Annotated in this window: 108 protein-coding genes and 2 tRNA genes (2 of these 110 only partly in view); 86 read left to right on the forward strand and 24 right to left on the reverse strand. The window is 60.8% G+C overall.

Annotated features, from left to right (window positions below; translation table 11 throughout):
- From HZB60_00860 to HZB60_01115, 52 genes are all read left to right on the forward strand, one after another.
- A protein-coding gene (locus HZB60_00860) for a hypothetical protein (GenBank protein MBI5058311.1) crosses the window boundary here: on the forward strand, positions 1–453 show its 3' portion. Its footprint begins 243 nt before the window's first position; the window shows 453 of its 696 coding nt (coding positions 244–696); its start codon lies beyond the left edge, outside the window; it ends in the stop codon at positions 451–453.
- A 2-nt stretch (positions 454–455) separates the two neighbouring features.
- Positions 456–851, forward strand: a complete 396-nt coding sequence (locus tag HZB60_00865) for a hypothetical protein (protein MBI5058312.1) — start codon at positions 456–458, stop codon at positions 849–851.
- 70 nt (positions 852–921) lie between these two features.
- The gene (locus HZB60_00870; GenBank protein ID MBI5058313.1) at positions 922–2586 is read left to right on the forward strand and encodes a flagellar hook protein FlgE; all 1665 of its coding nucleotides are present in this window, start codon (positions 922–924) and stop codon (positions 2584–2586) included.
- 233 nt (positions 2587–2819) lie between these two features.
- Positions 2820–3353: a flagellar basal body-associated FliL family protein gene (locus HZB60_00875; GenBank protein ID MBI5058314.1), complete on the forward strand. Its 534-nt coding sequence runs from the start codon at positions 2820–2822 to the stop codon at positions 3351–3353.
- A gap of 6 nt (positions 3354–3359) precedes the next feature.
- Positions 3360–4349, forward strand: a complete 990-nt coding sequence (gene fliM, locus HZB60_00880; protein MBI5058315.1) for a flagellar motor switch protein FliM — start codon at positions 3360–3362, stop codon at positions 4347–4349.
- Positions 4342–5217, forward strand: coding sequence for a flagellar motor switch protein FliN (gene fliN / locus HZB60_00885; GenBank protein MBI5058316.1), 876 nt, complete (start codon positions 4342–4344; stop codon positions 5215–5217). Before fliM ends, fliN begins: the two co-directional genes overlap by 8 nt.
- A gap of 1 nt (position 5218) precedes the next feature.
- On the forward strand, positions 5219–5563 hold the full coding sequence (gene fliO / locus HZB60_00890) for a flagellar biosynthetic protein FliO (protein MBI5058317.1): 345 nt from the start codon (positions 5219–5221) through the stop codon (positions 5561–5563).
- Positions 5564–5610: 47 nt separating this feature from the next.
- The gene (fliP, locus tag HZB60_00895; protein MBI5058318.1) at positions 5611–6309 is read left to right on the forward strand and encodes a flagellar type III secretion system pore protein FliP; all 699 of its coding nucleotides are present in this window, start codon (positions 5611–5613) and stop codon (positions 6307–6309) included.
- 13 nt (positions 6310–6322) lie between these two features.
- Entirely contained in the window at positions 6323–6592 is a 270-nt protein-coding gene (gene fliQ / locus HZB60_00900; GenBank protein ID MBI5058319.1) for a flagellar biosynthesis protein FliQ, read from the forward strand.
- Complete coding sequence (locus HZB60_00905; GenBank protein ID MBI5058320.1) at positions 6589–7461, forward strand: HDOD domain-containing protein; 873 nt, start codon at positions 6589–6591, stop codon at positions 7459–7461. The genes fliQ and HZB60_00905 overlap by 4 nt, the downstream gene beginning before the upstream one ends.
- Positions 7451–8227, forward strand: coding sequence for a flagellar biosynthetic protein FliR (fliR, locus tag HZB60_00910; protein MBI5058321.1), 777 nt, complete (start codon positions 7451–7453; stop codon positions 8225–8227). Before HZB60_00905 ends, fliR begins: the two co-directional genes overlap by 11 nt.
- Complete coding sequence (gene flhB / locus HZB60_00915; GenBank protein ID MBI5058322.1) at positions 8224–9300, forward strand: flagellar biosynthesis protein FlhB; 1077 nt, start codon at positions 8224–8226, stop codon at positions 9298–9300. Before fliR ends, flhB begins: the two co-directional genes overlap by 4 nt.
- A gap of 7 nt (positions 9301–9307) precedes the next feature.
- Positions 9308–11419: a flagellar biosynthesis protein FlhA gene (gene flhA, locus HZB60_00920; GenBank protein ID MBI5058323.1), complete on the forward strand. Its 2112-nt coding sequence runs from the start codon at positions 9308–9310 to the stop codon at positions 11417–11419.
- Positions 11416–12603 carry a 50S ribosome-binding GTPase gene (locus HZB60_00925; GenBank protein ID MBI5058324.1) on the forward strand — a complete coding sequence of 396 codons (1188 nt, stop codon included), beginning with the start codon at positions 11416–11418 and terminating at the stop codon, positions 12601–12603. The genes flhA and HZB60_00925 overlap by 4 nt, the downstream gene beginning before the upstream one ends.
- Positions 12604–12614: 11 nt before the next feature.
- Entirely contained in the window at positions 12615–12899 is a 285-nt protein-coding gene (locus HZB60_00930) for a hypothetical protein (protein MBI5058325.1), read from the forward strand.
- 3 nt (positions 12900–12902) lie between these two features.
- A complete protein-coding gene (locus HZB60_00935) occupies positions 12903–13670 on the forward strand; it encodes a FliA/WhiG family RNA polymerase sigma factor (protein MBI5058326.1) in 768 nt (255 codons plus the stop codon).
- A 31-nt stretch (positions 13671–13701) separates the two neighbouring features.
- Complete coding sequence (locus tag HZB60_00940) at positions 13702–13995, forward strand: hypothetical protein (GenBank protein ID MBI5058327.1); 294 nt, start codon at positions 13702–13704, stop codon at positions 13993–13995.
- Positions 13877–15124: a hypothetical protein gene (locus HZB60_00945; GenBank protein MBI5058328.1), complete on the forward strand. Its 1248-nt coding sequence runs from the start codon at positions 13877–13879 to the stop codon at positions 15122–15124. The genes HZB60_00940 and HZB60_00945 overlap by 119 nt, the downstream gene beginning before the upstream one ends.
- A gap of 24 nt (positions 15125–15148) precedes the next feature.
- A complete protein-coding gene (locus tag HZB60_00950; protein MBI5058329.1) occupies positions 15149–15394 on the forward strand; it encodes a hypothetical protein in 246 nt (81 codons plus the stop codon).
- 174 nt (positions 15395–15568) lie between these two features.
- The gene (flgF, locus tag HZB60_00955) at positions 15569–16288 is read left to right on the forward strand and encodes a flagellar basal-body rod protein FlgF (GenBank protein MBI5058330.1); all 720 of its coding nucleotides are present in this window, start codon (positions 15569–15571) and stop codon (positions 16286–16288) included.
- 14 nt (positions 16289–16302) lie between these two features.
- Positions 16303–17088 (forward strand): flagellar basal-body rod protein FlgG, encoded by a 786-nt coding sequence (flgG, locus tag HZB60_00960; protein ID MBI5058331.1) that lies wholly within the window; start codon positions 16303–16305, stop codon positions 17086–17088.
- The gene (gene flgA, locus HZB60_00965) at positions 17085–17759 is read left to right on the forward strand and encodes a flagellar basal body P-ring formation protein FlgA (protein MBI5058332.1); all 675 of its coding nucleotides are present in this window, start codon (positions 17085–17087) and stop codon (positions 17757–17759) included. The genes flgG and flgA overlap by 4 nt, the downstream gene beginning before the upstream one ends.
- On the forward strand, positions 17740–18321 hold the full coding sequence (locus HZB60_00970; GenBank protein ID MBI5058333.1) for a flagellar basal body L-ring protein FlgH: 582 nt from the start codon (positions 17740–17742) through the stop codon (positions 18319–18321). Before flgA ends, HZB60_00970 begins: the two co-directional genes overlap by 20 nt.
- A gap of 1 nt (position 18322) precedes the next feature.
- Positions 18323–19411 (forward strand): flagellar basal body P-ring protein FlgI, encoded by a 1089-nt coding sequence (locus tag HZB60_00975; GenBank protein MBI5058334.1) that lies wholly within the window; start codon positions 18323–18325, stop codon positions 19409–19411.
- Positions 19411–19746 (forward strand): hypothetical protein, encoded by a 336-nt coding sequence (locus HZB60_00980; protein ID MBI5058335.1) that lies wholly within the window; start codon positions 19411–19413, stop codon positions 19744–19746. Before HZB60_00975 ends, HZB60_00980 begins: the two co-directional genes overlap by 1 nt.
- Positions 19727–20086, forward strand: a complete 360-nt coding sequence (locus HZB60_00985; GenBank protein MBI5058336.1) for a hypothetical protein — start codon at positions 19727–19729, stop codon at positions 20084–20086. The genes HZB60_00980 and HZB60_00985 overlap by 20 nt, the downstream gene beginning before the upstream one ends.
- 2 nt (positions 20087–20088) lie before the next feature.
- Complete coding sequence (gene flgK / locus HZB60_00990) at positions 20089–21477, forward strand: flagellar hook-associated protein FlgK (GenBank protein ID MBI5058337.1); 1389 nt, start codon at positions 20089–20091, stop codon at positions 21475–21477.
- An 8-nt stretch (positions 21478–21485) separates the two neighbouring features.
- Positions 21486–22436 (forward strand): flagellar hook-associated protein FlgL, encoded by a 951-nt coding sequence (gene flgL / locus HZB60_00995; protein MBI5058338.1) that lies wholly within the window; start codon positions 21486–21488, stop codon positions 22434–22436.
- A gap of 10 nt (positions 22437–22446) precedes the next feature.
- Positions 22447–23517 (forward strand): GDP-mannose 4,6-dehydratase, encoded by a 1071-nt coding sequence (gene gmd, locus HZB60_01000; GenBank protein MBI5058339.1) that lies wholly within the window; start codon positions 22447–22449, stop codon positions 23515–23517.
- Between the two features lie 25 nt (positions 23518–23542).
- Positions 23543–26263: a glycosyltransferase gene (locus tag HZB60_01005; protein MBI5058340.1), complete on the forward strand. Its 2721-nt coding sequence runs from the start codon at positions 23543–23545 to the stop codon at positions 26261–26263.
- Complete coding sequence (locus HZB60_01010) at positions 26256–29222, forward strand: glycosyltransferase (GenBank protein MBI5058341.1); 2967 nt, start codon at positions 26256–26258, stop codon at positions 29220–29222. The genes HZB60_01005 and HZB60_01010 overlap by 8 nt, the downstream gene beginning before the upstream one ends.
- Entirely contained in the window at positions 29219–30448 is a 1230-nt protein-coding gene (locus HZB60_01015) for a DUF115 domain-containing protein (protein MBI5058342.1), read from the forward strand. Before HZB60_01010 ends, HZB60_01015 begins: the two co-directional genes overlap by 4 nt.
- Entirely contained in the window at positions 30441–32264 is a 1824-nt protein-coding gene (locus HZB60_01020; GenBank protein ID MBI5058343.1) for a glycosyltransferase, read from the forward strand. Before HZB60_01015 ends, HZB60_01020 begins: the two co-directional genes overlap by 8 nt.
- Positions 32264–33826, forward strand: coding sequence for a glycosyltransferase family 9 protein (locus HZB60_01025; protein ID MBI5058344.1), 1563 nt, complete (start codon positions 32264–32266; stop codon positions 33824–33826). Before HZB60_01020 ends, HZB60_01025 begins: the two co-directional genes overlap by 1 nt.
- Positions 33819–35450 carry a glycosyltransferase family 9 protein gene (locus HZB60_01030; GenBank protein ID MBI5058345.1) on the forward strand — a complete coding sequence of 544 codons (1632 nt, stop codon included), beginning with the start codon at positions 33819–33821 and terminating at the stop codon, positions 35448–35450. The genes HZB60_01025 and HZB60_01030 overlap by 8 nt, the downstream gene beginning before the upstream one ends.
- A complete protein-coding gene (locus HZB60_01035; protein ID MBI5058346.1) occupies positions 35447–36070 on the forward strand; it encodes a hypothetical protein in 624 nt (207 codons plus the stop codon). The genes HZB60_01030 and HZB60_01035 overlap by 4 nt, the downstream gene beginning before the upstream one ends.
- Positions 36071–36209: 139 nt before the next feature.
- The gene (locus HZB60_01040) at positions 36210–36560 is read left to right on the forward strand and encodes a MerR family transcriptional regulator (GenBank protein ID MBI5058347.1); all 351 of its coding nucleotides are present in this window, start codon (positions 36210–36212) and stop codon (positions 36558–36560) included.
- A gap of 37 nt (positions 36561–36597) precedes the next feature.
- The gene (locus HZB60_01045) at positions 36598–37497 is read left to right on the forward strand and encodes a flagellin (protein MBI5058348.1); all 900 of its coding nucleotides are present in this window, start codon (positions 36598–36600) and stop codon (positions 37495–37497) included.
- 30 nt (positions 37498–37527) lie between these two features.
- Positions 37528–37986 carry a flagellar export chaperone FlgN gene (gene flgN, locus HZB60_01050; protein ID MBI5058349.1) on the forward strand — a complete coding sequence of 153 codons (459 nt, stop codon included), beginning with the start codon at positions 37528–37530 and terminating at the stop codon, positions 37984–37986.
- Between the two features lie 5 nt (positions 37987–37991).
- Entirely contained in the window at positions 37992–39803 is a 1812-nt protein-coding gene (gene asnB, locus HZB60_01055) for an asparagine synthase (glutamine-hydrolyzing) (GenBank protein ID MBI5058350.1), read from the forward strand.
- 151 nt (positions 39804–39954) lie between these two features.
- Entirely contained in the window at positions 39955–40854 is a 900-nt protein-coding gene (locus HZB60_01060; protein MBI5058351.1) for a flagellin, read from the forward strand.
- Between the two features lie 96 nt (positions 40855–40950).
- A complete protein-coding gene (gene fliD, locus HZB60_01065) occupies positions 40951–42864 on the forward strand; it encodes a flagellar filament capping protein FliD (protein MBI5058352.1) in 1914 nt (637 codons plus the stop codon).
- 2 nt (positions 42865–42866) lie between these two features.
- Complete coding sequence (gene fliS, locus HZB60_01070) at positions 42867–43265, forward strand: flagellar export chaperone FliS (GenBank protein ID MBI5058353.1); 399 nt, start codon at positions 42867–42869, stop codon at positions 43263–43265.
- A 101-nt stretch (positions 43266–43366) separates the two neighbouring features.
- Entirely contained in the window at positions 43367–43678 is a 312-nt protein-coding gene (locus tag HZB60_01075) for a hypothetical protein (protein ID MBI5058354.1), read from the forward strand.
- A 189-nt stretch (positions 43679–43867) separates the two neighbouring features.
- Positions 43868–44713, forward strand: coding sequence for a response regulator (locus HZB60_01080; protein ID MBI5058355.1), 846 nt, complete (start codon positions 43868–43870; stop codon positions 44711–44713).
- Positions 44714–44757: 44 nt separating this feature from the next.
- Entirely contained in the window at positions 44758–45963 is a 1206-nt protein-coding gene (locus HZB60_01085) for a HAMP domain-containing histidine kinase (GenBank protein MBI5058356.1), read from the forward strand.
- Positions 45941–46312, forward strand: coding sequence for a response regulator (locus HZB60_01090; protein ID MBI5058357.1), 372 nt, complete (start codon positions 45941–45943; stop codon positions 46310–46312). Before HZB60_01085 ends, HZB60_01090 begins: the two co-directional genes overlap by 23 nt.
- The gene (locus HZB60_01095; GenBank protein ID MBI5058358.1) at positions 46309–46605 is read left to right on the forward strand and encodes an Hpt domain-containing protein; all 297 of its coding nucleotides are present in this window, start codon (positions 46309–46311) and stop codon (positions 46603–46605) included. Before HZB60_01090 ends, HZB60_01095 begins: the two co-directional genes overlap by 4 nt.
- Positions 46606–46619: 14 nt before the next feature.
- Positions 46620–48095 (forward strand): response regulator, encoded by a 1476-nt coding sequence (locus HZB60_01100; protein MBI5058359.1) that lies wholly within the window; start codon positions 46620–46622, stop codon positions 48093–48095.
- 46 nt (positions 48096–48141) lie between these two features.
- Positions 48142–48507: a response regulator gene (locus tag HZB60_01105; protein MBI5058360.1), complete on the forward strand. Its 366-nt coding sequence runs from the start codon at positions 48142–48144 to the stop codon at positions 48505–48507.
- An 87-nt stretch (positions 48508–48594) separates the two neighbouring features.
- Positions 48595–50556 (forward strand): response regulator, encoded by a 1962-nt coding sequence (locus tag HZB60_01110; protein ID MBI5058361.1) that lies wholly within the window; start codon positions 48595–48597, stop codon positions 50554–50556.
- A 17-nt stretch (positions 50557–50573) separates the two neighbouring features.
- Positions 50574–51167, forward strand: a complete 594-nt coding sequence (locus HZB60_01115) for a phosphatase PAP2 family protein (GenBank protein ID MBI5058362.1) — start codon at positions 50574–50576, stop codon at positions 51165–51167.
- An 81-nt stretch (positions 51168–51248) separates the two neighbouring features.
- On the opposite strand, the gene HZB60_01120 is transcribed toward HZB60_01115, so the two are convergent.
- Positions 51249–51644: a hypothetical protein gene (locus tag HZB60_01120; protein ID MBI5058363.1), complete on the reverse strand. Its 396-nt coding sequence runs from the start codon at positions 51642–51644 to the stop codon at positions 51249–51251.
- 87 nt (positions 51645–51731) lie between these two features.
- Between HZB60_01120 and HZB60_01125 the strand changes: the two genes are divergently transcribed.
- Together HZB60_01125 and HZB60_01130 are read left to right on the forward strand one after the other, a co-directional pair.
- Entirely contained in the window at positions 51732–53135 is a 1404-nt protein-coding gene (locus HZB60_01125; protein ID MBI5058364.1) for an MBL fold metallo-hydrolase, read from the forward strand.
- Between the two features lie 601 nt (positions 53136–53736).
- On the forward strand, positions 53737–54780 hold the full coding sequence (locus HZB60_01130) for a T9SS type A sorting domain-containing protein (GenBank protein ID MBI5058365.1): 1044 nt from the start codon (positions 53737–53739) through the stop codon (positions 54778–54780).
- Positions 54781–55513: 733 nt separating this feature from the next.
- Here HZB60_01130 and HZB60_01135 read toward each other — a convergent pair.
- From HZB60_01135 to HZB60_01145, 3 genes are all read right to left on the reverse strand, one after another.
- Positions 55514–55786: an RNA-binding protein gene (locus tag HZB60_01135; protein ID MBI5058366.1), complete on the reverse strand. Its 273-nt coding sequence runs from the start codon at positions 55784–55786 to the stop codon at positions 55514–55516.
- Between the two features lie 388 nt (positions 55787–56174).
- Positions 56175–58601: a T9SS type A sorting domain-containing protein gene (locus HZB60_01140; protein ID MBI5058367.1), complete on the reverse strand. Its 2427-nt coding sequence runs from the start codon at positions 58599–58601 to the stop codon at positions 56175–56177.
- A 170-nt stretch (positions 58602–58771) separates the two neighbouring features.
- A complete protein-coding gene (locus HZB60_01145) occupies positions 58772–59155 on the reverse strand; it encodes a hypothetical protein (protein MBI5058368.1) in 384 nt (127 codons plus the stop codon).
- Between the two features lie 632 nt (positions 59156–59787).
- Between HZB60_01145 and HZB60_01150 the strand changes: the two genes are divergently transcribed.
- The 4 genes from HZB60_01150 (at position 59788) to HZB60_01165 (ending at position 64194) form a co-directional block, all read left to right on the forward strand.
- Positions 59788–60462, forward strand: a complete 675-nt coding sequence (locus HZB60_01150) for a UDP-2,3-diacylglucosamine diphosphatase (GenBank protein MBI5058369.1) — start codon at positions 59788–59790, stop codon at positions 60460–60462.
- A complete protein-coding gene (locus tag HZB60_01155; protein MBI5058370.1) occupies positions 60459–62642 on the forward strand; it encodes a PBP1A family penicillin-binding protein in 2184 nt (727 codons plus the stop codon). The genes HZB60_01150 and HZB60_01155 overlap by 4 nt, the downstream gene beginning before the upstream one ends.
- Positions 62643–62659: 17 nt before the next feature.
- Positions 62660–63832, forward strand: coding sequence for a hypothetical protein (locus tag HZB60_01160; GenBank protein MBI5058371.1), 1173 nt, complete (start codon positions 62660–62662; stop codon positions 63830–63832).
- A gap of 176 nt (positions 63833–64008) precedes the next feature.
- Positions 64009–64194: a hypothetical protein gene (locus HZB60_01165; protein ID MBI5058372.1), complete on the forward strand. Its 186-nt coding sequence runs from the start codon at positions 64009–64011 to the stop codon at positions 64192–64194.
- Between the two features lie 120 nt (positions 64195–64314).
- Here the strand turns inward: HZB60_01165 and HZB60_01170 are convergent, their stop codons facing one another.
- The 6 genes from HZB60_01170 to HZB60_01195 all read right to left on the reverse strand — a co-directional run bounded on the left by HZB60_01170 (position 64315) and on the right by HZB60_01195 (position 70665).
- Positions 64315–66513, reverse strand: coding sequence for a hypothetical protein (locus tag HZB60_01170; GenBank protein ID MBI5058373.1), 2199 nt, complete (start codon positions 66511–66513; stop codon positions 64315–64317).
- Between the two features lie 125 nt (positions 66514–66638).
- A complete protein-coding gene (locus HZB60_01175; GenBank protein MBI5058374.1) occupies positions 66639–67325 on the reverse strand; it encodes a Crp/Fnr family transcriptional regulator in 687 nt (228 codons plus the stop codon).
- Between the two features lie 139 nt (positions 67326–67464).
- Positions 67465–68055, reverse strand: a complete 591-nt coding sequence (locus HZB60_01180) for an acetate uptake transporter (GenBank protein MBI5058375.1) — start codon at positions 68053–68055, stop codon at positions 67465–67467.
- Between the two features lie 100 nt (positions 68056–68155).
- Complete coding sequence (locus HZB60_01185) at positions 68156–69103, reverse strand: FAD synthetase family protein (protein MBI5058376.1); 948 nt, start codon at positions 69101–69103, stop codon at positions 68156–68158.
- Between the two features lie 28 nt (positions 69104–69131).
- Positions 69132–69434 (reverse strand): Dabb family protein, encoded by a 303-nt coding sequence (locus HZB60_01190; protein MBI5058377.1) that lies wholly within the window; start codon positions 69432–69434, stop codon positions 69132–69134.
- A 67-nt stretch (positions 69435–69501) separates the two neighbouring features.
- Positions 69502–70665, reverse strand: coding sequence for an LptF/LptG family permease (locus tag HZB60_01195; GenBank protein MBI5058378.1), 1164 nt, complete (start codon positions 70663–70665; stop codon positions 69502–69504).
- A 136-nt stretch (positions 70666–70801) separates the two neighbouring features.
- Between HZB60_01195 and HZB60_01200 the strand changes: the two genes are divergently transcribed.
- The 12 genes from HZB60_01200 (at position 70802) to HZB60_01255 (ending at position 77684) form a co-directional block, all read left to right on the forward strand.
- A tRNA-Ser gene (locus HZB60_01200) sits at positions 70802–70886 on the forward strand.
- 42 nt (positions 70887–70928) lie between these two features.
- Positions 70929–71120, forward strand: a complete 192-nt coding sequence (locus HZB60_01205; protein MBI5058379.1) for a hypothetical protein — start codon at positions 70929–70931, stop codon at positions 71118–71120.
- Positions 71120–71389 carry a zinc ribbon domain-containing protein gene (locus HZB60_01210; GenBank protein MBI5058380.1) on the forward strand — a complete coding sequence of 90 codons (270 nt, stop codon included), beginning with the start codon at positions 71120–71122 and terminating at the stop codon, positions 71387–71389. The genes HZB60_01205 and HZB60_01210 overlap by 1 nt, the downstream gene beginning before the upstream one ends.
- 37 nt (positions 71390–71426) lie before the next feature.
- Positions 71427–71516: transfer RNA gene (locus HZB60_01215), tRNA-Ser, on the forward strand.
- A 160-nt stretch (positions 71517–71676) separates the two neighbouring features.
- Positions 71677–72153 carry a VOC family protein gene (locus HZB60_01220; protein ID MBI5058381.1) on the forward strand — a complete coding sequence of 159 codons (477 nt, stop codon included), beginning with the start codon at positions 71677–71679 and terminating at the stop codon, positions 72151–72153.
- Positions 72154–72160: 7 nt separating this feature from the next.
- Positions 72161–72607 carry a DUF1801 domain-containing protein gene (locus HZB60_01225; GenBank protein MBI5058382.1) on the forward strand — a complete coding sequence of 149 codons (447 nt, stop codon included), beginning with the start codon at positions 72161–72163 and terminating at the stop codon, positions 72605–72607.
- A gap of 8 nt (positions 72608–72615) precedes the next feature.
- Complete coding sequence (locus HZB60_01230) at positions 72616–73116, forward strand: MGMT family protein (GenBank protein ID MBI5058383.1); 501 nt, start codon at positions 72616–72618, stop codon at positions 73114–73116.
- A gap of 155 nt (positions 73117–73271) precedes the next feature.
- Positions 73272–74165 carry a zinc ABC transporter substrate-binding protein gene (locus HZB60_01235; GenBank protein ID MBI5058384.1) on the forward strand — a complete coding sequence of 298 codons (894 nt, stop codon included), beginning with the start codon at positions 73272–73274 and terminating at the stop codon, positions 74163–74165.
- Between the two features lie 16 nt (positions 74166–74181).
- A complete protein-coding gene (locus HZB60_01240) occupies positions 74182–74826 on the forward strand; it encodes a PEGA domain-containing protein (GenBank protein ID MBI5058385.1) in 645 nt (214 codons plus the stop codon).
- The gene (locus HZB60_01245; GenBank protein MBI5058386.1) at positions 74823–75203 is read left to right on the forward strand and encodes a DUF3566 domain-containing protein; all 381 of its coding nucleotides are present in this window, start codon (positions 74823–74825) and stop codon (positions 75201–75203) included. The genes HZB60_01240 and HZB60_01245 overlap by 4 nt, the downstream gene beginning before the upstream one ends.
- Positions 75196–76611: a glutamate--tRNA ligase gene (locus HZB60_01250; GenBank protein ID MBI5058387.1), complete on the forward strand. Its 1416-nt coding sequence runs from the start codon at positions 75196–75198 to the stop codon at positions 76609–76611. Before HZB60_01245 ends, HZB60_01250 begins: the two co-directional genes overlap by 8 nt.
- Positions 76608–77684: an LptF/LptG family permease gene (locus tag HZB60_01255; protein ID MBI5058388.1), complete on the forward strand. Its 1077-nt coding sequence runs from the start codon at positions 76608–76610 to the stop codon at positions 77682–77684. The genes HZB60_01250 and HZB60_01255 overlap by 4 nt, the downstream gene beginning before the upstream one ends.
- A gap of 83 nt (positions 77685–77767) precedes the next feature.
- Here HZB60_01255 and HZB60_01260 read toward each other — a convergent pair whose 3' ends face one another.
- From HZB60_01260 to HZB60_01325, 14 genes are all read right to left on the reverse strand, one after another.
- Complete coding sequence (locus tag HZB60_01260; protein MBI5058389.1) at positions 77768–79015, reverse strand: hypothetical protein; 1248 nt, start codon at positions 79013–79015, stop codon at positions 77768–77770.
- Positions 79012–81039 (reverse strand): hypothetical protein, encoded by a 2028-nt coding sequence (locus tag HZB60_01265; GenBank protein ID MBI5058390.1) that lies wholly within the window; start codon positions 81037–81039, stop codon positions 79012–79014. The genes HZB60_01260 and HZB60_01265 overlap by 4 nt, the downstream gene beginning before the upstream one ends.
- A gap of 86 nt (positions 81040–81125) precedes the next feature.
- Complete coding sequence (locus HZB60_01270; protein ID MBI5058391.1) at positions 81126–82445, reverse strand: adenosylhomocysteinase; 1320 nt, start codon at positions 82443–82445, stop codon at positions 81126–81128.
- Positions 82442–83569: a methionine adenosyltransferase gene (locus HZB60_01275; GenBank protein ID MBI5058392.1), complete on the reverse strand. Its 1128-nt coding sequence runs from the start codon at positions 83567–83569 to the stop codon at positions 82442–82444. The genes HZB60_01270 and HZB60_01275 overlap by 4 nt, the downstream gene beginning before the upstream one ends.
- Positions 83570–83735: 166 nt before the next feature.
- On the reverse strand, positions 83736–84731 hold the full coding sequence (locus tag HZB60_01280; protein MBI5058393.1) for an NTP transferase domain-containing protein: 996 nt from the start codon (positions 84729–84731) through the stop codon (positions 83736–83738).
- 114 nt (positions 84732–84845) lie between these two features.
- The gene (locus tag HZB60_01285; GenBank protein ID MBI5058394.1) at positions 84846–85916 is read right to left on the reverse strand and encodes a hypothetical protein; all 1071 of its coding nucleotides are present in this window, start codon (positions 85914–85916) and stop codon (positions 84846–84848) included.
- Positions 85917–85944: 28 nt separating this feature from the next.
- Complete coding sequence (gene ptsP / locus HZB60_01290; GenBank protein MBI5058395.1) at positions 85945–87750, reverse strand: phosphoenolpyruvate--protein phosphotransferase; 1806 nt, start codon at positions 87748–87750, stop codon at positions 85945–85947.
- Positions 87740–88006, reverse strand: a complete 267-nt coding sequence (locus HZB60_01295; protein MBI5058396.1) for an HPr family phosphocarrier protein — start codon at positions 88004–88006, stop codon at positions 87740–87742. Before HZB60_01295 ends, ptsP begins: the two co-directional genes overlap by 11 nt.
- 13 nt (positions 88007–88019) lie before the next feature.
- The gene (locus tag HZB60_01300; protein ID MBI5058397.1) at positions 88020–88760 is read right to left on the reverse strand and encodes a PTS system mannose/fructose/sorbose family transporter subunit IID; all 741 of its coding nucleotides are present in this window, start codon (positions 88758–88760) and stop codon (positions 88020–88022) included.
- Positions 88745–89461 (reverse strand): PTS sugar transporter subunit IIC, encoded by a 717-nt coding sequence (locus tag HZB60_01305; GenBank protein MBI5058398.1) that lies wholly within the window; start codon positions 89459–89461, stop codon positions 88745–88747. The genes HZB60_01300 and HZB60_01305 overlap by 16 nt, the downstream gene beginning before the upstream one ends.
- 2 nt (positions 89462–89463) lie before the next feature.
- On the reverse strand, positions 89464–90570 hold the full coding sequence (locus HZB60_01310; GenBank protein MBI5058399.1) for a polyprenyl synthetase family protein: 1107 nt from the start codon (positions 90568–90570) through the stop codon (positions 89464–89466).
- Positions 90571–90743: 173 nt separating this feature from the next.
- Positions 90744–92015 (reverse strand): TolC family protein, encoded by a 1272-nt coding sequence (locus HZB60_01315; protein MBI5058400.1) that lies wholly within the window; start codon positions 92013–92015, stop codon positions 90744–90746.
- Between the two features lie 62 nt (positions 92016–92077).
- Positions 92078–93514: an HD domain-containing protein gene (locus HZB60_01320; GenBank protein ID MBI5058401.1), complete on the reverse strand. Its 1437-nt coding sequence runs from the start codon at positions 93512–93514 to the stop codon at positions 92078–92080.
- A 48-nt stretch (positions 93515–93562) separates the two neighbouring features.
- A complete protein-coding gene (locus tag HZB60_01325; GenBank protein ID MBI5058402.1) occupies positions 93563–94612 on the reverse strand; it encodes a hypothetical protein in 1050 nt (349 codons plus the stop codon).
- 366 nt (positions 94613–94978) lie between these two features.
- Between HZB60_01325 and HZB60_01330 the strand changes: the two genes are divergently transcribed.
- From HZB60_01330 to HZB60_01405, 16 genes are all read left to right on the forward strand, one after another.
- A complete protein-coding gene (locus HZB60_01330) occupies positions 94979–95134 on the forward strand; it encodes a hypothetical protein (protein MBI5058403.1) in 156 nt (51 codons plus the stop codon).
- A gap of 122 nt (positions 95135–95256) precedes the next feature.
- Entirely contained in the window at positions 95257–98640 is a 3384-nt protein-coding gene (locus HZB60_01335; GenBank protein MBI5058404.1) for a S8 family serine peptidase, read from the forward strand.
- A gap of 424 nt (positions 98641–99064) precedes the next feature.
- Complete coding sequence (locus HZB60_01340; GenBank protein ID MBI5058405.1) at positions 99065–101626, forward strand: S8 family serine peptidase; 2562 nt, start codon at positions 99065–99067, stop codon at positions 101624–101626.
- Between the two features lie 56 nt (positions 101627–101682).
- Entirely contained in the window at positions 101683–104895 is a 3213-nt protein-coding gene (locus tag HZB60_01345; protein MBI5058406.1) for an immune inhibitor A, read from the forward strand.
- A gap of 238 nt (positions 104896–105133) precedes the next feature.
- Positions 105134–106834, forward strand: coding sequence for a gamma-glutamyltransferase (ggt, locus tag HZB60_01350; protein ID MBI5058407.1), 1701 nt, complete (start codon positions 105134–105136; stop codon positions 106832–106834).
- Between the two features lie 177 nt (positions 106835–107011).
- Entirely contained in the window at positions 107012–107428 is a 417-nt protein-coding gene (locus HZB60_01355; GenBank protein MBI5058408.1) for a helix-turn-helix transcriptional regulator, read from the forward strand.
- A gap of 51 nt (positions 107429–107479) precedes the next feature.
- A complete protein-coding gene (locus HZB60_01360; GenBank protein ID MBI5058409.1) occupies positions 107480–107818 on the forward strand; it encodes an STAS domain-containing protein in 339 nt (112 codons plus the stop codon).
- Positions 107819–107827: 9 nt separating this feature from the next.
- On the forward strand, positions 107828–109303 hold the full coding sequence (locus tag HZB60_01365) for a SpoIIE family protein phosphatase (GenBank protein ID MBI5058410.1): 1476 nt from the start codon (positions 107828–107830) through the stop codon (positions 109301–109303).
- Positions 109296–109712 (forward strand): ATP-binding protein, encoded by a 417-nt coding sequence (locus HZB60_01370; GenBank protein MBI5058411.1) that lies wholly within the window; start codon positions 109296–109298, stop codon positions 109710–109712. The genes HZB60_01365 and HZB60_01370 overlap by 8 nt, the downstream gene beginning before the upstream one ends.
- Before the next feature lie 8 nt (positions 109713–109720).
- A complete protein-coding gene (coaD, locus tag HZB60_01375) occupies positions 109721–110212 on the forward strand; it encodes a pantetheine-phosphate adenylyltransferase (GenBank protein ID MBI5058412.1) in 492 nt (163 codons plus the stop codon).
- On the forward strand, positions 110209–110892 hold the full coding sequence (locus HZB60_01380) for a pyridoxine 5'-phosphate synthase (protein MBI5058413.1): 684 nt from the start codon (positions 110209–110211) through the stop codon (positions 110890–110892). Before coaD ends, HZB60_01380 begins: the two co-directional genes overlap by 4 nt.
- Positions 110893–110917: 25 nt before the next feature.
- Positions 110918–112447, forward strand: coding sequence for a glycosyltransferase family 39 protein (locus tag HZB60_01385; GenBank protein MBI5058414.1), 1530 nt, complete (start codon positions 110918–110920; stop codon positions 112445–112447).
- Between the two features lie 64 nt (positions 112448–112511).
- On the forward strand, positions 112512–113060 hold the full coding sequence (locus HZB60_01390; GenBank protein MBI5058415.1) for an HD domain-containing protein: 549 nt from the start codon (positions 112512–112514) through the stop codon (positions 113058–113060).
- Entirely contained in the window at positions 113057–114427 is a 1371-nt protein-coding gene (locus HZB60_01395) for a tryptophanase (protein ID MBI5058416.1), read from the forward strand. The genes HZB60_01390 and HZB60_01395 overlap by 4 nt, the downstream gene beginning before the upstream one ends.
- A gap of 1 nt (position 114428) precedes the next feature.
- Positions 114429–115292, forward strand: a complete 864-nt coding sequence (locus tag HZB60_01400; protein MBI5058417.1) for an SDR family oxidoreductase — start codon at positions 114429–114431, stop codon at positions 115290–115292.
- Positions 115285–115343, forward strand: partial view of an HAD family phosphatase gene (locus tag HZB60_01405; protein ID MBI5058418.1) — the 5' end (the start) only. The gene runs 574 nt beyond the window's last position; 59 of the gene's 633 nt are visible here — the first part of the coding sequence; the start codon lies at positions 115285–115287; the stop codon falls past the right edge of the window. Before HZB60_01400 ends, HZB60_01405 begins: the two co-directional genes overlap by 8 nt.

The following is a 115343-nucleotide window of genomic DNA, read 5'->3' on the forward strand; positions in this document are numbered from 1 at the left end:
CTCGCGCAATCGTTTAACAACACGATGGCGACCAGCTTGATCGGCAAGATCGTCAAGGCCGACTCCAACACCGTGCAGGTGGACGGAAACAGTGACACAGAGTTGAACTATAAGCTCGGTGCCGCGGCAACGGACATCAAAATCGAAGTCCGCAATGCCGACGGCGAGGTTGTCAGGACGATTGAGTTGAATGCGCAAGAAGCCGGAAACCACAGTTTCACGTGGGACGGACTGAACGGCGACGGCAAGCCGGTGGTCTCCGGCGACTACACGTTCTCCGTCACGGCGCAGGGTGCTGACGACGTCACGGTCGAAACCTCGACCTTCGTCCAAGGACTGATTACGAGTGTCAACTATGAAGACGGCACGGTGGTCCTGATGATGGGCGACCGCAAGATCCAACTCAGTCAAGTGCTCGAAGTCACCAACCCCGCGGGGAACGGAAACGGGTGACCATGAGCCTGAATGCGATTCACAAATTGCCCCCGCTGCCCGGGGCCGCCCGCATCGATCAAGCTCCGGCCGCCACGCCACCGCGCACCCGCGCGAGCGGCGGCGCGTTCGACACGATGCTCGAACGCGAAGTGCGCGGCTCGCAGCCAGTCAATTTCTCCGCGCATGCGCAGTCCCGGCTCGTCTCCCGGCAAATTCAACTAACGGATACCCAACTCGCCAGACTACAGAACGGAGTCGAGCAAGCCGCGCAAAAAGGCGCCAAGGACTCGCTGGTGATGCTGGACAATCTCGCGTTCATCGTCAACGTGCCGAACCGTAAGGTCGTCACCGCCCTCGACGGCGCGAATACGCAAGGAAATGTGTTTACCCAAATCGATAGTGCAGTAATCGTCTAACCAACGGGCCGGACCTCTTGAGGAGGCCCAATCGGGTGGATCGACTGAAGCCCGAAAGGAGTATTTGCCTATGATGACCTCGTTGTTCAGTGCCGTCACGGGAATGACTAACCATCAAACTCGGATGGACGTAATCGGCGACAACATCGCCAACGTCAATACGATCGGCTTCAAGGCCAGTCGTGTTTCCTTCGCGACCGGATTCTCGCAGCTCCTGCAGGCGGCCGACAAGCCGAATGATACCGCGGGCGGCAAGAACGGCATCGAAGTCGGACTGGGGATGCGAATCTCGTCCATCGACCGCATCTTCAACCAGGGAAACTTTGAAAACACGGGCAATCGTACCGACCTCGCCGTGCAGGGCGACGGCTTCTTCGTCGTCGGCGACGCCGCCGGTCAATACTACACCCGATCCGGCAACTTCCAGATCGATGCCGACGGCGCGCTGCTCGCGGGCGGCGGCCGTTATCACGTGTTAGGGCGACTGGCCGACAAGAACGGTGTCCTGCTGCGCTCCTCCGCCGTTGAACCGATGGAATTGCCCTTCGGTGAAAAGGACCCCGCCAAGGCCACGACAAACGTGAAGTACTTCTGCAACCTCGACGCGAATGCGTCGAAGACGCAGACCTATACGGCCTCGATTGCCTTCACGGCCAATGAGGTTCCCGCCACGGGAGCCGCTGAAATCAACGATCTTGATCAAGTAACCGCGGCGCTCGATGACGGCGATACGATCACCATTTCCGGAAAGAACCAGGCGGGAGCGGACGTGACCGTGGACTTCGTGTACGGAACCGACGGCACGACGCTGCAAGACCTGATGGACAAGATCAATTCGGCCGCCGGCTACAATTCCTCCGGAGCCGACGGCTCCAAGGTCGGACTCGATGCCGCCGGCAAGATGTCGCTCCGTGATAACCTGGCCGGCGACAGCCAATCCACGATCTCGATGAGCTTCAACGACGCGGCGGGCAGCGCCTCCGCGATGGTGCTCCCGACCTTCGTCTCCACCGAAAGCGGTTCGACGGGTACCCACTCCGCGTCGATCAACGTCTATGACAGCCGCGGCGATACGCACCGCGTCGAGATCACCTTTACGCAGGATGTGACGCAGACCAATGTCTGGGACTGGCACATCGTGGTCGATGACGGTGCAATCGACGAAGTGAATGCGCGGCTAAATGGTGACTCGGGAAGTGTGCGCTTCAACACGGACGGCTCGCTGCTCGCACTCGAAGGCGGGCCACTCACGTTCGATCCGCCGGGAGCCCAGGGCATCGTGATCAATCTCGACGGCGGCACGGTCGGTACGTTCGACGGCATCACCCAGTTTTCCTCGCCCAGCACGACCATCGCGCTCAATCAGGACGGTCACGGCATGGGTGTGCTGTCCGACTTCACGGTGGACGGCAGCGGAGTGATCAACGGGACGTACTCCAACGGGATCACCCGTACCCTCGGCCAGATCGCGCTGGCGCGGTTTGCGAATCCGAGCGGTCTGCAACTCGCGGGGGAAAATATCTACGAAAGCAGCGTCAACAGCGGCGATCCGCTGATCGGCGTTGACAACGGAAACGTCAATCAAGTCTATTCGGGCTATCTGGAACTGTCCACCGTTGACCTCGGCGAGCAGTTCACGGATATGATTATCGCCCAACGAGGATTTCAGGCCAGCTCGAGGGTCATCACGGTCGCGGACTCGCTTCTCAACGAAGTCACGCAGCTGAAGCGGTAGTTCTGAGCGGTGACCGCGGGGTTCCTCGGTGAACCCCGCGGTCCACGACCGCTGCGGCGTCCGTCGATCATCCCCTCGCGCAACCGCGCCACACCGCACCCCCTCGCGGCTGGCCGTCCTCCCCGGCAATCCACTTCGGCTCCGCCCGTCTAGTCCGCGCAACAGAGCACTCTGTCACGGCCGCTTGTGCGCGACCGTGAACGGCTAAACTATGGGCCAGCCCCTCTCCACCTATGGCAAGACCTCCTGAAGACAGCGAACCTGAAAACCAGGAACCAGCCGTCGAACCCGCGCCGAAGAAGAGTAAGCCGATGATGAAGTACATTATCATCGCCGCCGTGCTCGTCGTCCAGACCGTGCTCGCCTATTTCCTGCAAAAGACCTTCCTGTTCCCCGGCACCGCTACCGCTAACGTCGAAGCGGCCAAGCACGAAGAAACGGAGGAAGGCAAGGAAGGTGAGGAAGGTGAAAGCACCGTCGTCTTACTGGACGAAATTGTGGTGAATCCCGCCGAAACCGCCGGTCGCCGCTATCTCGCCGTGACCATCGGCCTGCAAATGAAAGGCGAAGCGCTCGAGGCTTCGGTCGAGAAAGCCGGCCCGCTGATTCGCGACGCGCTCATCACGCTGCTATCCGCAAAACACCTCGACGAGCTATCCCGCAGCTCCTACCGCGACACGCTCCGTACGGAGATCAAGACCGCGGTGAACGTGCACCTGAAAAATAAGGTTGACAACGTCATCTTCAGCGGATACGTCCTGCAGTAGCACACCATGAGTAAGATTCTCACCCAGGAAGAGATCGATGCGCTGCTGAAGAACGTCTCGGCCGCGCAGACCTACGAGCCGGCCGTCGATGTCCGCGAGCGACCCGTCCATCTCTACGACTTCAAGCACCCCGACCGGATTTCCAAGGATCAACTGCGCGCGCTGCGAACGATCCACGATTCCTTCGCCCGGTCCTTCGGCACGTATCTCTCCGGTATGCTCAGAACACTCGTCGATATCAATCTACTGTCGATCGATCAGGCGACCTATTCCGAGTATATGCTGTCGCTGTCCGTGCCCTCATGTATCCATATCGTGACGTCGAAAAATCTGAAAGGCTCGTCGATCCTGGAGATGTCCCCGCAATTCGCGCTCACGGTGGTCGATCGACTGCTCGGCGGAAGCGGCACGCGCGTCGGCAGCATCCGCGAACTGACCATCATCGAGCAGAATATCCTGCGCAAAATGATCGACTCCTGTCTCACGATTCTGGCCGATGCCTGGCGCCACGTCTATCCGCTCAACTTCTATGTCGAATCGTACGAGTCCAACCCGCAATTCGTGCAGATCGCGCCGGCGTCAGAAACCGCCGCCGTCGTCTCGTTCGAAATCATCATGCGCGATATGACCTATCCCATGAACGTCTGCTCGCCCTACTTCGTGCTCGATCCGCTGATCCAGCACCTCGCGACGAGCTGGTCCAATGTCAGTTCCAAGCGCCCGTCCAAAGTGGACATGGAAGCGATCCGGACGCGCGTCGGTCTCACGCAGCTGCCGGTGGCGGCGGTACTGGGCGACGCCAACATCAGCCTCGATCAACTCCTCCGGCTCAATCGCGGCGATGTGATCATGTGCCGACAGCGCAACGACGACTTCCTGCGCGTGCGCGTTGACGGCAAAGTGAAATTCTGGGCCGAACCGGGCGTGAGCGGTCTCAACAAAGCATTCAAGGTCGTTCGGCGAGTCAGCGATATGGAGGAAATCAACTTTGAGTGACACTCTGATTAGTGCCGGCGTGGACCGGAAAGTTCTGGCGATGGAGTCCAACTTCCGCAGATTGCTGGAGCGGTCGTTGTTGACCTTCCTCGATCGCGCTGTCCCCGTCACCCTGACAGGCCCCGAGCCGTTTGAGTTCAAAGATGTCAAGGCGCTGCTGCCCGGCGAAATCGTGCTGGCAACGCTGACCGCGACAGAGTCGGTGCAGGGGAAAGTGCTGTACGCCATGACGCGGGAGGACGCGGCGGTATTGGCCGACCTGCTCCTCAGCGGTGACGGCAAGGCCGCCTTTGCGAGTGAGGACCACCTCGAACCGCTGCGCGACCTGTTCCGCGAAATCACCGCGAGTCTGTCGTCCGATATCGGTAAGGAAATCGGCAAGCACGTCGCCTTTGACGACATGCGGATCGTGTTGATCGATCTCAGCCCCTCCGATTTCGCCGGATCGGCCTGGGTGGTCAACAAGCTGGAGTGCGAAATCGATCGGCCGCTCACGATCCTGCGCATCGTCGCGAAGGAATTCATCCGGGCGTGCTACCCGGAGGAGTCCAGCGCGCCCGAGGGGCGCGACAGCGTGGACCTCAGTGAGACCGACGAGTCGATCCGCAAGGAAATGGGCCTCGTGCTGGATATCGAACTTGATCTGTCGATCGAACTCGGCCGGACCTCGATGCTCATCCGCGACATCGTCAAGCTCGGTCCGGGGTCGATCGTCGAGCTGGATAAACTGTCCGGCGAGCCTGTGGATCTTTACGTGAATGGCCGCCGCTTCGCCAAAGGTGAAGTCGTGGTCGTTGACGAAAACTTCGCCGTGAGAATCACGGAGTTGGTCCCCGTCGAAGAGCGGATGAAGGCCAGCCGCAACTAACATGTGGTACGAGATGCTCAAAAGCGCCGCCGCGCTCGCCCTGATTCTGGGAATGATCTTCCTGCTCGCGTATCTCGCCAAGCGCTTCAATGCGCTGCGCGGGCGATCCGGGCAAGGGGTTCACGGCTGGCGAATTCTGGGCGTCAAATCTCTGGGACCGCGGAAGCAAGTATTCATTGTGGAAGCCGGAACGCGAATCCTGCTCATCGGTTCGACCGACAAGATGATGACTACACTCGCGGAAATTCACGGTGATGAAGAGCGCGCGGCGTTGCTGGGCGCCGTCGAGGCCGAGCGTCCCGCCGTGGCTTCGTTCAGCGATCTGCTGAAGAAAGTGTCTTCGTGAAAGCAACGCTCTCCGCCGCGACCCTGCTGACCATCTTCCTGTTACTGATGCCGCAACTGGCCGACGCGCAGGCGATCCCATCGCTCTCGCTTCAGGTCGGACCCGCGCAGGAACCCGGAAAGGTCGTCTCGACGCTCCAAATCGTCGGGTTGCTCACGCTGCTCGCGCTGGCTCCGGCCATGGTGTTGATGATGACGAGCTTCACGCGGATCATCATCGTTTTGCATTTTCTGCGGCAGGCCATGGGGGCGACGCAGGTTCCGCCGCCGCAACTGCTGGTGGGACTGGCCCTAATTCTCTCCTATTTCATCATGCAGCCGGCCATCAACCAGATCAATGAAACGGCTCTGCAACCCTACATGGCGGGACAAATCGATCAGAAGGTCGCCATGACCAATGCCGCCGCGCCGCTGAAAGATTTCATGCTCCGGCAAGTCCGCGAACAGGACTTAGCCTTGTTTGTAAATCTTTCCGGACAGCCACGTCCCGAAAACAAGGCCGATGTCTCGATGGGAACCCTGGTCCCGGCCTTTGTGATCAGTGAAATGCGGATTGCGTTTCAAATCGGATTTGTGCTCTATCTCCCGTTCCTCATTATCGACATGGTGGTCTCGTCGGTGTTGCTCGCCATGGGCATGATGATGCTGCCGCCGGTCATGATCAGTCTGCCGTTCAAGATCCTCCTGTTTGTGATGGTGGATGGCTGGTATCTGGTCGTCGAGTCCCTGGTGAAAAGTTTCCACTGACCCCACTCCCCGCATGACGCAAGAATTGGCCATGTATGTCACGAGCCAGGCGCTGACTACTGCTCTAATGGTCAGTGCGCCGCTGTTGATCGCGGGTCTCGTCGTCGGTGTCGTCATCTCGATGTTTCAGGCGGTGACGCAGATTAACGAAATGACCTTGTCTTTCGTGCCGAAAATTGCGGTCACCGGACTGGTGCTGCTCCTGGCCGTGCAGTGGATGGCCCAGCAGGTCATGGACTACTTTCGCTACATCATCTCCATTATCCCGCAAATCGCCCAATGAACGAACGCGAGAAAGTCGCCTGGATCCTGCGGGATATTCGGACGCTGCCGACGCTGCCGCATGTTGCCGTGGAATTGCTGCGTCAGAGCGAGCGCGCCGAGACTTCGCTTTCCGAGATCGCACTCCTGGTCGAGAAGGATCCCTCGATCGCCACCCGGCTTCTGAAACTCGTGAACTCGTCGTACTTCGGCCTCCGGCGGGAAGTGGCCAGTGTTCATCAGGCGTTGATGCTCGTCGGCCTGAATAATCTGCGCAGTTTGGTCCTCTCGACTTCCGTCATGGATTTGTTTGATCAAAAAGGGCAGGTGGGGCAGCTTGACCGCGGCGACCTGTGGAAACACTGTATAGCCACCGCGATCACCGCGCGCGCGATCGCCAAGGACACGCGGATGATGGACCCGGAAGTTGCGTTTACTGCCGGTCTGATTCACGACATCGGCAAAGTGATCGTTGATCGCTATCTGCATCCGGAATTTGTCGAGATTGTCGCATTGATGGAGCAGCAGTCGTGTACCATGCGCCAGGCGGAAGGAGAGATTCTCGGCGTCACGCACCCTGAGATCGGATTGCACCTGACCACGCATTGGAACTTGCCTGAGGTGCTGCGCGAGTGCGTTGCGTACCACCACTCGCCGAACGATGCCGGTACGTACGGCACGGAAGCGGCCGTGATCGCCTTGGCCAATGAAATGTCCTACGAACTCGGTCACGGTTACGGGGAAGCGGAACGGCCGTTGGAGTCTGATCAGATTCGCGCCTTGACGCGGCTCAGCGAAGAGCGAGCGGCTGCATTGCGCGGCCAACTGCTGGAGACCATCGAAAGCGACGTGAGCGCGGTCGCACAGCACTCCTCCGACCATGCCCATTGATGTGGCTCAGATCGAGCTGTTCGCGCTGGTCTTCATCCGGCTGACCGCCGCGTTCTCCGTACTGCCCGTGTTCAGCAACGCGGCGATTCCGTCGATGCTGAAAGCCGGCCTGGCCGGCATCATGGCGCTGCTCGTCGTGCCCGCGATGGATCCGACCATGCTTGCCGCTCACGGCACGGCGTTGGACTTCTTCAATCTGGCGCTGCGCGAAAGCCTTTGCGGAATCTTGATCGGCTTTGTCGGTCAAATGCTGTTCTATGCGGTTGAAGTTGCCGGCAATCTGATCGGTTATCAGATCGGCTTCTCGTTTGTCTCCTCGGTCGATCCGAACTCCGACGCCCAGAGCACGGTCATGACGCAGCTCTATACGATATTCGCGACGCTGCTCTTTCTGTGCCTGAACGGTCACCATCTGATGATCGGCGCTGTTGCGGAGAGCCTGCAACGAATTCCGGTCGGTTCCTTTGTGATCGGAGACGGATTCATGACCTTCTTCATCGCTTCGGCGGCAACCATTCTCGCGGACGGTGTACGGTTAGCCGCTCCGATTATGGTGACGCTGCTGGTAACCGACATCGGATTCGGAATCCTGACTCGCGTGGCACCGGCGATGAACGTGTTCGTGATCGGATTCCCGCTGAAGATCGCCGGTGGCTTGCTGATGACGGCGGCGTCGCTGCAAATCGTCGCGATGACGTTTGGCGGACAACTGCAAAGCTGGACACGCCAGACGCCGGTGCTGCTTAGACTCATGGGTGCTCCGTGAGCTGGATGAAAGACGACAGTCGCAGCGAACCCGCGACACCAAAACGACGGAGCAAGGCCCGCACGGAGGGCAGCGTTGCCAAGTCCGCTGACCTCAGCTCCGCCGTCGCTCTGCTCGCGGCCGCGATTGCGCTGAGTTGGTTCGGGGCGCATCTATTCGGCGGCTTGGGGGACATCATGTCCCTGCTGCTCTCTCAATGCGGAACCCTCGAACTCTCGGTTGACGCGGCGCCGCAATACCTCGTGCGCGGTTTCGTCGTGATCGCGGGACTGCTGGCGCCGCTGTTTCTTACCGTGATGGTGGCCGGCGTCGCCGCGAATATCGGGCAGGTTGGATTCAAAATTACGCCCAAGGTCGCGTATCCGAAATTCAGCCGCATCAATCCGTTCAGCGGCTTTGCGCGGCTGTTTTCGCCGAACTCAGTGGTGGAATTGCTGAAGAGTATTCTGAAGCTCGTGCTGGTCGGCGTCATCGTTTACGTGGCGATCCGCGGCAATCTGAACACCATCTACAGCCTGACGCAAGTGCCCGTCAGCGCGCTGGGTCCGACCGTCGGGAAACTCATGGTCCGCATTATCATGACCGCCGCCGTCACGCTCGTCATGATGGGCATTCTCGACTTCTTCTACCGTCGCTATGAGCACGAGACATCGCTCAAGATGACCAAGGAAGAAGTGCGCGAAGAGTCGAAAGAGCAGGAGGGAGATCCGCGCGTCAAGTCCAAGATCCGCGAGATCATGATCAAGAAAAGCATCCAGCGGATGATGAAGCAAGTTCCGCAGGCGGATGTCGTGATCACCAACCCGATCCACCTCGCCGTGGCTCTGAAATACGATCGCGCAAAAAACGTCGCACCGGTGGTCGTCGCGAAAGGTGCGCGCAAGGTCGCCGAGCGCATCAAAGAGATCGCCCGCGAAAACAACGTCCCGATTATCGAAAACAAGCCGCTGGCCCGCGCGCTGTTCAAAGCCGTCGAGATCGGCGAGGAAATCCCGCTGGACCTCTACAAGGCCGTGGCGGAAATCCTCGCCTATGTCTATCGCCTGAAAAAGAAGTTCTTCGGAGTCGCCTGAGTATTGAATGAATAATCCCGCGCCCAAAACCGCAGCCGCGGCGCCCGCGGCACCGAACGCGCTGAAACGACTCTTCAGTTACAGTGATATTGGCATGTCCATCGGCCTCGTGGCCATCATCTTCGTGATGGTGATTCCGCTGCCGCCGTTCCTGCTGGATATCCTGCTGGCGATGTCAATCGCCATCTCGCTGTCAATTCTGCTCACCGCATTGTATGTTGAAGAACCGCTGCACTTCTCGGTCTTTCCGGGATTGCTGCTGGTGGTAACATTGTTCCGACTGGCGTTGAACGTGGCCTCCACGCGCCTGATCCTCGGCGACGGCTACGCCGGTCACATCATTCAGGCCTTCGGCAGCTTCGTCGTCAAAGGCAACTACATCGTCGGCCTCGTGATCTTCCTTGTGCTCGTCGTGATCAATCTCGTGGTCATTACCAAAGGCTCCGGCCGCATCTCCGAAGTCGCCGCCCGGTTTACGTTGGACGCGATGCCCGGCAAGCAGATGGCGATCGACGCCGACCTGAATCAGGGCATGATCGACGAAAAGGAGGCGCGCCGCCGCCGCGAGAAAATCGGAAAGGAAGCTGACTTCTACGGCGCGATGGATGGCGCTTCGAAATTCGTGCGCGGCGATGCCGTCGCCGGACTGCTGATCACCGCTATTAACATCCTCGGCGGTTTCGGAATCGGCATGTGGCAGATGCAACTTGGATTCGTCGAGTCACTGCAGAAGTTCACGATTCTGACCGTGGGTGACGGTCTCGTGGCGCAGATTCCCGCGCTGATTACATCCGTGGCGGCCGGTATCATTGTCACTCGCGCGGCTTCCTCCGGAAACCTCGGCCACGAAGTCACGAGACAACTGCTCGGCTATCCCCGGGCAATCTACGTTGCGTCCGGCGTGTTGGCCGTGTTCGCGATCACCCCCGGTCTGCCACTCACGCCGTTTCTCATTCTCTCCGCCGCGTGCTTTCTGCTGGCGCGCATGGCCGCCCAGCAGCAGCCCGCCAAAAACGCGGAATTGGCGGCCGAAGAGGCCGCTGCGCTGGCCAAGAAAAAGCCCGAGAAGGTCGAGGACTACGTGCTCGTTGATCCGTTGGAGATCGAAATCGGCTATGGCCTGATCCCGTTGGTCGAGGGCGGACCCGGCGGCGATCTGCTGGACCGTATCACCAATCTCCGGCGGCAATTCGCTGTGCAAACCGGACAAGTCATCCCGCCCGTGCGGATCCGCGACAACACGCAATTGTCGCCGAGTAGCTATGTGATTCGCATCCGGGGCACCGAGATGGCTCGCGGCGAAATTCGCCCGACCATGCTGCTCGCCTTAAATCCCGGCGAAGGCGCCGCGCGAATCGAGGGCATTCCCACGCGTGATCCGAGCTTCGACCTGCCGGCCATCTGGATCCACCGCAGCGAAAAAGAGCGGGCACAGTCCGCCGGCTACACCGTGGTCGAACCCGCGGCGGTCATCACCACGCACCTCTCGGAACTCATGAAGCGAGAAGGCTATCGACTCATGTCACGAGATGCGGTACAAGAGCTCATGGAAGCCGTGAAGAAGACCCACAAGACCGTGGTGGACGAGCTGGTGCCCGGACAACTCGGCATCGGACAGATTCAGAAAGTTCTGCAAAACTTGTTGCGCGAGGGACTGCCCATCCGTGACATGTCCACGATTCTCGAGACCTTGGCCGACTACGCGCCGGTCACGAAAGATCCGGAGTTTCTGACCGAAGCTGTGCGGGTCGCGCTCTCGACGACCATCGCTCAGCGCTATGAAGATGAACCCGGCAGACTATCGGCCCTCACGATCGATCCGCGCATCGAGCACATGATCAGCGATGGACTACGCACTTCCGCAAAAGAGGGAAGTGAATTCGCGCTGCCCGCCAATGTCGTCTCACGGCTGGTGGACAAAGCCCGCGATCTGGCAGCTCGAATGCAAAACCGCGGCTTCCAGCCCATCGTCATCACGGCTCCCGGGATCCGCACCTTCTTCCGCCGACTGATCGAACCCGAACTGCCGAACGTCATTGTACTGTCGGTCGGTGAACTCCCCGCGCATACGCAAGTCTTGCCCATGGGCACGATTCAACTTGAAGGACAATCGTCATGACTCCGCAAAAGTTCACTGCCACGACCATGCGCGAGGCGTTGCAAAAGGTTCGCGAGGCGATGGGCGAAGACGCCATCATCCTGAAATCCGAGCGCGTCAAGGCCGGTGGAATGGTCAATTTCCTCAAACAGGACCTCGTAGAAGTCACCGCAGCGCCGTCCGGTTATCAGCCGGAAGAGGCGGAGAATGGTCCCGATTTTGCAAATTCGCTTGAACATGCGATGAACAGCTCCGGTTCTGAGCAGAGTCTCACGCGCCCATCCGCTGACCTGCAACGCCTTCAGGATGAGCTCAAGAACCTGCGAGAGCAACTGGCGGATATCGGTAACTACGTGAAATACAGTCACCTCCCGGTAATGCCCCGGGAGCTTACGAAAGTCTGGGAATCCCTCGGTGAAGCAGGCGTTGACAATCAATGGGCCACAGACCTCGCCCAAAGCGCCCTGGTGCAGCTTGGGGCCGACGATCTGATCTCTGCCGAGCGTGTGGAACAATTTGTCCTCGACCAGATCGCTCAGTCCGTTCGTCCGGCACCCCGCTTGACAGGCCGCCGCCGAAACGGCTACAAGGTGATGATGGTCGGTTTGCCCGGTGCCGGGAAGACCACCCTGATCCAGAAACTGGCTTCCGATCCCGCCGCTTACGGCAAACGCAAGCTCGGGCTGTTCTCCCTGGACACCCATCGGATGGCCGCCATTGAACAGATGAAAGCCTTCGCCCGCATCTCCGGCGCACCGCTGGAGACAGTCTATCGCCCCGATCAGGCGGTCGAAGCCCTGCAGCGACTTGTCGGTTGCGAAGCTATCCTGATCGACACCGCCGGACTCTCGCTTTCTGAACAAGCCCGCCGCACCGAACTCGCCGCGTTCATCTCCGAGATCGATCCCGACGAGATCCATCATGTGCAGAACTCGATGATCCGCGACGATGACTTGATCTATGCCAATGAATGCTTCCGTGATCTGAGCCTGACGCACCTAAGCTTTACGCGACTCGACGAATCGCGCCGTCATGGATTCCTGATCAACATCGCTCGCGCAGCCGGAAAGCCAATTGCCTGGCTGAGCCGGGGACAAGCCTTCGTCGGCCAACTCGAACGCTATGCCCCCGAGCATCTGCGACAGTGGATGGCCGCGGAGCCGAAAGCCGGCGCCGCCCGCGAAGTGTTTGAACTCGCCCGGTAGGTCTCCCTGTCATGGCAAAAGCGAAGCGGAAACCGTCGGCACTCAATGAGCTCCTCACCACGATCAGGCGCTTAATGGTCTGCACCGTCGCCGCCATCGGGTTGTTTCGCGAAGTTCCGTATGACATCCTGGTGATTCGTCTCGTGGTCCTCGCCGCCTGTCTCTATCTCATTTCCAGCATGACCGAATTAATCTTCCAGTATCTGTCCTATCGCGCCCAGGCGACCGCGCCGACGGGCGTGATCCCGGCGGCCACCGGCAACCCGGCGAAACACGAACTCTCGCAAGTCGAATAGCGCATGAAGGCCATTCACCCGATCAGCGCCGGATGGGAAGCATACACGCAGTCGCGGAGCCCCGAGGCACGCGAACAGCTGTTGCTCCAATACATGCCGCTGGTCCGGCGAATCGCCGCCAGAATGCTGGGCTCTTTGCCGCGCAGCGTACGCATCGACGACCTGATTTCCGCCGGAGTCGTCGGACTGCTCTCCTCCCTCGATCACTTCGATCCCGGTCTCGGCGTCAAATTCGAGACCTTCGCCATGAACCGCATCCGAGGTGCCATGGTGGACAGCCTGCGTGAACTCGACTGGGTACCGCGTTCCGTCCGCCAGAAAGCGCGACAGTTGGAACGCGCGATGGACGAACTTGCCCAACGACTGGGCCGGATTCCGGAAGATCGCGAAATCGCGACTACCATGGACGTCTCGCTCGACGACTACCACAAACTGATCGACGAAATCAACGTCGCGGTGCTGCTCTCGCTGGACGATGCCTTCCCGGGCGGTCGCTCCGACCAACCGACCCTGGGTGAAATGTCCGTCGATCCGAATGCTGCGTCCAACGAAGACCGGATCGAAGAATCGGAATTGCGTGGTCTGCTCGTAAACTGTCTCAAGAATCTTCCGGAACAGGAGAAGCTCGTCGTCGCCCTGTACTACTACGAAGAGCTGACATTCAAGGAAATCGGTGACGTGCTCAGCCTGACCGAATCACGGGTCTCACAAATCCACAGTAAGGCGATTCTCAAATTGCGCACCGCGGTGCGCTTGAACATGGATCGCTGACCACCGCAAGGTGCTCCGGGGAGATCCCTTCATGATCCGTCCCGTCGAACAACACGAACGACTGCATCCCAAAGAATACCTCGACCGCGTGCGCAAGGCCGAAGGGACTCCCGAAGTCGAACCGCGGGACTTCTCCTACGTCGTGCGGGAGGCCGATCAACGCAAACACGACCAGTCCTCCGGCTCCGAATTCGGAGCGGACAGCTATGAAGCCTCCGATCAGCAATCCGGCGAATCTCCTGCCGATGAACAACAACAACCTCACCCCGATGAGCGCGATCCCCGGCGACCAGCGGACGACGGATCCCTCGATGTCACCGTCTAAGCCGGGCGCGATGGTACGGACGATGACGCTGCTCTTCGCCGCCGCGGCCATCTTACTGAGCGTCGATGCATTCGCGGCCACCCTGGCCAGCGTGCGCGTCGGTCCCCACAAGAACTTCGATCGCATGGTCTTCGAGTTCGATCGCGAATGCGCAAGCTTCGTCACTGCGAAGGGCAATCAAAAGGTCGAAATTCTGTTCAAAAATGCGGACACCGGCAAGTCCTTCACCTTGCCCCCGTTGCCCCCCGGACTCGTGGCGATTAAGTCCATCGATGCGTTCCGCGTCGGCGACTCTGACGTGGCGTTCGAGATTACGCTGGCCCGGGACGCCTCCGCCTCCGAACTTCCCCTGAACGGAAAACCGTGGCGAATGGCGATCGATCTGGCGCCCAAGATTTCACAGTCGGAAAGCAAGAAGCCGGAGTACATCCCCGGAGATCAGCCGATCCCGACAAAATTCGCGGAGGCGAGTGCTCCCGACGGTCCGCCGGAACCCGCGGCGAAAAGCGATCCGCTTCGCGTGGACAATTCCGTCGATCCGGCAAAGGCGCGTGCCGTGCTGGCCTACTTTTACCTGGCCGGCGGCGACACGCCGAAAGCCCGGGAGTTTGCCGATGCCTATCAGCAATTGACGGGTGAAGCGCTCGATATTCCCGCCCACGCGAATACCGCATCCAACGGCTCCTTCTTCGGCAACGTGCAACTCTCGGCAGGGTGGATCATCGCGATTGCCCTTGTCGCGGGCATGTTCGGTGGCGCCATCGGAGCATGGGCCACTGCAAGACTGGCGAAACTGAGCCGGAAGCGAACGGCTGCAGCCGCGGGGCCACGCGAGTTGAGCGATGAACTTGAGTCCGATCTCGCTGAACTTGAACAGACCGTGAAGGCCGAGGCGAAACCGCGTACGCCCGATCCGCAGGCCGAACGAACGAAACAGCGCGCCGGGACGGCCGCCGAGGCCGTCACCGCCGCTCCGCCGGAAGAGGAAGAAGTGAAAGAGAGTCTGATGGATCGCCGCGTGCGCCGCGTCCTGGAACTCTCCAAAGCAGGGCGCCCCGTCGGCGAGATCGCCGCCGAACTCGAGATGGGGCAGGACGAAGTCAAGTTGATTCTCGATCTCAATTCTTAGTCGAAAGGTACACGTTTGCCAATCTTGCGAATCCCCTTGCGCGTCGGAGAGGTTATTTCCGCCACCGTCAAACGCAAAATCACCGAGCAACGAGTGCTGATCTCCCTCAAAGGTCATACTCTGGTGGCCGAACCCGAGCAGGACGTGATGCCCGGTGATGAAATCAAAGTCCAGGTACTCTCCGTCTTCCCGCGGATTCGCCTGCGATTGCTTCCGGCACCTCCCCTCGGCGGCAGGTCCAGCCAAACCCCGCTCGACCTCCACACCTGAGCCCATCCCGGCATACTTTGCCGCACGCGCTATTGCGCTTTCCCCCCGCATGACTTCTCCCGCTCCAAACTCCCTTGCGGCTGTGCTTTAAGTTGATCTGTCGCTCCCGGTAACGTTGCTATAGACAGTGGCACTATCCTTGCACCCATTCCGCAAGGATTACTGGAACCAGACATGATCAAAGGCATACATACTTCCGCCGCCGCCATGCGCATCGGCATGGCACGGCAAGACCTCAACGCCAACAATCTCGCCAACGCCGACACTGCCGGCTTCAAGCGCGACCGCCTCTTCGTGCATGAGCTCGTCGCTGCACGGATGAGCAGTAACGATCATGATCTGTCGGCCGTCGAAGCCGCCTCCAGGACGGACCTCTCCGCCGGAGCACTGAACCCGACCAGTGATCCGCTACATTGCGCGCTACAGGGGAAGGACATGTTCGTCGTCAGTAACGGTCAGCAGGAACTCTACACGCGCAGCGGTCGCTTCCAGCGCAACTCCGACGGAATCTTGCTGGATGCAGATGGTCGAAAGGTGCAAGGCGAAGGCGGTGACATCTCGCTACCTAACGGCACCGTCACGATTTCACCGACCGGCGAAATCAGCGTCAACGCCGTCCTGATCGATCGGCTGCGGGTCGTACAAGTCGAAGACTCGGCTACTCTGCGCAAGGCCGGCGCCTCCAGTTTCGTGACGGCCCCCGGCGGCGCACCCCCTGCACCGAGCGCCAATCCTACGGTAATGCAAGGCTTCCTCGAATCTTCCAACGTCGATAGCGTCCGTGAAATGGTCGAAATGATTTCGACCGCCCGCAACTACGAAATGAACGCGAAACTGCTGACCGCTCAGGACGACAGCCTGCGCCACAGCGTCGGCGAACTGGGCAGAGTCTAACCCGAATTCATGTCATGATCAAATCGCTCTACTCCGCTTCTTCGGGCATGCACGCGCAGCAAACGAATCTTGACAACGTGGCGAGCAATCTCGCCAACGCCAACACCACGGGCTACAAACGCAGCCGCGTGGAATTCCAGGATCTGATCTACGAAACGCTGCGTGGCGTCGCGCCGACGGCACAGGGGACGACTACCCCTTCCGAATTGCAGATCGGAAGCGGTACCAAAGTCATCGCGACCACCAAGAGCTTTGAGTCCGGTTCGCCGCAGGAAACCGGCAATCCGCTGGATATGATGATTCGCGGCGATGGCTTCTTCCAACTGCTGATGCCCAACGGCACGGTCGGATACACCCGCGACGGGTCGTGGAAACTCTCCAACGACGGCCGCATCGTCAATGCCGACGGTTTGCCCATGGAACCGCCGATCACCGTCCCGCAGGATGCCACCTCCATTTTGATCAATCAGGACGGCCGCGTGCTCGTGAACACCGCGACTTCCACCGAGCCGTCGGAAATCGGCACGATTGAACTCGCTCGCTTCGTGAATCCGACCGGCCTGGAAAGTCTCGGCGGCAATCTCTACAAACAAACCATTGCCGCGGGTGATCCGCTCGTCGCGCAGGCCGGCCTCGACGGCACGGGCAACATCGATCAGGGCTATCTCGAAAGTTCCAATGTCGAAATTGTGAACGAGATGGTTTCAATGATCACCGCCCAGCGCGCGTATGAATTGAATTCCAAGTCGGTCAAGACCGCCGATGAAATGATCGGGATCGCTACCAACCTCAAACGATGATCGCTCGTTTCGTCATAGTGCTCGCCGGGTTCGGCACCGCCGCGTTCGCCGACGCCGGGTCCAGCGTCATCGAGGCGTTGATCGCCCGCGAGTGGCAGCCGCTCACCGCGACCGTCGAGTGGGCCAGCACCGGAGCACTGCCACTGTCCGTGGCCGCTCAAGATGACTGGACTCTCGCCGTGGCGCTGCCGCACCGTCCCTGCGGAAGTCTGATCGTGCAGCTGGAGCGCAAGGAGTTTAACCATGAGACACGTCGCGTTTCGGTAAGCGGAAACTGCCGCGTCCGCGTAGATGCCTTCACAGTTGCCCGCCAGATTGCGGCCGGCCAACCGCTGACTCCGGAGGACCTCATTCCTGTGACCATGGACTGGAAGCCCGCCTACGGCGAGCCGATCCAGCCCGGCCAACTTACCCCCGGCATCATGGCCGCGCGGGCGCTGATTCCCGGTCGCCCGGTGTGCCATTCCGATCTGAAACGTGCGGACCTCATTCAACCGGGGCAACGCGTTTCCATGCATTACGAAAGCGGAACTGTACGCGTAACGATTCCCGGTCGAGCCCTCGCCGGTGGCGCGCCCGGAGACTTGATTCAGGCCGCGACGTACGATTCACCCAGCAAGACCTATCAGGGTCGCATCCAGCCCGATGGACATGTACAAATCTCCTTCTGAACTCGCACGAAACGCGGCCATCACGATGATTGTCTTCATGGCGGCGAGCGCCTTCGCGATTCCCGCGCCCTCCATGTACGCGGATCGGATCGCGCGTGACGTCGGAGACATCGTCACGATTCAGATCGTCGAGAACACCACTGCCTCGGCCGTAGCCGGAACCAACACCAAGTCCGAATACGGGGCGTCGTTGTCGGCCGGTGGAACCGGCGCGCTGGACTTCATTCCGCTGCTCAGCGGAGAAGGCGCGTCCAAGAGCGAACACAAAGGCGACGGGCGCACGACCCGCCAGGGCAGGCTCTACGGCACCGTGACCGCGCGGGTGGTCGAAGTGCTGCCGAACGGCTACCTGAGAATCGAAGGGCAGAAAAGCGTCGTCATTAACGGCGAACGCCAATTGACGATTCTGAGCGGTGTTGTCCGCACCGATGACATCACGCCGGACAACTCGATTCGCTCCGATCTGATCGCGGATGCCGAAATCACCTTCAAGGGCAAAGGCGCGCTGGCCAATTCGGAACGACCCGGAATCATTGCCCGTGTCTTCGACTGGCTCTTCTAACATGACGCGCCTCATCGTCCTCGTAATCCTGATCGCCACTCCCGCACTCTCGCAGGTGCGGATTCGCGATATCACGACCTATCCCAATTCCGCGCCCACCACGCTGACCGGCTACGGCCTGGTCGTCGGTCTGGCCGGAAGTGGCGACGGCAGCAAATCGACGTTTACGCCGCAATCGTTTGCGACGATGCTGAAGGAATTCGGAATCGTCGTGGACCCGGCCACACTGAAGCTCAAGAACGTCGCCGCCGTCATGGTAACTTGCGAAATGGCGCAAGGAACAAAATTCGGTTCGCGGGCCGACGCGCTCGTCTCGTCGCTCGGCGACGCTACCAGCTTGCAGGGCGGAACGCTGCTGCGCACGGTCATGCAGGACCCCTGGGGCGAACCCGTCGCCGAAGCCCAAGGTCCAATTTCCATCGGTGGGTTCAATTTCGAGTCACAAGGATCGCGCGTCTCAAAAAACCACTCCGTCGTCGGTCGGATTCCGCAGGGAATCGTAATGCTCGCGAACGCTGAAGCGCTGCCGGCGCCGGCTGATACGTTTGTGCTCTCGCTGACCCGGCCCGATGTGCAACTGGCCGTGCGCGTGGCGACGGCCATCAATAATCTCTATCCGGAGCGCGCGCGCGTGCTCGATCCATCCACCATCGTCGTCGAGCTGCCCCACGAATACGTGAGCAGCACAGACCGTCTGAGTTTCCAGTCTGAATTGCTTGATCTCACGGTCAGACCCGTGGCCTCGGATCGCATTGTCATCAATGAACGGACCGGCACCATCGTCGTCGGCGCCGCCGTCGTACTCCTGCCGGCGGCGATCGCGCACGGCAACCTGACCGTCGAAATCACCGAACGCTCCGCGGTCAGCCAACCTCCCGCGTTCTCCAACGGACAAACCATCAGCGAACGGCAGAGTCGCATTTCCGTGGAGAATGCCGGAACAGGCTTGCTCGAAATGGAGGGCGCGGCCTCGGTCGGTGATGTGGCCCGAGCGCTCAACGCACTCGGCGTCAGCCCGCGCGACATGATCGCAATCTTCCAGGGGCTGAAAGAGTCCGGCTCGCTGCAAGCCGAGCTGGTGATCATCTGATGAACCCACTTCGTCCCGTACCGCAAGCCTTGAATCCGGCGGCCGCGACGGCCGCGCTGACACTCAAGAGTGATTCCGCCGCGGCGCGCAAGACCGAGCAGGCGGCGGCCCAGTTCGAGTCTATGATGACCCTGCAGCTCGTGCGCGCCATGACCACGACCATGGACGGCAAATCCCTGCTCGGAAACGGCGTCGAGAGCGAAATGTTCAATAGCCTCGCTGAATGGCAACTCGCGGAGCACGTCGCCAAGTCCGCGCACTTTGGCATCGCCAAATCGATTCTCAGTCAAATCGCTCCCCCGGAGCCCATTCGCCATGAAACCAACTCGCGCTGATTTCGTCCGCAATCTCGGCACCCTGCGAATCCACGTTCAGTACCTGAACCGCGGGCTGCGTGAAAATGACGTCGATGTGATGGAGCGGGAATCGAAGGTCATTCAAGAGGTGCTGCTCGACCTGATCAAAAATCAACGCAAATTGCCGCGCGAACAACAGCAAGCCGTGCGCCCGCATTTCACCGCGATTCGCAAAGACGCCCTGCGCTGCCTCGAACTCGCGCGCAAAATCATGGATGACAGCTTGCAGGCCATGCTCGGACTGATCAAGGCGTGCGAAGAAGCCGGTAACTACGGCCCTGGCGGCGGCTCCTCCATTATGGTGGACCGTCAAGCCTGACCATGAGCACACTCTCAGACATCCTCCAAACCGGGCGCTCTGCGATGGCCATCAACCAGTTGGCCATGCAGGTGATCGGCAACAATGCCGCCAACGTCAACACCGAAGGCTACAGCCGACGCCGGCTTGACCTGGCCGCCATGGCTCCCAGTTCCCTCGGCGATCGCTGGCAGGTTGGCAACGGCGTCGACATCCAGTACCTTGGCCGCGTGCGCGATCGCCTCATTGATCAGCAGATTCGCCAGGGGACCTCGGAAGAGTCTTATTGGACGCGCAAAGATGATATGCTGGGCCGAGTTGAAGAAGTCTTCAACGAACTCGGCGGAGCGGCGATCAGCGACCAGTTGCAGCAATTCTGGTCCGCCTGGCAGGATCTCGCCAATGACCCCGAGAGCGAGTCCTCGCGAATTGCACTGCGCGAAAAGTCTGAGACGCTCGCGGCAAATGTACGACGGGTGTACGGCAATCTTCGCGGGCGGCAGAATGACGTCGATCAAGAGATCGAATCCTCCGTGGCCCGCATCAACAACTTGACGAGCCGCGTGGCCGCGCTGAATATCCAAATCCTGCACGCCGAAAACAGCGGGGTGGAGGCCTCCGATCTGCGCGACTCGCGGGATATCGCTTTGGAGGAACTGTCCGGCTTGATCAGCATCAGGTCGGAAGAAGGCGCGGATGGCATCGTCAACGTTTACACCAACGGCCGCATCATCGTGCAGCGCGATACCAGCATCGATCTCGTGTCCACCCGGGTGGACTCGGCCTCCGGGTCGCGCACCGTCATCTCGGCCGGTATTCACGCGCGCCCCTTTGTTCCGGAAGGTGGAGAGCTGAAGGCCCTGATTGATCTCCGCGATGAAGACATCGAAGGAACGATCCGGGCGCTGAATGACTTCGCGCGCGAACTGACGAGCCAAGTCAATGCCATTCACACCACAGGCTACGGACTCGACGGCAGCAGCGGACAGGAGTACTTCAGCCCGCACGCCGACAACGCCGGAGAATTTACCCTCTCGGCGATGATCCAGGCGGACGTTAGCTACATCGCAGCGGCGTCAGCCCTCGATTCGCCTGGCGATAATTCGCTTGCCTTGCGGATCGCCGGCTTGCAGACGCAGAAACTACTGAACAACGGCCGCTCTACGCTGGACGAATACTTCACCAGCAGTGTCCTGGCCGTCGGCTCCAAACGTGAGTTCGCGGCCGGTCAGCTCGCAGCGCAGCAAGGCGCCATGGAAAGCCTGCGGAATCGCCGCCAACAGGTCTCAGGCGTCTCGCTGGACGAAGAAATGACGCATCTCATTGAAGTTCAAAATGCCTACGAAGCAGCCGCGAAGATCGTCAAGACCGTTGACGAGATGCTGCAAACCGTACTGGATATCGGTGCCTAAGAATGACCATGAGAGTATCTGACTCCTACCGCAACGCTGTCTTTACCGCTGATGTTCAGGAACGGCTGGCCAATCTCGTCCGGATCCAGCGGGAAATGGGAACCGGCAATCGTATCTTCCAGCCATCCGAAGACACGGAAAATGCGGGACACCTGTTCCGGACCGAACGCAGCCTGGCGGAGAATGCGCAGTATCAGCGGAACATCGAAGACGGCCAGAACTGGTTGAATGCCGCCGATGCCAGCCTGCAATCCATCGTTGACTTGATCAGCGAGATCGACGCGCTCGCCGTGGCCGCCGACAACAGCAGCCAGAACGAACAGGATCGCGAGAACACTGCCATCCAAATCGACCAGAAACTGGAAGCGCTGACCACGCTGATTAACGCGCAGCACAACGACCGCTATCTGTTCGGCGGCTTTCAAACCGTGGCTGCCCCGTTCACCTTGGACCGCGATGAAAACGGCCGCATTACCGGCGCGCACGCGACGCAAGAGACGCTGCCCGGTCGGATCTATCGGCGGATCAGCGAAGGCGAGGACGTGCAAATCAACGTCCCCGGCAGTGAGCTGTTTCAGCCGCTGGGAGCGGCCGGGACCAACCGCGATCTCGTGTACGTCCTCGCGCAACTCCGCAATACCATCGCCAACAACAATCAGCCGCCGGACGGCCAGGAAGCCACACTGTCGAACGAGGCGTTGCGAACCGCCTTGAGCGACATTCGCAATGGGATGGTCACACAACAGACCTACGTCGGGAGTATCGGCCAGCGACTGAATGATACGCTGTCCAGATTGAAGTCGCAGGCCGTCGATCTGACCGACGAACAGGAACAAGCCGGCGGTGTGGACCTCACCGAACTGGTCAGCCGGCTGGCCACGGAACAGAGCGCGTACGACGCGTTGGTCCAGATCAGCTCGCGAGTTCTGAGTAGGTCCCTCGTCGACTACATTCTCTAAGGATAACCCCATGAAACGCCGCGCATTGATTACCGGGATTACCGGACAGGATGGCAGCTACCTGGCCGAATTGCTGCTGGCGAAAGATTACGAAGTGTTCGGAATGGTTCGGCGCTCGAGTCAGGACAATCTGGGACGAATCGAACACCTGCGCACGAAAGTTCACGTCATGCAGGGAGACCTGCTCGATGCCAACTCGCTCGAGAAGATCCTGCGCGACGCAAGACCTGAAGAAGTCTATAACCTCGCCGCGCAGAGCTTCGTCCCGACCTCCTGGGAACAGCCGATCCTGACCGGAGAATTCACTGCGCTGGGAGTAACCCGCTTGCTGGAGGCGATTCGCTCGGCCGACCGCGCCATTCGTTTCTATCAAGCTTCCTCATCGGAGATGTTCGGATCCGTCCGCGAAACCCCGCAACGAGAGTCCACACCGTTCTACCCGCGCAGCCCCTATGGCGTCTCCAAGGTTTACGGTCACTACATCACCGTCAACGCGCGCGAAAGCTACAGCCTGTTCGCCGTGTCCGGAATCCTCTTCAATCACGAATCCCCGCGCCGCGGCAAAGAATTCGTCACGCGCAAGATCACGCGCGGTGCGGCCGCGATCAAGCTCGGCTTGACCGACCACATCGAACTCGGCAACCTCGACGCGCGTCGCGACTGGGGCTTCGCCGGCGACTATGTCGAGGCGATGTGGCTAATGCTGCAGCAAACCGACCCGGAGGATTACGTGATTGCTACCGGACATACACACACCGTTCGCGAGTTCTGCGAACTGACGTTCGGTCAACTCGGGTTGGACTATCGCCAGTATGTTCGAATCAACTCCGCCTTCGTGCGACCGGCTGAGGTGGACTTGCTCGTCGGCAATCCGTCGAAAGCCCGGGAACGGCTCGGGTGGTCGGCCACGACCGACCTCGAGGGTCTGGTCAAGATGATGGTCGATTCCGATCTTCGCGATTTGGCCAGCGGGTCAACGGACTTTCCGCTGCCGCCGGCACATCCGCATGCGTTCAAACGCAACCTCCACGCTCCCGTGCCTGAAACGCGACCGTCGGTGATTCCGCAAGTCGTTCGCTGACCCGTAATTCCGTCGGCGACCAGAGATGCGAAAGCTCAGAGTTCTGATTCAGAATCGCGCCGCCGCCTTCATCGTCCCGGGCGGGGACACCGTGGTGATGCACCAACTGCACGAGGAGCTGTCAAAGCTCGACGTGGATGTCAAACTCTGTGCCGGCGAACGGGACGTCTCCGAATTCGACCTCGTGCATATCGTCAACTTAACCATCGGCGATGAAGCGCGACGCTTTCGCGAAAACTGTAATCAGGCCGGCAAGCCCTACGTGCTCACTGCGCTCTATGAGGACTGGCCGCGCTACGTGCGCAAGTCGATCGCGACAATTCCGCTCTTCCGCGACTATCTGCGCGCGGGCCGGAATCAGATGCGCTTCGACGCGGAGCTAAAAGCAATTCGAAACACGAGTGATGGCCCCGTCGTCGAAAACCGCGAGGTGCTTCGCGATGCAGCCGCCGTGTTTGCTTGCGGTGCTACCGAGGCCGCCCGCCTGGTTCGCGACTATGACATCCGGGCGGATCTCGTGCACACCGTGCATTTCGGAGCGGACAGTATCCGACCGGCGAGCGTCTCGGCGATCGAGCGCGTTGCAAAGGAGCTCGGACTTGACCGCTTCGTCCTCTGCTGCGGACGGCTGGAGACGCGCAAGAACCAACTGATGCTGCTCAAAGCGCTGGAACACACTGGCATTCCCATTGTTTTCGCGATCGGCACGGCCAGTGTGCAAGCCCCGTACGTGGAGCTCGTACACCAATACGCAGCCGGCCTCCCCGTGCGCTTCGTTCGCAAACTCGAATCCGAGGCATTCGCCGCGCTCATGAGCGCCGCGGCTGTTCACGTGCTCCCAAGCTGGTTCGAGTTGCCCGGTCTCGTGTCGCTGGAAGCCGCGCTGCTCGGGACGCCGGTCGTAGCGTCTTCGTGGGGTGCAATTACGGATTACCTGACACCCCATAGCATCGAGCTCTGCGAGCCCGATGATCCGGCCTCGATCCACGACGCCGTACGGCGCGCACTGGCGCGCGGCGACGGTTCGAGCGCCGCCACGGAAGCGCGTAAGTTTACCTGGCGTGAATTCGGCTTGCGCACACGCGTGATCTATGAACGCGTGCTCTGCCCCGGCGACCGGAAATCGGCGCGGCAGATTCCCTCTGAAACTTCAATCTCAGCTCAAAATAACGTTCGGGAGAACGCCATGAATTCTGCGACAGCCGACTCTTTTCGATTCGATGCGTCCATCATTATTCCCTGCTACAATCGCGTGGAACTCACCCGCGAGTGCATCGAGTCGATCTGCGCCAACGATCCCGCCGCAAACTTCGAGGTCATCTTCGTCGACAACGGATCCGCGGACGACACCGTCGCCATGCTGAAAGCCATCGAGGGCGACGTCAAATTGCTGCGCTTCTCCAGCAATCTGGGCTTCGCCGCCGCCTGCAACGCCGCCGCCCGCCTGGCCGAAGGACGCTTTCTCGTGTTCCTCAACAATGACACGCGACCGCAATCGGGCTGGCTTGATGCGCTGATGTCCTGCGCGAAGCGGCACGAGCACGTGGGCGCGGTCGGCGGCCTGCTTACCTATCCGGACGGAACGGTGCAGCATGCCGGGCTCGCGTTCAACGATCGCAAGATCCCCTACCATGTCTTTCAGAATTTCCGGCCGGATCACCCCGCGGTTAATACCGAGCGCCGGATGAACGCGGTTACCGCCGCCTGCATGCTGGTGCCAAATTCGGTGTTCGCGCAACTCGACGGCCTGGACCAGGGATATGTCAACGGATTCGAGGACGTGGATTTCTGCCTGCGACTTCAGGAGGCCGGGCTGGCTTGCTACTACACGCCGGAATGTAAAGTCGTGCATCACGAAGAGTCCTCGCCCGGTCGCAAGGATCACGATCGCGAAAATCTCGAGCGCTTTACCCAAAAGTGGGCGAACAAGGTCCAGAGCGACGAGCAGGAACTGCTCGCGCAATACGGGATGACGATTACCTGGGGCGAACACGGCGGTACCTATGGACAGCTGGCCACGAACTCGGTGACCGTTCCCGCCGCGACCGCGAACCCGGTTAACTCCGACTCACTCTTCGATCAGGCGCAGTCGCTCTATTCCGACGGAAACTTCCGCGGCGCGGCGGACCTGTTGCAGCGGATCGTCGAAAGTCGCTTGACGCTCGCTAACGAGGACGGCTTTGAAACCTGGCAAACGCTCGGCAACTGCTTGACGCGTTTGAATGAGACCGCGAGCGCGGAACAGGCGTACTACGAGGCCATTCGCCTGAATGGCGAATCCGAGCGTCCGTACCTCGGCTTGGGTACAATTGCTATGTTGGAGGAAAACTGGCTCGCGGCGCAATACAGTTTCATGACGGCCCTGGCAAAAAATCCAAATGCCCTCAAAGGCGAATTCGGAGTCGGACTCTCGCTGGCGGCGCGCAACCGTCATGATGCGGCCATCGCGCGCTTCGAGCGCGTGCTCGAGAATGATCCGGACAATGCCGAGGCGCTGTTCTACCTGTACCGCTCGGCGATGGAGGCCAACAAGCCGGAGGCCGCGCTGCCGCACCTCGAAAACTACGTTGCCCAGAACCCCGACGATACGAACTTCCTCTTCAACTTGTGCGGAGCCTATTGGAAAGCCGGCCTGCTCACGCGCGCCGTCGAGACCTGCCGCCGGGTGCTCGAACTCGACGCTAATCACGCCGCCGCACATGAGATCATGGCCCACTTCGAAAAATCTCTGATGGTGGATGCCTGACGCACTTGTCATTCAGTGGTCGCGCCTCGGCGATATTCTGCACACGCGACCCCTGCTGGCCGAATTGCGACGACACGATTGGCGCGTCACGCTAAGCTGTGACGAGCGATACCTGCCGGTGGCCCGGTTGCTGCCGGAAGTCAATAACTTCTTGCCCGTTCCGCTCGCGGAGTGGAGCGGGTTGGCGCGGCATGCAGGTTCGCAGCCTGTTCTGCTAAGCCAAATCTGTGCTTTCGCGACATCGGATGAAGGAATGTGCGACTCGGCCATCGTCCTTTCTCGCTCGCTCGCTGCGGTCCGATTCGCGGAAAGCGCGCAGCCGCGGTCGCTGCTCGGCTATCGACGAGAAGACTCAAGAATGGTCACGCCGGATCCGATCGCCTGGATCGAACAGCGCGTCCTTGAACAACGTCCCGCGGCCGTTCACCTTGCGGATGCATGGCGTAGAATGGCGGGTTGCCAGGACGCAGCCGCCGCAGAGCTGCCCCCCGTGGGGGAGCGCCGTTCGCGCTCACCCGGACAACGAACCGTAGCGATCCTCTGCGACTCCGGCGATCCGGTGCGCTCAATGCCGCCGACGTGGGTGGCAAACCTTGCGCATGATCTCGGGTCGCAGGGCAACGTCGCGATTGTCTTGCTGGGGTTGGCGCCTCCGGCTGAGTGTGATGTGCTGGCTGATGCTGGTCGCAACCGGCGCGGACTGTCGGATCGCCGTGGTGCAACCGACTTGGCGGAGCTGATCGCGACGCTTGGTGCGACCGACGTCGTAATCGGAGCGGATACCGGCGCGCTGCATCTCGCCGCCGAGCTTGGCTGTCGCTGCATCGGGCTCTACCACCATACCGCCGTTCCGCACTATACGGCACCATACCGCAAGAACATGTACGTCGGGCAAGTGATCCGGTTTGATGATCGACTGATCAACAGCGTGCTCGACCTTGCGCTGATGGACATTCCGCCCGCGGAAACCACCAACCTTTCCGACAACGGATGCGAGTGGTGGCGCACCGGACTTGACACACACGGTCTGATTCTGGAGCGGCTCGGAGCCGCCGATTCCTACGCGACTTTGCGCAGCGCCGAGCGCCAGCAGTTCTTTGACAATCCCGCGCCGCAGCCCGCAGTTTATCCCGATCTGGACGGCGCTGCCGCCGAACGGCTTACGATCGTGATCCCCGAATGCGGATCTGTTCATTACACGGACGGCCTATTGCGCAGCTTGCTTCGCCTGCCCGCGCAATGCGTGTCGCAGATCGTCGTGGTCTCCAGCGGCCCCGCAGCGCGAAGCCGGCTGCCGGTCACCGATCCGCGAATCACCCTGTTGACAAGTAACAATTCGCTGACCTTCGCACAGGCCTGCAACACTGGCGCAGCCAGCGCGGTCGGCGACTGGCTGCTGTTTCTGAATAACGACGTCGAGCTCACCGCCGGTTCCATTTCGCACCTGTTTGCGGCACGGCGGCGCGGCTCAATCACGACACCTACAATCCTGTACCCGGACGGTACTGTGCAGAATTGCGGTTTGCGCCTGACGTCGCAGGCCATCACGGAGATTTGCCACGGCGAAGCCGTCCCGGTCCCGCAGGATGCTACCGTCGCCGCGGTGTCGGGCATCGCCATGCTCATCGAGGGGCAGCTCTATCGCGAGCTGGGTGGATTCGATGAGGCCTATGTGAATGGCTACGAGGACATCGACCTCTGCTTACGTGCCGCTCAGCTCGGTGCGAACTGTCGCTGTGCCGCCGGTGCCGTCGTGACTCACTGCCGCGGCTCAACCCCCGGTAGATTTCAGGCGGAAGCAGCAAACAAACTGCGATTCGATGATCGATGGGCAGCCACCTTACCGTCCGCATCCGCCTGTCAACGAAGCTCCCGAACGGTGCGGCAATTCGATCTCCTGTTCATCTCGGATGAGCCCGCCGTTTCGGCCGGAGCGATGACGCGTTGGATCCTGCCGCTCGCTCAACTCGATTTACGGCCCGATCGCGATTTCGCATGGATTCAAGCCAACGATTGTGATCACTCAACGATCACTCGTCTGCTTGACAACGCCGCTACCGTGATCATCTTCCGTCCGCTGTCCGACGCACGACTGATCGATTCATTAGTCCAGCGTCGAAACGACCCGGTTCGCAGGCTGGTCGTTGATAGCGATGACCTCATGCTGGACCGCTTTCGACAGGAATCCCGGCGCGGTCAACGGCGCGCGGAATGGGAGCGCGCCTTCTGGAAACTGATGAACGCGGCTGACGTCGTTACCGCAAGCTCAGTGCCGCTCCATCTGCAACTCGCCGCGCACGGCATCGACTCCGTCGTCCTGCATAGTGCGCCGCCGGTCGCCCTCGTCGAAGCCAAATCGAAGCGCCTCGAACATCGTCACGACCTCCGCATCGGATTGATCTCGGGCCCCGCGCATGCGACGGATGTCGGCATGCTGCTGCCGGCCCTGGAGACGGTTCTGGAGCGGAATCCGCGTACCATGCTGTACTACTGGGGAGCTCGACCGGGCGATCTGTGCTACCATCCGCAAGTTCGGATGGGAGGACCACTACTGAGCGACTATGCGCAGCACCTGCAGCGATTAGCAGACTTCGATCTTGACCTGATCTGCGTTCCGCTGATCGATTCCCCGGCAAATCGCGCGCGTACGCCGCTGAAATTCTATGAATGCGCGTTACTGGGAGTCCCCGGCATCTTCTCTCGTGCACAGCCATACAGCGACGTCGTTCAACACGGCCTAACCGGGCTGCTTGCGGATGACCAGCGGAACCACTGGGCTGATGCGTTGGAACAACTGATCGTCAGCGAGCACTTGCGCTCTGCGATTGTGACCCGGGCGCGCGACAAAGTGGCCGCAATCGCAAAGGACCTATGGCTGCACAACGCCTACAATTTGCTGCTCGAGCGGGTTCGGCCTCCAAGGTCATCAAGTCAAGTAGAGCATCTCGAAACCATATGATGCCGGGTACATCCTATCGCCGTTTTGCCAGCTACGAATTGCAGGCGGCCCGGTCCGGTGCCCTCACCGCCGTGCATATTCCGAGTGGCTTGCACATTCACAGCGGGGTGGACCCGGTGGCCGAAGCCGCCGACATCGCCGACTCGCTGGTCACGGAGACTTCCGGCTCGACATTGTTGATCGGGTTTGGATTGGGCTATCTTGCGCAAGCCATCGCGAAATTGTTGATCCCGCCCGCGTCGCTGACGGTGATCGAGCCGGATCCGGCGCTCGCGGCCCTGGCTGACTTGGCTGCCCGCCGCGAGCCCGCGCTCGCTGCCCGGACCTTTCACCTGCTCACGAGCGCCAATCCTGTTGCGCTCGCCGAAGCACTCGCGGATCTGGTGCCTGAATCCAGGGTGATGATCGCGCCCTACTGCGCCGCACTGGCACGAGTCGAGGCGACACCGTTTTCGGAACTCATGATCGCGCTGCAAAGCGAGCGTGCAAGCGCGACGGTTTACAATCCGCTCTTGAAGTCGGTTTCGATCGATGCGCGACATTTGCTGGATGCACTTCCAGCGTGGACAGACTTGAGAATCGACCGTCACAAAACCATGTGTGTCGTGGGAGCGGGTCCTTCACTCGATGCGAGTGTGAGCGCGCTCCGGGAACATCGAGCGCAACTGTCGATTATCGCGGTTAGCGGCGCCTGTCCCGCCCTCGCGGCTGCCGGATTGAACCCGGATGCCGTCGTGGTGCTGGAGCGGCTTCCGGCGGCGGCGCGCGACTTAGCCGATGTGACCGAAGGCACTCCGCTGATCGTGTTCATGTCAACAAATGAGTCCGTGTTGAGCGCACACCACCGTCATTGCTTTCGCGGCGATTCCAATGTTGAGCCACTGCAAGCCCGCGGCGGCACTTCTGTCGTTCCCGCGCTCGACTTCGCGATCGCCGCGAATCCGCCGCGCATCGTGTTGATCGGCGTCGATCTCGGCCAGGGTACCCGCCCATACGCTGCCCACTGCAAGCGGTCCGCCAGCGGCAATACCGGCCTCGCACTGGCGCCTAGATATCGCGCCATGCGCTTTGCGCTCGAGTCGTTGCTCGACAGTCGAGCGGCCGCTCCCCGGGTCTTCCACGTCTTGCCGCAGGGCAGAGAACTGCGCGGAACTTGCCGCGTCGCTCCCTTAGACCTCCATGCGCTGCTGAGTCAGAGCACTTTACTGGTTTCCGCACATGCCTGAAATCGCCGAACTCGAAAAATACGTTCCGTGGGCGACGGACCGCAACGCGATCTCGTCTGCCGGTGACCTGCCCACGACCTACGCGCGCGACAACTCGCCGATCTTGCAGTATGGCGGCGTGCGCTTGCACTCCGCCGTAAATCCGCTGGCTGAGGCAACGGCTTTGATCGCCGCCTTCGAATCGCAGATTGTGGCCGCTGCAACCGGCGGTCGCGTCCGAATTGTGATCCTCGGACCCGGACTTGGCTATCTCATCCAGGCCGCGCAGGAGTTCCTCGCTTGCAAGTGTCCGAACACCGTCGCCGAACTGATCTGCGTCGAAACCGAACCTGCCATCGCGCGTAAAGCGTTGCAACTTCGCGTCTGGGAACCGACGAAGCTTATCTGTCGCTGGACCGTCGTCGGCGCCGGGTTGCTCGAACTTGAGCGGTCCGCCGCGCCGACCGTGGTCCTGCGCGGAACTCCCGGCTACCGAGCGGCGAAAGATCGTTATGAGGCGGCCCTCGGCACCTCCGCGCCGCCATCATCAACCGGCACTCTGCGCATACTCGTTCCTACACCCATGTACGGCGGCTCCTATCCGATTGCCCGCTATTGCGCCGCTGCCCTGAGCAGACTCGGCCATGACGTCGAGTTGTTCGATCTCGCGGAATATCACGGGCCTCACCGCGCACTGGAAAGTCTGACCTCCAGCCCCACGCATCGTCGCGCACTGCAAGGCCTCCATGCCACGCTGCTCAGTGAGATGATCGCCGCACGTGCGATCGAGTTCCGTGCCGATCTGGTGTGGGCGGTGGCGCAGACTCCGCTCGTTCCGGCCACCCTTGCGGAGTTAAAACAGGCCGGAGTGCGAACCGCTTTCTGGTTCGTGGAGGATTTCCGCCTGTTCGACTATTGGCGGGAAATCGGCCCGCATTATGACGCGTTCTTCACGATCCAGCGCGGCCAATTCGTGCAGGCCCTGGCCGATGCCGGAATTCGCAATTCCGCCTACCTGCCGCTGGCTGCCGATCCCCGCGTGCATCGTCCGTTGAATCTCGATCCGGAAGTCCGCACGCGCTTCGGCAGCCGTACGTCCTTCGTCGGCGCCGGCTATCCCAATCGCCGCGCCGCCTTCAGCGAACTGCGGCTCCCGGACTTCAAAATCTGGGGCAACGACTGGCCGGATCATGGACCGCTCGCCACGATCGTGCAGGAGCACGGGCGGCGACTCGAGAGCGCGGAGTGTGTCAACGTCTTCAACGCCACCGAGGTTAATCTGAATCTCCATAGCTCGATGCGCTCGTCGTCCGTCGATCCCGCCGGAGACTTCGTCAATCCGCGGACCTTCGAGCTCGCGGCCTGCGGAGCTTTTCAGCTCGTGGATCGCCGAACGGAGCTCGCCGAGTTGTTCGCGGAAGGTACGGAACAAGTCGTCTTCGACAGCATCGACGAGTTGCCCGGATTGGTGTCCTATTACCTTGACCATCCCGCGCCACGCCAAGTCATCGCCGGCGCCGCGCGCGAGCGCGTCCTGCGTGAGCACACCTACGAGCATCGCCTGGCGACCGCCCTCGATCTGCTGAGCGGCTGGTGGCCGGAGTTAAAGGTTCGCCGTCGCAATCCCAACTACCTCGCGAGTCTGCTCGCGGCCGCTGCGGGGGACGACGAGCTGACCGCCTTTCTCTCCACCTTCGATGGCGAACGTGCCTTGACTCTGGATGATATCGTCGGGCGAATTCAGGACGGCAGCGGGACGCTCAGCCGGCCCGAAGCAATGTTCCTGCTGATGAAAGAATTCCGCGATTGGGGTGTGGAACGGGGGGTTATCGCCTGATGGCGCCCACCGCCGTCATCGTAAATTTCACGCGCCTCGGTGACCTGCTGCAGAGCGGCCCGCTGATTCTCGCGTTGCGCCGCAGACACCCGGAGCGGCAAATCACGCTGATCGTGCTGGATGCCTTTACGGAAGTCGCCCGCCGGTTGCCCGGCGTTGATCACGTGATCGGCTTCGAGCTTGACCGGTTCGTCGGCGAACTCGATTCGCGACACGGCCGTCAGGCCACTGCGCTGCGACTCGCGAAGCAACTGCTGGACGACCATTCGCTCGGCGCGCCGGAGACCCTGGTGAATCTTTCGCACACGCCGCACTCTGCATTGCTCTGCGGCGCGATGCGTCCGCAAAACGCCTACGGCATGGTCCGGCGGGATCGCTCCGGTCCGGAATGCGCGGACCCCTGGCTGCTCTATACCCTGAGCGTCATTCGCGAGCGCAGCCTGAACCCCTTTCATCTCGTCGATATTTATCGCCACGTGTTTGCTCCGCAAAACGCTCCCGCCCGCTTGAGCTTCATGGTGACGGAATCCGATCGCAAGTGCGCGCAGGAACTTCTGACGTCCGTGACGCGTGCGCCTGCGACAGGGCGATTCGTGGTGATGATTCCCGGAGCGAGCACCCCGGAGCGCCGCTGGCCGTCCACGTCCTTTGCAGCGCTTGCGCGCAAGTTGCGCGCAAGCGGCATCGCGAGCGTTGTTGTCGGGTCCCGGAGCGAGGCCGATGTCGGCTCGGAAATCGAACGGGCATCCCACGGCGATGCAACCGCGATCTGCGGACGTACTGATCTGGGCACGCTCGCCGCCATTCTGGAGCGCGCCGACTGCGCCGTCGGCAACGACACCGGCCCGCTGCATCTCGCTACGGCCGTAGGGACTCGCGTCGTGGGACTCTACATCGGCCCGGCCGCCGTGAAAGACACCGGTCCCTACCTCGGCGGAGCGCTTGCCCTTGAGCCTGACTTGTCTTATGCACCCTGCAACTATCGCTCAACCTGCGGCAATTGCGGCTGTGCGCAGGCCATAACGGTCGAGACGGTCGAGTCCGCATTGCTGCACCCGGAACTGCTGCGATCCCTGCCGGGCGTTCGAGTGTGGCGAACCAGTCTGTCCGATCACCACGGCTTCCGGCCGCGGTTGCTGAATCGACCGCACACCGGAGCGTCGCAAGCGGAGTTGGAATTCCTGCGCGCGTTCTGGTTGCGACTCTTTCGCGTTCCGGCGCCCGCTGCGGACCTGACACTCCTGCCGCACGATATTCGCAGGCAGGCCGGCGATACCGCCCGTGCACTGACGGAAATCGCGGCTTGCGCCGTTACCGCCGTCGCGCGCGGAGATTCGTCATGGTCAAACCAGCTGCCCACGCTCGAACAATCCAGTCGCCTGGCCAAACCCATTGCATCATACCTGCAAGTGGCCTGGAGCTGTCTGCCCCGCGACGACGCCCGCCGCTATCTGGCGGCTTTCGAGTCCTTTGTGGAGCTCATGGCGAGAGCGGTTCAATTGCTGAGCGAAGTGAATCGTCCGCTGCCGGTGCGTCGCGGTTCGGGAGTCGTGAATGCATAAAACCCTCGTACTGGCAATCAGTCGCATGGGCGATCTCGTTCAATCCGGCCCGTTCCTGCGACGATTGAAGCGGCGCGATCCGGATGGCGAACTCCATCTGCTCGTCGAGGAGTGCTTCCGCGATGTGGCGGCCATGCTCCCGGCGGTGGATCAGATTCACACCGTTCGCCTCGAGCATTTGCTCCCGGCGCTCGCCTCAGGCGCGAATCATGATCTGCCCTCCGCCATCAGTCATTACCGCGACTACCTGCGCGAACTCCGGGGCGAGGCGTTCGATTCGGTCTGGAATCTGACTCACACACGCCCGGCGACGCTCCTGAACTACTTGCTGGTCGGGGAGCATGGGATGGGCGTCACGCTGGACCGCGGCGGACTCCAACGCGTGAACGCACCGTGGCTGCGCTACTTCTTCGCGACGAATCTCGCGCGCCCCTGGTGTCAATTCAATCTCGTGGATATCTATGCGAACTGCGTGCGTGATGTCGATTGGCGGGCTGAACGATTTCTGCGACTGAACGTTCCGCAGGTAGAGCAAGTCGCCGGCCTCGCGGTAACGAAGTCAACCCGGCCGCCACGCCTTGCGATTCATCCCGGCGCTTCCCATCGCTCCAAGTGCTGGCCGGTCGCGTCCTACGTCAGGCTGGCCCGTGAACTGCGCGCGCGGTGGGGGGCCGAGCTGATCATCATCGGTGGACCGCGCGATTCCGACCTCGCGGAGGCGTTCGCCGGTAGCCCCGGGGTTGTGTCACTGATCGGCCGAACGAATATTCCTGAACTGACGACCGTCCTCGAGTCATGCGACCTGCTGATCACCAATGATTCCGGCCCCATGCACCTCGCCGCTGCCGTCCGAACGCAAGTGATTGCAATCACCGTCGGAACGGCTCTGGCCTCAGAAACCGCGCCCTATGGGTCCGGCCACTACGTCGTCGAACCGACTTCTGAGTGCTTCCCCTGCCTGCCGCAGCGACCGTGCGCGATCTCCGAGTGCGCCAGAACCGTTTCCGTCGAGACGATTTCCGCGCTGGCACAGGCAGCCCTGTCGTCGGTCGCACCGGCGGCCGATGATCTGAGTGCTGCGCGCGTGTTCCGGACCGTTGTCAATCCAACCGATGCGCTGCTTGACCTCGAACCGCTCAATCGCGAAGCGCGCGACCGGCGCTGGGAGCTAAACCACGAACTGCGGCCCATGTGGATCTACGCCATGGAATCAGCAATGGGTCCGGCTACGCCCGATCCGGTTACCACGACCGCGTTGATCGAGGCGGCCCGTAAGGCTCTGGCGGCGGCCTCCGCCGCGCGAAGTTCCGCCGTCGAGCTCGTGCACATCTCGCGCCGGCAACCCCTCCAGGTCCGCCGCTGCTCCGAACTCGGAGGCCGGATCGAACGCGCCGAACGAACGATCGCCGCGACACTCAAGAACGGCGGCCCGCTCGAAGCGCTATGGAACTTCCACCAACTTGGCAGGTCCAGCCTGGCGGGAGTCACGCTCGCTGAACAGAGCACCGAAACCCTGGCGCTTTACGAATGGCTGTGCGCGATCCTCGCTGTCATCGCAGGCACACCGAAATCACCTCAACGACATTTGAGTCTTCCTAACCCCTTGCTTGGAGTGCAGCCATGAAAATCACCCTCAATGGCTTCTTGTTGAATCGCGTCGCCGATGGCGATACCACGGTCGGCCAGGTCCTCGCCGAATTGAAAGACGAAATCCGCTCCGCCGGCAAGGTCGTCAGCGGTGTGGCCCTCGACGGTCACCCGCTCCCGGACGGCTGGCAGCGCCGCCAACGATTGTCCCGCTCCGTCCAAAGCTGCCAGCAACTCGATCTGCTAATTACCGAGCCGGCCGCCCTCCGGCAGCAGACCATCGATCACACGGTCCAGATGATCGGCCACATGCGGACCCAAACTAAACCCATTGCCCGGAAGTTCAGAATCGGCGACGAATTCACCGCCAACAACGAGCTGGCGACTTTCCTCGACGATCTGAAGCTCGTCATGGCGGGTCTCGACCATGTTACACGGGCAACCAAGGAGGCCTCCACGGGTGCCGCGCGAGCCGCCCTCAATACGGCCGTCGGTGAATTGCTCCCGACCCTCGATCGAATCTATAAAGCACAGGCTGCCGGTGACTACGTGACCATCGCTGATGAGTTCGAATACGAACTCCCCTCCTTCATGGCCGGCTGGGATCGAATCCTCGAAGCCATGGCCGCGGACGAGGCCGCCGGGTCCGTCCACTGAGCCGCAAGCCAAACCGAAAAGAAAATCGCACCGCCGCCCGCAAAAATGCTAAAGTTCTGCTCAGGTCTTTCCGATATCTCTATTGAGCCAACCGTTTGCACCGGCTCCCGGATTATCGAAACTACAGGAGCGTGAAGCCATGACACGAGGACGGGGATTCGCAAAACCCAAGCTGTTTTCCATCGGGCAAGTCCATGCCATCACCGGCATTCCCAAGCCGACCATTCGCTACTGGGAAAAGGAGTTCGAACACTTCCTCGATCCACAGCGAACGACCGGCAATCAGCGACGATACGACGATCAGGCCATCGCCGATCTCGAAAAGATCAACTATCTGGTCAAGGTCCAGGGCTATACGATCGACGGGGCCAGACGAAAGCTCGATCTCCTGAAGAAGATCGACAAAAACGAGATTCCGCCCTCCGATCCCGTGGCTGAACTCGCGCGCGCCATGTCCGAGTATCTGCTGAAAAAGCTGGTCAAAGAGTGAAATTTTCAACCATCAAAGGTTAGGAGATAGACGACAAATGTCTACACGTATCAATCACAATCTGCTGTCCCTTGGCGGACAGCGTGCGATCTGGACTACCCAGCGCGAGTTGGATACGGCGGTCCAGCGACTGTCGTCGGGGTTGCGAATCAACTACGCTTGGGACGACCCAACCGGACTCGGAATCTCCGAACGCCTCCGCTCCTCGATCGCTGGCATGGGTGAGGCCGAACGCAATGCCAGCTATGACGTCAACATGCTCCAAACCGCCGAAGGCGCGTTGGCCGTGATCGACGAAAAACTGGTCCGCATGCGCGCCATCGCCGTGCAGGCCGCCAACGGCGTGCTCACCACGCTCGATCGCCAGGTGGCCAATGTGGAATTCCAGCAGCTCAAAAGCGAAGTGGACCGCATCGCCCGCACGACCAATTACAACGGCTTCTACCTGCTCGACGGCAGCCGCGCGTCGGCGACGGCTAACACCGACACCACGCTCGCCCTTGGCTTCAATGCCGTGACCACCGCCTCCTCCGGCACGGGAATCAAATTCCACATCGGCGAAAACAATGTCGTGGGTCAAGACTACTACTACATTAATGTCGCCGCCATGACGGCGTCCGCGCTCGCCCTCGAGACCCTTGACGTCTCCAATACCGCCAGTGCGCAGGCCGCCATCGATTCCCTGATCGATGCGATCAATTCCAAGGATGTCACCCGGACCTTCCTCGGGTCCATGGTCAATCGGTTGCAGAACACGATTCTCAACCTCAAGATCTCGCAAGAATCGGCTACCGCGTCCGAATCCACGATTCGCGATGCCGACTTCGCTGCGGAGATGTCCAACTTCACGCGCGCACAAATCCTCATGCAGACCGGCGTCAGCATGTTGTCCCAGGCCAACCAGATTCCGCAGATCGTCGCCCAATTGGTCGGCTAACGCAACTCGCCTCGCTAACTACTTGATGCAATGACGATTCAACGACGCGAATTGGCAGGCAATGGACGGACTCCCCTGGAGTCCGTCCTGCATGAGTTCAAATTGCACTGCGACCGCCTGTTCCAGCTGTCACGACTGCAATCTGATGCCCTGCAGGATGACAATTATGACCATCTGCTGGAGCTGACCGAGCGGAAAGATGCCGTCTGGAGTCGGGCGGCGGTCCTGGCGGATCAGCTTCAGGAACTCGGAGTCTCCTTTGGCCAGCCCAATTCCTGGGCCGGACCCGAAACTCTGCGCGACGAAATCGCCGGCTGCGCATCGCTGCTCACGCGCGTGCAGGCGGTCGAGCGCTTCAATCTCCGCACCGCCATCCAACATGAGCAAGTCGTCGGTCATCGACTCGGAGAGCTCGTGGTGAAGCGCAGTGTAATGAAGCGCTACGGCGGTGCCCCGCACTCGCAGCACCGCGTCAATTTTCAGCGGTAGCGAACATGTGCGGAATTAACGGTCAGTACGTGCTCACGGAAAACCAGACGCTCGATCACGCGGACGCCGAACGCGTGTCCGCGCGTCTGATCCATCGCGGTCCGGAACAATCCGGACGCTGGAGCGATGAGCGGGCGTTCCTCGGCCACCGCCGGCTGGTCCTCGTGGACGAATGCGGCGGCACGCAGCCCATGGCGGGCGAGCGCGTGGTGCTGGCGTACAACGGCGAGATCTACAATCACCATGAGCTGCGTTCCGAACTGACCGTGCGCGGCCACCGCTTCAAGGGTCGCAGTGACACCGAGGTCGTGCTCGCCGCTTTTCAAATATTCGGAGACGCCGCCTGGAGTCGCCTCAACGGCATGTACTCCGCGGCGGTCTATGACCGCGCGGACCACTCCCTGAGACTCACCCGCGACCCCTTCGGCATTAAGCCGATGTATTACGCCGCCGCCGCGGGGCGTGTCCACTTCGCATCCGAACCCGGATCCCTGGCGGCCGCGACTGACATCGACCGCGCCGGACTGCTGCACTTTCTGCGCTTTGCCCAGCCGGCCTACGCGACGCGCACGATCTTCGACGGAGTCAAGGCCGTTCAGCCCGGCGAGCTGATCAAGCTCCGGCCCGGCCAGATGTCCGCCGAGGAGGTCAATCCGGTTCGCTTCCCCGCGCCTGCCGCCCCCCTGAGCGAGAACACCACCAAGGCCACACTGCGTCACCTCCTGCGGCAGGCCGTCGAGCGACAGGTAGTCGCCGATGCTCCGGTCGGCTTGTTCCTCTCCGGCGGCGTGGATAGTGCAGTGCTCGCTTGTTTGCTGAAGCAAGTTCAGCAGGCCGCGCCTCGCACATTCACCGTGGCCTTAGCCGATGACGAATCCGAATTGCCGCCCGCACGCCTCATGGCCGATAGCATCGGCTGCGATCACACCGAACTGCGGGTCACGGTGCCCGAGTACTTCGCCGCCTGGCGTGAACTCACGCGTCTCCGCGGCCTGCCCGTCTGCTATCCCAACGAAGTGCTGATCTTCGCGCTGGCCCGCGAAGCAAGCAAGTCCGTCAAGCTCGCGCTGACCGGCGAAGGCGCCGATGAGCTGTTCGGCGGGTATTCACATATCGTCGCGTCGCTCACGGCCTTCCTCGCCGGAACTGAAGCCGCGAATCTGCACCGACCCTTGCTTCTGAAGTCGCTCGCCGCCGAATTTCGCGGCGCCGACCTCACGTCACCGTCACGATTCTTCGCCTCCATCACCGCCTGGTGGCCGCTGCACCACTTACTGCCGCTCTTGCGCCCTGCCTATCGCGATACCGTACTGCGGGCGGAGGACGAAGATCCGTACGCCGCCGCTTTCGCGCAGGCCCGTGCACTGCCGCCGGATGCCGCTGCGCGCTATGTGCTAATGCACGTGCACCTGCCCAACCTCCTCGGAAGGCTCGACGGCGCGACCATGGCGGCTTCACTCGAGGGTCGCGTCCCTTATACCGACCGCGACCTCGTCGATTTCGTCAGCGCGCTGCCGCCGCTGCGGAACGGTAGGGTGAACAACAAGGAAATCCTGCGCTCCACCTTCGCGGACTTGATCCCCGATTCGATCCGGCGCCGTCCCAAACGCCCCTTTGATGCCTCTCTTCATACCCTCTTTGCATCCACTGAGGGACAACAAGCGCTGCAGCACTTGAGCCAAAGTGAAAGCTTAGCTGAAATCTTTGAGATGGATCAACTGCGCGTGTGGTTGGATCGCAACCCGGCAAATGTCAATCTGCAACAAATCTGGCTGCTTGTCAGCCTCAATCAGTGGCTAACTCGCAACATCAACTGAATTCGTTAGATACGCAAAACCAATAGGCCTAAATCGCTCAAGTCCCCCTCCGGCGCGCCGATAATTTGAAGGAATCCGCGGCATTTCCGCGGAAGCAAGTTCCGGTTCGCACGATGAAACACCCTGACACGCTCTTCGGAGGAGGACATTCATGAGCACTCGGATTAATCACAACCTGCTGTCGCTTTCTGGGCAGCGCGCGGTTTGGACGACGCAACGGGACCTCGATACCGCGGTCCAAAGACTGTCGAGCGGTCTGCGCATCAACTATGCGTGGGACGATCCGACCGGTCTCGGTGTCTCCGAACGCCTGCGCGCGAATATCGTCGGCATGCAGGAGGCGGAAAAAAACGCGAACTACAACGTCAACATGCTGCAAACCGCCGAAGGCGCGCTCGCGGTCGTTGATGAAAAACTCGTTCGCATGCGCGCCATCGCCGTGCAGGCCGCCAACGGCGTCCTGACGACCCTCGACCGCCAGGTGGCCAACGTCGAATTCCAGCAGCTCAAAAGCGAAGTGGACCGCATCACCAAGACGGTCAACTACAACGGCTACTACTTGCTGGACGGCAGCCACGCCGCCGCCACCGCCAACAGCGACACGACGATGGCGCTCGGTTTCAACGCCGTGACGACCGCCGCCAACACCGGAGGAATCAAGTTCCACATCGGTGAAAACAACGTCGCGGGCCAGGATTTCTACTACGTCAATCTCGGCGGCATGACCGCCTCCGCGCTCGGCATCGCATCCCTCGATGTCTCCAACACCGCCAGCGCTCAGGCTGCCATCGATACCCTGATTGACGCCATCAACTCGAAAGACACCGAGCGGACGTTTATCGGCTCGATGGTCGAGCGCCTGCAGAACACGATCCTGAACCTGAAGATCACGACGGAGAACGCCGTTGCTTCCGAATCCACGATTCGCGACACCGACTTCGCCGCCGAAATGTCGAACTTCACGCGCGCTCAGATCCTGATGCAGACCGGCGTCTCGATGCTCTCGACCGCGAACGGACTGCCAAATCTCGTCGCACAGCTGGTCGGATAAGCCCGACGTGACCCTCCCGTAACGGGTCGCTCGCGTCTGCTCCGACCGATCGGAACCTGCGCGATTGTCCGATTAACCGACCAAGCGGGAGGTCTTATGCCCAGTGGAACCACTACCGTTACCGGAATCTCTACCGGTATCGACTGGGAAACCACCATTCAGCAACTCATGGCCATCGAACGGCGCAAAACCGTGCTGCTCGAAGACCGCAAGAGCGAGAACTCCACCAAGCTCAATCTGTGGGCACAGATCCAGAGCAAAGTGATGTCGCTGCAAAGCGCCGCGGAGAAGATCGACCGTCGATCCGAATTCGCGGTAAAGTCGGCGTCCTCCTCCGACTCTACCACCGTGGGAGTCTCGGTTGATGCCTCTGCAGCGCCCGGCGCGCACTCCGTGGAAGTTCTGCGACTCGCCCGCGCCCATCGCCTCGCCGCGCAGGGCTGGGCCGACAAAAATAGCACCGGCGTCGGTGACAGCGGAGGGGACTTCGTGATCTCGATCAACGGAGAAACCATCACTGTCGCCGACGCCGATCTCTCTTCCGCCACCACGCTCGAACAACTCGTTAACCTGATCAACAACGACGCCGAAAATGCGGGCAAAGTAACCGCCTCGATGCTCGATGACGGGTCCGGATCAAACCGCTACCGGCTCGTGCTCTCCGCTGCCGAGACCGGGGCGGACAACGCAATTTCCGTTACCAGCAACCCCACGGCGCTCGATTTCAGCGCCAATCGCATCGATACCGCCGAAACCGAAACCGGCTGGACCGGTACCTCCGCGATCACCACCGCCGGTACCTACTCCGGCACGACCAACAAGACCTTCACGTTCACGGTCGCGGGCAGTGGAACTCAGACCCTCGGCGCCGCCGATATTACGCTCGACTGGGTGGACAGCACCGGCGCCACCGGCTCCATCGTCGTGCCCAATGGCTACTCCGGCTCCAACATCACCGTCGCCGAGGGTGTGCAGCTCAGCTTCGCCGCCGGAAACCTCGTGGCCGGCCAATCCTTTGACGTCGATGTCTTCTCGCCCGAGTTGACCGCCGCACAAGACGCCATGGTGCGAATCGACGGCGTCTATATGAACAAAGCGTCCAACACCGTCGATGATGTCTTTACCGGGGTCACGTTCAATCTGCTCGCCGCCGACGCCGGAAATCCCGTGGATGTCACCATCGCCAACGATAACGCCGGTGTCCGCGCCCAAATCGAGGACTTCGTGAACGCCTACAATTCCGTCGTCGGCGATCTCGCGACGTTCTCCAGGTACGATGACAAGAACGAAGTCGCCGCGCCGCTGCTCGGAGACGGATTCCTCAGCAGCATTCGCCAAATGCTCGGCTCTGTCGCCGCGTCCGCCGTCACCGGTCTGCCCGATGACTCGCTGTATGACAGTCTCGCCGTGGCCGGAATCAAGACCAGCACGAATGGTCTGCTCACCATCGACTCGAGCAAGCTCGACGATGCCCTCAGCGATCATTTCGAAGACGTCGCCGACCTCTTCACCAAATCCTTTACCACCAGCGACAGCCGTCTGTTCTTTGTCAGCGATTCGGAACGGTCACTTTCCGGTGACTACGCCATTGTCGCCAACTACGATGCCTCCGGCAATCTGACCTCCGCTACCATCAACGGACAAGCCGCGACCGTGGACGGTAATCTCATTACCGGAGTCGAGGGTACCGCGCACGAAGGTCTCGTCATCGGCTGGAATCGCGTCAGCGGCGCCCCCGGTTCGGCCTCGACTACCGTGCGCTTCGGCAAGGGAATCGCCGGAGAGTTCGCCGCCCACGCCATCCAGATCCTCGATTCCGAGTCCGGCCAGATCCACTTCGCTCAGGAGAACCTGAACGATAACATCGAGTCCCTCGACCGGCAGATCGAGGCTTGGGACTTGCGACTCGCCGCCGTCGAACAACGACTCCGCGATCAATTCTCGCGGCTCGAAACCGCCATGTCGAAAATGCAAAATCAAAGCAGCTACATCTCAAGCGTACTGGGTTAACCATGAAGATCGCCTCGACCATCTCCACCTACAAGCTGCAGGATGTGTCCTGCGGGACCACGCAACTCGTGGTCATGCTGTTCGATTCCGCCATCCGCTACACCAAAGATGCCGCCGGTCACCTCCGCGCCGGTCGCTGGAACGAAAAGGGCCAGGCCGTGGATGCCGCGCTTTCCTGTATCGGCGAACTTCGCAAAGGACTGAACCACGAAGCCGGCGGAGCTGTCGTTGCCCATCTCGACCGGATGTATGACTTCCTTTGCACAAAGCTCACCATGGGTAATGTCGCCAAGGATCCGGTCCAATTCGATCAAGTGGTCGCCTCGCTCGAAGACCTGCGCGCCGCGTGGAATGACCTCTTCAACCGCCTCAAAGCGAGCGGCGCCCTCGTCGAGGCCTGACCCGGCCTTCCGCCCATGTACCGCTGCCGCCCCGGAGTTTGGCCCGTCAATTGCTTCGTATTCGGCTATAACACTATGTATCATCCCTCGACAATTCGGCTATGAAGATCCAGGACATCCGTTCAACACTTCGCGGGATCGATACCCGACCAGAACCCGAACCGGCCAAGACTGCCCACCACCGGGCACCCGAGGCCCCCGGCACGAGCATCCATGGGGATGTTATCGACCTGTCCGCCGCCGCGCAACTCGCTGCGGGAGCGCCGGACGTGTATGCGGACAACGCCAGCGCCGCTACCCTGTCGCCTGAACGTACCGCTGAAATCCGGGCACAAATTCAATCCGGCTTCTACTCCTCCACGTCAACTCTTGCGCAGGCCGCCGCCAAGTTGCGGGAGTTCTACCGGGTCTGATCAACCTACGCCTCGGCCTCACCCGGTTTCCAGTCCAATCTTGCCGCCCTCAGGCCCTTTCGGGCCTTTTTCTTCCTCTGAACCACGGCCAGCCTCCCGCCCGCCAACCGCTCCAAATTCTCACCCGGCAAGGCACGAATATTGCCCAAAATCTGCCATTATCAGTCGGCTGACTCGATCCCTGTGTTGATGCTTAAAGACACCCGCGATTCCCACACTGAACAGACCCGGATCCTGTTGGTCGATGATGACCGGCAGGTGCTCAATGTGCTCGTCGCCGCACTCACCGATTGGGATGTCGTCACCACCTGTGCCCTGACGGCGACCGATGCGATCGCCGACTTCGAGGCCTGCACGCCGCACATTACATTGATCGACCAGATGCTCCCCGGAGCGCGCGGTACCGATCTGATCGCCCGGTTCGCGCAAGGCGATCCCGCGCCGTTGCAATTCCTCGCGACCGGGGCCGCCGATGACCAGACTCTGAAACTGGCCCTGGCATCCGGCGCGTGGTCCGTGCTCTCAAAACCGTATCGACTGTCCGACGTCTTTGAAATCATCGAACTCCAACGCGTGCTCGCTGCGGCCCTGCCCCTTGATGCCGCCCTGAGCGACGAGCACCGCCACGACAACGCACTTACCGTGGCGGTCTCCGAAACTCAGTTCCCGAGTTCCCCCGAAATCGCGCGCATGCTTGCCTTCGTCGGTGGCTTCACCGAACACCGAACCGAGATCAGGCGTGTCGCCGAAATCGTCACCGAACTGACCTGTGCGCTGCGAAACTTGAAACTCAATCACCCGGACATGGCGTCCGCAATCGAACTCCATGCGCTCCCCGATGCCGCAGGCTTCCGCGTTACTTTGCGCTGCGATCAAGCCCGATTCGACTGGCGACGGGAACTGGCCCGGGCACGCAATGACAGCCAATCTTCACGCATCGGCGGTCTCTACCTGGCCTCCTGTCTGGCCTCGTCCGTGGACCTCGATGACGACGGCGCGCTCGCGTTCGTCTGCCGCGCCGGAGCAAATCCGTGATGGAAGCTCTGCAGTCCGCGGCCGCCCATCACGCGACCGGCAGCATGAACGCGCACGCGGCGTTCGATTTCGCCGCGCTCGGAGCGCTGCTGCCGATCGCTTTCCGCGTCGTGACCCACGACCTCAACGTCGTGTACACCTCCGGCGCGTACGAACGGGAGTTCAATGTGGCCGTCCACGGCTGTTGTGAACAGCTCGGACTCCGGCACCACGACGCCGACTGTCCGTCGCTGGCCACCATCCGCAACAGCGAGCCGCAGACCCGCGACCGCTGGCTCGGCCGGATCTACGCCCGGATCACCACCGTGCCCCTGCGGGATGCCGCGGGCCGCGCGATCGCCAGCATCGAGTGGATTAGCGACAATTCGATCGCGAAAAAACTCGAAGCCGCCTTCGCCCGCCAGGCCGATCTCCTCGAGACGATCAACAAAGCCATGATCGACTCCAATCACAATCTGGAGTCCGCGCAAGCCGAGCTCGAAGTCAAGAATCAATCGCTGGAAGAGGTCAACAACAAGCTGATCGAACTCGACCGCCAAAAAGACGACTTCGTCAGCATCGTCTCCCACGAACTGAAGGCGCCGCTGACCTCCATTAAAGGCTCCGTCGATCTGATCCTGCAGCAGCCCGGCGACGCCCTGCCGCCGCAAACCAGAGAACTGCTGACCATCTGCCAGCGAAATACCGGGCGGCTGCATCGCCTGATCATGGATATGCTTGATATCGCCCGGATCGAATCCGGCATGATGAGCTTTCAGATGGCCCCCTTCGAGGTCGGGTCCTGGCTCGAAGAGTGCGCCGGCAACGTCCGCGCGCTCGCGGGTGCAAAAGGCCTGGAGCTCTCCTGCCGGACCAGCGGCGCCGCGACGATCGTGGGTGACCGCGATCGACTGCTGCAGGTGATCGTCAACCTCGCGAACAATGCGGTCAAATTCACCGAGTCCGGTCGGATCGAGATCGAAATGGACGCGAGTCCCGAACGCTTTATTTGCACCGTACGGGACACCGGCGTCGGAATTCCCGAGCATGCGCTGCAAAATATCTTCGACAAATTCTCGCAGGTCAAAGTCGGCGCGCGCCGCGACACGATGGGCACCGGGTTGGGCCTCGCCATCGCCCGCGCGATTATTGCCGAACACGGCGGGGCCATCCATGTCGCAAGCCGCCCCGGTGCCGGCAGCACATTTACCTGCTCGGTTCCGCAACCGCCAACTTGCTCACTCAAACATGCTGCCGGTTCTATTAGTTGAAGATGATGAAGATATTCGGACGCTCGCCGAGTGGAGCCTCCGCTCAACCGGCCTCGCTGTCGTCGCCTGCCAGAGCGGCCGGCAGGCGCTGCAGGAACTCGAACTACGCGCGTTCGCGCTGGTTATTCTCGACATGATGATGCCCGATATGTCTGGTTGCGACGTCATGCGCGAAATGCACTCCCGCTTTGACGGCGACGCCCCGCCCGTCGCGATCTTCTCGGCCCGACCCCGGGACGTCATCATGCGTGATTGCGCCGGCCTGCACGTCGCCGCCATCTTGTCCAAACCGTTTGAACCGGTGGAATTCTCGAACCAAGTCCATCGCTTAGTTGAGCAACAGCCGTGAATAACTGCAGCCCAACCATCGAACAACTTCGCGCCAGCTACCTTAAACGGCTGCCCGACCGCGTCGCCGCGTTGCACCGCGCCCTGGAGCAGCGTGACTTCAACCAGATTCAGCGAATCGCCCACCAACTCCGCGGCTCGGGATTGTCCTACGGCTTTGCGCGAATCTCGGAATCCGCAACCGCGATCGAGTCCGCCTGTCTGGAAGGACAAGTGACCATTATCCGCGCGTGTATCACGGAATTCGATGGCCAAGTCCGTGACCTGCTCGCCTCCCTAGCGGGGGTGGAATGACCGAGGACCGCCCCATGATTCTCGTCGTCAACGATGATCCGGACATGCTGGCGCTGACCCTCTCGCAACTGCGCGAGGCCGGCTACACCGACCTGCGAGCCGCGTCCGACGGCGACGAAGCTCTGCTCAGTGCGCGAACCGAACGCCCCGACTTGATCGTGTCGGATGTCTCCATGCCGCGCGTGGACGGATTCCAGCTCTGTCGAATCCTCCACGCACCGCTATTCGCCGGAAGCGACGCGATCCCCGTCATCCTGACCTCGGCCACCTATCGAGATGTAATCGCCGAAGAAATCGCCCGCAATGTACACGCCTTCGCGTACCTGCAGGAGCCCCATGTCCCCGGTACGCTGATCCGGCTGATCGAAATTGCGTGCGGCCGCGCCACCGCGCAACCCGACGACACCGCCCTGCTGCGCTACCTCGGGCAAATCCTGATCATCGACGATGATCCGGACATGATCGCCCTGCTCGAGAGTCTGCTCACCAGTGACGGCTGGAACGTGACGTCCGCAGCCACCTCCGAGCAAGGTCTCCAATGCCTGAGCCGGCCCGGAATTCAACTCGTGCTGCTCGACTACCATATCCCCGACGGCGACGGACTCACGCTGCTCAAACGAATCAAGTCCGAACAGCCCGGAACGGTCGTCATCATGATGACCGCCGATACCGACGAACAAAAGGTGATCGACCTGATCACCAACGGCGCGGACGACTACCTCCGCAAACCATTCGAATTGGCCAGCGTCAGTGAGGCGTGCAAATCCGCCCTCAACAAGTATAACTTCCTGCGTATTCACGAGCAATTCCAGGAAAAAATGCAGCACCTGCGCTCCGTCAGCGAGTATCTCGATCTCGTGATTAACCTGAGCCAGGAGGCCATCTTCTCCTGCGATCTCGACGGACACGTCAAAATCTGGAACAAGGGCGCCGAACGAATGTACGGCTATGCCGCCGCGGAAATCACCGGCCAGGTCGTGGATGATTTTCTCGATCCGCCCGATTTCAAGCGCAAGTCACCGGACCTGATCAAAATCCTCCTGCAGCGCGGCGGCTCGATGGTCGAGCCTGAAGTGATCCGCCGCAAAAAAAATGGCGACGATGTCCACGTCTATTCCACCTACTCCGTGATTCATAACGCGCAGGGTGAGTATATCGGGTTCTCCGTCATCGAACGCGATGTGACACCGGTGCTGGCGCTCGAAGCCGAACGTATCAAATCCGCTCGACTCCGCGCCATCACTCAAACCGCCGTCACCGCCAACGATCAGATCAACACCCCGCTGGGCGTGATCCTCGGCTACGCGCAGTTCCTGCAACGCAAAACCGCCGCCCTCAGCCCCGATGATGAACAGGCGCTCGCGGTGATCCAGCAACAGGTACTCAAGATCAAGGCGATCATGAACAAACTGAAACTGATGAGCGATCCGATCGTGAAGAACTACTCCATCGAAGGCGTCACCATGTTCGATCTCTCAAAGTCCCTCTGACATCGATGCAATTCTACTTCCTGCATAAACCGGCCGCAAGGTGAACATGGAAACACTGAAAAAGAAAGTCCTGGTCGTCGATGACGACGAAGTAATCCGCGACCTCCTGATTAACTTCCTCAAGTTCTCAGGATACGAGGGCATCGGAGCGGGAAACGGGCAGGCCGCCCTCGATCTGGTCATGGTCGAACCCCCCGACATGATCATCACGGACATCCACATGCCGTTCATGAATGGATTCCAGCTCTTGCGGGCCGTGAAACGGCTGAACCCGGAACTCCCCGTCGTTTTTATTACCGGGTTCGCCCACTTCCGCCGCTTCTTCGCCGACAAGACCGCGCGCGCCGACGGCTTCCTCGAAAAACCGTTCTCGCTCGAAGCGATCGACAGCCTCGTGAAGAAGTTCCTCTAACTCCGCGTGGAATACCCGCGGAGCGACCCGTGAACTGGTGCGCAGCCGGAGGACTTGCTTCTCCGGCTGTTGTGCCATATATTGCTGATGATGGAACGACCAGAACTCCTGATTATCGACGACGAAGAACCTATCCATCAGGTGCTGCAAGCCTACCTGACCGAGATCGGATTCGCCGCGCACTCCGCGCATGACGGAAGCTCGGGACTCAAAATGCTCGAGCGAAACCCCGGCATCCAAATCGTCCTCACCGATATCCGAATCCCCGGAATCGATGGACTCGATGTCTTGCGTGAAGTAAAACTGCGCGATCCGAAAACTCGCGTCATTTTGATGACGGCGTTCAGCGACAAGAACCTCGCGATTCAGGCCCTGCGACTCGGCGCCGATGACTTCCTCGAAAAACCGCTGCGGCTGGAGGACCTCGGGCGCGTCCTGCAACGGGCGCGCACCACCGAGCGCCTGGAATCGATCTCCGAACGCTGGCGAACGATCCTCGATCACCTCCCCTTCGGCTTCGTCTGGTGCCGGCCAAACGGCGTCGTCGAAGGCGTGACGCCCACCGCGCAGGTGCTGCTGGGGCGCGGCGCCGTTCACCTGATCGGACACGAACTTTGGTCGGGACGCGGGCTGGCGGAGGCCAAACGGCTGTTCGCGGACCACGACGGCGCCGAGCAGGGCCGCGAATTCGAGATCAATGGCCGCTGGATTGCCATGCAGCGCGTCGATGCCACCGACGAAACCGGCGTGCCGTCCCAATTGATCGTTCTGACCGACGCCAGCGAACAGCGCTCCCTCACCCAGGAAATCAATCAGCTTACGCGCGAATTCGAAGCGCGTGTCGAAGAACGCACGCGAAGCCTGAGCGCCGAATTGGACTTCTCCCAGCGCCTGCTGGATGCGGCCGGCGTGCTGGTAGCGTACCTGGATCCCGATGGCAGGCTCGTGCGCTTCAATAAATTCGGGCAGGAACTGCTCGGCATGAACCGGGCCCAAGCCGAACGCTTCTTTCTGGCCTATGAAAACGCCCCGGACTCGCCGCTCAGCGCCGTCTTTGATCCGCGCCGCGAAGATGAACTGTCCGGCATCATCGCCGAATTGCCCGTGGCCGGCGGCAAACAGCGACTCGTCGCCTGGACTACCCGACAACTGCCCAGTCTCGCCGGCATGGGCGGCAGACTCGTGGTCGGCATTGATGTCACCGAACAAAAGCAACTCGAGTCGCAATTGCAAAATTACAACTCGCTGCTGCAAAATATGGTCGAATCGCGCGCCAAGGAACTGCGGCTCAAAGATGCGCAGCTCATCCATACCGCGCGGCTCGCCTCGCTCGGAGAAATCGCCGCCGGGATTGCCCACGAAATGAAACAGCCGCTGAATGTGATTTCAATCACCGCGGACCTGATCAAACTGCTCCAGAAAAACGGCACGCTGAACGACCAGCTGCTCGTCTCCAATCTGGAAAAAATCCGCCGCACGGTGGACCGCATGGCTACCACCATCAATCACCTGCGCGGGTTTACCCGCATCGATGCGGCGAACTTCAAACTCATCCGGCCTGTCGAAGCCTTCGACGGCGCGCTCTCCATCGTTGGCGAGCAGATTAAACTCGATGCCATCGATATCCTGAAGTCGATCCCCGACGACTTGCCGGCGTTCCCCGGCGAACTCAACCAGATCGAGCAGGTGCTCGTTAATTTCTTGCAGAATGCCCGCGACGCCATCGAAGATCGCGCACGCGGCGAAGATTCGCCCGCGGCCGCCGCGGCCTCGCCCCGCACCATCACCCTCGGCGGCGGCGCGTCCTCCGATCGCTCCGAAGTCTATCTCGAAGTCACCGACACCGGGACCGGGATGAGCGAAGAAGTGCAGCAACGATTATTTGAACCGTTCTTCACAACCAAGGACACCGAACGCGGGACCGGCTTGGGACTCTCCATCAGCATGAATATCGTCCAGTCCCACGGCGGCGTAATTGAAGTCGAAAGCGAATCGGGCAAGGGCAGCACATTCCGGGTGGTATTGCCGGCGGCGAAACCGATGGATTAAGCAAGGCGAGGTGCCCTGTGAACGGTGAAGTGTCCGGGTTCCTGCAATGGGACCGCAGTACGTTTGAAGCCCTGAACCAGTGGTTCTCCGGCTCGTTCTTCGACGCGCTGATGCCGCTGCTCTCTGATTTCTATATCTGGGCCATCCCGGTGGCCATCGTCTGGCTCTGGTTTTTCGTGCGCGCGGATCGCCGCGGCCGGATCATCGCGTTGTGCGCCTTTCTCGTTATCGCGGCGACGGATCAACTCGCCGCTTCCGTGATCAAACCGTACGTGCAGCGCCAGCGTCCATGCAACGTCATTCCGGCCACCCGGCTCTATCTCGACGGCAACTGGCAAACCACGGACAAGTTCGGACTTACAACCTACAAGACTTCGTATAGCTTTCCCTCGAACCACGCCGCGAACATCGCGGGGCAGGCGATGTACTGGAGCTATTTCTATCCGCATCTGACCCCCGTATTCATGTTTGCCGCCGCGGTCGTCGGCTGGAGTCGAATCTACATGGGGCTGCACTACCCCAGTGACGTGCTGGTGGGATATCTGCTCGGAGCCATCATTGCACTCATCTTCGCCTACCCGTTGCGAGTCTGGGTCCTGCCCGACGAGTGAACCCGCCGGCAATTCCTCAAAATACCAAAGCGGCGACCCGAAGGTCGCCGCTGCTGCATTTCCTGATAACCGTGAGCTCGATCAGCGGAACATGGCCTTGATCGATCCCCAGGTGTGCTGGACCGTGTTAAACGTCAGAGACACATCGCGCGTCTCGCTGTAACGCACCGTGCCGTCCTGATCGACCATCTTCAGCCGATAGAAGAACGTGCGCTCTACATCGGCGGCCAGCGGCACCGTATCCGTGAACTGATATTCCGAATACGAACCTTTGGCCTCCACGCGTCCCACTGGAGTGAAATTGCGATCTTCGGCCGCCCGCTCGATCACGAACGTCGAGAGGTTGGTCTCGACTCCCGTGTTCCACTCGAGCTGGCAGTGGTCAATCACCGGGAACGCGTTGAACGTGTAGATCTCCGCGCCCGCGAGGCCGATACCCGCCGTCACCAATAGCGATAGAATTAGAACTTTGAGCATTTTCATGAACTTGATCCCCGGACTACCTTGACAGTCCCTATTCTATGCAATATCTTTCAAAATGTCAAGTACTTTGAAACCATCCCTATGAAGATCACTTTCCATGGCGCCGCCGGTGAGGTCACCGGATCACAGCATCTCCTTGAAAACAAATCACATAAGGTGCTCTTCGACTGCGGACTCTTTCAGGGGCGCAGGCAGGAGGCCTATGACAAGAATCGCCACCCCAGCTATCTCCCCGCCGATCTGGACGCCGTCGTCCTCAGCCATGCCCACCTCGACCACACCGGGAAGCTGCCGAGGCTCGCGGCCCTGGGCTTCAGCGGAATCGTGCATTCCACGCCGGTGACCGCCGAGTTGTGCGATCCGCTCCTGAGAGATTCAGCCCATATTCAGGAGAAGGATATCGAGTTCGTCAACAAGCTGCACCGGAAAAAGGGATTGCCGCCCTTCAAGATCCTCTATGAAACCGCCGATGCCGAGGCCATTCTCGACAAGTTCACCACGCACGAGCTGCATGTGCCGTTTGAACCTGTCCCGGGGATCAAGGTGACGTACATCGAGGCGGGACACCTGCTCGGATCGGCGCAGGTCCAGATCGACGTCAAGACTAGCGCGGGAAACCACCGAATCGGCTTTACGGGCGATCTTGGCCGCGTAAGACTGCCGATCCTGAATGACCCTGAGCAACTATCAGACCTCGACACACTGATCTGCGAGTCAACATACGGAAATCGAGATCACGAGTCGGCGGACAACCTGCTACCTGAGCTATGTGAAGTGATAACATCCACCTGCGACAAAGGTGGTAAAGTCATAATCCCGGCTTTTGCACTCGAGCGCACGCAGGACTTGCTGCTACACCTTGCACAGCTGCGCAAATCTGGCACACTCAGAGGAGACATCCCGGTTGTCGTCGATAGCCCCCTGGCCGTGAAAGCGACCGAGATCTTCGCCGCGCATCCGGAGGTCTATGACAAGGAGACTCAGGCCGTGATCGCCTCTGGGATCAACCCGTTCCATTTCCCCGGCCTGACCTTCACGCATAACGTCGAGGAATCGAAGGCCCTGAACGATAGACCCGGTCCGATGATCATCATATCGGCCTCGGGCATGATGGAAGCGGGACGAATTCTGCACCATCTGAAGAACAATATCGAGGAGGCGCGGAACACGGTGCTGGTGGTCTCGTTTCAGGCGGAGCACACCCTGGGAAGGAGAATTGCGGATCGGGTGAAGCAGGTGAATATCTTCGGTGAACCGTATCAATTGCGGGCGCGGGTGAAGATCCTGAATGCGTTCTCCGGCCATGCGGGACGTACCGAGTTGATCGACTATATCCGCAGGGTCGTGAAGAATTCACCGCGCCTGAAGCGCATCTTGTTCGTCCACGGAGAGCCTGAAGCGGCGAAGTCTCTAATGGAGGCAGTGTCGGCCTTTACGCGGGTGCCGCTCCATTATCCGGAATTGGGGGAGGGGGTTGAGATCTGAGGGATGAAGGATGAAGGATGAAGATCGCGTGCGCGGGGCGAAAACATTTTCTGCCCGAACGAACTGGTTTACTCTTTGAAAACTTGAAACTTGTACGGTTTTTGTAGGGGCGGCTTGCATCGACGGGACGGGCGATAGATGAACGATGATAGATGATAGATGAGGATTTTGGAGTAGATCCTGACCCACTCGGACGCTCATAATATACGAAACTTTGGTCAAAAAGTCAATAGCTGTGGCTTAAAATGTACAAACACCTGTTCATCCTGATGTTGGGGCGGCGGTGGCTGCTGGCGCTGAAGACCATGTCGGCGATGGTCGTGTGCCGCGAGCGGGGCGGGGCCACGATCAACAGCCAAGGGGGTAATCGACGCTGAGACTATCTTCCCGGCGGCCCAACCGCAAACTCGATTCAAGCGAACTCACCCCGCACCTGTGGCTCTGGGTGCGCTTTGTCGTGTTCGTCGCGCTCGCCTGGGCTCGACCGACGCTCGCCTGTGGTCCAATTTGGACGTTTCTCGGCGGGCCGCCAGAGTATACTATTTGTGCGACAAAGAGCGTCGGACCGAGTGGGGCTGTTCTCGCGGGCACTGAGAATGGCGTGTATCGATACGACGAGTCGAGCGAAGAGTGGGAACTGGTTGGACTTCTTGGCGCGGCTATCTGGCAGTTTGCTGGAACGCAGCCTTCATCAGATTCGATCTTTGCGGCGACATCGTTTGGGCTATTCTTGTCCGCTGACAACGGTTTGCATTGGGCGTTAGTCCACGGGAATCCTCCATGGGGCGGCGAGATGCACGGGTTCTCTGTCTCGCCGCACAATCCCAATCAGATGGTGGGCAGTTGGCACGATGACAATGACTCCGGGTTTCTCTACTTCAGTGCGGACGGAGGTGAGAACTGGGGATTTGTGAGGACGGGCATTCAAGGATATGCAGGGTTGATATATTCTTCAATGCAGCCTGAGATCATCTACTGGTCGGAAAGTCCGTGGTTCGCCAGCATCGATATGACGGATTCTTCGCGTCGCTACATCCATGAGTATTGGGGTGGGGTGCTCCGGATCGTCCACCACCCATCGAACCCTTGGTTATACATACTGTCGACTGACTCTCTTTCTCTGTACCACGAAACTCAGGACACGCTCATCGGCTACCCACTGCCCGCCAGCGTCGGCGATCCGTTCGACATGCATATCGACTCGCAGGGGAACCTATTGGTCGGAGGTTGGAATGGAGTCGCGATCGTCGACGAATCGCTCACGAATTGGACTGATGTCTCCGACACGCTTTCTCACGGACATCCGATGTATGTGGACGATTCCACTTGGCTTGTCTTTCGATTGGAGGGTCTCTACTGCCGCACGCCGACGACAGGCGTGACACGGGACGAGCGGCCCGCGCGCCGTGTTCAGATCTTGACCTATCCGAATCCGGCGAGTACGGAACTCACGATTCGTGCCGATGTGTCCGCCGAATTCAAGCTCTACAATGTGTTGGGGCAATTGGTCGCTCGTGCTTCTACGGCCCGCTCTACCTATGTGACTCGACTTGCCGTCGCTTCCTTGCCTGCGGGTGTCTACTATCTAAGCGCTGCCGGTATCGACGGACCTGTTCGCATCCAATCCGTTGTGATCAACCGTTAGAGGAAACTGTACGCGGCGGCATGCGTCGGCATGTGCCCCGCTCGGGAGGGTTTGCTGACGGCTCGATTCGCAGCATGCGGTGCGGTTCAGAGGGCCGGTCGCGGACCCGCCCCTACGGGAGATACGGCCCGTGATGTGCAGGAATTGACGCACCTGCCGTGTGGCGGTATCTGGTCCGGTTGACGACCGGAGCGAGATTCCGGCAGGGACACAGTCCCTGCTCGGCGAGGAGTTCCCGATGCGCGAAGACGCGCACCCCCCGGCCCCCCACGGGATGTGGGGGGAGGGCCGACTCGCCGATTCCGGCCGGGCGAAGAAGAGCGGGGCACGTCAATGCTCAGGAGACGTGCCGCCGCAGGGAGTGCCGACGCTCCGATTCCGGCCGCGCGGGGACGCACGGCTCGGCGAAGAGTTTCCCCCCCGGCCCCCCACAGGATGTGGGGGGAGGGTTGACTCGCCGATTCCGGCGGGGCGAAGAAGAGCGGGGCACGTCCAGTCTCAAGAGTCGTGCCGCCGCAGGGAGTGCTGACGCTCCGATTCCGGCCGGGAGCCCCCGATGCGCGAAGACGCGCACCTCCCCGGCCCCCCATAGGATATGGGGGGAGGGGAGAACCGACGCTCCCGAGACCCCCCCTGCCCCCCCAAATCGGAATTTGGGGGGGGATACGAGGCGCAAAGAAAAGCGGCCGCTCCATCGCTGGGGCGGCCGCTTTCGACTTACCGTACTAATGACTTAGTAGCGGTCGCGACGGGCGGGGCGGTCTTCCTTCGGACGAGCTTCGTTCACCATGATCTTGCGACCCTGAACTTCGGTCTCGTTCAACGCCGAAATCGCCGCCTTCGCCTCGTTGGCGTTGGGCATTTCGACAAAACCAAAACCCTTGCTGCGACCGGACATGCGATCCATCACGAGGCTCACGCGGTCCACCTGACCATGGGCTTCGAAAATGTTACGCAGATCGTCTTCGCCGGTGTTGTAGGACAGATTGCCTACGTAAATGTTCACCATCGTTGAATCCTTTTTCAACTTGTGGGAATGGTGCTCCCAGATTGCCACCTGACTCACTATCGACAAGCCGCAAAAGGACAGATGAACCCTGACCAATCCGTGACACAGGCCTGCGAAGAGCTCCTCCTGGAGCGCTTATGTTCGCACGTGGTCCAAACCGCAAGCGGCTCAAATCCACATGCGGCACCAATATACGGAATTATACCCGAATATGCAATGGGGACACTTATGACGCAGGCGGGCGCTACCGAGAAATCGCTATTTCTTTTGTAAACAAAGGAATAGCACAGATATTGGCGCCCTACATGCAAGCGGGCGACCCGCGAAAGGGCCGCCCGCTGTTGGTTCTCCGATTCCGGCAGGGACACAGTCCCTGCTCGGCGAATTATTTCATCAACACCATCTTGTGCGCGGCGGAGAAGGTCGCGGTCTCGAGCCGATACACATAGACGCCGCTGGCGAAGTTCGCACCCTCGAAGGAGATCGTATGCGTGCCCACCGTGGCCGTGCCGTCAAAGAGGGTAGCCACCTGTTCGCCCAGCACGTTGTAAACCGTCAGGGTCATCGGTTCGCTGCGCGGAACGCTGTAGGTGATTTCCGTCGTGGGATTGAACGGATTCGGGTAGTTCTGAGCCAAGCTCCATTGAGCCGGGACCAACACGTCGGCCTCGTCGCCCGCCGCGCTTACGGCGCGAATGACGGCGTGGACCTGATAGAAGAACTCCACCTGCGTGGGAGTACCGGTGCCGGTGTAACGATAGAAATGGCGGTCGGACCACGGCTGCTCATCGTCACCGAGCATTTCCGGATAACGATCCACGGCGGTCGAAGTGACTTCCCACCAGACCCAGAAGTTGCCGTTCAGATTGGCCATATCGGGATCGGCGGACACATCGACAATCTTCCAGACTTCGGTGCCGGTCTCGGTCGTCAACACTGTGATGAGTTCGTTGTAGATCTCCGCGCCGACCGCGCCGGCGTTGTCACGGTAAACGTGCAGACGAATCGGCAGATCGGACGGCTGACCCGCGTCAAACTGCGCGCGGATTTCGCGCACGCTGAACGTCGTGGCTACCGTATCCGCGACGGGCGTAAAGCGCGTGATCGCGCCGTCACCCGTGGGGAAATTGAAGCGGAACTGAACCGTGCGGTTGTCGTAGCCGAGGTCCCAATCGATGTCCGCCGATGGCTGAACGGTGACGCCTTCCACGGTGGAGGTGTCGTTATCGAGATTCTCGTCGGCACCGAGCGCCGAGTAGGCGCGCACGGTGAAGACCGAGGCACTCGGGAACGTGATATTCGCCTGCCGGGAATCCGTCGCCCCTGGATCCAGCGTCAGGTTCGGCAGCAAGCGGGTGGCGCCGGCCGTGCCGTAACGGTACCACGACTGGACCTGAGCCTGCGGCTCCTGGCCGGGATTCGAGAAGTAGGCCTTGATGCGCGTCGGACGACCCTGCACGTTCGGGTAGCGAACTTGCAGCGTGTAACAGCTGACGTCGTTCGGGAAACCGGCATTGTAAACCACGGTCACGGAGTCAAACTTCGGACCGATATCGCGCGTGCCGTCCGCGTTGGATTCGAACGTGAATTTGATGCGGAGCGTGTTGCCCACGAGCGCCGACAGATCGATGGGAGTCGAGTACGAAGCGTTGAACGACGTGAACGTGGGCGGAGTGTCCACATAGACGAAGTTCTGTCCGTTCGGGTCGCACAGCGGATTCGACGCGTAGCACCAGGAGAATCCGGAGTCGGTCGAGATCTGGCAGCCCCAGTAGTCGCAATTCGGAAAGGCCGCGCACTCCGGAATGGAACCCGTCACGACGAAGTCGGCAATCAACTGACCGTTTTCGAGTTCGGTGCAATCGATGATGGGTGACCAGGCCTCGTCGTTCATGTTGTCATTGTACAGACTCGACGCCTGACTGTTGCAGACGAGCACATGCGGGCCGGAGGGGGAAGACGCATCGTTGTCGAGGCGCCAGAGGTTGCCACCGGTCGGGACATTGGAGGTGGAACTCCACCCGGTCGCGCTGTTGCAATCGTCCGAGAACACCGTGTCAGACGCACCGGTCTGGAAGACGCGGATATTGTCGATCTGCCAGCCGAAGAGATTCGGATCATCCGGCGTGGCAAAACCCGGATCGGACGCAAACGCCCAGCGCAGACGCACGGTCTGGCCCGCCCAGGTCGTCAAGTTCGCCTGCTGCAGCGTCCAGTTCGGATGCGAGCCGCACCAGCCGGGAATGTTGAGACCTTCACCGTGCTCCTCGCCGAAGCTGTAGAGGCTGGTGCGGTCGTAGGCCGGAGTCAGGGCCGTGCTCGGGACCACGGTCCAGGTTTGACCGTTATTGATGGAGATGCGCAGATTGCAGCCGTCCCAGCCGTTATAACCGGCAGGCTCGCCACCGGGAGTCTCCACGCGATAGCGATGCATGAAATTCAGGCCCGGAGTCGCCGGCAGCACAATCGGCGGCGAGTCGAGGACCATGTACCAGCCGTTCTGATAACCGCCGTTGGGGCCGACCGTGGAATCGCCACTCCACCAGCTCGTACCGGCGAAGGCGTTCCAATCATTGATGTGCCACGTGCCGGGTACGGCCGTGTTGTCAACCGTGGTCCAGTCCGCCATCCCGTCCTCGAAGTCCTCGTAGTAGATTACCTCATCGAGGCCGTTCCGATCTCCACGAACCTGAGTCGGCGTGCCGGTCAACCGTTCCGCGAGCGGAACTGAGATGTTGCGCTCGCCAGCGTAGGCCGAAAGCGCCAGCAACGCGATCAGACCACCCACCGTCAAAATTTTGACCCGTCCCATCGTTGTGTGTTCCTCCACTGTTCGGTCCCGTTCGAGAAACTCGCCCGCGGGACCCTGCGGGCGGCCTCATCCCATCTATCTGATTTTACCTATAATAAACAATTCCGCCGCCATAGTCAAGCCAGTTTATAGGCTTACGTAAACGAAAAGACAATTCCCTCGCGAATATATCATATTATTTTTCCAATAATATAGCCGATGATTATGCCGACCAGCAGAGTAATGGTCAGAATGCGCGAGTCCACGACCGACTTCGCGTGGCCGCGCCGAGCGAGGAAGATCGAGGTGAAATATCCAGCGCCGTTAAGCAGCCAAACGACAGGCAAAGACAGTGCCTTTACGATCAAGGGGCCGGCCCACGGGATGAGGGCGATGAGCGCGGCCACACCGGAAAACGCCGAGGTCACGATACCGACCAGAGCTGCGACGGCGGCAATCATCTTGCCTTCCACCCGTAAGACCAGGCCCAGCGCCACGATGCAGATCACGAGGGCAAGCGCCACGATCGCCCGGCGGTACTGTGCCCAGAAGATAGCGAATTGCGGTGTGTACATGGGTTCCTCTGGACAGAAAATACGGCTTCGCCGGGCGAGATTCAAGGGGCAGTGTGCAGGTTTTGGGCGGATCGGAGGGAGAATGCACGGGAAAAGGCGGAAGATCGGAAGAGCGGTGGGTACCCCGAGACCCCCCCTGCCCCCCCAAATCGGAATTTGGGGGGGGAGCGGCTACGGCGGAAGATGCGCGCAGACGCGCACCCCCCCGGCCCCCCACAGGATGTGGGGGGAGGTCCGACTCCGCGAGACCCCCCCTGCCCCCCCAAATCGGAATTTGGGGGGGGGAGCGGCTACGGCGGAAGATGCGCGTAGACGCGCACCCCCCCGGCCCCCCACAGGATGTGGGGGGAAGTCCGACTCCCCGAGCCCCCCCCCTGCCCCCCCGAATCGGCATTTGGGGGGGAGCGGCTGCGGCGGAAGATGCGCGCAGACGCGCACCCCCCCGGCCCCCCACAGGATGTGGGGGGAAGTCCGACTCCCCGAGACCCCCCCTGCCCCCCCAAATCGGAATTTGGGGGGGGAGCGGCTACGGCGGAAGATGCGCGCAGACGCGCACCCCCCCGGCCCCCCACAGGATGTGGGGGGAGGTCCGACTCGCCCATTTGGGGGCGGTTCAGGGCGAGGCGGGACAGGTGCAACGGCGAAACCTCTTTGAGCTGCTCGAGCGGGCCGAAGCGGAGGCCAAGTCGCTGTTCGTGGTCGGCGATCTGTTCGACTTCTGGTATGAGTGGGCGACCGTGATCCCGAAGCAGCATTTCGCGCTCCTGCACCGGTTTCGGGCGCTCGTAGAGCGGGGCATCGCCATCCACCAACTTTCCGGCAATCATGATTTCCGGCTCCATGGATTCCTCGAAACGGAGGTCGGCCTCACGACCCACCTCGACGGCGTGCATGCGCGGATCCACGAGCAATCGGTGTTCATCTTTCACGGCGACGGGATCTTGCAACGCGATACGGGCTATCGATTCGTGAAACGTGTGCTGCGCAGCCCGGTGTCGCAACGAGTGTTTTCGTGGATTCACCCCGACCTGGGCATGCGGTTGGCGCGGGGCACGAGCATGACCAGTCGTAAGGTCATCAAGGAGAACCCGCACGATGACGTGGAGTTCCTGGCGTTCGCGCAGGAGCGCTTTCGCGACGGATACGACGGTGTGATCATGGGGCACACGCACCGCCCGGTGGAGCATCGTGAAGGGCAGCGGACTTACGTGAACCTCGGCGATTGGATCCAGCACTACAGCTACGCGGTGCACGACGGGACTGAACTCAAGTTGCACCGCCTGCACGAAGATCGAGCGCGGCCATGAGCGATGCCGCGACCCGGGCGGAGACCGCGAGCAGCCGACGAGTCCGGCGCACGCTGTGGATCATCGCCGCGATGGCCGGCTTCGTGCTCGTGCTGTTTCTGGCCGGCTGGCGGTTCTATATCCAGCTGCGCGGCGGCATGCCGGCCGTCGAACAATTAGAGAATTTCGATCCGCTGCTCAGTACCAAGCTGCTCGACCGGCAAGGCGAGGTGCTCAAGGAGATCTATACGCAGCGGCGGTTCTACACGAGCCTGAGCGAGACGTCGCCGCGAGTGGTGCAGGCGATCCTCGCGACCGAAGACCACAAGTTCTACGAGCACTGGGGAATTCGCCCGCTGGCGTTGTTCGGCGCCGTCGCCAAAGGGGTGCTCCGGCTTGATTTTCATTTCCGCGGCGCGTCAACACTGACGCAGCAGCTGTCGCGCAACCTGCATTACACTTCCCAGCGGTCGATGATGCGCAAGCTGCGCGAAGCCTTGACGGCGGTGGAGATCGAACGGTACTATTCGAAGGACGAGATCCTCGAGATGTACCTCACGCAAACGTATTTCGGAGCCGGAGCGTACGGGGTCGAAGCGGCGGCGAATACTTACTTCAGCAAGAAGGCGGCGGACCTCTCCACCGAGGAGGCGGCGCTGATCGCCGCGATTCCGAAGTCGCCGACGCGCTACAATCCAATCAACAATCCGGAAAACGCGTTCGCCCGGCGCAATCTGGTGTTGGGCCGCATGGCCGCGGTGGGATACCTCAGCCCGCAGGGCGCGGACAGCCTGAGCAAGCTTCCGATCGCGCTGGAGACCGCGACCGCGCAGGGTTCGCTCGGCATCGCCCCGTACTTCACCGAACAGGTACGGCAGCAGCTCAACGGCATCGGGAAGCAATTCGGATTCGATCCGTATCACGACGGCGTTACGGTGCGGACCACGATCGACGCGCGGCTGCAAGCCTGCGCGGAAGCCGCCGTGGCGCGGCAACTCCCGCTCGTGCAGAAGAAGGTGCGCGTCGTGTTCGGCGAGAAGGAGCTGGGCGAGATTCTGGCGCGGAATTATCCCGATTCGTCGCTCAAGGCGCGCCGGAAGCTGGCCTCGGACAAGAAGTTCGTGGATTCGCTCGCGCGGCAGGTGATGCCCGTCCAGGTCGCCTTCGTCGCGCTCGATCCGCAGACCGGTGCGATTCTGGCCATGATCGGCGGCCGCGATTTCGAGGAGTCCAAATTCAATCGCGCCGTACAGGCGATCCGCCAGCCGGGTTCCGCCTTCAAGCCGTTTGTGTACGCCAGCGCGCTGGACAAGGGAGTGCCGATCTCGCAACATGTTTCCAACGAGGAGATTACGATTCACCTCGACAACGGAGACGTGTGGTCGCCGGGAAACTACGATCTGGATTACGGCGGCGAGGTGGACCTGCGAACCGGACTCAAAAAGTCGCTGAATGTGGTCTGCGTGCGGCTGATTCGCGAGTTCACGACGCCCAAGGATGTCGCCGAGCTCGCGCGACGATTGGGAATCACGACGCCGATCGATCCGTACGATGCACTGGCCCTGGGGTCGTCCGGGGTGATTCCGCTGGACCTCGTGGCCGCGTATCAGGCGTTCCAGTCGGGCGGCATCTGGTCGAAGCCGATGTACATGACCGGCATCGACGACGCCGCGGGACAGGAGATTGTCTCGTACCGGCCGGAGCGCAAGGCCGTGCTCTCCGAGGAAACCGCGTTCCTGACGCAAAGCCTGTTGCGCACCGTGTGCGATCATGGCACCGCCGCGGGGCTGCGCTCCGAGTTCAAGTTCTACGAGCCGGCGGGCGGCAAGACGGGGACCACCAACGATTACACGGACGCGTGGTTCGTCGGGTTCACGCCGCAGCTCATCGCGGGCGTGTGGGTGGGACTCGATGACCCGGCCAAGCCGCTCGGTCGCGGCATGCAGGGCGCGCGCGCCGCGCTGCCGATCTGGGCGGAGTTTGTCCGCGCGGCGTACGACAGTCTGGATTACCGGCATCAGGATTTTCCGGTGCCGCGGGGAATCGGCACGGTCGATGTGTGCGACGATTCGGGTGAATTGGCCACGACGAATTGCCCGTACACGCATGCCGAATTTGTCAATACGAAACTCGCTCAACTCGAGTCGTGCCGGATTCACGGCAGCTCGGGTCCGCGCAAACGAAAGCCAAGTCTCTTTTAATCGAAGGATTCCTTCCCATGTCCGATTTACGTCGTCGTCTTGACCGCGGCGGAGTCGCTCTCATCGTCAGCATCGTCGTCGTCGTGCTCGTCGCGATCGTGCTGATCTTTCGCTTCACGTCCCAGCGTAAACCCGAGGAGATCAAGAATTTCCAGGAGCTGGTGATGAAGGTGGACAAGCTCAATACGCAGATATCCGATCGCGAAGGCCAGATCATGGATTACGTGCGCAAATATAACACGGCGCATCCCGAGCAGGCCTTTGATACCGCCGGCATCGCCAGTCTCGGGCTGTCGCCCGAGCAGGCGGAGATCCTGCAGAAGCGCGTCGCGCAGGAAAAGGATGTTTCCTATCGCGGCATGCTGCAAGAGGTGCTGACGCTGAACCGGCAGATCGATGAACTGAATGCCGAAGTGCTCGACATTCGCTCGAAGCTGCCCGCGCCGCTGGAAGTGAAGCACGGAGACTCGCACTTCCAGCTCTGTTTGACGTTTCTGCAGGGCAAGGGAGTGGCGGAAGACGAAGCCATGAAACTGATCGAATCGACCGCGCTCACGACCGAGCTGCTGCCGGGTTTTGAAGTCTGGAACTACTATAATGACGGAGTGTTCGGTACGTTCGTGACGCAGGGCGCGGCCAAGATGTCGCCGAATGCGCTGACGCGCTCGACCAAGCGCAAGATCGAAACCGAGCGGCAGACGCTGATTCAGGCGCGCAATGCCAAAGAAGAAGAAGTCAAGGACCTGGAATCGCGGAAGTCTGAATTGCTCGGTCAGATCAAGGGCCTTGAAGAAGAGCGGAATGCCATGCTCAACCAGATGGAAGAGATGGCGAGCAAAAATGAAGCGCTGGCCAAACAACTGAATTCGCTCCACTACGGCGTGAACACGTTTAAGGAGTTCAGCCGGATCGGCGTGATCCGCAAGCCGGGGCTGGGCAAGTGGGAGACGGGCGACCTTGACGCGATCGCGAATCCGAGCAGCATCGACCTGCGCGCGGACAATCGCATTGTGTTTACGGCAGCCAGCGTGGGATTGAACAAGATCTCCAAAGTGCTTGTGTTCCCGCGCTCGTATGACGAAAACGCTGACTACAAGCTCGTCATCAGCGACGATCGGCAGAGCGCGACGTTAATCATGCAGAAGCCGGATAAGTTCCACTTCGGCAAGATCGCGATTGCGGTGGACTGAGAGCTTTACGGTTTCCCCGATGAATCGAGACCTCATCGCTGCCGGCCTGTATCTATCTATCCAGGCTTAACTTAGTCTGAGTTTTCCACCACGGGAACCTGAGCTCGCATGGTGCGTTAAAATCCTGAAACGAACCGAAGAGAACAACCCTGACCCAGATTCAGGAAGGAGGGCGATTGGTGAAATCGACGGAATCGTTGAAAAAACAAACACGTACGGAAAGGCCAAAGGTGGTGGCCGCCGCACGGAAACTGGTAACCACCTCCGCTGAACCGCGAACCCAGACCGTAGCCTCGGTCGCCGACACCATCGAAAAGGAATGGGAAAAGACCCTGCATGAGGGCTGGCATCGCGGCAAGTGACCCGTCACTGAACGCCTCGACTCAATAAGTCTGCAACACGCAGCATTCGAATAACACAAAACCGCCGCGACTCTTCGCGGCGGTTTTGTGCGTGTGTGTGGGTAGAACTTGGCCAATGCGTTATGGCCGAACCGCTGTCACTTGATAGAAGTGGAACGTCATCGGCGAGTTCAGCACGTCGAGATCCGTGAATGTTGTGTCGCTCACGATGCCTCTGAGATCGCCGATGCCCGGCGCAATGTCCGCCGAAGTGACGCGATAGATGCGATACTCCGTCGCCTGCGGAACCGGTGACCAATTGAGCAGCATGTCTGCACCGGAAGAACTCGCAACCAAATGCTCGGGCGGCAACAGCTCGCCTGCGGTGGTAAAGCTCCACGTCGTGCCCGCGGTCGTGCCGCCGCCATTCAATTCGTCAACCCGCCAGTAATAGGTCGTGGCGGGCGCGAGATCGCCGCCGGGATCAAGAGTGGTCGTCAATTGGTTGCCGATAAAGGGTGGGGGAGAAGTTGTCCCGAAGTAAACGTTGTGCGAAGCGGCGCGAGCGCCCGCCGCCCACGAAAGCAGCGTGGTGACCGGCACATCGACCGCATCGTTCACCGGCTGTGGCACGGTTGCCGCTTCCGGCGGCGGAATCATGATAGTCTGCGTGGCGCTGCGCATCAATTCCGGGGTGGACTTCCCATGCGCCGCCCAGAGATCATACGCGGTCTGCCCGGACGTATTCGTCACGTTTGCGTCGCGTAGAAACTCGATGTATTCCTTGCTCGTCGTCTGATAGTACAGCCGAGCCTCCACTCGCGCGGCATTCCACGGCAGCAGGTAGTCCGTATCGTCCCAGTATTGACCCTCGGCATAGAAGTGTCCGACGGGAGGCGACTGGATCGTCGTGAAATTCGCCAGTGTGAACCCCCGGGGAGGAATTCGGTTGTCGTGGTAGACCGTGTCGTTCTGCACGAAATGGAAACTCGGACCGGCCGGCTGGTTCACCACGGGGGCCAACCCGGGAGATATTCCCAACTCAATCTGGTAGATCTTGGCGTTCGCATCATGTGTGAGTACGGCGGTCGCGGTGTCGTAATGGCACGACTCGTACACTAACGCATTTGCCGTGTCGAAGGCCTGCACGTTGATCCAAATGCGGCGACCTTCGGGGTAGCCTGAGGGCAGCTTGTGCCCGGTTTCATTGGTGACTCGCACGCGCGCAACCGGTAACCCCGTGCTCACGTCCACCGTGACTTGCAGCGACGCGGCATTTTGCAGCATGTAGCGCGCCCGCGCGATCCCGGAATCCAGCGCGGCGAGGTTCACTTCGCCGGGATATTGCGCGGCCACCCAGCGCGGAATCACCGTGTTTCCCCCGGTCATGTCATGCTTCGGCAAGTTCGTCCGCAATGGGGCGTCGTTCTGACGACAACCGTGCCCCGTGACATCGCGCATGTGGCAGTCCTGGCAGGTGCGTACGGTATCGCGATTCCCGCCGAACTGGGGTGCATAGACGCCCGCGGCCGTGTTATACGCGCTGACGGACCATTCGCTGAACGTACGCTCGACGGGAAACATAGTCCGCAAGTCAAACGAAGGAGCAGCCTGATTGAAGTCGTTAGGAACATATTGGCCGCTCGCATTTTGTGTGAACACCGGATTGCTCACATCATGGCAGGTGCCGCAGTGATTCGACATCGTGTGCAGCGGCGAATAAAAGAAGGAGTGTCGCGCCGCCGGATCGCTGAAGGGACCACGCCGCGCGTTGTCCGAATCCGCGATATACATGCCGTTGGCAGACGTCGGCGGAATGGTCGCCAGCGTCGCCAAGTAGGTCTGATCCCGCGGGTACGTGTCGGTCGTGTAAAACGAATTCGCCGGATGCGGATTCACACCGAGCGAAGTGGGGAAGACCAGCTTGTGGCAGAAATCGCAACTGACGCCTTCGCGATCGGCGGCTGTGAGCGCGGAACCATCGGTGGGTACCGAGCGCCCCTCCAACCAGCCCTTCGGAGTGTGGCAGCGAATGCACAGATCTCCAACCTGCGGCGCATCCTGATTGGCAACGGTCATGCACGCCACAAAGAGCGGATCACGCATCGCTTGCGCCATCATCGATCCGCGCCAATTGAAGGCCGGCTCCGCCTGTAATTCGTCGTATCCCCCGTGGCAATTGTCACACTGCGAGGGATCTACCAGTGTCCCCGACTGGTTGGGCTGCGAACCAGGCAGGAACATGTCATTAATGGTCGTGGGGACTGGTGAGGCCAGCAATGTGAACGCGGCAGTGGCAAACACGACAACCACGGAACAAGCGAATAGAAACGTGCGCATGAGTCGGTCTCCGCTTCAGTATGCATATGTACTTTGTGAATATTATAACAAAGTTGCATACAATAACAAAGTAAAAAGAGCAAGTAAATACTTGCTCTTGATCAAATCGGACATTCCCGGACGATTTACAAGCTGCTGAAATACTTTGGATTGACGACCGTGAAGTGCCGCGACGACAACTTGATGATGCCTCTCTCTGCCAAGGCACTCAGCAGACGCGACAGGGTCGATGGTGTTACCCCCACCGCACGGGCGATCTCTCCCTTCGGAAAGTCAATCCGTGGCATGACCTCATGTTGCTCGATGGCGGATCGCCCCGGAAGCAACTGGCGAATGAACCGAGCCAGTCTGATTTCTGCCGGTTCATTCGCGCGCGACAGCCATCGATCCTCCGATTCGCGCAGTTCACGCGCCAGCTTGTGGATCATCCGCATCGACAGCTCGTGCGACTCCTCGATCCAGCGCAAGAAGAGCGATCGTGGAATCAGACAGAGCCATGACAGTACGGCGCATTCAGCCGTCACGGCAGCGGGCTCGTTGGCTAACAACGGACGGTAGCCCGCGATCTCGCCTGGTCCCAGCACCCGGATTACCAACTCATCGCCGTGATTGCCCAGCTTTGAGAGCTTTACATAGCCGCTGTGGATACAAAAGAGATAACCGAGATCGTCACCGGTCGAAAAGATGACCTGACCCCTGCGATACTCACGTTCCAGTTTGTGGACCGCAAGTTCCTGTTGCTGAGCTGCGGAGAGGCTACTCAGAACTCCATTGCTGCCCACCTCGCAAGCCGCGCAGTGTGGCTGATTCATCGATCGCTCCGGTGTGTCTGCAAATTCGCCAAATGCTTCGCCACTCATCGCCTTACATCAGGAGCGGATTGCGTGGGGCGAAATCAAAGCTGCGCGACAGGAGCGGGTGCGATGAAGCAGTCCGTCCTGCGAGCCTTACTCAACGCAAGCTCCCCAGTGGCATCACCCTCGTACCGTACACCTCGTTCAGGACTTGCGCGAGTCCCGTGTAGATCGCGGACAGGCCACAGACGAGTCCCTCGTAGCCGGCGATGGTCAGGATCGTTTGATTCTCCAGAACGTCACCCGCGGCCAGCAGCCAGAACAGAATCGTCAGTGAACCGAACACGAATTGCAGCGCGCGACTAATCCGCAGCGTGCCGAGGAACATCACGAACGTGAACAGCCCCCACATGAACAAATATGCGGCCTTCGCCACCGCCGTGGGAGCTTGACCGTATCCCATTTGCGGAAGGAGGATCATCGCGACCAGCGTGAGCCAGAAAAAGCCGTAGGAACAGAATGCCGTCGCCGCGAAGGTGTTTCGCTTCTTCCATTCCATGGCCCCGGCGATAACCTGGGCGATTCCGCCGTAGAAAATCCCCATTCCGAGAATCATGCTGTCGAGCGGATACAGACCCGCGTTGTGCAGGTTCAGGAGTACCGTCGTCATGCCAAAACCGAGCAGCCCGAGCGGGGCGGGATTCGCCGTCGTGTCCCGCAGTTCGCGAATCGTCAAATTGCTTTCCATGAAGTGTGCCGCCGTCTTTCCGTCCGGCGTGGACGAGGTGCTTAAGGTACGTGAACACCCTCCCGACGGGAGGGAAAAGAGTTCGAGAATTGTGCCGCGACTACCGAAGGTCCGCGCGCCGACTCCGGTCTAATCGGAGTGCTTCCGTAATCCGGCCGCGCAGCTCCGTTGTCAACACCGCCTGAGCATGCGTGCTACGGGCGCCGTCGAGATCGCCGACGCGCTCCACGAATTGAAGTCGCGCGCGGCTGCTCGGCTCCTGCGGGGCGTCGCCGAGCGCCATGATGGTCACCGCGGGATTCCCCGGCGACGGGACCAAGTGGCTTTGAATCAGAATTCCAACCGGCAGGATGGGCTCACTCTGGAGATAGCCGGCGTAAACGCCGTCGCCGATGACGACGCGGTCCGTGGGCCAGTCCGCCGTGAGCTGTGCCAGGCCTGTCACCGCATCGACTGCCCAGTGCCGCCACTGTCGCAAGGTCGTTTCAAACGGCCGGCCTAACATCGCGGCGGCGGCGGCAACGTCTCCGGCGCGCAGTTTGGCCCGGATCGCCGTCGAGCAGACGATTTCGCCGCCCAACATCACCGGAGGAACGACGCGCACCGTAAATCCCGCGCCTGCTCCAAGCGCCGACGCCACGTCGCGAGTTCCCGCCCGGTCCCGCCCGAACGCATGGTCGAATCCCATCACCAGCGCCTTCGCGTGAAACTCGCGTTGGAGCACGTCGGTCACGAATTCCGCGGGAGACATCGCGGCCAGTTCCCGCGTGAACGCGCGCAGGCAAACCGTCGGTGCGTCGATCCGCGCGAACGCTCGCAATCGGTCCGCCACGGACTGGATCAAACGAAGTTCCGTTCCATTGCTAATTACTGTGCGCGGATGCGGCTGAAACGAGACCACGAGCGGATACAGTTGCTCGCTTTTGGACAGATCGAGCAGAGCGGAAATGATGGCGCGATGGCCCAAATGCACGCCGTCGAACGTGCCGATCGTAACCACTGATCGTTGGATCTCGTGCCAGTGGACGTGGTGCCGTGCGACGTACATTAGATGAAATTGCGGGCGTGATCGGAAATCAAAGCTCGTAGTCCACGACCGCGCGCTCGGACCGGACTTTTTGCAGAAGACTCACGGCCTCAATGTGCAGCGGATGAATTCTGTAGGCTTCGAGGGCGGGCCAGTTTACGAACTCCGTGTAGAGCACGAAATCCCACGCTTGCGCGTCCGGCGGGACGTTAATCCCGACGTCGAGCCGGGTCAGCCCCGCGATCTGACCGCGCAATGGGATTAGCACCGCCTTCACGCGCTGCGCGTTGGCGGCCTTGTCCGCGCCGTCGGCGAACTCGTGCAGCTTCCACATGACGATGTGAACGATCATGATTGAACTAGGGATGAGGGAGGACGCCGAAGACGTGAACCTTGAAACGTGAAAACCGAAGCCGCCGCTATCGGCCGAACCATCGCGGGAGCCAGGCGAAGGAGATCAACGGACGGCCCCGACGCTCCTGCCAGAAGAGCACGAGCGCAAGGCCGAAGAACAAGATGTTCGGCGCCCACATCGCCAGCCACGGATCGAGGCGGTCGCGATCCGCAAGATCCTCGCCGCCGATCAAGAACACCCAGTAGATCAGAAAGAAGAAGATGCTGTAGCCGGCGGAGACGCCCAACCCCGACTTGCGTACCCATTGGCCGATGATCATGCCCAGAAACGCGAAGACAATACACGCCGCGGGAATCGAGAACTTCTTGTGCAGTTCGACCTTGAGCTTGTCGATGTCGCGGTGCAGATTGACCGGATCGCGAAGCTCATACTCGACAATTCGCCCGCGCAACTGGCCGACATTCATTTCGCGGTCGCCGCGCCAATTGGACTCCGTGCGCTTGAGCGACATCTCGGGCGCCGATATCCGGAAGATCGCGCGCTCAAAATCCGTCTGCTGGTACTCCGCAGGCTTCTTCTTCGATTGCCGTTCAATTTGCCCGTCGGTGAGCGCGAACTCAAAGCCCTCCGCCGCCTCACTGTACCGCAGCCGGCCCTGCTTCGCGGTAATCGTGGTCGCGTAGTCGGGGTCGTTCTCCTGATAGACCACCAGGTCGCCGAGTTCGGAGCTATCCTGATTCACTTCGCGCGCGATCAGCACGTGGCCGGGAATATCGGAGAGGAACACGCCCGGTTCGAGCACCATGGTCGGCTTCTTCCGCTTGATGTCGGCCTGCAGCTGTCGTGAGCGGCGGTTCATGTCCGGGAGAAAGCGATCATTAAAGATCACCAGCACGGCAGCCACGGTCAGACCCATGACGAGAGCGGGGAGGAGCAAGCGGACCGGCCCGACGCCGGAGGCTTTCAGGGCCGTAATCTCGCCATCCGCTCCCAACCGGCCATAGGTCGTCAGCGTCGCCACGAGCACGGCCATCGGCACCGCCAGCGCCACCATCCAGGCCAGATTCAGGACAAAGAACTCCGCCACGGTGTTCCACGGCAGCCCCTTCCCGGCGATTCTGCCTAGCATTTGGAACAGCAGGTTCAGCACAAACAAGAAGATAATCAGGCTGAGGCTGAACACGAAGGGAGGAATGAACTCCCGGGAGATGTAACGGAAGAGGACCAATGAAGATAGGGATGAGGGATGAAGGATGAGGGATGAAACGGAAGCGGTGCGCTCCATACCAATGAAGGCGCACGGGTTGACTCATTAGCCCGAAATTCCTATATTGCTACGCTTAGGACCCTGACTCTTGGGGCTGGGAGGACTAGACCTAATGGTAAGGCAGCGGTCTTGAAAACCGCCGGGCTTTGCGGCCCTTGGGAGTTCGAGTCTCCCGTCCTCCGCCGTGCGGACTCCGGCCGCAACGCAAGATACGAGGTACAAACATGAACCGCAAGACTATCTCGCTGGGGGTGGCGGCGGCGTCGCTGTTGTTTCTCTCGCTGGCACTGTATGATATCATCAAGGGCGAACCTGACACCACGGCGGAGTGGATCGTGGTGGCGCTCTGCACCAGCAGCCTGATCGGAGCCATCTGGAGTTGGCGCAGGGCGACACCGCATCGAGGGAGAATCTGATGGAACCAATTCCCGAGAAAGTCCGTTGCCAGAGTTGCGGGATGCCGCTGACCGAGCCGTCCGGCTTCGGCACCAATGCCGACGGAACGCAGGCCGGTGAATATTGCCGGTTTTGCTTTCAGCACGGCCAGTTCACGCAACCGGAGCTTACGGTGGAGGGGATGATCCAATCCTCGATCGACTTCATGACCGCGAAGCTCGGATTCCCGCGGACACAGGCCGAGGAAATGTCCCGCAATCTAATTCCCACACTCAAGCGTTGGCAATGAGCGGTAGCGGAATTCCGATTTTCGACTTTGGATTTTTGGAGAGGTGGCCGAGTGGCTTAAGGCGGCGGTTTGCTAAACCGTTGTACGGTGTAAAGCCGTACCGGGGGTTCGAATCCCCCCCTCTCCGCAAGGGCAGAAGCTTGAAGCCTGCAGCGACGATGCAGAAGATTGGAGTGCATGGATCTGATTCCGGCCGGGTTGCGGAAGACCTTAACCCGGCTCGGCGGCGTTGGGTGCGAAGCCTGACGTCATCGATTGTTTGACCCCATAGGTATTTGAAAGCCCCCATGCAGAAGATCACCACCTGTCTCTGGTTCGACGGCAATGCTGAAGCGGCCGTCAATTTCTACCTCTCCGTGTTCAAGAACTCGAAGATCGGAACGACCGCTCGTTACAGTGAAGAGGTGTCCAAGGTCGCCGGACTGCCCGCGAATTCCGTGATGACGATGACCTTCACACTCAACGATCACGAGTTCCTGGCCTTAAATGGCGGGCCGATGTTCAAGTTCTCCCCGGCCGTTTCATTCATGGTTCATTGCGAGACGCAGGAAGAAATCGATTACTACTGGGACAAGCTGTCCGCGGGCGGAAAACCCAGTCAGTGCGGCTGGCTGGACGACCAGTTCGGGGTGTCGTGGCAAATCATGCCGTCGATGCTGGGCCAGCTGATGTCGGATCCCGTAAAGGGAAAGCGCGTCATGGCGGCGCTGATGCCGATGACGAAGCTGGACATCGCGACACTGAAGCAGGCCGCGGAGAGCTGATTCGTTCGTGGCGACCAGCGGCGCAGCCACCGTTGCCGACTACCTCACCGAACTTCCGGAGGAGCGGCGCACAGCGATCAGCGCGGTACGAACAGTGATCCGCACGAATCTTCCGGCGGGTTACCAGGAGGTAATGCAGCACGGGATGATCGCTTACGTCGTGCCGTTGGCCACCTGTCCCGATACCTATAACGGTTTGCCGCTGGTCTATGCCGCGCTCGCTTCGCAGAAGAACTACATGTCCGTCTATCTGACGAACGTGTACGGCAACCCGAAGATCGAAACGTGGTTTCTCCAACAATGGGCCAAGAGCGGTAAGCCGCTGAATATGGGAAAGTCGTGCGTGCGCTTCAAGCAACTCGCCGACCTGCCACTGGACCTCATCGGCGAGACGATCGCCCGAACGCCGCTCGCCGAATTTCTGAAAATCGTCGCGGCCGCGCACCAAAAGTAACTCCGCCTATGCCAGCGGTTACGATTCATCACACGAGTGTCTCCGGCCGCCAGCCGTGGGCCGTGAAGATGCAGAATCCGGCGAAGCCGAGGATTGTCGATGTTCCCTTAAAATGGCGCAAGCAATACGGCAACGGGACGATGCTGATCGCCACCCCGCGACTGGTCGAAGCCAAGATTCGCGAGGTCCGAAAGGGCCGACTGACCACGCTGTCCCGGATCCGTCGGGAACTGGCTGCGGAGCAGGGAGCCGATTCGACGTGTCCGCTCACGACGGGAATCTTTCTTAGAATCGTTGCCGAGTTCGCCGAGGAAGAGCGCGCCCAGGGCATGACGCGCGTCACGCCATATTGGCGGGTCGTGAAGGACGACGGCAGTCTGAATCCGAAATTCCCGGGCGGGATCGACGCGCACGCGAATATGCTGCGGGCCGAAGGTGTCGAGATCATCCTCCGCCGGGGCGTGCTCCGTGTGACGGATGTCGAAGCCTATCTGTCGGACCCACGCTGACGGTTGACACCGGGTGCGCGGCACCGGTCCCCCACCGCTTGACTGACCCTGTCACCCCTAAGTCGCCGCGTGTCGCTTAGGGGTTATGTTTATCCTGAACATCCGAAATTCAAAACTCGAAATCCAAGTTCCAGGTGCCGACTTACCGACCTTGCATGCGTGACGTCTGTCTGCCGATGATGTGGTCAATGATGGCGTTGTTCCTGATCGTGAATCCCGGGCTCGCCGCGCCGTTGCGCATCGTCGCGTCCACGAATGATTTGGCCGCCGTGGCGCGCGAAATTGCCGGGGAGTCCGCCACGGTGAAGTCCGTGTGCGCCGCCGCGCAGGATCCGCACGCCGTCGAGCTGCAACCCGCGCACGTGCTCGCCGTCAAGGACGCCGCCGTGTATCTGAAGGTCGGAATGGAGTTGGACGGCTGGGCCGACGACTTGATCAGCGCGTCCGGAAACCGTTCGATCCGTGTGATTGATTGCTCCAACGGGATCGTTCCGCTCGACGGCGGAGCGCGCGACGTGCACGGGCACGGCGATCATCCGGCCGGCAATCCGCACTACTGGCTGGGACCCACGAATCTGGTGGCCGTGGCGCGCAATATCGCGGACGGACTGTCACAGGTGAATCGGTACGGCGCGTCCACGTACGGAGCTAATCTGGAACGGTTCGAGCGGCGGCTGACGGATTCGCTGGCCGTCTGGAAACTGGACCTGAGCGCTTGCGGCGCGCCCGCCGTGCTGGTGTATCACGCGACGTGGGACTATCTGGCGCGGGATTTCGGCTGGACCATCGCGGCCGCCGTAGAGCCGCGGCCGGGTGTGGAACCCTCGCCGGCTGAGATCGCGGCGATCCAGAATGTGATCCGGGATCAACAGGTGAGGTGGTGTCTGGTTGAACCGTACACACACAGCGCCATCCTCGACATGTTGCGGCAGGACAGCGGCGTCAAGACCATTGCACTGCCCGCGAGTGTCGGAGATTACGCCGCGATGGACAACAACTTCGGGCTGTTCCGCTCCATTGTGAATTTGCTTTCCGCCAACTGCCGATAGCGAGCACCTTATGCCGGTGATTCAACCCATCTCCCCCGCGCACCGCCGCCGCGCCCTGTCCGGATTGCTGGTCTCCGCGGCGCTGATCGTGCTTGCGATCCTGTGGGGCGTCTGGGCGCTGCTGCGGAATCAAACGGGAGTGCTGATCGTCACGTCGCGGCCATCGGGCGCCGAAGTCGTGCTGAACAAACGGCCGACCGATCTGCTCACGACCGCGTTCCTTTCCGATCTGCCCGCCGATTCATTCATCGTGTCGTTGCGACTTGACGGCCACCGGCCGGTCCCGCCCGTGCAAGGCGTGCGGATTCAACCCAATGATACGACGCGCGTGACCTTCATCATGGCGCAGATCGCGCGTGGCGACGATCGCAAGCTGCCGCCCGTGACCGGTTCGGCGCCTAACTGGAAGTGGAAGACCGTGCGCATCGACAGCGATCCACCGGGTTCGGCGCTGGTGGTCGATGATCGCGAGCTCGGCGTGATCACGCCCGCGACCGTGTTACTCGGCCAGGGGCTGCACCATCTCGAAGCGCGTTGGCCGGACGGCACCAAGGCGTTCAAGAATGTCACGATCAGTCCGGCGGAATCACAGCCGGAGCTGATGTTGCGGCCACAAACTTACGAACGACCCGGAGCGGTCCGGCAGGATACCCTGAAATGACTCGCGAAATTCGCCGCATACAACCCTTCAGCGCGGTGCGCGTCGGGTTTTTTTTCGGACTGGCCTTCGGTTTTGTCTTCGGCCTCTTCAATGGAATGATCGTCAGTTTTATCGCCCAAACCTACGGGCCGTCGTTCCTGCCGCCGGGCAGCGAAAGTGTCGGCGAATTGGGCGGTGGGGCGTTGATCGTGCTCGCGATTTTCGCCGCGCTGATGTTCTCGCTGCTCTGGGCGTTCACTGGATTGATCTTCGCACTCTTGTACAATTTGATTGCCGGCTGGTTCGGCGGGATTGAGTTCAGCGTGATCGATCACCCGGACGCCACCCCGGTTCCGACCACCGATTCGACCGACGATGAGGATGATCCGCATGAGTGATGTTCGCGTCCGCTTCGCGCCCAGTCCGACCGGCTATCTGCACGTCGGCGGCGCCCGCACGGCGATCTTTAATTGGCTCTACGCGCGCGCGACCGGCGGCACGTTCCTGCTGCGCATCGAGGATACCGATCCCGTGCGGTCGCGCGGCGAACTTGCCCAGGTTATTCTGGACGGCTTGAAATGGCTGGGAATCGAGTCGGATGAACCAGTCGTCTATCAATCGGATCGCAAGGACCGGTTTGTCGAGGTTGCGCACGAACTGGTGAAACGCGGCCGCGCCTACTACGATTTTACGACCCCGGAAGAGCTGGAAGAGCTGCGGCGGCAATCGCAGGCGCGCAAAGAGCCGGCGTTCCGGTTCCGCGCGGATCTGGAGCACGCGCTCGCCGCGGCGCCCGCGCGACGGGCAAAGGGCGAACCGTACGCCGTGCGGTTTTCCGCACCGCGCGAAGGACTGGGCTGGGATGACCTGGTGCACGGGCCGATTCACTTCGAAGGAGCGGAGTTGGAAGATTTCGTGCTGCTTCGGAGCGATGGTTCGCCGACCTACCACCTCTCGGTGGTGTGCGACGACGCGGACATGCGCGTGTCGCACGTGCTGCGCGGCGATGACCATATCTCGAATACGCCAAAGCAGATCGGAATCTACCGCGCCATGGGCTGGCCGGTCCCGCGCTTCGGCCATGTCCCGCTGATTCTCGGACCGGACAAGCAGCGGCTTTCCAAGCGCACGGGGGCCACCGCCGTCGGGGAGTTTCAGACGCGCGGCTTTCTGCCGCAGGCCATGTTCAACTTTCTGACTCTGCTCGGCTGGTCGCCGGGAAGCGGAGACCGCGAGATCTTCCTGCGTGATGAACTCGTCCGCGTGTTTTCACTGGATGGAATTCAGACCAAGAGCGCGGTGTTCGACTTCGCGAAGCTGGAGTGGATGAACGGTGAGCATTTGCGGTTGCTGGGCGACGCCGACGCCGTGCAGTATCTTGCCGATCATGCCGACGGCCAGTCGCTGGAGATGGATTATCTCGCCAAACTGCTGCCGATGATTCGCACGCGCATCCGGCTGCCGAAGGACCTGTTCGAGGAGTCGCCGTACTTCTTCAGCGACCCGCTGAGTTATGATCCGGCGGGTGTGGCCAAACATTTCGGCGACGCTGCGATCGTCGCGCAGTTCCGAACGTACCGCGCTGAACTCAGCGCCACGGCGGCGTTCGATCCGACCGCACTCGAAGCACACCTGCGATCCTTCTGCGAGGCCGCCGGAATCAGCGCGGGGAAATTGATTCATCCCTTGCGGCTGGCGCTGACCGGCAAGACCGTCAGTCCGGGGATTTTCGATGTGATGGATGCGCTGGGCCGCGAAACCGTGCTGCGGCGCATCGACCGCGCGCTGGCGACAATCGAAGCGTGAAACTGCTCGATCGCTATATCCTCGGTCGGTTTCTGACCTTTCTCGGATTCGCGATCATCGCCAGCCTCGTGATCTTCGTCACGGTCGATGCCACCGAGCAGCTCGACAAGTTCATCGACGCCAAGCTCGGTTGGGCGCTGATCCTGCGCTACTACTATCTGTATCTGCCGTTCATTCTCTATCTTACGTTGCCGGTGTCCGTGTTGCTCGCGACGCTGTTCACGGTGGGCGGACTGGTTTATCGCAATGAGTTGACGGCGATGCAGTCGGCCGGGTATAGCTTGTGGCGCGTGCTCACGATGCTCTTGCTCCTCGCGCTGCCGTTGTCGGGCGGCGCGCTGGCCATCGGCGAGACCATTGTACCGGCGGCGAATCACGAGCGGAAGGAAATCTACCGCACGCAGATCAGAAAGAACGCCGGCTCGACCGCCACGCGGCAGGGCAAGCTGTACATGCAGGCCGGGCGCGGCACGTACTTGCGAATGGACATGTACGATCCCGCGGCCCTGAGCGGGCGACAGGTCCGGTTGCACACCGTGGAAGACGGACGCATCGTGCGGCGGGTTGACGCCGATCAGATACGCTATCATGGTTCGGGCTGGATGCTCTATCACGTTTACACGCGCGACTACCTTGACCATGAGGTCGTGAAATCCTACGTAGATTCGTTGCAGCGCGACGATCTCGGGATCCTGCCGATCGATTTGGAGCGCGTGAACATCGAGCCGGAGGAGATGAACTACTTCGATCTGCGCAGCCTCGTGGGGCGGTTGCAGGCCTCCGGCATTCGCGCGGCGAAATGGGTGGTTGATCTCGCGTTCAAGATCTCGCAGCCGTTCGCCACCTTCATCATCGTGCTGTTCGGCGTGCCATTCGCCGCGTTTCGCCGGCGCGGGGGACTCGTACTCGGATTCGGACTCTCGCTGCTCGTATGCTTCGTTTACTTCGGGTTCATTCAGGTCGGCAAAATTCTCGGGTATCACGGGACCATTTCACCCTACATCGCCGCCTGGAGCGGCAATGTGCTGTTCGGCGCAATCGGATTGTATCTCGTGGTCAAAGTGCCGAAGTGAGACCAGCGGGAGATCCTGAACATGCAAGCCGCCGCGCTGAATCAGCGCGGCGGCTTTGCTCATCACGCCGAGGCGCGGCGCGCTCAGAATTTCAAACGGTGTACGATGCCGAAGTCAACGCCCTTCGCGCCATTGAAAAGCCCGCCCAACCAGGAGCCGGCGAGATCGAACTCGTAGTAGTTAAAGCGCAGACCGATCCCAGCGCCCGAGCGAATGCCGTAGGGACTGCCCACCGATACCCCGCCCTGCAACAGCAGCCAGGGCCGGGCCTGCCACGCCGCCGCGCCACCGACGTTCACCGCGGCTGTTTGCGTCGGCGTGCCTTTCGACGCGAAGCCGAACTCGCCGAGCAGCGCGAGCGTCGGAGCGGCGGCATACCGCGCGTTCGCCTGCAGGATTACCGGGAGCTTGGTTTCGATGGCGCCGCCCTTGTAAGTGGTGTCCGTGGTTTGCAGCGCGCGGTCCAGATAGTCCTCGTCGTCCAGGGAGTCGATCGCGATGCGCACACTGTCGGCGTAAAACGAAATGAAGCTGTTTTCGTCCACCTGCCAACTCATGCGCACGCCGATCTCGCGCAAGGCGAGCCCGACCTGCCAGCGGTCATTCAGCTCCGCGACGGCGCCGAGGTCGAACCCCACACCGTCGCCGGTATGGGAGGTCACGCCCTGCAACGACGCACCGCCGTCGATGATCGAATCCGAGAGCACGAGCTCGCCGCTCACCTGCGCGACCTTGCCGAGTTCGAGACCCTGATAGAAATGAAAGCCCGCGCCGGCGGAAAACCGCTTGACATACTCCTGCTCGAAGGTGTGGCCGAAACCCAGCGCGTAATTCATGTACAGCAATCCTTCGCCGCGCAGCGACCCGACCGTGTAGGGCTGATTGAGCAGATTGCCTTCAAAACCCAGCCGGGCCAAATCACGCGGCAGCCGGGCACTGCCCGCGGACTCGAGAGAAACGCGCCCCGCGACGTTGTTGTAGGTCAGGCCGAACACCGGAACACTTACCGCTCCGTCCAAGCGCAGGCCCTGGTCGGGAATGCGATCCAGTATGCGTTGTTCCGCGGCAGCATCGAGGTAGTGATCGCCGGCAATCTCCCGATTCCAGAATCCCGTGCTGAAACTGTTGTTCCAACCCGATGCCGAAAGCGAGAGCAATTCAAGCGAGAAGCGGTACGGTTTCTCCTGCGCCAGTTGCGCGGGATTCGACAGCAACGCGCTGCCGAACTTCAACCCCAGGTCGTGAACCCCGGCGCGGGCGGTGGTGTTGGGATCGACCGGCTGCGCCAGCGTGGTCGCGGCCAGCAAGAGCAACGAGATGAGAACTCTCATTCTCCGTCCTCCGTGTCAATCGTGTGGACGATTTGCGCCGTCACTTGAACCGTCACGTAGTCGGTGCCGTGCGCAAGCCGTTCCGCGCCGCCGGAAGACGGCAAGTGAATGTTCGCGCGGAAATAGAACGGCGGATGCTCGAGCAGGGCAAGAATCGGCTGGGTCAACGCGACTTGGTACTCGGCGAAGGCTTCGGCCGTAGCGCGACCGCCGGAAATCGGCGGGGTCGGGATCACCGCGACATAGATCGTGTCCACATCCTGTCCCGATTCGGGCAGCAGCGCCGTGCTGTCGTGTCCGGCGATGATATAGGCGTCGCCGCCGGCCGGAAGGCGATTCCAGATCTTGATGTGCGCCGAGCCCTCCTGCAAATTGTCGATCGCGTCCATTTCCACGATCTCGACATCGCCGGGGGCATTCACCTCACCCAACGTGAACCGCAGCGGAGCAACGATCGAAATATCGGCGCTGATCTGATCCGTCGCATAGACGGCCACCGCGCCGCGAGTGGAGAGGTAGCCGCTGTACGCGAACGAATCCGGAAAGGTCGAAGTCAGCGCGGCCAGATTGGGCAGCGGCAGCGTGCTGTCCGCTCCGAGATAGATGTCGGGAAAATACACATGCACGCTGTCAACCAAGGCGCCCAAATAGAAGGAAGAAATCTCGAGCGTTAGGTCCGCCGCCAAGGCGATCGCCGAATGCAGCGCGAGTTCCCCGTCCACTTGCAGCGGATGCACGGCGTCCCAGCCTTCGGGCGGGCGCTCAACGGCTTGACCTTCGGCGGGAATATCTACGGTGAGGTTGTTCAGCTCGCCGTCAAAAAACAGGAAGGAAACCGTACTTACGCTGAACTCGCCCTCGACGCGCTCATCGCCGGTGCCGGTGAAAACCCGGTGATTCGCCGTCGGGAACGAACGCGAGCGCAGCGTGCCGTGTATGAGCTGCGGATCACTGTAGGAGAGCCGGACATAGTAGCCCGCGAGGTCGGTTTGGACGAAACGCTGTTCGCGCGCCGGAACCAGCTCCCGTGTGATCAAGGTGTCGCCGGCAGGAGATGTGATCTCGGGGAAGACAATCCACACCGAGTCGTCGAGCTGCGTGTCGTTGTAGAGCGTGACGTCGATTGTGCCCCGCTGGACGATGCCATCGTAAAGTCGGTGCTGCTGCGTCAGCGTGAAGGACGAATCGCGCGTGAGATCCTGCTCGCGGATCACGCCGTAGAACGGTACGCATTGCAGAGTCGTCAGCGCGGCGCTGACCGCCAGCCCCTGCGTCGAATCCACCAGAATCTGGCTGCCGCCGCGACCCGTGGCGTTGAACTCGAAATTCGCCAAACTCCCGATCAGCTCATCGTCGAGCCGAACCGTGACTTGAGCCGAATCGCCGGACGAAAGCGAGGCAATTTCGGTCAGGCGTTGGCGGTGATTATGCAAATCCCGCAGTAAGATCTCGAGGTTGTCCACACTGTACGGCAAGTCATTGCGAACGGTCAGTGTCACCGACCCGGTGTCCACACGCAGACTGTCCACGTCATCGCCGAGCGAAAACGCGCAGGCGCCGGTGAGCGCGTGTTGCGGCAAATTCTCGATCTGACCATGGTAGATCGCCATCTGCGGATTCAGACCACCGAGCGAGCGATACCAGCTCTGCCGGCTATCCACGGGCAGCATGATCGCCTGCAAGGGTCGGCTGATCCGGTAGGCGAACGGATCGAGCCGGAGGGAGTCCTCGAAATCGCCGCTGACGGAATCGTACGCGGCGAAGTAGAGCAGGCTGTCGCCGTTCATCCCCACACCGTAGCCGCGCTCGCGAATCGCCGAATCCGGATCGACCATTTCATTCAACCGGTACGTGCGCGAGCCGAACGGCACGGTCAGCAGCACATCCCATTGCAGGCGGCCCGGCGCCTGCGGCAACGAGCAACCTTGAATTAACCCAACCACGAGCAAAAAGCGGAACAGGACCGAAATCCTGTTCCGCCGATTTTCGCTCGAGAACCCGACCCATCGAAGCGCGCTGTTCATAAGATTCTCTTGAATAGTTCTCGCGGGTAACCAACCAGACCCGCCGGCGTCAGACTCCCGGCACGACCGCGGACCGCGGACCGCAGTTAGGTGCCCATCTCCCACGAACTCAGGTATTGCTTCTGCTCGGCCGTCAGCTTATCGATCTTGCTGGACATCGTCGCGAGCTTCGTCGTCGCGATCCAGTTTTCGATGGACAGCGGGACTTCATGCACGGCCACCGAAAGCTTGCTGGCGTGCTTGAGGGCATGTTCGGTCGTCAGCGCCTGCGTCGCGAAACTCATGTCCATGACGGAAGCCGGGTGGCCGTGCGCCGCGGCCAGATTCACGAGCCGGCCTTCACCGATAATCATGATCTTGTTGCCACCGGGCAGCGTGTAACGATCCACGAACTGTACGACGTTGCGATCCACTTTCTTCGCCAGCTTGGCCAGACCGGGAAGGTCCAGCTCGACGTCGAAGTGGCCGCTGTTGCAAACCACCGCGCCGTCTTTCATCTTGGAAAAATGCTCGGGACGAATCACATGGATGTTGCCCGTCACCGTGCAGAACACATCGCCGACTGTCGCCGCTTGCGCCATCGGCATCACGCGGTAGCCGTCCATCTTCGCTTCGAGCGCGCGAATCGGGTTGATCTCGGTGATGACGACGTCCGCGCCGTGACCCTTCGCGCGTGAGGCCAACCCTTTGCCGCACATCCCATAACCGGCCACCACCACGGTGCAGCCCGCGATCAGCATGTCCGTCGCGCGAATGATGCCGTCCAGCGTGGACTGGCCGGTACCGTAACGGTTATCGAACAGATGCTTCGTCTGTGAGTCGTTCACGGCGAACACCGGAAACTGCAATTTGCCTTCCTTGTCCAGCGCGCGCAGGCGGATCACGCCCGTCGTCGTCTCTTCCAGCGAGGCGACAATCCCCTCGGCAAAACCGCGATGCGTTGTGTGCAAACCGTGAACGAGGTCGGCGCCGTCGTCCATCGTGATCGTCGGCTGCCAGCGCATCGCCACGTCGAGATGATCGTAGTAGGTATCGCGGTCCTCGCCCTTGATGGCATAGGTCCGGATGCCGAAGTCCTGCACGAGCGAGGCGGCGACGTCGTCCTGTGTCGAGAGCGGATTCGACGCGCACAGCACCACATCCGCCCCGCCCGCCTTGAGCGTGCGCATCAGATTCGCGGTCTCGGCGGTGACATGCAGGCAGGCCGACATGCGCTTGCCCTTCAGCGGCTTGTCTTTCTCAAAACGCGCGCGAATCTCCTGCAGTACCGGCATATCATGATCCGCCCACAGAATGCGGTTCTTGCCGGCGGGGGCCAGACTCAAATCGGCGACATGGTAGTCGCGCTTCACTTTCTCCGCCTTGGCTTTCGCCTTCGGTCGCGCGGCGGCCGTTCCATTGCTCATGCGAGTTCCTTCACTTTATCGGTTAATTCCCACGTAAATCCGTCGCCCGTGCGGCCAAAATGCCCGTAGCTCGCGGTCTCGCGATAGACCGGGCGACGCAGCTTCAGCGCGCTGATAATCCCCTTCGGAGTCAGATCAAATACCTTGCGAATCTTCTTTTCGAGTTCCGCCTCCGACAACTTGCCGGTGCCCTTGGTATCGACCAGCAGCGACACCGGTTCGGCCACGCCGATGGCATACGCGAGTTGAAGCTCGCATTCATCCGCCAGCCCCGCCGCCACGATGTTCTTCGCGACCCAGCGCGCCGCGTAGGCCGCGCTGCGGTCAACCTTCGTCGGATCCTTGCCGGAGAACGCGCCGCCGCCGTGCGGTACCCACCCGCCGTAGGTATCCACGATGATCTTACGGCCCGTCAAGCCGGCGTCGCCCTGCGGTCCGCCCACCACGAAGCGACCCGTCGGATTCACGAAAATGCGCACGTCTTTCGTCAGCAGCGCCGCCGGTATGCTGGGAATGATGACCAGTCGCTTGATGTCGGCGATGATCTCTTCGTGCGTGATCTTCTCATCGTGCTGCGTCGAAACCACGATGGTCTCGACTGCCTTCGGCTGGCCGTTTTCGAAACGAACGGAGACTTGTGATTTGCCGTCCGGCCGCAAATAAGGCAGTGCGCCGTTCTTGCGAATCTCCGACAGCCGCTTGGTCAGCCGATGCGCCAGCACAATCGGCAGCGGCATCATTTCCGGAGTGTGATTGCAGGCGTAGCCGAACATCATGCCCTGATCACCCGCACCGTCACGGTCCACGCCCATCGCGATATCCGGACTCTGACGGTCGATCGTCGTAATCACCGCGCAGGTCTCGTAATCAAACCCGTACGCCGCGTCGGTGTAGCCGATGCTCTTGATCACCCCGCGCACGAGGGCCGGGACATCCACATAGGTCGTGGTGGTAATTTCTCCGCCGACCAGCGCCATGCCCGTGGTCACGAACGTCTCGCAGGCCACGCGACCGTTGGGATCGTCCTTCAATACCGCATCGAGCATCGCGTCGGAGATCTGATCCGCGATTTTGTCCGGATGACCTTCGGTCACCGACTCGCTCGAAAATACAAAGTCTCTCATTGCCTCTTTCCAGGGGGCGGGTTCAGCGGAAGGTGACAGACGCGCTCGCCCGAATATCGCGCCGCCGTGGGTAGAATGAAAACTAAGTGAAGCACCCGACCAGATTCCGGCGGGGTGGGGGCACCCCGCTCGGCGAGGTTACCCCGCTCGGCGAGGACTCTATGGCTCAATTCGTGATCGCGGAATCCGAGAGAATCTCGCTCGAATCGCCGAGATTGTAGCGCAGGAACTTGCCCACGATGGCCGAGTTGTTGCCCACCAGCGAGCCTTCAACGAGCGCGTTTTCCACGCGAGCGCCGTCCGCGAGAATCGAATCGCGGACCATCGCGTCACGTACGACCGCGCCGCGGGCCAGCGTCGCGTAAGGCCCGATTACGGAGCGCTCGATGGTCGTCTCCGGGTGAATGTACACCGGCGGAACCACCACAATATCCGGCCGGTCGTGCTGGCCGTTGCTGCCGTGCTGGTCCAACAGATGGCGATTCGTCGCCAGCAGCGTCTCGGGCTTGCCGCAGTCAAACCAACTCGTGACCGGAAATGTCATGATCGGCTCACCCTGCTCCACCATTAATTGCAGCGCGTCGGTCAACTGGTACTCGCCGCGGGTCGTCAGTTGGCGATCGAATAGAACGTGGATGCAGCGTCGCAACAATTGCGCGTTGCGAATCATGTAGATCCCCACCAGCACCAAGTTCGATTTGGGATTCTCCGGCTTTTCGACGAGCCGCGAGACCCGACCGTGCTCGATTTCGACGACACCGAACCGGCGCGGATCAGCGACCTCTTTCACGCCGAGCGCCGACCCGGTCGAATTGCCGATCACTCGACCGAGATCAATTTCGAAAATCGTATCACCCAGAATCACCAGAACTTCGCGATCCTGCTCGTTCAGACCGAGCGATACGGCATGGCCAAGACCTTTCGGTTCCGACTGCACGATGAACTCCGCCGGAATCGAGTAGTTCTCCCGTACATATTGCTCGATCAAATCACCCATCTGCCCCACGACGAGCGAGACCTCCGTTACGCCCGCCGCCTGCAAGTGATCGAGAATATGGCCGAGGATCGGCTTCCCCGCGACATTCAGCAGGACTTTGGGCAGCGTAAACGTGTGGGGCCGAAGTCGCGAGCCGACTCCGGCGACGGGGATGATCGCTTTCAAATACCGGGAAGCCTCTGGGTGGTCAATGCGGGCGGCACGGGCCGGGCGCGGCAGGTGCCCAAGGACGGGTCGTGGAACGGGCAAACCAAAATGTACGAACTTCCCCGGTCCTTTTCAAGCCCGGGTAGTCGCCGATTTTATCCGCGAAATGTTAGGAATATCAAAGGGATCCGTCGCTCTCAGCAGCGCCAGGAAGACTGAGATGACGTCCAGGAACAAGAGGGACCGCAGCCCCGCTTCCAGCCGGACTTCAGATTCGGGCCAGAGTTCAGACGGGTCAATGGTCATGTGCGCAATCTGGAGGGAGTCCAACAACTCCCGCAGGGACGGACGCGGATCCACCAGCGGCGTGGACTCGCGCCACCCCCCGAGGAAGACCACCAGCGGTTGCGGCAACACCTGCCCCAGCGACGACCACGCCTCGACTTCGTTGTGGGCGAGTTCCGGCAGTTCGGCCACGTGCGACCAGGTCTTGGCGTTTTCGGCGAGTTGTGTGCGAAACCGAAAGGCCAACGCGCCGGTGACCGCGGGATCCACTGAGTAAATCACGGGAACGCGATCGACGAACTTCTCTGCCGCCGCGAGCGCAAGATTCGCCACCCGATCCAATTGCCGATAACGCGCGACATCCGTCGCGAGACGTTCCCATTGGAGCTCCAGCGGACGACTACCGTCAAACCCGTGGACTTCTTCCAGAATCGCGAGGAATGCCCCGAGACCAAAGCCGACCGCCGCGCGCGGCGGGTAGCCGCCCGGCAAGCGCAAATGCGGAATGCGATGTTGTACCGCGAGTTCCTCCAGTCGGCCGCCGCTCGACATGCTGAACCAAATCCGCTGCGGCGGTACCTGCTGGAATGCCGTGACGGTTTCAATTGTGTTGCCGGAATAGCTGCTCAACAAGCGAGGATCAACGGATAAGCCGGAACTGCGACAGACCTGAATGCGCAGCGACACCAGCGGCGGCGTGAAACCAAACGCTTGCACGAGGTCGCCCGCGACGGCGCTGCCGCCGAGACCGTACCACTCGACCGCGTCCGGGCGAGATAACGAATGATTGCGCGCGAACGCATGACCCAGCTCGAAGCCGCGACGAACCTGATCCGGCAGTTCCAGGGTCTTGCCGAGCATGTCCTGCGAATCCAGCGTCCGCAGCCGCTCGGCGGAAATATTCAAGTGCTTGGGCATATCGGGAGAGAATGAGGGACGAGCAGAATTACGTGAACCAAATCGGAAGATCGGCCAGGCGCGATTTCAACTCGCCGCTGAGGTAGGTCTGGATCTCCGCCGCGGTCTTCATCCGCAGCGCCCGCGTCGCGATCTTGCGGCAATCCGCCATCGACAACGTGCGAATCGTCTTCTTGATCTCCGGAATCGCCGTCGCGTTCGTGGAGATCTCGTCGATTCCCAAACCGAGCAGCAGCGGCGCCGCCACCGGATTCGCGCCGAACTCGCCGCAAATTGCCACCGGAATCTTCGCCTTGTGCCCCGCGCGAATCGTCTGTTGAATCAGCCGCAACACAGCCGGATGAAACGAACGATAGTAGTTCGACACCATGTCGTTGCCGCGATCCGCCGCCACCGTGTATTGCGTCAAATCGTTCGTGCCGATGGAAAAGAAATCGCTCTCCTCCGCCAAATGATCGGCAATCACAACGGCGGACGGAATCTCCACCATGATCCCGATCTTGAGCTGCGGATCATGCGGAATCCGCAATCGGTCCAATTCCGCCGACGCTTCGGCCACGACGGCCTTGGCCTCGCGCAACTCCTCCAGCCCGGAGATAAACGGAAACATGATCCGGACATTGCCCCGCGACGACGCGCGCAAAATCGCCCGCAACTGCGCGCGAAACAAATCGCGCCGCGTCAGCGACACCCGAATCGCGCGATAGCCGAGAAACGGATTCTTTTCTTCCTTGAGATTTATGGATCCGTGCAGCTTGTCGCCGCCCAGATCGAACGTGCGAATCACCAGCGGCCGCGGCGCCAGAATCTCCGCCGCCCGGTCGTAAGTGTCGAACTGCTCGTTTTCGGTGGGGACGGTTTCACGCGTCAAGAACATGAACTCGCTGCGAAACAGACCCACACCGGTCCCGCCGTGACCCAGCACCGACTCGGCTTCGTAGGGCAACTCAATGTTCCCCCACAGCTGAACTTCGTGGCCATCCGCGGTCTGCGCCGGCAGATCCTTGAGATTCTCCAGTGACGAGACGAACGCGCGATAGCGCTGCTGCTTGGCGCGATACTCCTCCAACGTGGATTCCGAGGGATGCACGATCACCTTGCCCGAGTTCCCGTTCAAAACGATCTGATCGCCCGCTTTTACCCGCCACGACAGGTCGGTTACCCCGACCACCGCCGGAATGTCCAGGGACCGCGCCAGAATCGCCGTGTGCGATGTCAGACCGCCGGTATCGGCGGCAATCGCCTCGATCAGATGCCGGTCGAGGTGCAACGTATCGGTGGGAGAGAGATCATGCGCCACGAGCACTACCGGTTCCGCCGGCGCTTCCGGCATCACATCGCCCTTCCCGCTGATGAACCGCAACAACCGGTTGCGCACGTCGCGAATATCCGCGGCCCGCTCGCGAAACAGCTCGCCTTCCGTCTTGTCCATGACATCGATCGCATGACCCAGCACGTCATTGACGATGTAGTCCACGCAAAACTGCTCGCGCGTGACCCGGGCGCGCACATCATCCTGGAACACCACATCGTCGAGAATCAACAGATGCGCGTCAAAGATCTTGGCGGCGGCAATCCCGGCCACCGATAGAGCGCGATCCTTGGACCGCTCGATGGCCGCCGCCGTGGCGGTCAAGGCCTGCTCGAACTTCACCAGCTCCCCGGGAACTTCGCCGGGAGCAATCTTGCGCGGCTGCACCACGGGCGTCTCGGGCACCAATAAGTGCACGCGGCCGATCGAGATCCCCGGCGAGGCCGGAATTCCGCGCAGCACCAGCTCACCGCCCGTATAGAGCGGGTGGCTGACCGTCGGCTTGGGAGGGCTAATCTTCATGAAACTTGTTCTCAACCAGTTGAACCAATTCGTTCAACAGCGGCGCCTCGTCCTCACCGATACATTCAATGATTAACTTGGACCCTTTACCGGCCGCCAGCATCATCACGCCCATAATGCTTTTCGCATTCACACGCATCCCGTCGCGAACGAGAAACACGTCCGACTTGTAGCGGCCGGCGATCTTAGTGAACTGGGCCGCCGGCCGGACATGCAGTCCCAGCCGGTTCAGCAGCGTGACTTCTTTCTGAATCATGGGTTCGATGAACTCAAAGCAGAACTCCCAATGCAATCGCCGCGACCAACGATAGCAACAACGACAGCGTTACGGTCAGGCGCAACTTCTGCCCGGCCGTCATCACCGCGAAGGCCACCGCGAACTGCGCGAACAGTGGCCAGGCTCCCGACGAACTCCGGATGAGACTGACTCCCAACACCAGCCCCGCGACCACGACTCCGGTGCGATTCAACGCCTTGCGAACCCGCCCTACCCACGGCTCGCCCAGCACCTGCAAAACCCGCTCGCCCAGTTCATATCCTCGGCGAACTGCGAAAACCCGCAACCGATACAGCGGAACGTTGTAAACGAGCAGGCAAATGGAAGCGGTCACCGCCCAACTGATGACCGAGGGCCAGAGCAGGATCGGAATGATCCCGGCGGCAAACACGATCGGTTTCCAGCGATCCCAGATCAGCTGATCGCCCAGCAGTCCCAGCGGTCCCGCCAGCGACTCGCGCCACGAATTGAACTCGGCATCGCCCGCCGGCGATTTCTCCCGAAGCCGGCGCAAAATCGCGCCCTGCGCGTAAGCCGCGAATACCGGATGAGAATTCATGAAGCCCGCGGCGCGGCGCAACTCCGCCGCACGACCGCCGCCCCGGCGAAGAGCGGGCAGCAGCGAGAACAAATAGCCTGGCCCCTGCATCGTGCGGAAATTCAGCAGCGTTTGCAGGACATACGACCGCAACGCGATTTGCCGCGCGTCGGATTTGCTCAGAGTGTCAACCATGCAAGTCCTCCGGCGCTCGCGGCGATGAGACCGTACGCGACCACATTCCGTTTGCGAACAAACCGCGCGAAGAGCACGGCCGCCCCCGCGCCCAACAATCCCGGCCATAGCCCGGAAAACAGCGAGTCCGTCGCTTCGACGATGGAAGTAGGCACTCCGAGTGCGGCATAGTCGCCCAAATAGAGGGCCAGCAGCGCGCGGCCAAAGCCGTAGCCGACCAGCGCCAGCAACGCGCCCGTGAGGGCGTGAATGGCGACGGCGCCGAGAACGAGCAGACGAAACTGCAGCCGATCGTCTGCCGCGGCCGCCGACACGACACGCGGCGCGACATGATTCATGGCCTTGCGAACGAGCGGCGTCGCTTCCCCGCCGAGATATGACGCCAGCACGCCGGCCATCGTGGCAATCGCCAACACGAACCAGGCCGGTTCGCCCGCCGCCGTGGCCGGGACCGAGGCGGCCGTGGCCGTGGCGATCAGCGCGCCGACGTTTCCTTCCGGAAACTTCGCCGCTCCAATCGGCAAGCTGCCCAGCCACAAAAGCTGAAAACCCACGCCAAAGAACAAACCGATTTCGGGCCGACCCATCAGCAATCCGTACAGCGGACAGGCGATCAACGGCTGACAAATCATCAACTGTCCCACCGCGGTCGTGTCCAGATAGACAACCATTCCCGCGAGGGCCGCCGCTGTCCAGTGCACGATCAGAAGTCCCGTTCGATCATGAGCTGCGCCCATTCGGCGAGCAGCTCGCGGTTCTCCGTCGGCGGGAGTTGCTCAAGGTATTTCAAAGCGCGATTGACGTGGCCGCGCGCGCGTTCCGCCGTGAAGCGTACTCCGCCGCGCCGCACCAGCAAGTCAGTGACCTCTTGAATCCGGCCGGGGGTCGCCTGCGGGTCGCCGAGCGTCGCCGAGATCAGTTCGCGCTCCACGGGCGTCGCATGGGCGTAGGCATGCCGCGCAATCACCGTCCGCTTGCCCTCGCGAATATCCGCCCCGACCGGCTTGCCCAGCGTTTGTTCATTGCCGATTAAACCGAGGATATCATCCTGAAGCTGAAATGCCGCACCGCACGCGCTGCAGAACTCCGCCAGCGCGACCGCCAGCGGATGATGGAGATTCGGAGTGTTCAAACCGATGGCCGCTCCGGTCGTCCCGCAGAACTCGTACAGCGCGCCAGTCTTCTTCCACAACATCGTCTCGATCTGCTCAATCGTGAGCTGGTCGATGGGAACGCGGGAGTATTGCACGTCCAACATTTCGCCTTCGACCAGCGTGCAGAGCACGCGCGTGTCCAGTTCATTGATCAACGCCAGCGTCACTTCCGCATCGACGCCGAACTTGCGCGTCAATTCGGTCATCAGGCTGATCCCCCAGCCGTGCTGGACATCCCCGGCCAGCACCGCCACACTGACTCCGTAGTGCCGCGCTTCCGCGCCCGTGCCGAACAGGGCGTGCGTCGAAGGCTTGCGGAAGAATCGCTCGTGGACGGTGGGCTGGCCGCGCCGCATCGGATCCCGATCGATGATGTCATCGTGGACCAGCGTCCAGGTATGAAAGATCTCCGTGGCCGCCGCGACACTGATCGCCGTGGCTTCGTCCCCGCCGACCGCGCCGCAGCACAAGAGCAACACCGCCGGTCGCAGCCGCTTGCCGCCCGACGCGAAATAGCAGGTGACGGCCTCGCGCATGTCCTCCGGAGCGAAACGACTTACCGTTTCATGATTCAGGACATACGCCTGAACCGCGGAAACCCGACGTTCAATCTCCTCCTGAAGTCTTTGTGATAATTGAATTTGATAGGTAGGCAACGACCAGCTCCGGAGGTTCTAAACTTCTAATAATACACCCTTTCCCGCAGAATTGCAAGCTGGTGTTGGTGCCGTTCAATGAACGGTCCGCAGCGCCGCCGCCCGTGCCGGAAAACTTCGCGGGCCGTCATCACGACGGCCCGCTGGCGTTTCCGTTCCATTGCGGATCGAGGCTACCGCAACTCCATCCCCACCGCCAACTCCAGCGCGATGAGATTACTCTGATACTCCAGCTGCTTCGACAGATGATCGGTCTCCGCCTGTGCATAGGTGACCTGAGCATCGCGCAGGGACAACTGCGACGTGGCACCCAGCCGGTAACGCTCGCGCTCGAGTTCCAGCGTGCGCGAGGCCAACTCGCGATTGCGACCCGTAATTTGCAGCTGATTATACGCATTCTCGAGTGCGTAGAACGCATCGCGTACGTCGCGCTCCAGCGAAAGCTCAAGCTGCCGCGCCCGGTCCTCGGCCTTGTCCCGGTTCACGCGTTGCTGCACGACATCCAGCTCGCGACTGAAGCCGTCGAATAACGTCCAGCTCAACCGCAGCGAATAAGTTGCGTAGCGATTCTTCGGGTCCAAGGTCCACGCGTCACTCGTCCCATCGACCTGTTGCGACCGCGACCAGGTGGCGCCGAGCGACGCGGTCGGCAGGTAGTTCTGTTTAGTGCGCAACAGATTGTACCTCGCCACCTTCGAGCTCAGCCGGGCGATTTCCAGATCCGTGCGGTTGACGTAGGCCGAGTGGATCAAGTTATCCAACTCGAATTGAAACGGAGTGGCGTCGCCGAACTCCTCGATCGCATAATCGCTCTTCAGATCAATACCCAACGTCTGATTCAACTGCTCGCGAGCGGATTGCAGATCGCGCGCGGCGGAAGTAATGTCATTTTCCGCGCGGCCCAACGCGATTTGCGCCTGCAACACGTCCAGCTCCGTCACCGCGCCAACGTCGAATCGCGCCTTGGCCAGATCATAGGCATCTTGCCGCTGATCGCGCAACTTCTGGCTCAACTCGTGGAGCTTCTGCCGGGTCAGTACCAGTACCGCCTGCGAGGCAATCGTCCGCGCCAGGGTCTTTCGCGCGTCACCGACCGTGAGGTTGTTGATCGTCTCTTGCGACTTCGCCATCTTGTAAAGGTAATACCGCTGCGCTCCGTCAAACAGCAGCCAGCTCGCACTCAAGTCCTGCGACGACGAGCGGGAACTCCCCGTCCGACCCTCAGCGGAAACCGAACCGTCGGGATTCGTAAACGTCGCGGTCGAATAGTGACTCTCCGAGAAGTTCGCACCCACCGAGGCGGTCGGCAGGAACTGGCCCGCCGCGTTCACCTTGCCGATCGCGTTCAGACGGATGTCCTGTTCCGTTTCATGGAGACCGGGATTATTGCGGAATCCGATCTGCACCAGCGAATCCACCGACAGGGGAGCGGTACTGTTCACCAACGGGAAGGCGGATGCTGCCCAGGCAGGCATTGACAACAGAAGAAGAGCGGTAAGGCGATAGATCATGACGAAGGTTCGCTTCCGGAGTACTGGTCTTTGATTTCGTACAGGTAGGCGAGCACGGCATCGTGCTCGTTGGGGACGCGGCCGTCGAGAATGGCCTCTTCCAGCGCGTCCTTTATCTTTCCGACTAATTTGCCGGGCGGGATGTTGCAGATCGCCATAATCTCGTCGCCGCGAACCGGACTCTGAAACGCGCGAAGCTGGTCTTTTTCCACAACTTCCGAAAGTCGGGCCGTCAGCGAATCAAACTGCTCGAGATAGCGCCGAACCTTGTTGGGCTTCGACGAAGTGATATCTGCCCGGCAGAGGGTCATCAGCCCGGAAAGGTCGTCCCCGGCGTCAACAATTAACCGACGAATCCCGCTGTCGGTAACCTCTTCCCGGGTCAGGTTGATCGGTCGCATGTGCAGACCGACCAGCTTGGTAACCCGGGCTGTGGTATGCTCCGGAAGCCGCATGCGACGTCCGATTGCCCTCATCATCCGCGAACCCACGTCCTCATGACCGTGGAAGGTCCAACCGACCTGCGGCTGGAACCGCTTGGTCCGCGGCTTGGCAATGTCATGAACCAACGCCGCCAGCCTGAGTTCCGGATCGGGGGTGAGGGAGGCGATATTATCAACGACCAGCAACGTGTGGTCGAATACGTCTTTATGGTGATGGGTTCCGACTTGGTCCACACCCGCCAGATTGGCGACTTCCGGGAACACGACATCCAACAGCCCAGTCAAGTACATCAATCGCAAGCCGATGGACGGTTGAGACGCCGTCAGCAGTTTGATGAATTCGTCGGTGATCCGTTCTTGGCTGACAATGGCCAGTCTCGGCGCCATCAGCCGGATCGCGGCCAGCGCCGACGGATCCACGCTGAATTCGAGCTGAGCGGCAAACCGGACCGCCCGCATCATCCGCAGGGGGTCGTCGCTGAAAGTCCGCTCGGGTTCCAAGGGCGTCCGCAAAACCTTTGATTTCAGGTCCGCGATCCCGCTGAACAGGTCGATAACCGACCCAAAACCGTGGCGGTTCAGCCCGACTGCCAGCGCGTTCACGGTGAAGTCCCGACGCGTCAGGTCAGCGATTAGACCCGCGGACACCACGTCTGGTTTACGCGATGCAGGGTCATAGGTTTCCGCCCGCGCGCTTACAAAGTCGAGTTCGACTCCGTGACAGGCGACTCTCGCCGTCTGAAACTTCGCGAATACAATCGGATCACTTGTCCGCAGCTCCCGGGCCACGGACTGGCTGAACCCGACGGCATCGCCGATAACCGCGAAGTCGATGTCCTTCAATGGCCTGCCGAGCAGCCGGTCCCGGACGAAGCCGCCGACGGCGTACAGCTCGACCCCCTCAAGATCGGCGATTGCGCCAAGCCGGTCGATCAACGGGTACTCACCGGCTGCAATCAAGGGGCTGTGCTCAGGGGTGACTGTGGTCATGGGGGTGAGTCAGAATGACAGGAACTGAGCCATTCCGACAGGCGCGCGCTATTGTGCCGCACGCACCGCGAGTTCTCGCAATTTCTCTCGTCTTCGCTCGGAAACGGCCGTTGTTCGAGGAGTTAGCACCCCTCGGTTCGCCCACTCTCGAGCCTCATCGGACCTGCCGAGCCGGTCACAAATCTGCGAGATTTGCAGGCAAAGGCCGATCTGGTCATACGCGTTGGCCCCGAGGGAACTGTACTGCGCGTACAGATTCCGGGCGATCGCGTCAGCTTCGGGCCAACGTTCCTGCCGGACCCGAAGGCTGAGTTGCGGCCAGAGGAACCCGCGGCAATTCGGAAATCGTTGCAGCCCGGCCAGACAGATGCTGTCGGCTAAAGCATACTCTTTGTCCTCAAGCGCAAACCACACCAGCGCGGTCAGGGCCGACCACTTCGAGAAATCTGATCTCTGAACCGCCAGCCACATGTCGCTCCAGCCAGAACTCTTGCTGGGCATGAACGGCAGGAAGCCGACCAAAGAGCCATGCGTCGCTACCCCGTAACGATACGCTCCACGCCCGAGATAGGCATCATAAAACTCCGGATCCGCTTCGATTGCCCGGGCGAACTCGTCCCGCGACTTCATCAGCAACCGGATCGCAGAAAGCGAGCTGCCCTCGCGGTTGAGCAGAAGCGCCTTGGACGAATAACAGCTGCCGATCAAATAGTGCAAAGCGGCCCGATCCGCGCCGGGCAACGCCAGGTCGGCACGCGCCCGGTGCAGGCAGCTGTCGGAAAGCGCGAAAAATAGACCGCGACCCGAGCTATCCTCATAATCCGTTATGCGGGCGTAAATGCCCGCCATTCGAGCATATAGCGCTGCCGCCGCAGACCCGCCGGAATTCAGCACCGAATCACAAATCTGGTTCGCGGCAGGGTAATCCCCCGCCACCAGCGTGTCCATCAACGCTTGAAAACCGGAAAGCCGCCGGGTTTCAACCGCTTCCGCAGCGTTGTCCGGCACTATCGCGCAACCGATGCACAGAAGCAGAAAGAGTTTCATGACGGTCATGAAACCAAAACAGAGGAAAATGCTCGGGTCGTTACGGTTCATGCAGCTTCTGGGACACCGTTGATGGGACTAAGTTACAATAAAAACATAAAAAAGCAAGAAATCGGCGAGAGCGGCAAAGCTGGATCATCGGGGGTAATCGTCTGGCAACCGGGGCGATAAATGCTTATATTTAAGCGCTGTGGTATATTGGGCGAGCTGTACGCCGGAGCTACCGAATTTCGGATGAGAGTCACGAGGAACGAGATCGGGAATTTGTGAAGAGCGTTTGCAAGGTGAATAGCACGGGCCGCCCAGGATGGGGTTGGGCACTGCCGCTACTGGTCTTCGGCGCACTGCTGTGCCTGCCGCAAGGCTTGTCATGGTCTCTCCGGGCCGCGACAGATCCGTCGCAGCCTGGAGTTTCCCGTGAAGCAATGGTCGGCCGAATTGTTATTCTCAGTGGCCAATTCGACTTATCTGTCCTTCAGCCCGTCACCCGCCGAACAGAGCTGGCCGCACGGAATCGCGAGCTTCTGGTCGGGCTTGAACAAGTTGCAGACGCTGAACAGACCGGGCTGCTGACGAGGCTCGGCGAGCTCCATGCATCTGGCGAAGTATATACATACCAATCGTTTACAATACTGAATGCGGTGGCGGTTCTCGCGACCGAAGCTGTCTTCCGGGAGCTTGCCGATAGGCCCGAGGTGGCGTCGATCGAGGAGGACGCCGCGCTCGAGTTGATTGCTCCGCAAGAGGGACGGCGCGGAGAGCACGAGACGCTGGACTCGCTACATTTCGCCCTGAGGCTGATGCGGGTCCCGGATGTCTGGGCGATGGGCATTACCGGGGCAGGAGTGCTCGTCAGCCACTGCGATGCGGGAGTCAGCGGCACGCACCCGGCTCTGCAATCCAGTTGGCGCGGGAATTTCGGTTACCCGTGGCAGCAGTGCTGGCTTGACCTGGCAGGCTCATCGACGACGCCCGTGGCTTACAATACCCACGGAACTCAGACGATGAGCCTGATTTGCGGAATGGCGCCGGGTGACACGGTAGGCGTGGCGTGGGGAGCGCGCTGGATCTCCGGCGCGCTCAGTTTGTCCGGAGCCGAGACGGTCGCCTCGGCGATTGCCGCGTTCCAGTGGTTGGCCAACCCCGATGGAAATGTAAATACGTTTGACGATGTTCCGCGCGTTTGTTCCAATTCGTGGGGAATTGTGCCGGGCTCGATTCCGGCATGTTATGACGTCTTGAATGCCGCTATTGACAATCTCGAAGCCGCCGGGGTCGCCGTCGTGTTCGCCGCCGGAAATGAGAATCCGGTGTCCGGAATCCGGATTCCAGCCGACCGGGCCAGCAACATGACCGACGGGTTTGCCGTCGGGGCATGGGACTACGCAACGGGTGACGTCTGGGCGCAATCGAGCCGCGGACCCGTGGTGTGTTCGGGAGATCCCGCCCTGAGAATCAAACCCGAAGTGGTGGCGCCGGGCGTAAACGTGCGCTGCGCCGGCAGTGGGTCGAGTTACGGCTACGCGACCGGGACCTCGTACAGCGTCGCATATTCGGCGGGCGTGTTGGCGCTGATGGCTGAGGCAAATCCGGGCCTCGATCCGGATTCGCTGAAGGAGATCCTCCTGTACTCCGCGGTCGATCAAGGTGCAAACGGAAATGACAACAACAGCGGATACGGGTTGATTGATGCCCTGGCCGCCGTGCAGGGAGCGATCTACGGAGTCGGTTGGGTGGCCGGCACCGTGACCGACGATTGGGGTGAACCGGTCCCGGCGACCTTCACGATTCTGGGTTATCCGCAGCAATTCGTGACGGATGCCTATGGTTATTTCTGTTTCCCGATGCCGGCTCAGATTCCGCTCACTTGGCAGATCGTCCTTCCGTCGTTCAATGAATTTGAGGCGACGACCGTGTTCTTGCCGGGTGACACGCTGTGGGCGGATGTGGTTCTGCAACCCAGCAACAATGGCGTGCTGAGCGGAACCGTGATCGACTGCGGAGGACTGCCGGCCGTGGGGTGCACCGTCGAATTGGTGAATCAGCCGCTGCAGCCGGTGACGACCAACCTGGCGGGGCGATTCCAATTCGGGTTGCCCGCCGGCGTGTATGACGTCACGGCCCGCAACGGATTTTGCGCGGACGCGCTGGTGCCCGCGGTCCAAGTGATTCCCGGCGGCATTGTGGATATTGAGGTGGTGCTGCCATTCAATCCATCGCACATGTGCGGTCCGCCGGACAGCTTCGGCTATATTCCGTGCGACTCGTATGACATGGGCGGCCCGGAGTATCGCTGGATCGAGTGCGCTCCGATCGCCGGCGGACGCGGCGTGGTGCACAATCTTCAGGATGACGGTTGCGTGCAAGTCCTGCTGCCGTTTCCGATTACCTACTACGGAATCACGCGAGATCGGCTGTACGTCCATGGCAACGGCTTCGCGCATCTGAACGGTACGACGATGGCGGCATATATCAACACGAATCTGCCGACCACGTTGGGACCGGCCATGTTCGGATTGTGGGATGACTTCAGCGACGTTTACGGCGGCGATATCTGCTCGTGGTTCGACGCCGGACTGGGGCGGTTCATCGTCGAGTTCTCGCATGTCCCGCGCTATGATTCGCAGGATCAGTTTGCCACGTTTCAAATTCATGTGCTGAACCCGGAAGTTTATCCGACAACGACCGGAAACTCGATCATCGAGTATTTTTATGACGCCGTGGATGTCCCGGAGTCCGCGACCGTCGGCATCGACTTGTCCGGCGGTTCCAACAGCTACTCGCAATACGGAGCGAACGGAGTCTATCCGGCGCATGCCACGCCGATCGAAAGCGGTCTCGCGGTGCGGATGACTCCCGGTGCAGCCGTGGCGGGGTTGGCACAGTTGAGCGTGAGCAATGCACCGCTGGTGGTCGATTTGCCGTCGGGCCAGGCCATGGACACCGCGCTGGTGTTGGTCAATTCGGGTACGCTGCCGGTTTCCTATGCGGTCGCGGTACCGGGGGATTCGGTGGCCGGGAGCTATGTAGTCAGCGACTCGCGCGCCGGAGGCCCTCCGTACTCGTTCACCGACATCTCGAGCATTGGGGCGAATCTGGCCGTGGTCGCCGATGATTCGATCTACTTCCCGTATGTACTGCCTTGGCACTTCAAACTGTACGACCGGTGTTTCGACCGGGTGGGGATTTGCACGAACGGATTTCTGACGTTTACCTCAGCGATGGCGGAGTATATCAACCAGCCGTTGAGCCTGCAGAAAGATCCTTACTATATGCTGGCGCCGTACTGGCGTGATCTGAACTTCCCCAGCGGCGATCAGGGGCGGATCTATTCCTATTCTGACACCGCGAATGATCGCGTGATCGTGCAGTACCAGAATGTGCGCTGGTGGGAGTCCACCAACCGGCAGACGTTCCAGATTGTGCTTTGGCATGACGGTCGGATCGACTTCGCGTACGGCACGTTGAACGGGCCGGTGAATCAGTGCACGGTGGGACTGAAAGGCCGGAATACGGCGCAAATCGCGCAGTTGGCGTACAACTCCACGTTCCTGACCAACAACTGCCTGTTGCGCTTTACGCCGCCGACGCCGAGTGGAGTTGCCTTTGCCGAGGTGCGCGATCTCCGGATCGGAGTCCTTCCCGCCGGCGGCAGCGTCAGTGTGCCGATCCGGCTGACCAATAACACGCTTGGCTTTGGCGCGCTGGACTGCGGTGTGACCGTGCGTTGCTCGGAACCCGACCGAGAATTCTGGTCGCCAAGCGTTGTTGTGCAGGCGGCCCCGAGCACCATTGCGGCGGCGCTCGTGGCGAGGGCCGGCCTCAGCGGATTGACGCTAAATTGGGCGCGCTTGAACACGCCGTATTATTGCATCTATAGCGGGACATTGGACGATAGTGTCTTAACGACGCTTGTCGCCACGGTTGCCGACACGTTCTTCGCCATAACGACACTGCCATCCGCGCGGCAGCAATTCGAAGTACGCATGTGCGATGGCCCGCCGGTCGCGGGCGGGCCGAGGCTGCCGGGGATCCCAGATGCCATTGTGTCGAAAGGGGTTGAGGTCGGGCGGAAGTAGGCGGGGAAGAGTAGCTGCGCGAAGCGCGCATCCCCCCCGGCCCCCCACAGGATGTGGGGGGAGTGCCGACCTTCCGATTCCGGGCGGCGGGCGGGCGGACGGCTCGGCGAAGTGCAGCCGGGCGACGCCGTTGGCACCCACAGGTTTGGGTTCAGCGGTTGACGAAACCGTGATGCTGACAATTCCGGCAGGGAAGGAATCCCTGCTCGGCAGAAGATCTCCGTTTCCGGCTGCGGGGGGACGGACGGCTCGGCGGGGAAGAGCAGATGCGCGCAGACGCGCACCCCCCCGGCCCCCCACAGGATGTGGGGGGAGTGCCGACACTCCGGGCGCGCGAGGGTGCGCGCCCCGGCGAAAGATTTTGAGTAAACTGAGATAGGACTTTGACCACTTCACTGGTTGGAAATGCACAGAGGACAAGACGATGAACTTGCGTAGAACTTGGATCTGGCTGGTTGGACTATTTTGCATATTGCAGAGCGTGAGTGTCGCCCTTGCGGATGTGAACAAGCTCGCGGTGGACTTGAGCGATGCGTTCGAGCTGACGCCGGGCGCGAAACAGTCGATGATTGTGTATTTGGCGGACCGGGTGGACGTGGCCGCGCTGGATGCGGCGTTGTGCGCACAGCACCGCCCGCGCGTCGAGCACCATCGAATTGTCGTCAGCGAACTGCAGCGGACGGCGGAACGCAGTCAGGGACCCGTGCGGGACGTCTTGAATGAAATGCAGGCGGCGGGGGAGGTTGACGGATACAAGGCATTCTGGATTGTCAACGCGTTTGTGGTTTATGGGAGCGAGCAAGCGGCACAGGTGTTGACTGATCGCAGTGACGTGGACTATGTGGAACTGAACTTTGAAGTCGAGTTGATCGATCCGATCCGCGGTGAACCGCGGGAGTTGCTCGACAGCGATGCCAATACGCCGCCGATCGGAATCCGGGCCCTGAACGCTCCGCGAGTGTGGTACGAATTGGGCGTGACGGGCGCGGGTGCGCTGGTCGCGAATTGTGACACCGGAGTCGAAGGTGTGCATCCGGCGTTGAGCGGCCGCTGGCGCGGGAATTTCGCGCCGGCCGCGCAGTGCTGGCGTGCACCGGTCTCCGGGTCATCCACACCGGTGGACAATGATCAGCACGGCACGCATGTCATGGGAACGATTTGCGGCGCCACGAACGGTGGAACGGGCGACACGACGGGTGTGGCGCCGGGCGCGCTGTGGATCGCCGACGATGCGATCGGCGGCGGAACGGGAAGCGTATTCGATAACAATGTGATCGACGCTTATCAGTGGATGGCCGATCCGGACGGCAACATCAATACCGTCAACGATGTGCCGGACGTCTGTCAAAACAGTTGGGGAGTGAACGGCAGCTTTTCCGGCTACTCGGATTGTGACAACCGCTGGAATGCGGCGATACAAGGCTTGGAAGCGGCGACGTGCGTGGTGACGTTCTCGGCGGGCAATGAAGGGCCGAGTGCCGCTTCTCACCGCAGCCCGGCGAACGTGGCCATGGACAGCGTGACGTTCTTCTCGATCGGCGCGGCGGACCTGACGAGCGACACGCTCCAGCCCTATACAATGGCTAGTTTCTCCTCGCGCGGACCGTCCGATTGCAACGGGTCGATCAAACCGGAAGTGATCGCGCCGGGCGTGAGCGTGTATTCTTCGATTCCGGGCAGCACGTACTCCAGCGCGTTCAGCGGCACGTCGATGGCCGGGCCGCACGTGGCGGGTATTGTGGGACTTATGAGATCCGCGAATCCGGACGTCGATGTGCGGACGATTAAGTCGATCATCATGCGCACCGCACATGACCAGGACGCGGCGGGAAAAGATAATACGTCGGGCTGGGGGTTTGTCGATGCCTACGCGGCGGTGTTGCAAGTCATTTCCGGATACGGCCGGATCGCCGGCGTCATTCGTGACGAGAGCACGCTGAATCCGTTGCAGGCTCAGGTCGAAATCGTGGGCGGTGCGCAGTTGACGAACTCCAACGGCAGCGGCGCCTACGTGCTGGTCGTGCCGGGGGATTCGACCTACACCGTGCGTTATTCGCTTTACGGCTATGTATCGCAGGACGTGCAGCTGACCGTTGCCGCCAATGATACGACGGTGCACGATGTGCTGTTGCATCCGCGGCCGGTGGTGTACTTGTTGAACGAGAACTTCGATTCCGGCGCGCCGGGCTGGTCACACAGCGCGAGTGCCGGCTGGAGTGACCAGTGGCACGTCTCCACGGAGCGCGCGCAGAGCGCACCGAATTCGTACAAGTGCGGTGACCCGGGAACGGGAACGTACGGGGTGCGCGATGATGCACTCTTGGTCTCGCCGGTGATCCCGGCGCTGCCCGCGGAGGCGCGGTTGAGATTCTCGTATCAGATCGAATCGGAGCTGTCGGGCGCGTATCCGGATTCGGCTTATGACGGCGGAGTGCTGGAACTCTCGATGAACGGCGGTGCGTTCGCGGCACTCGCGCCAGTGGGCGGTTACCCGAAGACCTTCCGGATTCTCGCGGGCGGCGGTAATCCGGTGACGGGACCGCTGGCCGGGCGTCCGTGCTGGGCGGGAAGCCAGACCACGTGGAGAATCGTGGAGGTCGATTTGAGCGCGTACGTTGACCGGGATGTTCAGCTTCGTTGGAGATTCGGTTCTGATGCGGGAACCGGATTGGAAGGATGGTATGTCGATGACGTGGTCGTGTCGGCGTTTGGCCCGGAGACACTGGCGCCGGTGGCCAATCTCGTGGTGTCCGTTTCCGGCAACGATCTGAGACTGTTTTGGGAGAACGCGGGGAGCGCGGCGTATCGCATTTACAGCGACGTGAACTTGGACGGCGGGTACTTGACGTTCGTGGATCAAACCGCGGACACGACCTACACAGTGGTAAACGGCTGGAGCGCTCAGAATGAGTTGTTCTACATCGTGCGGTCGTGGAACGGAGTGAATCTGGGACCGCTGCCGCGCGGCGGCGTGCTCGCACGATGACGGCACCACTGCGCAGCATGCGCAGATCACGGCGGAGAATTCTTACAGGCATACCCATGAAGCTCGTTTGTACCATCGCGCTGGCGCTGGCGTGCATGACCTCGGTGTTCGCCGAGATACAGGGTCCGGCCGACGTGCGGCATCATTCGTTGATTCGCGTCTGGGGCAAGACCCCGGCGCACGAGAAGGCGATTTTCAAGAACGTGGGGCTCGATTTCATGCCGGGGCCGCAGCCGGGGAACGTGCAGATCGCGGCGTTCCCGGAGGACCTGACGTGGCTTGCCGAGCACGGCTATAACTGGGAGTTGATTCACACCGATCTCGAGGAGTTCTATGTCCGGCGGGCGCGGGATGAAGGCAATCTCGACCTCATGGGCGGCTACAGGACCTACGCCGAGATCGTCACGTTTCTGAATACGCTGCACGCGACGTATCCAACGATTACGACCGCGCCCATGGACATCGGGCGGTCGCTGGGGGATTCCGTACTGTGGGCGATGAAGATCAGCGACAATCCGGACGTGGATGAGAACGAGCCGGAGGTGTTCTACAACTCGCTGATTCACGCGCGGGAGCCGGCGGCGATGGAGGCCGTGCTGCTGTTCATGCAGAATCTCTGTCAGAACTACACCAATAACGTACAGCCGTGGCGGGACATGGTGGAGACGCGCGAGCTGTGGTTCGTGCCGTGCGTCAACCCGGACGGGTACGCCTACAATCAGAGCACGAACCCGAACGGCGGCGGAATGTGGCGCAAGAACCGCCGGAACAACGGGGACGGTTCTTACGGGATCGACCTCAACCGCAACTGGTCGTACCTGTGGGGGTACGATAACGTCGGTTCGTCGCCGACGCCGAATTCCGAGACCTACCGCGGTCCGTCACCGGCCTCGGAGCCGGAGACGCAAGTGATGTCTTCGTTCTTCAATGAGCGCAATTTCATCATCGCGATCAACAATCACACCTACTCGAATCTGTTGTTGAAGCCGTGGGGTACCAGCACGTATCAGGGCGGGTACACACCGGAAAATGCCACGTACGACGTGATCATCGATTCGATGCAGTATTTCATCCAGCAGAGCAGCGGCGAAGTGTTCGCGACCGGAACGGCCTGGGAGCTGCTGTACAATACGAACGGTGACTGCAATGACTGGTGCTACGGGGACATCTCCCAGCGCGCCAGAGTCTTCGGCGTGACGCCCGAGATCGGGACCAGCAGCGACGGGTTCTGGCCCGCGCCGAGCCGAATCCCCACCTTGACGACGGAGATGCAGACTGCTTACCTGTTTGTGGCGCGGCTTGCCGGCAGTCTGACCCCGCCGGATCAATGGATCAAGAAGACGACCCACCAGCAGACCGAACTGGGTGGCAACGGCAACGCAGTGGTCGATCCGGGCGAGCAATTCAGCCTTTCGGTAACCCTGAAGAATGAAGGCGCGCTGGACATTGACGGACTGGTCGGTACGTTATCAACGGCCGATCCGAACGTCACCGTGCTCACCAACTCGTCCACGTGGCCGACGCTGACTCCGGCGCAATCCAGTACGGGTGCCACCCTGTTTGTGATTCAAGTGAGTGGCGACGCGCCCAGTTCGTACGGGCTGACCTTTGACCTCACGCTGTCGGCCAGCACCGGTCTCGATACCGTTGTCAATGTCGGCGCGGTGATCGGTACTCCCGTGTTTGTGGACGACATGGAAGGCGGTACGAACGGCTGGACGACGGAGGGCACGGGCACACTTTGGCATCTCTCGACGCGACGCGCGGAATCGCCCTCGCATTCGTGGTACAGCGGCAACGAGGGCACCGGGCTCTACGACGACAACATGAATGCGAGTCTGGTCAGCCCCGCGGTCATCTTGAGCAACGGCTCCATGCTCAACTTCTGGCATTACTACAGCCTCGAAACCGATTATGACTACGGCTTCGTCGAGATCAACGCGGGCAACGGCTGGGAGGTGATCGGCGGGCCGTACAACGGATCGTCCGGTTGGACCTATGAGTCAATATCGTTGGTCGCATACCCGGCAGGCGCGACTGCGCAGATTCGGTTCCGGATGTACACCGATGCCGGTGTCACGCAGGAAGGCTGGTACGTTGATGACGTTCAGTTAGCGCCGCCGGGAAACATCATGGTCTCGCCACTGGCGCTGGATTTCGGCCTTTTGCCCGGCGAGATCGAAACGCAACCCGTCGTGGTACAGAATTCGGGCTTCAATGCAATCAGCTACAACACGGGCTTCGGCAGCGGAGCCACGCTGGATACGAGCGCGGCCGATGCGTACGGCTATCGGTGGCAAGATGCGAACGGCCCGTGCGGGCCGCCGTTTGAATGGTTGAACCTCTCCGCCGCGGGAGTGCAACTCACATTTGCGACGGGTGACCAGGTGCTGGGACCCTACGTGTTGCCGTTTGACTTCCCATTCTACGGCGAGATGTACAACCGGTTCTGGGTTTCGGCGAACGGCTGGATCAGTTTCGCCGACAGCGCGACAGCATTGGCGGTAAACGTCCCGTTGCCGGGCAGCACGGCTCCGGCGGCGGCAATTTTCGGCTGGTGGGATGATCTGAAACCACAATTAGCGGGAACGAATGTCCGCTACTGGAACAACGGAGTCGATTCCGCCGCGGTGTTGTATGAAAACGTGCGGGCCGGGACGGCGCCGAATCAAGGGACGTACAACTTCGAGATCCTGTTGACTCCCGGCGGCGAGTCCAAGGTGATCTTTGGCAGCATGGGGACTATTCGCCTGAACAGCGCGACGGTCGGAATTCAGAATGCCGCCAAGACGGTCGGCCTCATGGCCATCCACAATAATGCCACACCGGTGGGAGACAATCAGGTGCGGCGGTTTGCGATGGGTCCACGTTACGTCGATGTGTTACCCGTGGCGGGAACGCTGGCGGGCGGAGAAAGTGATACGCTCTACGTGCGTGTGGTCGGCGATCTGCTTTGCTCTGATCCGAGCCTGACTGCATTGCAGGTCCGCAGCAACGATCCGGATTCGCCGGTCATCACGATTGCCATCACTGCCGGCGGTGCGGCCGAGCCGGGGGTGCCGATCAACGTGACTGCACTGCGGATCGGGGATGACATCGAACTGCGGTGGGTGGCGAGCGCGGGGGCAACAGGATACCGCATCGAACGGGCGACAGAATTGGATGGCGTCTATACCCCGATCGATACCGTGATCGGCACGACGTACACCGATCTCGGCGCGGCGATCGGCGCGCAGCAGGCGTTCTATCACGTGATTGCAACCAACTGAGGTTGGTGTTGGGTTGGATGGCGCGTAGCAGAGGCACGGTGGTTGACCGTGCCTCTGCTTGCTTGTGGCGCAGAGTACCCGGGTGCCGGGTCCGGGGGCGGCACCCCGATCGGTGGCGACGGGGATATTGCGCGGGGAACGGGATTGGTCTCGCCCACCGAGGTGGGCGCTGCGGGGCGATGTTCCGGGTTCGCCCGGCGAGGCGGACGGTACGGGTTGGTGCATTGGATAAACAAACATGAAGGCAATGACACGAATTCTATGGGTGGCGGTGGCACTGGCGGGCAGTGCGGCTTCGCTGTACGCAGTGTCCGCGCGTCCGACGTGGTCGAAGAATTCCATGGTCAGCAGTGCGGACGGGATGGCAACCGAGGTCGGAGTGGCGGTTTTGCGGGACGGCGGCAATGCGATCGATGCGGCGGTGGCGACGGCACTGGCGCTCGGCGTAACTGAAAATTATGCGAGCGGTATCGGCGGCGGGTGCTTCATTCTGCTGCATACGGCTGACGGCAGGGACATCGCTATTGACGGAAGAGAGGTGGCACCGGCTGCCGCGACGCGCCTGATGTTTGTGCCGGCCGACACGAGCGCCGAAAGCGACCTCTCCGAGACGGGGCCTTTGGCGGCAGGCGTGCCGGGCGAATTGGCGGCCCTGAACTATGTGCTTACACAGTTCGGAACGAAGTCGTTGTCGGAACTGCTCGAGCCGGCGATCGCCCTCGCGGACACCGGATTCATCGCGAATGGTCGGTACGAACGGAATCTCGGGACGCAGGTGGAGCGCATGCGGCGGTTCGATGCGACGAGGCGGATCTTTCTGACCAACGAATCGACCGGAAAGAAGCTCGGCGAGCGAATTGTACAGACTGATTTGGCGCAAACACTTCGCCGGATTCAGACCGAAGGAGTGGACGCTTTTTATCGCGGGGAGATCGCTTCCGCGATCGCGGACTATTGCGCCGCCTCCGGCGGAATCATCACCCGGGATGACCTGCGCGAATACGAGCCAAAGCGATTAGACCCGGTCCGGGGCCGCTATCACGGTCTTGAGGTCGTCGCGATGCCTCCGCCAAGTTCCGGCGGGCTGCACGTCATTCAGATTCTAAACCTGTTGGAGCCGCTGCGGATCGACACGCTGGGCGCGGGTTCGGCGGCGGCGTACCATACGATTGCGGAGGCCTTCCAAATCGCCTTCGCCGATCGCGCTGAGTTTCTGGGCGACCCGCGCTTTACCAAAGTACCCTCCGTTGGTTTGGCGAGCAAAGACTATGCGGAGCAGCGGCGGACCGAAATGCCATTCGCCAGACATGTGCACTTGAGTGGTCCGGGCAATCCGTGGGCCTTCGACAGTACGGCCGAAAAGCATACGACGCATCTCTGCGTCGTGGACAAGTTCGGCAATGCGGTTTCGCTGACCGCGACGATCAACACCCCGTTCGGGAGCGCGGCGGTCGTGCCGGGGACGGGAATCCTTCTGAACAATCAAATGGATGATTTTGTGACGCGACCGGGGCGGCCAAACTATTTTGGACTGGTGGGGAATGCCGCCAATGAGGTTGAGCCGGACAAGACGCCGCTGTCATCGATGGCGCCGACGCTGCTGTTGAAGAACGGAAAAGTGTTCATGGCCATCGGCAGTCAGGGCGGACCGCGGATCATTACGTCGGTCGTGATGGCGATTGTCAATGTGATCGACTACGGAATGCAGCTGCAAGCCGCCGTGGATGTACCGCGAATCCATCAGCAATGGCTGCCCGACAAGCTGTTCGTCGAGCCGGAAGTGCCCCGCGATGTGCTCGTTGGACTGACCAACCGGGGGCATGTTGTGGATAACTCAAGTCGTTGGTCCACCGTCACTGCCATCATGGCTGACACAAGTCGTGGCGGCTGGTGGGGTGCCGCGGACAACCGGGCGGAAGGGCTGGCGAGAGGTGAATAGCCCATGCGAGAGGAAGAGTGCCTCACGAATGGCCTGAGCCGCCAGTTCGGAACTTAGCCAAGTTCAACAAAATCCGACTTCAACCGTTCGCTAAATGCTACGCGGTGGGTTGATTTGGTTTGCGGAATTCCGTATATTCAGGACAGATTTTACTGTTCATCTCCCCCCTTTACCGCCATGTCCAAAATTGGTAGCCGCATCAAGGAAGCGCGAAAGAAGGCCGGGTTCTCGCAGGAGACGCTGGCCGACAAGATTCATGTCAATCGCTCTTACCTCTCCCTCGTCGAGAACGGGAAATCCTCACCGACATTTGAGTTTCTCGACAAAGTCGCCTCCGGTTTGTCCCTGCAGGTTGAGGATCTCGTGCTCGGCCAGCAGATCTCCGATTTTGTGCTGACGCACCCGAGTGAGGCGCCCATGTACGAAGGATTGCGCGATTTCATGCAGGATCGAGAACAGATGCTCCTGATGAATCCGTCCGATGAGGAGATCAACATCCTGCGCGCCATTCGCGTCGATAAGCGATTCCGGCCTTCCAAGCGGTTCTTTATCGACGCCTTACTGGACTATCGCAAGGGCCGCATCGGACGGTAGCGGTGTCCCCCGACAGTTGACCGATCAGTCTCACATAGGATTTTCAGTTCCATGAAGTACACGACACGCAGCGACGACAAGGTTTACATCTTTGAACTCAAGGGTAAGGTGATGGGCGGGCCGGAATCGGCCAGCTTTCACGATGACTTGAAAAAGGCCGTCGCGGAGGGTCAGCGCAAGGTCATTCTGGACCTCGGCGAAGTCGAGTGGATGAATAGCTCCGGACTCGGACTATTGATTTCGGCCCTGAGCACGATGCGCAACGCGGGCGGCGAGCTGAAGCTGGCGCGGGTCACGGACAAGATCGAATCGCTGCTGGTCATCACCAAACTCAATTCGATTTTTGAAGTGCATGCGAATGTCGGTGCCGCGATGGCGAGCCTGAAGTAGCCCGCCCGCATGAGTACACCCGCCGTTCCGAGCGATAGTTCGCGCCGCGGCAGCGCCTTGCCGGCCGATCTGATCGAGCGGGTGGAAGCGCAGCTCGAAGAAGTCGCGGATCTCTCGCAGACGTTTGTGCAGTCCATGCGGGAAGGGAAGGCCGATCCGGCCCTGGCGGAAAAGTTCGTGACGGCCTCGAAGGAGGCCACCCGCAGCGGCGGCGTGCTGGAACTCTTGCGCGAGGCGGACCGCGAGCGGCAGGAGAATCAGACGCTCATGGAGATCGGGATGGCGTTCTCCAGCGCGCTCAGCATTGATGAACTTTTGCGGATGGTGCTGGATTCGCTGCAAAAGGTCGTGCGTTACGACGCGGCGGGAATCTTCCTCTATGATCGCGAGCTGGGACAGGTCGAAATCGACTTTGTGCGAGGCTACGAGGGCGCGGATCACGAACTGCTGCATCGCAAATTCCAGCAAGGGGTGAAGCTCGGCGAAGGCATCGTCGGTTCGGTGATCAAGAGCGGCAAGCCGATGCGCGTTCCGGACGTCAGCAAGTACCCGCCGTACATCGACGGGCGGCACGGCACGAAGTCCGAGATGGCGGTTCCGATTCTCGTGCGCAATGAGGTGATCGGCGCGCTGAATCTGGAGTCGGACGAAGTGGACGCGTTCAGCACGCGGGACGTCAATAGCCTGATCATCTTTGCCAGTCACGCGGGGCTGGCCGTGGAACGCGCGCGCGCCGACCGGCTGCGCATGCACGCGAAGCGGATCGAAGAAGAAATCGCGCTGGCGCGACGCATCCAGAGTTCCTTTCTGCCCAGCCAGCTGCCGAGTTTCCATCCCTACGACTTGGCCGGAATCAACGTGCCATCGAGCGAGGTTGGCGGCGACTACTATGACTTCATTCCGATAACGGACACCGATTTGGGGGTCGCCATCGGCGACGTCTCGGGACACGGAGCCGGGGCAGCACTGTTGATGGCCAGCTTTCGAGCCTGTCTGCGGATCGAGTCGCGCAACAATTTTGCCCTGCGGACCATCTTGTTAAAGGTGAATGACTTCATCTACGAGACGAATCCGCCGGATGCGTTTGTGACCGCGGTTTATGGTGTGCTGGATCGAAAGCATGACTACTTCAGCTATTCGAATGCGGGTCATAACTACCCGTTCATCCTGCGCAAGTCCGGCGAGCCGGAGTTTCTCGAAGTTGGGGGCACGTTGTTGGGGGCATTCCCGGACGTGGACTGGGAGGAAGCCCGGGTGCGAATCGAGCAGGGTGAGCTCCTGGTCCTGTACACAGATGGCGTGACCGAAGCGATGAACGCTCAGGGACGCGAATTCGGCGTCCCGTCGCTGGTGTCGTTGGTCAAAGCGAATCGCAAATTGCGCGCGCGGGACTTGGTCAAGCTGGTCATGGATACCGTTCTGGAGTATCGTTCGGACGATCAACCGCAGGATGACTTGACGATTTCGGTGATCAAGCATGTCTGACCCGGTCCGCACAGAGAACCTGATTATCCCGTCGCGGACCGACGAACTCGAGCGCGTGGATACGATCACCGAGCGCATCGGCAGCGAAATGGGGTTTGACGACGGCGCGCGCGCGGATCTGGGGATCTGCGTGACCGAAGCCGTGAACAATGCGATTGTGCATGCGCACCGGAATGACGAGGCGTTGATTGTCGAGGTGCGATTCACCTGCTATGCCGACGCGCTGAAGGTGTCGATCCGCGATCACGGACCGGGGTTCGACGTCGATGCGCTGCCGGATCCGACCGCACCCGAAAACCTGTTGAAGGATCATGGGCGAGGAGTCATGCTGATCCGGGCGCTGATGGATGAAGTCATGATTCACCGGCTCGCGGACGGAATGCTCGTCGAAATGGTCAAGAAACTCTGAGCGCAGCCATGGCGGAAAAGATCGCGATCTACCCGGGAACCTTCGATCCCATCACCAACGGTCACCTCGATGTTATCCGCCGCGCGGCGGATATTTTTGACCGTGTGATTGTGACCCTGGCCATCAACTCCAACAAGCAGCCGCTGTTCTCGCCGGCGGAACGGCGCGCGCAGATCGAACGGGCGACCCGCGAGATTGCGCGGGTCGAGGTGGCCGAGTGCGCGGGGCTGATCGTGAATTTCGCGCGCGAGCGCGGGGCCGTTGCCATCGTGCGCGGCGTGCGCGCCGTGTCTGATTTTGAATATGAGTTCCAAATGGCACTGACCAATCGAAAACTGGCGGAAAAGGTGAATACCGTGTTTCTGACGCCGCATGAAAAGTACGCTTACTTGAACAGCTCCATCGTCCGCGAGGTCGCCAGATTGGGCGGGGACATCAGCTGTTTTGTTCCGGAGGAAGTCGCGGTGGAATTGAAGCATAAGTTGGGCGGAGTCCAATGATGATACCGCGAATCGGAGTTGACCTGGAACCGGGAATTCAAATTGCGCGGACACTGACGGATCTGGACTTGCTGGACTGCGCTTACGGCGCGACGCGCGGCGGGGCGCGCGGCATCCTGGTTCCGATTTCGGCGTTTGTGGGTTCGCTGGCCTACTCCCCGGAGCTGTTTCATCGACCGGGGCTGCCGCTGTTTACGGTGCGGACCGAGGTGGATGATCTGGACCGCGTGCCCGGGCTGGGCTCGGCGCCGGACCGCATTCTCGTGACCGGCGACCGTGGACGCAGCCTGGGCGATCTGTCGCGGATCACGGACATGATCGCTCGCATCACGGCGTCGGGACAGGAATTCGCGGCGCTGGTTGACCCGGAGCCGGCGACCATCAAGGAAAGTTCGCGCGCGAAGGCACACTGGGTGTTCTTCAGCACCGAACCGGCCTTTCATGCGGCGTCGCTGGAGGCCGCGCAAGATGAGCTCGGCAGGATTACCTCGGCTGCCCTCGCGGCAAACAAGCTGGGTCTGCGGGTCGGGTTGTTCGGTCCGGTGGGGCGACAGCTGCCCGCGGCGTTTCGGGCCATTCCGTTTTGCGAAGAATTGTACCCGTCACCCGACGTATGGAGTCTGGCGCTGCGACTCGGCTGGGAAGGCGGGCTGCGCGAGTTCCGTGAACTGATGAGCTAAGGCGGAGCCCTTGCCCCGGCGAGCCATGGCATGGCTGATCATCATCGCCGGTACGATTGCGTGCCGCGCGCTGTACCTTGACGATGTGATCTACAACATCGATGAGGCGGAATATGCGGTGGCGGCGGATGGATTGAATCAGGGCTGGCTGCCCGGAGTTGATCTGCTGGGATCGACGAAGCCGCCCGGGATTGCGGTACTGTACAACCAGCTCTTCCAGCTCTTCGGGCGCTCGATGGCGCCACTGCGAATCGCGCAGCTATTACTGACGATTCTGGCCGGTTTGCTCACGGTCGAAATCGCCGCCGTGATCTGGGGACGATCGGCGATCGTGCCCACTGCTCTGTTCTACTGGATGGTCGCCAATGCGTTCAGCCTGCCGGAAGAGTTGCTCTCGCTCAGCGTGGAGACTCCCGGTCTGGTGTTCGCCATGTTCGCGGTCTGGCTGTGCCTGATCCGGCGATCACGATTTGCTCTGGTGATTTCAGGAATCAGTCTGGGGTTGGCACTGCTGTTTCGTCAGAGCTTTCTGCCGTTTGTACTGCCGATGGTACTCGCCATCGAGACGCGGCAGCAACAACGGCGGGCGGCGATCTGGATCGGGATCGGTGCGTTGCTCGTGTGGGGAACCGTGCTCGGGATTTACGCGACGCGCGGCGCGCTCAGCTGGTGCTGGGATTCGTGGGTGCGTTATCCGCTGACGTATTCCGGAGATTTGGGGATCGCGGGCTTTCTGAGTGCGTTTTTTCTTAACTTCCGTGATTTCGCGTTGCAAGCGCCCATCCCGCTGGCCGGAGCCGCGGCGGGAGTCTTCGCGCTGGCGGGAGACCGAAGTTTGCCGCGTCGCGCGTTCCTGCTGGCGTTGGCGTTGGCCTCGCTGATCGCGCTCAGCGCCGGGTCGCGATTCTACGGGCACTATTTCATTCAGACCTTCCCCGCGTTTGCTCTGCTATGCACCGCCGCCCTGATTTGGTTGTGGCGTCGCGGACTGCCGGCGAAGTCCGTCGTCGTGCTTGCGGTCGGGGTGGGAGTCTGGATGGCTGCCCAGCACTTCCCGAATTGGCGGACCCGTTTCCCGGGTGCGCCGCCGCGCGGGGTGTCGTTCTATGCGCTGGGCCGCGACCAGCTCGAGCTCAAACTCGGGGCGTTCGCGCGCGCGAACACGACACCCGAAGAGACGATTCTGGTGTGGGGCTACTGTCCGCAGATCTACTATCATGCGGAGCGGCTGCCGGGAGTGCGAGACTACCTGTGCCATTACCTCACCGGCTACTCGCCGTCAGCGTTCGATCCCTACGTGCAACGCGCACCACGCGAGCGCGGACATCCGCTGGCCGAAGAGATGTTCGTCGAGGACTTGGAGCGCAGGACCCCGAAGTATATCTTCGACCTCGTGCAGATCACGGACTACGAATTTACGTTTTACCACTACTCGTTGCGTGACTACGCGAAGTTGCGCGACTACTTGATCCGGAATTATGCTCCGGACCAGGCCATCGGGGATGCGCTGGTCTATCGCCGGCGGACCCCGGAAGACGATCGCGGACAACCCTGAGCCTTCGGTCGCGCGCAGCGAAGGCGGCCGGATCCGAGACTTTGCACCTGATGGGGAGAACCACATGAATGATCGTTTGCTGGATCGATTTCCGGAGATCGGAGAAATCACCGATGCCGATATGCGCAACAAGACCGTGGCCTGCGTGCTGGAGGCGTTGACACTGGGCGGATGGCAGGTGGATGATCTGGACCGGGTGCCGTTCACGCTCATGATTCCGAACAACCCGGTGAGCCTGCTGGCGCACTTGCGCGCGACCGTGCAATCCGCGCTGAAGATCGCCGACACGCTGGAACAGTTTTTTTCGCCGTACTATCGCATCGACCGCGATATACTGCGCTGCGGTGCAATTCTGCATGACATCGGCAAACTGATGGAATTCATGGAGACGGAAAAGCGCTTCGCCTACAGCAGCGCGGGCCGCTTGCTCAGCCATCCGGTAACGGGAGCCGCGCTGGCCATGAAGCATGGACTGCCGCTGGAAGTCGTGCACATTGTCGCGTATCACACGGGCGAGGACGCGGCGCGCTATCGCACCCCGGCGGCGATTGTCGTGCATCACTCGAGCCAGATCGTTTACGAACCTCTGAAAGACCTGTTGAACATCGCATGAAATTCCCGGCAGAACCGTTCCGGATCAAAGTCGTTGAGCGCATTCGTCAGACCACGCGCGATGAGCGCGAGAATCTGCTGCGCAAGGCGGGATTCAATGTTTTTATGCTTCCCTCGGAAGCGATTTATGTGGACTTGCTCACCGACAGCGGCACCGCGGCGATGAGTGATCAGCAGTGGGCGGGCCTGATGGTGGGGGATGAGAGCTACGCCGGTTCGCGCAGCTTCTTTCATTTTGAGGCAGCGGTGCGCGATGTCACTGGGTTTCCGTATGTGATTCCGACGCATCAGGGGCGAGTCGCGGAGAATCTGTTGTTTTCGACGATTTGTCGGCCGGGAACGGTGATTCCGAACAATACGCATTTCGATACGACCCGCGCGAACGTCGAAGCCAACGCCGGCGAGGCCGTTGACTTGCCGATCCCGGAGGCGCTCGAACCCGCGCAGGAGCATCCGTTTAAAGGCAACATGGACGTGGCAAAACTTGACGAATTGCTGACGGCCAGGAAAGCGGCGATTCCGTTAGTGACGATGACGGTCACCAACAACTCCGCCGGCGGGCAGCCGGTTTCGATGGAGAATATCCGCGAGACGTCACGCGTCTGCAAACGGCACGGAGTTCCGCTATTTCTCGACTGCGCGCGCTACGCGGAAAATTGCTGGTTTATCCACGAACGCGAACCGGGCTACCGCGGCAAGAATATCATCGAGATCGCGCGCGAGATGTTCAGCTATGCCGACGGCTGCTGGATGTCCGCGAAGAAGGACGCCCTCGTAAACATCGGCGGCTTCCTCGCGATGAAAGATGCCGGACTGGCGCAGCAACTTCAGCAGAAACTGATTCTGATCGAGGGCTTCCCGACGTATGGCGGGTTGGCCGGGCGCGATCTGGAGGGGTTAGCGATCGGGCTGTACGAAGGGCTCAACGAGGATTACCTGCATTACCGCACGGCGCAAGTTCAGTATCTCGGCGAGTCGATGATGGCCGCCGGGATTCCGATCGTGCGGCCGGTCGGCGGACATGCCGTGTTCATCGATGCTAAGAATTTCTGCGCGCACCTGCCGCAGAATCAGTTTCCGGGCGTGGCATTGACCGTCGCGCTCTATCGCGAGGCGGGAATCCGCGGCGTGGAAATCGGAACGCTGATGTTCGGGCACAAGGACAAGACAACGGGCGTGGAGGTCTTGCCGAAGCTCGATCTCGTGCGGCTGGCGATACCGCGGCGGGCCTATACGACCGCGCATATGACCTACGTGGCGGAGTCGGCGCAGAAGATCTATGAGCAGCGCGGGCAGTTGCGCGGTATGAAGTTGGTCTATGAGGCGCCGCGGCTGCGGCATTTCACGGCGAGAATGGAAGAACTCTGAGGTGAGAGGCCGCACGGTTGTCGTGACCGGTTGCTCCAGCGGAATCGGCCGCGCGACGGCCACGCTGTTCGCGGAGTCCGGGTTTGAGGTTGTCGCGACGGCGCGACGTCAAGTCGACCTGCAGGAACTTGCCGTGCACGAGCGCATCCATGTCACGGAGTGCGATGTCAGTGACGAAGACTCGGTGCGCGCGGCCATTGAGTTCGCCGTGAACCGGTGCGGTGGGATCGACGTGTTGATCAACAACGCGGGTTTTGCGCTGGTCGGACCGGTAGCGACGATCGCGTTGCAGGACGCCCAGCACCAACTTGATGTGAATACGCTGGGGCCGGTGCGGGTGACGCAGCACGCCTTGCCGCACTTGTTGAAGTCGGCGCAGCCGCGAGTCATTCAGATATCGTCGATCGGCGGACGAGTTTACATTCCGCTGGCCGGCTGGTACTCGGCATCGAAGTTTGCGCTGGAAGGCTTGAACGACGCGCTGCGGTTCGAACTCGAACCGCTGGGTGTGAAGGTGGTGTCGATCCTGCCCGGTCCGGTTCACACGCAGTTCCTGAGCAAACTGGTGTTCCCGGAGTTGCCGAAGGGCGCACCGGAATTGTATCGGCGATATCAGGCACACTACGGCCGGCGCCGCGACCGAAGACGACCGGGGGCGGTAAGCGCGGAGGCGGTCGCCCGGATCATTCTAAGCGCGGCGCTGAGCCCGCGACCGAAATCGCGCTATTTTGTTACCGCGCCCGCGAAACTCTTCAATGTGTCGCGCAAATTTCTGCCGGATCGGGTGTGGGACTATCTGACCAAACGAGCATACGGGTTCGACAAAGTTGAGCGCGAGTATTTCCGGCAACACGGTGATGGCTAAAGCGGTGTTCTTTGACTTTGACGGAGTGTTGATCGACTCGATGCCGGCCCA

It is taken from the genome of candidate division KSB1 bacterium (genome assembly GCA_016214895.1).
Classification (GTDB): domain Bacteria; phylum Electryoneota; class RPQS01; order RPQS01; family RPQS01; genus JACRMR01.

Coding starts and splice junctions, on each gene's coding strand:
- HZB60_00865 (MBI5058312.1), top strand. CDS start 456: ATGAGCCTGAATGCGATTCACAAATTGCCCCCGCTGCCCGGGGCCGCC.
- HZB60_00870 (MBI5058313.1), top strand. CDS start 922: ATGATGACCTCGTTGTTCAGTGCCGTCACGGGAATGACTAACCATCAA.
- HZB60_00875 (MBI5058314.1), top strand. CDS start 2,820: ATGGCAAGACCTCCTGAAGACAGCGAACCTGAAAACCAGGAACCAGCC.
- fliM (MBI5058315.1), top strand. CDS start 3,360: ATGAGTAAGATTCTCACCCAGGAAGAGATCGATGCGCTGCTGAAGAAC.
- fliO (MBI5058317.1), top strand. CDS start 5,219: ATGTGGTACGAGATGCTCAAAAGCGCCGCCGCGCTCGCCCTGATTCTG.
- fliP (MBI5058318.1), top strand. CDS start 5,611: ATGCCGCAACTGGCCGACGCGCAGGCGATCCCATCGCTCTCGCTTCAG.
- fliQ (MBI5058319.1), top strand. CDS start 6,323: ATGACGCAAGAATTGGCCATGTATGTCACGAGCCAGGCGCTGACTACT.
- HZB60_00905 (MBI5058320.1), top strand. CDS start 6,589: ATGAACGAACGCGAGAAAGTCGCCTGGATCCTGCGGGATATTCGGACG.
- fliR (MBI5058321.1), top strand. CDS start 7,451: ATGCCCATTGATGTGGCTCAGATCGAGCTGTTCGCGCTGGTCTTCATC.
- flhA (MBI5058323.1), top strand. CDS start 9,308: ATGAATAATCCCGCGCCCAAAACCGCAGCCGCGGCGCCCGCGGCACCG.
- HZB60_00925 (MBI5058324.1), top strand. CDS start 11,416: ATGACTCCGCAAAAGTTCACTGCCACGACCATGCGCGAGGCGTTGCAA.
- HZB60_00930 (MBI5058325.1), top strand. CDS start 12,615: ATGGCAAAAGCGAAGCGGAAACCGTCGGCACTCAATGAGCTCCTCACC.
- HZB60_00935 (MBI5058326.1), top strand. CDS start 12,903: ATGAAGGCCATTCACCCGATCAGCGCCGGATGGGAAGCATACACGCAG.
- HZB60_00940 (MBI5058327.1), top strand. CDS start 13,702: ATGATCCGTCCCGTCGAACAACACGAACGACTGCATCCCAAAGAATAC.
- HZB60_00945 (MBI5058328.1), top strand. CDS start 13,877: ATGAAGCCTCCGATCAGCAATCCGGCGAATCTCCTGCCGATGAACAAC.
- flgF (MBI5058330.1), top strand. CDS start 15,569: ATGATCAAAGGCATACATACTTCCGCCGCCGCCATGCGCATCGGCATG.
- flgG (MBI5058331.1), top strand. CDS start 16,303: ATGATCAAATCGCTCTACTCCGCTTCTTCGGGCATGCACGCGCAGCAA.
- flgA (MBI5058332.1), top strand. CDS start 17,085: ATGATCGCTCGTTTCGTCATAGTGCTCGCCGGGTTCGGCACCGCCGCG.
- HZB60_00970 (MBI5058333.1), top strand. CDS start 17,740: ATGTACAAATCTCCTTCTGAACTCGCACGAAACGCGGCCATCACGATG.
- HZB60_00975 (MBI5058334.1), top strand. CDS start 18,323: ATGACGCGCCTCATCGTCCTCGTAATCCTGATCGCCACTCCCGCACTC.
- HZB60_00980 (MBI5058335.1), top strand. CDS start 19,411: ATGAACCCACTTCGTCCCGTACCGCAAGCCTTGAATCCGGCGGCCGCG.
- HZB60_00985 (MBI5058336.1), top strand. CDS start 19,727: ATGAAACCAACTCGCGCTGATTTCGTCCGCAATCTCGGCACCCTGCGA.
- flgK (MBI5058337.1), top strand. CDS start 20,089: ATGAGCACACTCTCAGACATCCTCCAAACCGGGCGCTCTGCGATGGCC.
- flgL (MBI5058338.1), top strand. CDS start 21,486: ATGAGAGTATCTGACTCCTACCGCAACGCTGTCTTTACCGCTGATGTT.
- gmd (MBI5058339.1), top strand. CDS start 22,447: ATGAAACGCCGCGCATTGATTACCGGGATTACCGGACAGGATGGCAGC.
- HZB60_01005 (MBI5058340.1), top strand. CDS start 23,543: ATGCGAAAGCTCAGAGTTCTGATTCAGAATCGCGCCGCCGCCTTCATC.
- HZB60_01010 (MBI5058341.1), top strand. CDS start 26,256: ATGCCTGACGCACTTGTCATTCAGTGGTCGCGCCTCGGCGATATTCTG.
- HZB60_01015 (MBI5058342.1), top strand. CDS start 29,219: ATGATGCCGGGTACATCCTATCGCCGTTTTGCCAGCTACGAATTGCAG.
- HZB60_01020 (MBI5058343.1), top strand. CDS start 30,441: ATGCCTGAAATCGCCGAACTCGAAAAATACGTTCCGTGGGCGACGGAC.
- HZB60_01025 (MBI5058344.1), top strand. CDS start 32,264: ATGGCGCCCACCGCCGTCATCGTAAATTTCACGCGCCTCGGTGACCTG.
- HZB60_01030 (MBI5058345.1), top strand. CDS start 33,819: ATGCATAAAACCCTCGTACTGGCAATCAGTCGCATGGGCGATCTCGTT.
- HZB60_01035 (MBI5058346.1), top strand. CDS start 35,447: ATGAAAATCACCCTCAATGGCTTCTTGTTGAATCGCGTCGCCGATGGC.
- HZB60_01040 (MBI5058347.1), top strand. CDS start 36,210: ATGACACGAGGACGGGGATTCGCAAAACCCAAGCTGTTTTCCATCGGG.
- HZB60_01045 (MBI5058348.1), top strand. CDS start 36,598: ATGTCTACACGTATCAATCACAATCTGCTGTCCCTTGGCGGACAGCGT.
- flgN (MBI5058349.1), top strand. CDS start 37,528: ATGACGATTCAACGACGCGAATTGGCAGGCAATGGACGGACTCCCCTG.
- asnB (MBI5058350.1), top strand. CDS start 37,992: ATGTGCGGAATTAACGGTCAGTACGTGCTCACGGAAAACCAGACGCTC.
- HZB60_01060 (MBI5058351.1), top strand. CDS start 39,955: ATGAGCACTCGGATTAATCACAACCTGCTGTCGCTTTCTGGGCAGCGC.
- fliD (MBI5058352.1), top strand. CDS start 40,951: ATGCCCAGTGGAACCACTACCGTTACCGGAATCTCTACCGGTATCGAC.
- fliS (MBI5058353.1), top strand. CDS start 42,867: ATGAAGATCGCCTCGACCATCTCCACCTACAAGCTGCAGGATGTGTCC.
- HZB60_01075 (MBI5058354.1), top strand. CDS start 43,367: ATGAAGATCCAGGACATCCGTTCAACACTTCGCGGGATCGATACCCGA.
- HZB60_01080 (MBI5058355.1), top strand. CDS start 43,868: ATGCTTAAAGACACCCGCGATTCCCACACTGAACAGACCCGGATCCTG.
- HZB60_01085 (MBI5058356.1), top strand. CDS start 44,758: ATGAACGCGCACGCGGCGTTCGATTTCGCCGCGCTCGGAGCGCTGCTG.
- HZB60_01090 (MBI5058357.1), top strand. CDS start 45,941: ATGCTGCCGGTTCTATTAGTTGAAGATGATGAAGATATTCGGACGCTC.
- HZB60_01100 (MBI5058359.1), top strand. CDS start 46,620: ATGATTCTCGTCGTCAACGATGATCCGGACATGCTGGCGCTGACCCTC.
- HZB60_01105 (MBI5058360.1), top strand. CDS start 48,142: ATGGAAACACTGAAAAAGAAAGTCCTGGTCGTCGATGACGACGAAGTA.
- HZB60_01110 (MBI5058361.1), top strand. CDS start 48,595: ATGATGGAACGACCAGAACTCCTGATTATCGACGACGAAGAACCTATC.
- HZB60_01120 (MBI5058363.1), bottom strand. CDS start 51,644: ATGCTCAAAGTTCTAATTCTATCGCTATTGGTGACGGCGGGTATCGGC.
- HZB60_01125 (MBI5058364.1), top strand. CDS start 51,732: ATGAAGATCACTTTCCATGGCGCCGCCGGTGAGGTCACCGGATCACAG.
- HZB60_01140 (MBI5058367.1), bottom strand. CDS start 58,601: ATGGGACGGGTCAAAATTTTGACGGTGGGTGGTCTGATCGCGTTGCTG.
- HZB60_01145 (MBI5058368.1), bottom strand. CDS start 59,155: ATGTACACACCGCAATTCGCTATCTTCTGGGCACAGTACCGCCGGGCG.
- HZB60_01155 (MBI5058370.1), top strand. CDS start 60,459: ATGAGCGATGCCGCGACCCGGGCGGAGACCGCGAGCAGCCGACGAGTC.
- HZB60_01160 (MBI5058371.1), top strand. CDS start 62,660: ATGTCCGATTTACGTCGTCGTCTTGACCGCGGCGGAGTCGCTCTCATC.
- HZB60_01170 (MBI5058373.1), bottom strand. CDS start 66,513: ATGCGCACGTTTCTATTCGCTTGTTCCGTGGTTGTCGTGTTTGCCACT.
- HZB60_01175 (MBI5058374.1), bottom strand. CDS start 67,325: ATGAATCAGCCACACTGCGCGGCTTGCGAGGTGGGCAGCAATGGAGTT.
- HZB60_01180 (MBI5058375.1), bottom strand. CDS start 68,055: ATGGAAAGCAATTTGACGATTCGCGAACTGCGGGACACGACGGCGAAT.
- HZB60_01185 (MBI5058376.1), bottom strand. CDS start 69,103: ATGTACGTCGCACGGCACCACGTCCACTGGCACGAGATCCAACGATCA.
- HZB60_01190 (MBI5058377.1), bottom strand. CDS start 69,434: ATGATCGTTCACATCGTCATGTGGAAGCTGCACGAGTTCGCCGACGGC.
- HZB60_01205 (MBI5058379.1), top strand. CDS start 70,929: ATGAACCGCAAGACTATCTCGCTGGGGGTGGCGGCGGCGTCGCTGTTG.
- HZB60_01210 (MBI5058380.1), top strand. CDS start 71,120: ATGGAACCAATTCCCGAGAAAGTCCGTTGCCAGAGTTGCGGGATGCCG.
- HZB60_01220 (MBI5058381.1), top strand. CDS start 71,677: ATGCAGAAGATCACCACCTGTCTCTGGTTCGACGGCAATGCTGAAGCG.
- HZB60_01230 (MBI5058383.1), top strand. CDS start 72,616: ATGCCAGCGGTTACGATTCATCACACGAGTGTCTCCGGCCGCCAGCCG.
- HZB60_01235 (MBI5058384.1), top strand. CDS start 73,272: ATGCGTGACGTCTGTCTGCCGATGATGTGGTCAATGATGGCGTTGTTC.
- HZB60_01245 (MBI5058386.1), top strand. CDS start 74,823: ATGACTCGCGAAATTCGCCGCATACAACCCTTCAGCGCGGTGCGCGTC.
- HZB60_01250 (MBI5058387.1), top strand. CDS start 75,196: ATGAGTGATGTTCGCGTCCGCTTCGCGCCCAGTCCGACCGGCTATCTG.
- HZB60_01260 (MBI5058389.1), bottom strand. CDS start 79,015: ATGAGAGTTCTCATCTCGTTGCTCTTGCTGGCCGCGACCACGCTGGCG.
- HZB60_01265 (MBI5058390.1), bottom strand. CDS start 81,039: ATGAACAGCGCGCTTCGATGGGTCGGGTTCTCGAGCGAAAATCGGCGG.
- HZB60_01270 (MBI5058391.1), bottom strand. CDS start 82,445: ATGAGCAATGGAACGGCCGCCGCGCGACCGAAGGCGAAAGCCAAGGCG.
- HZB60_01275 (MBI5058392.1), bottom strand. CDS start 83,569: ATGAGAGACTTTGTATTTTCGAGCGAGTCGGTGACCGAAGGTCATCCG.
- HZB60_01285 (MBI5058394.1), bottom strand. CDS start 85,916: ATGCCCAAGCACTTGAATATTTCCGCCGAGCGGCTGCGGACGCTGGAT.
- ptsP (MBI5058395.1), bottom strand. CDS start 87,750: ATGAAGATTAGCCCTCCCAAGCCGACGGTCAGCCACCCGCTCTATACG.
- HZB60_01295 (MBI5058396.1), bottom strand. CDS start 88,006: ATGATTCAGAAAGAAGTCACGCTGCTGAACCGGCTGGGACTGCATGTC.
- HZB60_01300 (MBI5058397.1), bottom strand. CDS start 88,760: ATGGTTGACACTCTGAGCAAATCCGACGCGCGGCAAATCGCGTTGCGG.
- HZB60_01320 (MBI5058401.1), bottom strand. CDS start 93,514: ATGACCACAGTCACCCCTGAGCACAGCCCCTTGATTGCAGCCGGTGAG.
- HZB60_01325 (MBI5058402.1), bottom strand. CDS start 94,612: ATGAACCGTAACGACCCGAGCATTTTCCTCTGTTTTGGTTTCATGACC.
- HZB60_01340 (MBI5058405.1), top strand. CDS start 99,065: ATGAACTTGCGTAGAACTTGGATCTGGCTGGTTGGACTATTTTGCATA.
- HZB60_01345 (MBI5058406.1), top strand. CDS start 101,683: ATGAAGCTCGTTTGTACCATCGCGCTGGCGCTGGCGTGCATGACCTCG.
- ggt (MBI5058407.1), top strand. CDS start 105,134: ATGAAGGCAATGACACGAATTCTATGGGTGGCGGTGGCACTGGCGGGC.
- HZB60_01355 (MBI5058408.1), top strand. CDS start 107,012: ATGTCCAAAATTGGTAGCCGCATCAAGGAAGCGCGAAAGAAGGCCGGG.
- HZB60_01360 (MBI5058409.1), top strand. CDS start 107,480: ATGAAGTACACGACACGCAGCGACGACAAGGTTTACATCTTTGAACTC.
- HZB60_01365 (MBI5058410.1), top strand. CDS start 107,828: ATGAGTACACCCGCCGTTCCGAGCGATAGTTCGCGCCGCGGCAGCGCC.
- HZB60_01370 (MBI5058411.1), top strand. CDS start 109,296: ATGTCTGACCCGGTCCGCACAGAGAACCTGATTATCCCGTCGCGGACC.
- coaD (MBI5058412.1), top strand. CDS start 109,721: ATGGCGGAAAAGATCGCGATCTACCCGGGAACCTTCGATCCCATCACC.
- HZB60_01380 (MBI5058413.1), top strand. CDS start 110,209: ATGATGATACCGCGAATCGGAGTTGACCTGGAACCGGGAATTCAAATT.
- HZB60_01385 (MBI5058414.1), top strand. CDS start 110,918: ATGGCATGGCTGATCATCATCGCCGGTACGATTGCGTGCCGCGCGCTG.
- HZB60_01390 (MBI5058415.1), top strand. CDS start 112,512: ATGAATGATCGTTTGCTGGATCGATTTCCGGAGATCGGAGAAATCACC.
- HZB60_01395 (MBI5058416.1), top strand. CDS start 113,057: ATGAAATTCCCGGCAGAACCGTTCCGGATCAAAGTCGTTGAGCGCATT.